101 protein-coding genes and 1 tRNA gene are annotated in these 115,283 nt (G+C 34.5%); 47 read left to right on the top strand and 55 right to left on the bottom strand.

Annotated elements, in window-relative coordinates:
* Positions 1–93: 93 nt before the first annotated feature.
* The 3 genes from BMW63_RS13820 to BMW63_RS13810 all read right to left on the bottom strand — a co-directional run bounded on the left by BMW63_RS13820 (position 94) and on the right by BMW63_RS13810 (position 7,006).
* A complete protein-coding gene (locus BMW63_RS13820; protein ID WP_175460295.1) occupies positions 94–5,151 on the bottom strand; it encodes an MBG domain-containing protein in 5,058 nt (1,685 codons plus the stop codon).
* A 16-nt stretch (positions 5,152–5,167) separates the two neighbouring features.
* The gene (locus BMW63_RS13815; protein WP_074724066.1) at positions 5,168–6,307 is read right to left on the bottom strand and encodes an ABC transporter substrate-binding protein; all 1,140 of its coding nucleotides are present in this window, start codon (positions 6,305–6,307) and stop codon (positions 5,168–5,170) included.
* A gap of 96 nt (positions 6,308–6,403) precedes the next feature.
* Entirely contained in the window at positions 6,404–7,006 is a 603-nt protein-coding gene (locus BMW63_RS13810; RefSeq protein ID WP_074724065.1) for a phage tail protein, read from the bottom strand.
* Positions 7,007–8,102: 1,096 nt separating this feature from the next.
* On the opposite strand from BMW63_RS13810, the gene leuC reads away from it, so the two are divergent.
* The 4 genes from leuC to leuB all read left to right on the top strand — a co-directional run bounded on the left by leuC (position 8,103) and on the right by leuB (position 13,187).
* Positions 8,103–9,500: a 3-isopropylmalate dehydratase large subunit gene (gene leuC / locus BMW63_RS13805; RefSeq protein ID WP_074724064.1), complete on the top strand. Its 1,398-nt coding sequence runs from the start codon at positions 8,103–8,105 to the stop codon at positions 9,498–9,500.
* Positions 9,501–9,671: 171 nt separating this feature from the next.
* On the top strand, positions 9,672–10,268 hold the full coding sequence (gene leuD, locus BMW63_RS13800) for a 3-isopropylmalate dehydratase small subunit (protein ID WP_074724063.1): 597 nt from the start codon (positions 9,672–9,674) through the stop codon (positions 10,266–10,268).
* A 136-nt stretch (positions 10,269–10,404) separates the two neighbouring features.
* Positions 10,405–11,922 carry an alpha-isopropylmalate synthase regulatory domain-containing protein gene (locus BMW63_RS13795; protein WP_074724062.1) on the top strand — a complete coding sequence of 506 codons (1,518 nt, stop codon included), beginning with the start codon at positions 10,405–10,407 and terminating at the stop codon, positions 11,920–11,922.
* 203 nt (positions 11,923–12,125) lie between these two features.
* A complete protein-coding gene (gene leuB, locus BMW63_RS13790; RefSeq protein WP_074724061.1) occupies positions 12,126–13,187 on the top strand; it encodes a 3-isopropylmalate dehydrogenase in 1,062 nt (353 codons plus the stop codon).
* A 172-nt stretch (positions 13,188–13,359) separates the two neighbouring features.
* Here the strand turns inward: leuB and BMW63_RS13785 are convergent, their stop codons facing one another.
* Positions 13,360–14,028 (bottom strand): LytR/AlgR family response regulator transcription factor, encoded by a 669-nt coding sequence (locus tag BMW63_RS13785; RefSeq protein WP_074724060.1) that lies wholly within the window; start codon positions 14,026–14,028, stop codon positions 13,360–13,362.
* On the bottom strand, positions 14,021–15,043 hold the full coding sequence (locus tag BMW63_RS13780; protein WP_074724059.1) for a sensor histidine kinase: 1,023 nt from the start codon (positions 15,041–15,043) through the stop codon (positions 14,021–14,023). Before BMW63_RS13780 ends, BMW63_RS13785 begins: the two co-directional genes overlap by 8 nt.
* Positions 15,044–15,224: 181 nt before the next feature.
* Here BMW63_RS13780 and BMW63_RS13775 point away from each other — a divergent pair, with 181 nt between their 5' ends.
* The 4 genes from BMW63_RS13775 to BMW63_RS13760 are packed head-to-tail and all read left to right on the top strand — an operon-like array spanning position 15,225 to position 17,531.
* Complete coding sequence (locus BMW63_RS13775) at positions 15,225–15,506, top strand: EF-hand domain-containing protein (RefSeq protein ID WP_083380502.1); 282 nt, start codon at positions 15,225–15,227, stop codon at positions 15,504–15,506.
* Between the two features lie 27 nt (positions 15,507–15,533).
* Positions 15,534–16,301, top strand: a complete 768-nt coding sequence (locus BMW63_RS13770) for a YHYH protein (RefSeq protein ID WP_074724058.1) — start codon at positions 15,534–15,536, stop codon at positions 16,299–16,301.
* Positions 16,273–16,908 (top strand): toxin-antitoxin system YwqK family antitoxin, encoded by a 636-nt coding sequence (locus BMW63_RS13765; RefSeq protein ID WP_074724057.1) that lies wholly within the window; start codon positions 16,273–16,275, stop codon positions 16,906–16,908. Before BMW63_RS13770 ends, BMW63_RS13765 begins: the two co-directional genes overlap by 29 nt.
* Positions 16,905–17,531 carry an SCO family protein gene (locus BMW63_RS13760; RefSeq protein ID WP_074724071.1) on the top strand — a complete coding sequence of 209 codons (627 nt, stop codon included), beginning with the start codon at positions 16,905–16,907 and terminating at the stop codon, positions 17,529–17,531. Before BMW63_RS13765 ends, BMW63_RS13760 begins: the two co-directional genes overlap by 4 nt.
* A gap of 119 nt (positions 17,532–17,650) precedes the next feature.
* Here BMW63_RS13760 and BMW63_RS13755 read toward each other — a convergent pair whose 3' ends face one another.
* Positions 17,651–18,013 carry an RNA recognition motif domain-containing protein gene (locus BMW63_RS13755; RefSeq protein WP_007137132.1) on the bottom strand — a complete coding sequence of 121 codons (363 nt, stop codon included), beginning with the start codon at positions 18,011–18,013 and terminating at the stop codon, positions 17,651–17,653.
* A 148-nt stretch (positions 18,014–18,161) separates the two neighbouring features.
* A complete protein-coding gene (locus tag BMW63_RS13750) occupies positions 18,162–18,647 on the bottom strand; it encodes a DUF6252 domain-containing protein (protein WP_074724056.1) in 486 nt (161 codons plus the stop codon).
* 200 nt (positions 18,648–18,847) lie between these two features.
* Here BMW63_RS13750 and BMW63_RS13745 point away from each other — a divergent pair, with 200 nt between their 5' ends.
* From BMW63_RS13745 to BMW63_RS13735, 3 genes are all read left to right on the top strand, one after another.
* Positions 18,848–19,411: a 30S ribosomal protein S16 gene (locus tag BMW63_RS13745; RefSeq protein ID WP_074724055.1), complete on the top strand. Its 564-nt coding sequence runs from the start codon at positions 18,848–18,850 to the stop codon at positions 19,409–19,411.
* Positions 19,412–19,425: 14 nt separating this feature from the next.
* Positions 19,426–19,950, top strand: coding sequence for a ribosome maturation factor RimM (rimM, locus tag BMW63_RS13740; RefSeq protein ID WP_074724054.1), 525 nt, complete (start codon positions 19,426–19,428; stop codon positions 19,948–19,950).
* Positions 19,951–20,095: 145 nt separating this feature from the next.
* Positions 20,096–20,758: a tRNA1(Val) (adenine(37)-N6)-methyltransferase gene (locus tag BMW63_RS13735; protein WP_074724053.1), complete on the top strand. Its 663-nt coding sequence runs from the start codon at positions 20,096–20,098 to the stop codon at positions 20,756–20,758.
* Here the strand turns inward: BMW63_RS13735 and BMW63_RS13730 are convergent.
* From BMW63_RS13730 to BMW63_RS13700, 7 genes are all read right to left on the bottom strand, one after another.
* The gene (locus BMW63_RS13730; protein ID WP_074724052.1) at positions 20,755–22,050 is read right to left on the bottom strand and encodes an HlyD family secretion protein; all 1,296 of its coding nucleotides are present in this window, start codon (positions 22,048–22,050) and stop codon (positions 20,755–20,757) included. The genes BMW63_RS13735 and BMW63_RS13730 overlap by 4 nt on opposite strands.
* 4 nt (positions 22,051–22,054) lie before the next feature.
* Complete coding sequence (locus BMW63_RS13725; RefSeq protein WP_074724051.1) at positions 22,055–24,247, bottom strand: peptidase domain-containing ABC transporter; 2,193 nt, start codon at positions 24,245–24,247, stop codon at positions 22,055–22,057.
* Positions 24,247–25,884: a hypothetical protein gene (locus BMW63_RS13720; RefSeq protein WP_175460294.1), complete on the bottom strand. Its 1,638-nt coding sequence runs from the start codon at positions 25,882–25,884 to the stop codon at positions 24,247–24,249. Before BMW63_RS13720 ends, BMW63_RS13725 begins: the two co-directional genes overlap by 1 nt.
* The gene (gene gwsS / locus BMW63_RS13715) at positions 25,856–26,857 is read right to left on the bottom strand and encodes a grasp-with-spasm system SPASM domain peptide maturase (RefSeq protein WP_074724049.1); all 1,002 of its coding nucleotides are present in this window, start codon (positions 26,855–26,857) and stop codon (positions 25,856–25,858) included. Before gwsS ends, BMW63_RS13720 begins: the two co-directional genes overlap by 29 nt.
* 191 nt (positions 26,858–27,048) lie before the next feature.
* On the bottom strand, positions 27,049–28,020 hold the full coding sequence (gwsG, locus tag BMW63_RS13705; protein ID WP_074724047.1) for a grasp-with-spasm system ATP-grasp peptide maturase: 972 nt from the start codon (positions 28,018–28,020) through the stop codon (positions 27,049–27,051).
* Between the two features lie 52 nt (positions 28,021–28,072).
* On the bottom strand, positions 28,073–28,252 hold the full coding sequence (locus BMW63_RS18015) for a hypothetical protein (RefSeq protein ID WP_139174251.1): 180 nt from the start codon (positions 28,250–28,252) through the stop codon (positions 28,073–28,075).
* A 178-nt stretch (positions 28,253–28,430) separates the two neighbouring features.
* Positions 28,431–28,628, bottom strand: coding sequence for a hypothetical protein (locus BMW63_RS13700; RefSeq protein WP_074724046.1), 198 nt, complete (start codon positions 28,626–28,628; stop codon positions 28,431–28,433).
* Positions 28,629–28,913: 285 nt separating this feature from the next.
* On the opposite strand from BMW63_RS13700, the gene BMW63_RS13695 reads away from it, so the two are divergent.
* Entirely contained in the window at positions 28,914–29,099 is a 186-nt protein-coding gene (locus tag BMW63_RS13695; RefSeq protein ID WP_074724045.1) for a hypothetical protein, read from the top strand.
* 7 nt (positions 29,100–29,106) lie between these two features.
* Here the strand turns inward: BMW63_RS13695 and BMW63_RS13690 are convergent, their stop codons facing one another.
* The 5 genes from BMW63_RS13690 to BMW63_RS13675 all read right to left on the bottom strand — a co-directional run bounded on the left by BMW63_RS13690 (position 29,107) and on the right by BMW63_RS13675 (position 32,574).
* Positions 29,107–29,370 carry a helix-turn-helix domain-containing protein gene (locus BMW63_RS13690; protein ID WP_083380501.1) on the bottom strand — a complete coding sequence of 88 codons (264 nt, stop codon included), beginning with the start codon at positions 29,368–29,370 and terminating at the stop codon, positions 29,107–29,109.
* Positions 29,371–29,444: 74 nt separating this feature from the next.
* Positions 29,445–29,879, bottom strand: coding sequence for a hypothetical protein (locus BMW63_RS13685; RefSeq protein WP_074724043.1), 435 nt, complete (start codon positions 29,877–29,879; stop codon positions 29,445–29,447).
* 249 nt (positions 29,880–30,128) lie between these two features.
* Positions 30,129–30,287, bottom strand: coding sequence for a hypothetical protein (locus BMW63_RS18180; protein ID WP_175460293.1), 159 nt, complete (start codon positions 30,285–30,287; stop codon positions 30,129–30,131).
* A gap of 452 nt (positions 30,288–30,739) precedes the next feature.
* A complete protein-coding gene (locus BMW63_RS18175; RefSeq protein ID WP_175460292.1) occupies positions 30,740–30,916 on the bottom strand; it encodes a hypothetical protein in 177 nt (58 codons plus the stop codon).
* Between the two features lie 86 nt (positions 30,917–31,002).
* Entirely contained in the window at positions 31,003–32,574 is a 1,572-nt protein-coding gene (locus tag BMW63_RS13675) for a vitamin K epoxide reductase family protein (protein WP_074724041.1), read from the bottom strand.
* 285 nt (positions 32,575–32,859) lie between these two features.
* Here BMW63_RS13675 and BMW63_RS13670 point away from each other — a divergent pair, with 285 nt between their 5' ends.
* Positions 32,860–33,000, top strand: a complete 141-nt coding sequence (locus BMW63_RS13670; RefSeq protein WP_083380500.1) for a TIGR04149 family rSAM-modified RiPP — start codon at positions 32,860–32,862, stop codon at positions 32,998–33,000.
* A 48-nt stretch (positions 33,001–33,048) separates the two neighbouring features.
* Here BMW63_RS13670 and BMW63_RS13665 read toward each other — a convergent pair whose 3' ends face one another.
* Positions 33,049–34,716 (bottom strand): helix-turn-helix domain-containing protein, encoded by a 1,668-nt coding sequence (locus BMW63_RS13665; protein WP_175460291.1) that lies wholly within the window; start codon positions 34,714–34,716, stop codon positions 33,049–33,051.
* Between the two features lie 392 nt (positions 34,717–35,108).
* On the opposite strand from BMW63_RS13665, the gene BMW63_RS13660 reads away from it, so the two are divergent.
* Together BMW63_RS13660 and BMW63_RS13655 are read left to right on the top strand one after the other, a co-directional pair.
* The gene (locus BMW63_RS13660) at positions 35,109–36,287 is read left to right on the top strand and encodes an acyl-CoA dehydrogenase family protein (RefSeq protein WP_074724039.1); all 1,179 of its coding nucleotides are present in this window, start codon (positions 35,109–35,111) and stop codon (positions 36,285–36,287) included.
* Between the two features lie 91 nt (positions 36,288–36,378).
* Complete coding sequence (locus BMW63_RS13655) at positions 36,379–37,161, top strand: DUF3050 domain-containing protein (RefSeq protein ID WP_074724038.1); 783 nt, start codon at positions 36,379–36,381, stop codon at positions 37,159–37,161.
* 152 nt (positions 37,162–37,313) lie between these two features.
* Here BMW63_RS13655 and BMW63_RS13650 read toward each other — a convergent pair whose 3' ends face one another.
* From BMW63_RS13650 to BMW63_RS13620, 7 genes are all read right to left on the bottom strand, one after another.
* Complete coding sequence (locus BMW63_RS13650; RefSeq protein ID WP_074724037.1) at positions 37,314–37,631, bottom strand: 2Fe-2S iron-sulfur cluster-binding protein; 318 nt, start codon at positions 37,629–37,631, stop codon at positions 37,314–37,316.
* A 153-nt stretch (positions 37,632–37,784) separates the two neighbouring features.
* Positions 37,785–38,024, bottom strand: coding sequence for a NifU family protein (locus tag BMW63_RS13645; RefSeq protein WP_016990021.1), 240 nt, complete (start codon positions 38,022–38,024; stop codon positions 37,785–37,787).
* 45 nt (positions 38,025–38,069) lie between these two features.
* The gene (locus BMW63_RS13640; protein ID WP_074724036.1) at positions 38,070–39,206 is read right to left on the bottom strand and encodes an Mrp/NBP35 family ATP-binding protein; all 1,137 of its coding nucleotides are present in this window, start codon (positions 39,204–39,206) and stop codon (positions 38,070–38,072) included.
* 210 nt (positions 39,207–39,416) lie between these two features.
* Positions 39,417–41,846: an ABC transporter permease gene (locus BMW63_RS13635; protein WP_074724035.1), complete on the bottom strand. Its 2,430-nt coding sequence runs from the start codon at positions 41,844–41,846 to the stop codon at positions 39,417–39,419.
* 75 nt (positions 41,847–41,921) lie between these two features.
* Positions 41,922–44,342, bottom strand: a complete 2,421-nt coding sequence (locus BMW63_RS13630; protein WP_074724070.1) for an ABC transporter permease — start codon at positions 44,340–44,342, stop codon at positions 41,922–41,924.
* A gap of 153 nt (positions 44,343–44,495) precedes the next feature.
* Positions 44,496–45,197 carry an ABC transporter ATP-binding protein gene (locus BMW63_RS13625; protein WP_074724034.1) on the bottom strand — a complete coding sequence of 234 codons (702 nt, stop codon included), beginning with the start codon at positions 45,195–45,197 and terminating at the stop codon, positions 44,496–44,498.
* A gap of 57 nt (positions 45,198–45,254) precedes the next feature.
* Positions 45,255–46,493, bottom strand: a complete 1,239-nt coding sequence (locus BMW63_RS13620) for an efflux RND transporter periplasmic adaptor subunit (RefSeq protein ID WP_074724033.1) — start codon at positions 46,491–46,493, stop codon at positions 45,255–45,257.
* A 157-nt stretch (positions 46,494–46,650) separates the two neighbouring features.
* On the opposite strand from BMW63_RS13620, the gene BMW63_RS13615 reads away from it, so the two are divergent.
* Together BMW63_RS13615 and BMW63_RS13610 are read left to right on the top strand one after the other, a co-directional pair.
* Positions 46,651–48,000, top strand: a complete 1,350-nt coding sequence (locus tag BMW63_RS13615; protein ID WP_074724032.1) for a sigma-54-dependent transcriptional regulator — start codon at positions 46,651–46,653, stop codon at positions 47,998–48,000.
* A complete protein-coding gene (locus BMW63_RS13610; protein WP_074724031.1) occupies positions 48,000–49,349 on the top strand; it encodes a sensor histidine kinase in 1,350 nt (449 codons plus the stop codon). Before BMW63_RS13615 ends, BMW63_RS13610 begins: the two co-directional genes overlap by 1 nt.
* Positions 49,350–49,484: 135 nt before the next feature.
* On the opposite strand, the gene BMW63_RS13605 is transcribed toward BMW63_RS13610, so the two are convergent.
* The 4 genes from BMW63_RS13605 to BMW63_RS13590 all read right to left on the bottom strand — a co-directional run bounded on the left by BMW63_RS13605 (position 49,485) and on the right by BMW63_RS13590 (position 51,861).
* Positions 49,485–49,811 (bottom strand): MGMT family protein, encoded by a 327-nt coding sequence (locus BMW63_RS13605; protein ID WP_074724030.1) that lies wholly within the window; start codon positions 49,809–49,811, stop codon positions 49,485–49,487.
* Positions 49,812–49,861: 50 nt separating this feature from the next.
* Positions 49,862–50,497, bottom strand: a complete 636-nt coding sequence (locus tag BMW63_RS13600; RefSeq protein ID WP_074724029.1) for a LysE family transporter — start codon at positions 50,495–50,497, stop codon at positions 49,862–49,864.
* Between the two features lie 54 nt (positions 50,498–50,551).
* On the bottom strand, positions 50,552–51,229 hold the full coding sequence (gene trmB, locus BMW63_RS13595) for a tRNA (guanosine(46)-N7)-methyltransferase TrmB (RefSeq protein ID WP_074724028.1): 678 nt from the start codon (positions 51,227–51,229) through the stop codon (positions 50,552–50,554).
* Positions 51,230–51,351: 122 nt separating this feature from the next.
* Positions 51,352–51,861, bottom strand: a complete 510-nt coding sequence (locus BMW63_RS13590; protein WP_074724027.1) for a nuclear transport factor 2 family protein — start codon at positions 51,859–51,861, stop codon at positions 51,352–51,354.
* A 161-nt stretch (positions 51,862–52,022) separates the two neighbouring features.
* Between BMW63_RS13590 and BMW63_RS13585 the strand changes: the two genes are divergently transcribed.
* From BMW63_RS13585 to BMW63_RS13575, 3 genes are all read left to right on the top strand, one after another.
* Positions 52,023–53,633 (top strand): L,D-transpeptidase family protein, encoded by a 1,611-nt coding sequence (locus tag BMW63_RS13585; protein ID WP_074724026.1) that lies wholly within the window; start codon positions 52,023–52,025, stop codon positions 53,631–53,633.
* Between the two features lie 202 nt (positions 53,634–53,835).
* Entirely contained in the window at positions 53,836–55,404 is a 1,569-nt protein-coding gene (locus tag BMW63_RS13580; RefSeq protein ID WP_074724025.1) for a L,D-transpeptidase family protein, read from the top strand.
* A 146-nt stretch (positions 55,405–55,550) separates the two neighbouring features.
* Complete coding sequence (locus tag BMW63_RS13575; RefSeq protein WP_074724024.1) at positions 55,551–57,149, top strand: L,D-transpeptidase family protein; 1,599 nt, start codon at positions 55,551–55,553, stop codon at positions 57,147–57,149.
* 191 nt (positions 57,150–57,340) lie between these two features.
* Here BMW63_RS13575 and BMW63_RS13570 read toward each other — a convergent pair whose 3' ends face one another.
* The 11 genes from BMW63_RS13570 to BMW63_RS13520 form a co-directional block, all read right to left on the bottom strand.
* On the bottom strand, positions 57,341–59,437 hold the full coding sequence (locus tag BMW63_RS13570; RefSeq protein ID WP_394333763.1) for a prolyl oligopeptidase family serine peptidase: 2,097 nt from the start codon (positions 59,435–59,437) through the stop codon (positions 57,341–57,343).
* Between the two features lie 392 nt (positions 59,438–59,829).
* Positions 59,830–61,119 (bottom strand): DASH family cryptochrome, encoded by a 1,290-nt coding sequence (locus tag BMW63_RS13565; RefSeq protein ID WP_074724022.1) that lies wholly within the window; start codon positions 61,117–61,119, stop codon positions 59,830–59,832.
* The gene (locus BMW63_RS13560) at positions 61,116–62,654 is read right to left on the bottom strand and encodes a cryptochrome/photolyase family protein (RefSeq protein ID WP_074724021.1); all 1,539 of its coding nucleotides are present in this window, start codon (positions 62,652–62,654) and stop codon (positions 61,116–61,118) included. Before BMW63_RS13560 ends, BMW63_RS13565 begins: the two co-directional genes overlap by 4 nt.
* Positions 62,644–62,793: a DUF2256 domain-containing protein gene (locus tag BMW63_RS13555; RefSeq protein WP_074724020.1), complete on the bottom strand. Its 150-nt coding sequence runs from the start codon at positions 62,791–62,793 to the stop codon at positions 62,644–62,646. Before BMW63_RS13555 ends, BMW63_RS13560 begins: the two co-directional genes overlap by 11 nt.
* Positions 62,780–63,514 (bottom strand): YqjF family protein, encoded by a 735-nt coding sequence (locus BMW63_RS13550; protein WP_074724019.1) that lies wholly within the window; start codon positions 63,512–63,514, stop codon positions 62,780–62,782. The genes BMW63_RS13555 and BMW63_RS13550 overlap by 14 nt, the downstream gene beginning before the upstream one ends.
* Positions 63,514–65,004, bottom strand: a complete 1,491-nt coding sequence (locus BMW63_RS13545) for a cryptochrome/deoxyribodipyrimidine photo-lyase family protein (RefSeq protein WP_074724018.1) — start codon at positions 65,002–65,004, stop codon at positions 63,514–63,516. Before BMW63_RS13545 ends, BMW63_RS13550 begins: the two co-directional genes overlap by 1 nt.
* Before the next feature lie 519 nt (positions 65,005–65,523).
* On the bottom strand, positions 65,524–67,734 hold the full coding sequence (locus BMW63_RS13540; protein ID WP_074724017.1) for a TonB-dependent receptor: 2,211 nt from the start codon (positions 67,732–67,734) through the stop codon (positions 65,524–65,526).
* Positions 67,735–67,852: 118 nt separating this feature from the next.
* The gene (locus BMW63_RS13535) at positions 67,853–68,206 is read right to left on the bottom strand and encodes a hypothetical protein (RefSeq protein ID WP_074724016.1); all 354 of its coding nucleotides are present in this window, start codon (positions 68,204–68,206) and stop codon (positions 67,853–67,855) included.
* A gap of 102 nt (positions 68,207–68,308) precedes the next feature.
* Complete coding sequence (locus tag BMW63_RS13530; RefSeq protein WP_074724015.1) at positions 68,309–69,298, bottom strand: aspartate-semialdehyde dehydrogenase; 990 nt, start codon at positions 69,296–69,298, stop codon at positions 68,309–68,311.
* A gap of 167 nt (positions 69,299–69,465) precedes the next feature.
* Complete coding sequence (gene mscL, locus BMW63_RS13525) at positions 69,466–69,888, bottom strand: large conductance mechanosensitive channel protein MscL (protein ID WP_074724014.1); 423 nt, start codon at positions 69,886–69,888, stop codon at positions 69,466–69,468.
* A gap of 85 nt (positions 69,889–69,973) precedes the next feature.
* Positions 69,974–72,418 (bottom strand): bifunctional UDP-N-acetylmuramoyl-tripeptide:D-alanyl-D-alanine ligase/alanine racemase, encoded by a 2,445-nt coding sequence (locus tag BMW63_RS13520; protein ID WP_074724013.1) that lies wholly within the window; start codon positions 72,416–72,418, stop codon positions 69,974–69,976.
* Positions 72,419–72,675: 257 nt separating this feature from the next.
* On the opposite strand from BMW63_RS13520, the gene BMW63_RS13515 reads away from it, so the two are divergent.
* A complete protein-coding gene (locus BMW63_RS13515) occupies positions 72,676–73,281 on the top strand; it encodes a hypothetical protein (RefSeq protein ID WP_074724012.1) in 606 nt (201 codons plus the stop codon).
* On the opposite strand, the gene BMW63_RS13510 is transcribed toward BMW63_RS13515, so the two are convergent.
* The 5 genes from BMW63_RS13510 to BMW63_RS13490 form a co-directional block, all read right to left on the bottom strand.
* Positions 73,276–74,031: a porin family protein gene (locus BMW63_RS13510; RefSeq protein ID WP_317040289.1), complete on the bottom strand. Its 756-nt coding sequence runs from the start codon at positions 74,029–74,031 to the stop codon at positions 73,276–73,278. The two genes, BMW63_RS13515 and BMW63_RS13510, sit on opposite strands and share 6 nt — an antisense overlap.
* Positions 74,032–74,279: 248 nt before the next feature.
* Positions 74,280–74,366 (bottom strand) — tRNA-Ser (locus tag BMW63_RS13505).
* A gap of 61 nt (positions 74,367–74,427) precedes the next feature.
* The gene (locus tag BMW63_RS13500) at positions 74,428–75,456 is read right to left on the bottom strand and encodes an asparaginase (RefSeq protein ID WP_074724011.1); all 1,029 of its coding nucleotides are present in this window, start codon (positions 75,454–75,456) and stop codon (positions 74,428–74,430) included.
* Positions 75,440–76,582: a 1-acyl-sn-glycerol-3-phosphate acyltransferase gene (locus BMW63_RS13495; protein WP_074724010.1), complete on the bottom strand. Its 1,143-nt coding sequence runs from the start codon at positions 76,580–76,582 to the stop codon at positions 75,440–75,442. Before BMW63_RS13495 ends, BMW63_RS13500 begins: the two co-directional genes overlap by 17 nt.
* 60 nt (positions 76,583–76,642) lie before the next feature.
* Positions 76,643–77,410, bottom strand: a complete 768-nt coding sequence (locus tag BMW63_RS13490; protein ID WP_074724009.1) for a TatD family hydrolase — start codon at positions 77,408–77,410, stop codon at positions 76,643–76,645.
* Positions 77,411–77,506: 96 nt separating this feature from the next.
* Here BMW63_RS13490 and BMW63_RS13485 point away from each other — a divergent pair, with 96 nt between their 5' ends.
* The gene (locus tag BMW63_RS13485; protein WP_074724008.1) at positions 77,507–77,944 is read left to right on the top strand and encodes a retropepsin-like aspartic protease; all 438 of its coding nucleotides are present in this window, start codon (positions 77,507–77,509) and stop codon (positions 77,942–77,944) included.
* Between the two features lie 81 nt (positions 77,945–78,025).
* Here the strand turns inward: BMW63_RS13485 and odhB are convergent, their stop codons facing one another.
* Positions 78,026–79,255: a 2-oxoglutarate dehydrogenase complex dihydrolipoyllysine-residue succinyltransferase gene (gene odhB / locus BMW63_RS13480; RefSeq protein ID WP_074724007.1), complete on the bottom strand. Its 1,230-nt coding sequence runs from the start codon at positions 79,253–79,255 to the stop codon at positions 78,026–78,028.
* 167 nt (positions 79,256–79,422) lie between these two features.
* Complete coding sequence (locus tag BMW63_RS13475; protein WP_074724068.1) at positions 79,423–82,200, bottom strand: 2-oxoglutarate dehydrogenase E1 component; 2,778 nt, start codon at positions 82,198–82,200, stop codon at positions 79,423–79,425.
* 106 nt (positions 82,201–82,306) lie between these two features.
* Here BMW63_RS13475 and BMW63_RS13470 point away from each other — a divergent pair, with 106 nt between their 5' ends.
* Positions 82,307–82,849 (top strand): hypothetical protein, encoded by a 543-nt coding sequence (locus BMW63_RS13470; RefSeq protein WP_074724006.1) that lies wholly within the window; start codon positions 82,307–82,309, stop codon positions 82,847–82,849.
* A gap of 65 nt (positions 82,850–82,914) precedes the next feature.
* Here the strand turns inward: BMW63_RS13470 and BMW63_RS13465 are convergent, their stop codons facing one another.
* Together BMW63_RS13465 and BMW63_RS13460 are read right to left on the bottom strand one after the other, a co-directional pair.
* On the bottom strand, positions 82,915–83,268 hold the full coding sequence (locus tag BMW63_RS13465) for a hypothetical protein (RefSeq protein ID WP_074724005.1): 354 nt from the start codon (positions 83,266–83,268) through the stop codon (positions 82,915–82,917).
* A gap of 61 nt (positions 83,269–83,329) precedes the next feature.
* Positions 83,330–84,304, bottom strand: a complete 975-nt coding sequence (locus tag BMW63_RS13460) for a polyprenyl synthetase family protein (protein ID WP_074724004.1) — start codon at positions 84,302–84,304, stop codon at positions 83,330–83,332.
* A gap of 161 nt (positions 84,305–84,465) precedes the next feature.
* Here BMW63_RS13460 and BMW63_RS13455 point away from each other — a divergent pair, with 161 nt between their 5' ends.
* The 5 genes from BMW63_RS13455 to BMW63_RS13435 all read left to right on the top strand — a co-directional run bounded on the left by BMW63_RS13455 (position 84,466) and on the right by BMW63_RS13435 (position 91,413).
* The gene (locus BMW63_RS13455; protein ID WP_074724003.1) at positions 84,466–85,008 is read left to right on the top strand and encodes a YceI family protein; all 543 of its coding nucleotides are present in this window, start codon (positions 84,466–84,468) and stop codon (positions 85,006–85,008) included.
* Positions 85,009–85,153: 145 nt separating this feature from the next.
* On the top strand, positions 85,154–85,750 hold the full coding sequence (locus BMW63_RS13450) for a TetR/AcrR family transcriptional regulator (RefSeq protein ID WP_074724002.1): 597 nt from the start codon (positions 85,154–85,156) through the stop codon (positions 85,748–85,750).
* Positions 85,750–87,093, top strand: a complete 1,344-nt coding sequence (locus BMW63_RS13445) for a TolC family protein (protein WP_074724001.1) — start codon at positions 85,750–85,752, stop codon at positions 87,091–87,093. Before BMW63_RS13450 ends, BMW63_RS13445 begins: the two co-directional genes overlap by 1 nt.
* A 4-nt stretch (positions 87,094–87,097) precedes the next feature.
* The gene (locus BMW63_RS13440) at positions 87,098–88,159 is read left to right on the top strand and encodes an efflux RND transporter periplasmic adaptor subunit (RefSeq protein ID WP_074724000.1); all 1,062 of its coding nucleotides are present in this window, start codon (positions 87,098–87,100) and stop codon (positions 88,157–88,159) included.
* Between the two features lie 80 nt (positions 88,160–88,239).
* A complete protein-coding gene (locus BMW63_RS13435) occupies positions 88,240–91,413 on the top strand; it encodes an efflux RND transporter permease subunit (protein WP_074723999.1) in 3,174 nt (1,057 codons plus the stop codon).
* 151 nt (positions 91,414–91,564) lie between these two features.
* Here BMW63_RS13435 and BMW63_RS13430 read toward each other — a convergent pair whose 3' ends face one another.
* Together BMW63_RS13430 and BMW63_RS13425 are read right to left on the bottom strand one after the other, a co-directional pair.
* Positions 91,565–91,912: a toxin-antitoxin system YwqK family antitoxin gene (locus BMW63_RS13430; RefSeq protein WP_074723998.1), complete on the bottom strand. Its 348-nt coding sequence runs from the start codon at positions 91,910–91,912 to the stop codon at positions 91,565–91,567.
* A 524-nt stretch (positions 91,913–92,436) separates the two neighbouring features.
* Positions 92,437–93,441 (bottom strand): TlpA family protein disulfide reductase, encoded by a 1,005-nt coding sequence (locus BMW63_RS13425; protein WP_074723997.1) that lies wholly within the window; start codon positions 93,439–93,441, stop codon positions 92,437–92,439.
* A gap of 250 nt (positions 93,442–93,691) precedes the next feature.
* On the opposite strand from BMW63_RS13425, the gene aspS reads away from it, so the two are divergent.
* The 17 genes from aspS to BMW63_RS13340 all read left to right on the top strand — a co-directional run bounded on the left by aspS (position 93,692) and on the right by BMW63_RS13340 (position 109,758).
* Positions 93,692–95,443 (top strand): aspartate--tRNA ligase, encoded by a 1,752-nt coding sequence (gene aspS / locus BMW63_RS13420; protein ID WP_074723996.1) that lies wholly within the window; start codon positions 93,692–93,694, stop codon positions 95,441–95,443.
* 126 nt (positions 95,444–95,569) lie between these two features.
* On the top strand, positions 95,570–95,764 hold the full coding sequence (locus BMW63_RS13415) for a cold-shock protein (protein ID WP_007137066.1): 195 nt from the start codon (positions 95,570–95,572) through the stop codon (positions 95,762–95,764).
* A gap of 243 nt (positions 95,765–96,007) precedes the next feature.
* Positions 96,008–96,373, top strand: a complete 366-nt coding sequence (locus BMW63_RS13410; RefSeq protein ID WP_074723995.1) for an NADH-quinone oxidoreductase subunit A — start codon at positions 96,008–96,010, stop codon at positions 96,371–96,373.
* 75 nt (positions 96,374–96,448) lie between these two features.
* Positions 96,449–96,997 (top strand): NADH-quinone oxidoreductase subunit B, encoded by a 549-nt coding sequence (locus BMW63_RS13405; protein WP_074723994.1) that lies wholly within the window; start codon positions 96,449–96,451, stop codon positions 96,995–96,997.
* Positions 96,998–97,001: 4 nt separating this feature from the next.
* Positions 97,002–97,523 (top strand): NADH-quinone oxidoreductase subunit C, encoded by a 522-nt coding sequence (locus BMW63_RS13400; RefSeq protein ID WP_074723993.1) that lies wholly within the window; start codon positions 97,002–97,004, stop codon positions 97,521–97,523.
* A gap of 32 nt (positions 97,524–97,555) precedes the next feature.
* Positions 97,556–98,794 carry an NADH-quinone oxidoreductase subunit D gene (locus BMW63_RS13395; protein ID WP_074723992.1) on the top strand — a complete coding sequence of 413 codons (1,239 nt, stop codon included), beginning with the start codon at positions 97,556–97,558 and terminating at the stop codon, positions 98,792–98,794.
* A 50-nt stretch (positions 98,795–98,844) separates the two neighbouring features.
* Positions 98,845–99,375 carry an NADH-quinone oxidoreductase subunit NuoE family protein gene (locus BMW63_RS13390; RefSeq protein WP_074723991.1) on the top strand — a complete coding sequence of 177 codons (531 nt, stop codon included), beginning with the start codon at positions 98,845–98,847 and terminating at the stop codon, positions 99,373–99,375.
* Between the two features lies 1 nt (position 99,376).
* Entirely contained in the window at positions 99,377–100,744 is a 1,368-nt protein-coding gene (gene nuoF, locus BMW63_RS13385; protein WP_074723990.1) for an NADH-quinone oxidoreductase subunit NuoF, read from the top strand.
* Between the two features lie 86 nt (positions 100,745–100,830).
* Positions 100,831–101,880, top strand: coding sequence for an NADH-quinone oxidoreductase subunit G (locus BMW63_RS13380; RefSeq protein ID WP_074723989.1), 1,050 nt, complete (start codon positions 100,831–100,833; stop codon positions 101,878–101,880).
* Between the two features lie 3 nt (positions 101,881–101,883).
* The gene (gene nuoH, locus BMW63_RS13375; RefSeq protein WP_074723988.1) at positions 101,884–102,936 is read left to right on the top strand and encodes an NADH-quinone oxidoreductase subunit NuoH; all 1,053 of its coding nucleotides are present in this window, start codon (positions 101,884–101,886) and stop codon (positions 102,934–102,936) included.
* Positions 102,937–103,050: 114 nt separating this feature from the next.
* Positions 103,051–103,596 carry a NuoI/complex I 23 kDa subunit family protein gene (locus tag BMW63_RS13370; RefSeq protein WP_074723987.1) on the top strand — a complete coding sequence of 182 codons (546 nt, stop codon included), beginning with the start codon at positions 103,051–103,053 and terminating at the stop codon, positions 103,594–103,596.
* Entirely contained in the window at positions 103,596–104,108 is a 513-nt protein-coding gene (locus tag BMW63_RS13365; protein WP_074723986.1) for an NADH-quinone oxidoreductase subunit J family protein, read from the top strand. Before BMW63_RS13370 ends, BMW63_RS13365 begins: the two co-directional genes overlap by 1 nt.
* Position 104,109: 1 nt before the next feature.
* Positions 104,110–104,430: an NADH-quinone oxidoreductase subunit NuoK gene (nuoK, locus tag BMW63_RS13360; RefSeq protein ID WP_074723985.1), complete on the top strand. Its 321-nt coding sequence runs from the start codon at positions 104,110–104,112 to the stop codon at positions 104,428–104,430.
* A gap of 6 nt (positions 104,431–104,436) precedes the next feature.
* The gene (gene nuoL / locus BMW63_RS13355) at positions 104,437–106,320 is read left to right on the top strand and encodes an NADH-quinone oxidoreductase subunit L (protein ID WP_074723984.1); all 1,884 of its coding nucleotides are present in this window, start codon (positions 104,437–104,439) and stop codon (positions 106,318–106,320) included.
* A gap of 9 nt (positions 106,321–106,329) precedes the next feature.
* Positions 106,330–107,772 carry a complex I subunit 4 family protein gene (locus BMW63_RS13350; protein ID WP_074723983.1) on the top strand — a complete coding sequence of 481 codons (1,443 nt, stop codon included), beginning with the start codon at positions 106,330–106,332 and terminating at the stop codon, positions 107,770–107,772.
* 13 nt (positions 107,773–107,785) lie between these two features.
* Entirely contained in the window at positions 107,786–109,156 is a 1,371-nt protein-coding gene (locus tag BMW63_RS13345) for an NADH-quinone oxidoreductase subunit N (RefSeq protein ID WP_074723982.1), read from the top strand.
* A 221-nt stretch (positions 109,157–109,377) separates the two neighbouring features.
* On the top strand, positions 109,378–109,758 hold the full coding sequence (locus tag BMW63_RS13340; RefSeq protein ID WP_074723981.1) for a hypothetical protein: 381 nt from the start codon (positions 109,378–109,380) through the stop codon (positions 109,756–109,758).
* A 158-nt stretch (positions 109,759–109,916) separates the two neighbouring features.
* On the opposite strand, the gene BMW63_RS13335 is transcribed toward BMW63_RS13340, so the two are convergent.
* Positions 109,917–110,564 carry a hypothetical protein gene (locus BMW63_RS13335; protein WP_074723980.1) on the bottom strand — a complete coding sequence of 216 codons (648 nt, stop codon included), beginning with the start codon at positions 110,562–110,564 and terminating at the stop codon, positions 109,917–109,919.
* Positions 110,565–111,419: 855 nt separating this feature from the next.
* On the opposite strand from BMW63_RS13335, the gene BMW63_RS13330 reads away from it, so the two are divergent.
* Together BMW63_RS13330 and BMW63_RS13325 are read left to right on the top strand one after the other, a co-directional pair.
* The gene (locus BMW63_RS13330) at positions 111,420–113,465 is read left to right on the top strand and encodes a tetratricopeptide repeat protein (RefSeq protein WP_074723979.1); all 2,046 of its coding nucleotides are present in this window, start codon (positions 111,420–111,422) and stop codon (positions 113,463–113,465) included.
* A gap of 374 nt (positions 113,466–113,839) precedes the next feature.
* Positions 113,840–114,556 carry a DsbA family oxidoreductase gene (locus BMW63_RS13325; RefSeq protein WP_074723978.1) on the top strand — a complete coding sequence of 239 codons (717 nt, stop codon included), beginning with the start codon at positions 113,840–113,842 and terminating at the stop codon, positions 114,554–114,556.
* 387 nt (positions 114,557–114,943) lie between these two features.
* On the opposite strand, the gene BMW63_RS13320 is transcribed toward BMW63_RS13325, so the two are convergent.
* Positions 114,944–115,207 (bottom strand): hypothetical protein, encoded by a 264-nt coding sequence (locus BMW63_RS13320; protein ID WP_074723977.1) that lies wholly within the window; start codon positions 115,205–115,207, stop codon positions 114,944–114,946.
* Between the last annotated feature and the right edge of the window lie 76 nt (positions 115,208–115,283).

The raw sequence follows: 115,283 nt of genomic DNA, 5'->3' as shown, positions 1-115,283 counted from the left end.
CAAATTTCATATGTTTTTCTATTTTTACTATTAGAATAATCCATCCCCATTCTTATAAAATGAGGATTTCTTACTCTTAATAACTTGATTTTTTTAATTTTTAACTAAAAGGTTTTTTATGAGAATTTTTCCGTTTGCCAAGGTCATTTTTATAATATAAATCCCTTCAACAACTGGCGCCACCATCTCTATTGTACTTTCGTTAATGACTTTGTCCATGATTACCGTTCCAAGGATATTAAACACCATAACACGTGCGTTTTGCAACTTAGCCGGTGTAACATTAGTTATCAACTGGTAGCTTGAATTACTTCTAACAGGGTTAGGCGTAATTTTTAAATACTCTTGCTCGATTGAAGGAGAGAATGTCAAAGGACAAGCCGTAACTACTGTACCATCTGCTTTTGTAGCTTTAGCATAATACACCCCACTTAAAAATTCGCTATCTTTAAAATATTGTGCCGTTTGACCCGCCACTAAAGCTCCATTTTTATACCAGCTATACGTTATAAAACTATTAGAACTATTATCAAAGAAAATAACAGTATCGAATTGCTGTCTAATCAAATTGGGTTGGCTTTTTTCAACTGGTACTGTTACTACCGAAGCAGCATTATAGTTACCATCACCTGCTTGTGTAGCAGTAATTGTTGCCGAACCAAAATTAGTAAAGGTTAATACCCCATTTAAAACAACGGCCACATTAGCATTCGAAGAAGTATAGCTTATTGGCAAACCACTAGTAGAAGTAGCTGTTAAAATCGCTGTAGCCGCTACATCACAATCAAATCCTAAAGTTTGACTCCAACTAATAGTCTGATTTGCTTTAGTAATGCTAAAATTAGCACCTACGTAAGTAACATTATAATTTGAACCTGCGCTCAAACTTCCTTGCGTAATCGCATAAGATCCCGCGTTCTCACCTGCTGTTCTTGTTAAAGAGCCAATAAATGAATCTCCACTTACTAAAGTAGGTGATACTGAATAAGTCAAACTAGGTTCAACGGCTCCATACACTTTCGTTTGAGAAGCATTTGCTGTTACGGTGATTGGCTTAGCAGTAATAGCAAAGTTATTAGGAACATATGTCATTAAATACTTAGAACCTGCCGAGAGTGTTGCTACACTTATAGCATAAGTCCCAACATTTTCTCCTACTGTTCGAACTAAATTACCTGTAAAACTATCCCCAGCTAATAATGCAGGTGTCACTGTATAAGTTAGACTAGGATTAGCATCACCATAAACCTTTGTTACTGCATTTGCTGTAACTGTTATTGGTATTTGACTTAATTGTAAAATATAATTATAAGTAGCAAGACAGCCATTTGAATCAGTAGCCGTAACCGTAAAATTACTATCAGCTACCTGAGTTGAAATTCCTGTTAAAGTCCCATTTAAAGACAAGGCAAACCCTACAGGCAAGCTTCCTGTTGTAACCATATAGGTTTTAACTCCTGTACCTCCTATTACCCCAATTGTTTGAGAATAGGCAGTATTATAATCATACTTAGGCAAAGTAGTAGTTGTAAAACTCAATGCTGTAGGCTGTGTTACAGTAAAACTCCTTGTAATTGTACATCCGTTAGCATCCGTAATAGTTACCGTATAATTCCCTGCAGCAAGTCCAGTTGCAGCTGCAGCTGTTCCTCCTGATGGAGACCATGAATAAGTATAACCCGGAGTTCCACCCGAAACGCCTACTGAAGCCGAACCATTTGAACCACCGTTACAAGCCACATTCGTTTGTGAAGTAGAAGCTGTGATGGCTGTAGGCTGTGTTATCGTAAAATTATTTGTAGCCGTACAACCGTTTGCATCCGTAACAGTAACAGTGTAAGCACCAGCAACAAGTCCAGTTGCAGCTGAAGCTGTTCCTCCTGATGGAGACCATGAATACGTATAACCCGGAGTCCCACCTGAAACAGTTACCGAAGCCGAACCATTTGAACCACCGTTACAAGCCACATTCGTTTGTGAAGTAGTAGCTGTGATGGCTGTAGCCTGTGTTACCGTAAAATTATTTGTAGCCGTACAACCGTTTGCATCCGTAATAGTAACAGTGTAAGCACCAGCAACAAGTCCAGTTGCAGTTGCCGCTGTTCCTCCTGATGGAGACCATGAATACGTATAACCCGGAGTCCCACCTGAAACAGTTACCGAAGCCGAACCGTTTGAACCACCATTACAAGAAACATTAGTTTGAGAAGTGGTAGCCGTGATAGCCGAAGGCTGTGTTACGATAAAGTTTTTAGTAGCTGTACATGCGTTAGCATCTGTAATTGTTACCGTATAGGTTCCTGCAGAAAGTCCTGTTGCAGTTGCAGCTGTTCCTCCTGATGGGGACCATGAATAAGTATAACCTGCAGTTCCGCCAGAAGCTGATACTGTAGCCGAACCGTTTGAACCACCATTACAAGAAACATTAGTTTGAGAAGTGGTAGCCGTGATAGCCGAAGGCTGTGTTACGATAAAGTTTTTAGTAGCTGTACATGCGTTAGCATCTGTAATTGTTACCGTATAGGTTCCTGCAGAAAGTCCTGTTGCAGTTGCAGCTGTTCCTCCTGATGGAGACCAAGAATATGTATATCCTGCAGTTCCGCCACTAGCGGCTACAGTTGCAGATCCGTTAGAACCACCATTACAACTTACATTCGTTTGTGAAATAGCTGTTGCTACTAAAGCACTTGGTTGTGTAATGATAAAGGTTGTAGTAGCTGTACATGCGTTAGCATCTGTAATTGTTACCGTATAGGTTCCTGCATAAAGTCCACTTGCAGTTGCAGCCGTCCCGCCAGATGGAGCCCATGAATAGGTATAACCTGCAGTACCGCCACTAGGGACTACGGTCGCTGATCCAGTAGCGCTACCATTGCAACTTACATTCGTTTGTGAAATAGCAGTTGCTAATAAAGTACTTGGTTGCGTAATAGTAAAGTTTTTAGTAGCAGTACATGCATTAGCATCTGTAATAGTCACCGTATAGGGTCCTGCAGATAATCCAGTTGCAGTTGCAGCTGTTCCTCCGGTTGGAGCCCATGAGTATGTATAACCAGCTGTCCCACCGCTAGTGGCTACAGTTGCAGATCCGTTAGAACCACCATTACAACTTACATTAGTTTGAGAAGTAGTAGCTGTAATTGCTGTAGGTTGTGTTACAGTAAAGTTTTGCGATTTTGTACATCCGTTAGCATCTGTAACCATACAAGTCCAAGTTCCTGCTGTTAATCCAGATACACTAGTTGTTCCATCACCCGTAGGATTTCCTGGCGTCCAGTTGTAAGTATAACCACCTACGCCTCCCGTGGCAGGATTTACAGTTGCTGCTCCATTTGATCCTCCATTACAAGAAACATTGGTTTGCGAAGCTGGAGTTAAGGCAATTGCTGATGGCTGCGTTACAGTAAAGTTTTGCGATTTTGTACATCCGTTAGCATCTGTAACCGTGCAAGTCCAAACACCTGCTGTTAATCCAGATACACTAGTTGTTCCATCACCCGTAGGATTTCCTGGCGTCCAGTTGTAAGTATAACCACCTACGCCTCCCGTGGCAGGATTTACAGTTGCTGCTCCATTTGATCCTCCATTACAAGAAACATTGGTTTGCGAAGCTGGGGTTAATGCAATGGCTGATGACTGCGTTACAGTAAAGCTTTGTGAACTAGCACAAGAATTAGCGTCTGTAACCGTACAAGTCCAAACACCTGCTGTTAAACCTGTAACAGCAGGTGTCCCATCACCCGTAGGATTTCCTGGCGTCCAGTCATAAGTATAACCACCAGCTCCTCCTGTGGCAGCATTTACAGTAGCCGCACCAGTAGCCGCACCATTACATCCAACATTGGTTTGCGAAGCTGGAGTAAAAGCAATGGCAGTTGATTGCGTTATAGTAAAATTTTTGACAATTGAACTACTCTCACCATCTGTTATTGTACAGCTATAAGCCCCTGCTGTTAAACCAGAAGCAGTAGCTCCTGAACCACCAGACGGAGACCAAGCGTAAGTATAAGCGGTCTTTCCTCCCGCAGGAGTCACTGTTGCAGATGCATTCGAACCACCATTACAAGACACATTAGTTTGTGACGTGGTAGCCGATAAGACCGCATTGGTCGTAAACGTAGTATTAGCTCCATAGGAAGTTCCCACTGAGTTTATGGCGTAAGATCTAAAATTAATTAGCGTTGCAGACGGCAAAGAAGACACAAGTGAAGAGAAACTTCCTGTTCCTGATCCAATAGCTACTTTATTATTTGCAGTGGTAGGATTTGCAGTAGTTGCCCAAACAATACCTCTTTCTGTTACTGTTGCTCCTCCGTCAGCAGTTACATTACCACCAAGTGTCGCTTTTACAGCACCGACGCCTGTAGCACTTGTTGTCGTAACAGTTGGAGCTACTGTCACTGGACAGCTTACTGAAGGAGTGATGTAGTCTGAAGGCAATATTCCGAGTGATGTAGTTCCATCATGGGCCCAATTAGCCGGATTGTTTATGCTGGCTCTCAACGCTACCGCTGTACCGGTAAGAGTTCCTGTATATTTACTGTTTGAAACCTCAGGTCCGGGACTAGGGAAAAGGGAGATACAATCGACCCCATTTGTTAATCCGGTTGGCACAACACTTTCAGATCCTGCATTTACCGGCATAGTATCGTTCCATGTGGTTACGGCATTGTAATTTGTTACATTATAATCTGCATGAACAGCAGCTATAAAGTTAGGAGTCGAAGGTCTTACTCCCGACGCACTTTGGTAAGCAATTATTTGGTCCCCACCTAACAAGTTAAAATTTGTGGCTGTTCCAGTTGGATCCAGTAAAGTCACAGCATTTGAAGAACCAGTTACGGTAAACGTGTTTGCACTGGTTTCAACTATTGATACAATTGTTCCGCAGGTGATACCCGATGGAATAATCCATTCAATGTGTGGTTCAAATACATTCCCCCAAGCTAATCCATCCCAACCTTCTTCAGTGAAATATAAGGTTTCACCAGCAGGTAAGGTTTTTAAGGCAATGAAAGAGAATCCGTCGGTAGTTCCGAAGTCATAACCCACAAAAGCAATGTCTCCTGCAGTTAGTGTTTGTGCTTTTATGTTTTGCTGCAGCATAACGCAGCATAATAAAAGGAAATAATAAAATAATTTTCTTCTCATAGTTAATTGATTTAATTTAGTGACATAGGTATGCATTTTGCCACCCTCCAATTTTGGGCGGTGTATTCTCTTTTGTTATTGCTTTTATAAAACATCCATCGTTTTCCAATGTGTCCGTTTTTTCAAAATAAAAATTATTTTCATCATCATGAACTACTTTAAAGATGAAGTGATTAAATGATGTACGGTTTGTATCCAAATCGAATTGAATATTCCCTCTGGGGCCATTTACTTTCAACTTTGTCATTTCTGCGATTAATACTTTCTGCGAAGTATTAAAGCTTCCCATTTTTAATATGGTTTTTATAATCAGACCGTTTTCATACCCTAATAATGCAAATATTGAAGGAGCGTCATCATATGATCTTTCATATTTTTCGGTAAAATTGCAAGTATCCGTTTTAGAGTCGTTTTTAAGCCATGAGCTTACAATAAAAACAGTGTCGACTATATTGATTGAAAGCATTTTTTCATTAAATGAAAACGGAGTGGTATAATAGGGGTATTTTTTAAGTAAAGAAGTTTCTGAAATAAATTCCCCGTGTTCCTCGGCATATAATCCGCTGTGGATCGCAAAGACAACCTGAGTGTTATTGGCATCGATGGCTTGTTGCATTTGTTGGACTTCGTCTTCTCTTGGATAAAAGGGTGTGACGTAATGTCCAGAAAAAGAAATGTTATTTTTTTTAAACGAAGTTTCGATAGCGGCTAAAATCCCATACCCTGCATCATAATAGGACGATGAACTGCAAATATTTCTGTAGTCTTTAGTGTTAAAATAGCTTCCCAACAAATAAGAGGATTCGTTTAATCCAAAGGAATTTATGTAAACGCCTGTAAATTTTCCCAATGAATAGGGTAATGTAGCCCCTAAATCAGATGCAATTAAAAGAATGTCATTGGCAGCAGCATATTCATAAACCCTTGAAATATTATGATGTCCAAAAAAACCAATAATGATATTGATTTCTTCCTGATGATGCAATTTTTGGATTTTATCTACTATAAGTTGATCGTCGGCTCCCAATCCAATACTTTCAATATAATATTTTACGGGTAAATCATTTAATTTAATACCTCGAATAAAATCCCGGTCTAGGGTTTTATATTGTTTTGATTGGGGAACTAATATGCCTATTTTTATTTCGGAAGTCATGACTTTTAGTTTTAATAAGAATGAAAGGAAAATAAAACCATTTTCCTTTCACCTATATAATGATAATACCTTAATAAAGATATTTAAAGTTCCATTTTAGTTTCTGGAAGGAAAAATACCATTTAAAGCAATACTTGTATAAATTCCAAGATATGGACTTCTATTACTGAAAGGGATATTGCTTCCTGCTAAGGCAGTTGATCCGTTAATTGTACTTGATGATGTCACTCCACCTATTTTATCTGTGGTTCCTATTGGAGGTTCGCTATAGGTGTTAGGGTATGCTGATCCAGATCCCAATGAGTTATTTCCACTGTCAGATTCATTTGATCCTCCATTGTTACTTGTGTTAACAACTGTATTGGTAGTCACGTTAACCTGACCAGCTGCTGTTCCGTTTACCAAAAGGTGGTTGTGTGAAGGCATGTTGAAGATTGTTAAAGTCGTATTTTCGCTACCTCCTTTTTCTCCATAATCAATTGTGTTTACACCAGGCCCACTACCGGGATGTACAATGGTACGTCCTCTTAAATCAGGCAGTGCAAAAGTAGATGTTCCATTTCCTCCAAAAGTGGTGCCTATTAACGAAAACAAAGCTGTATTCGTAGAAATTGCTAAAATTTGTCCATCACAAAAAGCCCAATCCCTTGGCGGGAAATTAAAAGCAAAAGCTTGAATTTGTCCAATAACTTGTTCCATAAATCTATTTTTTATTAAAATTAAGTTCGAGCAAAACTAAGTAAGAAATCAGAACTAACTCCACATATAAATACCCGTTGTACTATCTAATCAATCAAAATTAAACTACAATTGAGGGACAAGGAAAAAAAATGTCATGAAACCGCTATTTATTGTCATGAAACTAATTCTATCGTCAAACGTTTTTAAAACATTGAAAAATGAGTCATAAAACATAGGCACTACAAAAAAAATATATCTTAAAAACTGGACATCGAACAATTTCTCTATCCAGCATTACATCTTACCACTAAAGAACTATAAATCATATACATGCATCAGTAAAAACCTTACTAATATCCTATTATTCTTCTTAAAAAAAATAAAATTACTCACTTTCTAAAAACAATCCTTTATTTAGTACACCAAAAACTTTAATACAGCTGCTAGTTCAAACTTTCGAACAAATGTATTAACTAGCTGCTCATTTAAAACAGGTATAAATACCCGTTTTGACCTAAAACAAATAAAATGTATAGAGAAAGTGGGAATCAATTCGTCCAGAGAATTTAACATAAAATACATATATTCCAAATTCTTATTGTTCAGGAAATGATTAATTCCTCTCTTGGGAACTCTTTCAATTTCATGAAAATAAAAGATAATCATTCTTTGGATGTCGTAGTATTGAAGTAAGAAAAACGATTAAAAAATGATCTTAAAGTAGTAGTAAACCAACTGTAAACTACAAAAAAAGAACTCAAATAAAATTTCACTAAAAGAAGTTTCATTGCAGATTTAATAAAATAAATAGTATTGGATTGCTTTATTTCAAATAACAACAGCGAAAAGCAGTTCAAATACTCCGCTATTCGTAAAAACAAAACTAGCGCTAAATATTGTGCTTAAATAAATACAAAGTCTAAAAAAAAATTCTGCCTTTAACTACAAAATCTAGAATCTAAAAAAAAGAACTACTTCCCCCCTGAAACAGACTTTGGGTATCGTATAAATTGAAATATCGAAGTTGACGCTTTGGCGACTTTTTATAATTTTGTTCCCTATTACGATGACTAGATAAGTTGGCATCGTAGAATTACAATTAAAAAAAAGTAAAATGAGCACTACATTATTTGACAAAGTATGGGATTCGCACGTTGTGCGTAAAATTGAAGATGGACCAGATGTGTTTTTTATTGACCGTCATTTCATTCATGAAGTTACGAGTCCTGTTGCTTTTTTAGGTCTAAAATCTAGAAACATTACCGTTTTATACCCAGAGCGTACTTTTGCCACTGCCGATCACAATACCCCAACCATAAACCAACATTTACCTGTTGAAGATCCGTTATCTGCGAATCAATTGAAAGCCTTAGAAGACAATGCTGCCGAATACGGTATTTCTCACTGGGGTCTAGGTGACCCAAAAAACGGAATTGTGCACGTCGTAGGTCCTGAAAACGGAATTACATTACCAGGTGCAACGATCGTTTGCGGTGATTCACATACTTCTACTCATGGTGCCTTTGGAGCTATTGCTTTCGGAATTGGAACTTCTGAGGTTGAAATGGTGATGGCGACACAATGTATCATGCAGCCTAAGCCAAAGAAAATGCGTATCAACGTAAATGGAACTTTGAGTAAAGGTGTGGGACCAAAAGACGTTGCACTTTATATTATATCTCAATTAACCACTTCTGGAGGTACAGGATATTTTGCTGAATACGCCGGAAATGTTTTTGAAGAAATGTCAATGGAAGGCCGTATGACAGTTTGTAACCTTAGTATCGAAATGGGTGCTCGTGGTGGTATGATTGCTCCTGACCAAAAAACATTCGACTTTTTAGAAGGAAGATTATTCGCTCCAAAAGGAGAAGCTTGGACAAAAGCTGTAGCCTACTGGAAAACCCTAAAAACAGATGCTGATGCCATTTTTGATACGGAACTAAACATCAAAGCAGAAGATATCGAACCTATGATTACTTATGGTACTAACCCAGGAATGGGAATTGGTATCTCAAAAAATATCCCAACTGCCAACCAAGTTGAAGGTGGAGCGGAAACCTACAAAAAATCTTTAGCCTATATGGGCTTTGAAGAAGATGACGTAATGATTGGGAAACCAATTGATTTCGTTTTCTTAGGAAGTTGTACCAATGGTAGAATCGAAGATTTTAGAGCCTTTACAGAAATTGTAAAAGGACGCAAGAAAGCAGATAATGTAACCGCTTGGCTAGTTCCAGGTTCACATGTTGTAGAGGCACAAATTAAAGAAGAAGGATTGTTAGACATTCTTACTGAAGCTGGTTTTGTATTACGTCAACCAGGATGTTCTGCTTGTTTAGCAATGAATGATGATAAAGTACCAGCTGGAAAATATTCAGTAAGTACCTCAAACAGAAACTTTGAAGGACGTCAAGGTCCGGGTTCAAGAACGTTGTTAGCAAGTCCTATTATGGCTGCTGCAGCTGCAGTTACTGGAAAATTAACAGATCCGAGAGACTTAATGATTTAAGAATGTAGACTAACGATTTTTGATTTTAGATTTAAAATCAATCGTTATCACATTTTTGGTTCTTTTGAAAATATTTAATTATTATAAAATATATGATTTTACATTTTGACATTCTATTGCCAAACAGCAAATCTGAATTCAAAAATTAAAAATCTAAAATCTAAAATTCCCATGGCATACGATAAATTTAATATTCTTACTAGTAGCGCAGTGCCGTTACCCATAGAAAACGTAGATACAGATCAAATCATTCCGGCCCGTTTCCTAAAAGCAACCGAGCGTGTTGGTTTTGGAGACAACCTTTTCCGTGACTGGAGATACAATGGAGATGATACACCTAAGGCAGATTTCGTTTTGAATAACCCAACTTACTCAGGAAAAATCCTAGTGGGAGGAAAAAACTTTGGTTCAGGTTCTTCTCGTGAGCACGCTGCTTGGGCAGTTTACGATTACGGATTTCGTGCTGTTGTGTCGTCTTTCTTTGCTGACATCTTCAAAGGAAATTGCTTAAACATTGGTGTTTTACCAGTTCAAGTAAGTCCAGAATTTGCAGATGCAATCTTCAGCGCAATAGAAGCTGATCCAAAAACAGAACTAGAAATCAACCTCGAAGCACAAACAATTACGTTGTTAGCTACAGGCGAAAAAGAATCTTTTGATATCAACGGATACAAAAAGAATAATATGCTAAATGGTTTTGATGATATCGATTATTTGCAAAACATCAAAGAAGACATTGTAGCTTTTGCAGACAAACTTCCTTACTAAGTACAATCAACTTTATGCGGTTACGGAAGCATCCCTTTTAGGATATGCTGAAGTAACTGCTTTTATTATTTTATAAAATATAATTGTACGATTGGTAATTCTTTAACTCAAAATCGTATTAGCATCAAATTTAGAAATGGAAAAAAGAAAAATTGAAATAATGGATACGACGCTCCGTGATGGTGAACAAACCTCAGGAGTATCCTTTTCTGCTGCAGAAAAGCTAACCATTGCACAATTGTTGTTGGAAGAATTAAATGTTGATCGAATCGAAATCGCTTCGGCACGAGTAAGTGAAGGCGAATTTCAAGGAGTAAAAGGAATTATGACTTGGGCTTCGGCCAAAGGATACGATGATAAAATCGAAGTTTTAACTTTTGTAGACGGAGGTCTTTCTATCGAATGGATGAAAAAAGCAGGGGCTAAAGTTCAAAATTTATTGACCAAAGGGTCACTGAATCATTTAACGCATCAATTAAAAAAAACGCCGAAACAACATTTCTCCGAAATTGCTCATACTATTGCATTAGCAAAAGAAAGCGGTATTGAAACCAATGTTTATCTGGAAGATTGGAGCAATGGAATGCGCAACTCTCCTGATTATGTTTTCCAATATTTGGACTTTCTGACAAAACAACCAGTTAAAAGAATCTTATTACCGGATACTTTAGGAGTTTTGATTCCTTCTGAAACGTTTGAGTTTATTTCGAAAATTATAAAGAGATACCCACATACTCATTTTGACTTTCACGCGCATAACGATTATGATTTGAGTGTTGCTAATGTTATGGAAGCATTAAAAGCAGGTATTCAAGGATTGCATGTTACCGTAAACGGAATGGGAGAACGTGCTGGAAACGCACCTCTTGAAAGTACGGTTGCCGTAATCAATGATTTCATGCCTGACGTTCAAATCAATGTAAAAGAATCATCTTTATACTCTGTAAGTAAACTGGTAGAAACTTTTACAGGATATAGAATCCCCGCTAACAAACCCATCGTAGGAGACAATGTTTTCACTCAAACTGCTGGTATTCATGCTGACGGAGACAATAAAAACAACTTGTATTTCAACGATTTGCTTCCCGAACGATTTGGCAGAAAACGTCAATACGCTTTAGGAAAAACTTCTGGTAAAGCTAATATTGAGAAAAATCTTCAAGAACTAGGATTAAAGCTAAATGCCGAAGATTTAAAATTAGTTACCCAAAGAATTATTGAATTAGGAGACAAAAAAGAAACTGTTACTAGAGAAGACCTACCGTATATTATCTCTGATGTTCTGGACAGTCAAACGTACCAAGAAAAAATACTAGTGGAATCTTACGTTCTTTCTCATGCCAAAGGTTTACGCCCTTCAACCACCCTTTGTTTAAAAATAGACGGAGAACTAATTGAAGAACACGCTCAGGGCGACGGACAGTTTGATGCATTTATGAATGCATTGGCAAAAATATATAAAAGTAAAGAACTGCAATTACCGAAACTGATTGATTACGCAGTTAGAATCCCGCCAGGAAGTAGCTCTGATGCATTATGCGAAACTATTATTACCTGGACTAATAACGGGAAAGAATTCAAAACAAGAGGATTAGACTCAGATCAGACTGTTGCGGCTATTATAGCTACGCAAAAAATGCTGAATGTGGAGTAATCCCCACCCCAACCCTCCCCGAAGAGGAGGGAGACAATGTGAATAAAAATAGTTTAGAAGAAATTTATTGCTGTTTAGCATTTCTTCAAAGGAAGAAATGCTAAACTCTAAAGTAATAAAACAACAAAAAATATAACCCAACCCATAACCACCCAGTTACCTCCTCCTTCGGAGGGGGCCGGGGGGAGGAAAACAAAACAATCATGAAATATACAATCGCACTTTTAGCCGGAGACGGAATCGGACCAGAAGTTATAAATGAAGCTGTAAAAGTTTCTGATGCTATTGCAAAAAAATTCAATCACGAAATAAATTGGACACCAGCATTAACAGGTGCTTGCGCTATCGATGCTGTAGGAGTCCCTTATCCTGATGAAACACACGAAATATGTATGGCGGCTGATGCGGTTTTATTTGGAGCTATCGGACATCCAAAATACGACAATGATCCATCGGCACCAGTAAGACCGGAGCAAGGATTATTGCTAATGCGTAAAAAATTAGGGTTGTTTGCTAATGTACGTCCTACTTTTACCTTTCCATCTTTGATCGATAATTCGCCTTTAAAAAGAGAACGTATCGAAGGAACCGACTTAGTTTTCTTAAGAGAATTGACGGGAGGAATCTATTTTGGAGAAAAAGGAAGACTTGACGGAGGCGAAACTGCTTTTGACACTTGTACTTACACCAAAGCAGAAGTACAGCGTTTAGCAAAAAAAGGTTTTGAATTAGCGATGACACGTACTAAAAAATTATGTTGTGTAGACAAAGCTAATGTATTAGAAACTTCTCGTTTATGGAGAGAAACGGTACAAGCAATGGAAAAAGACTATCCTGAAGTAACTGTAAGTTATGAATTTGTGGATGCCGTTGCAATGCGTTTGGTTCAATGGCCAAACTCGTACGATGTATTGATTACTGAAAATTTATTTGGAGATATTTTAACCGATGAAGCGTCAGTTATTTCAGGATCTATGGGATTAATGCCATCAGCATCAGTTGGAGAACATACTTCTTTGTACGAACCAATTCACGGTTCTTATCCACAAGCAACAGGATTAAATATTGCTAATCCATTGGCAACCATATTATCTGCAGCAATGATGTTTGAAGATGCTTTTGGACTACACGAAGAAGCAGCTACAATTAGAGCAGCAGTAAATAAATCATTAGAAAAAGGAATTGTAACCGAGGATCTAGCTGCCAAAGGAGCAACAGCTTATAAAACAAGTGACGTTGGAGATTGGTTAGTAGCTAATTTGTAATATTCAAAATATAAATTTCTAAAAGCTGTCCCGTGATTCGAGGCAGCTTTTTTATTTAAGAGAATTTTTGTTTCGCAAAGATTCGAAAAGGAGACACTAAGATTCGCAAAAGAATTTATTCAATTTCTCTGAGTGTCTCTGATAGACCTCAGCGCATCTCTGTGTAACAACCCTACCCAAACAATTCCTTCTTAACAACCTCAAAATAACTATCACTCACAGGAATTTGAATTGTTCCTAAAAACAGGTCCCTACTTTTAAGTCCGGTAACCTTAGTTTTATTTACAATAAAAGAACGATGCACTCTGATGAAAACGGATGGATCTAATGTCTTTTCTAATGATTTTAGTGATTGTAAACTCATTATTTTCTTGGTAGTGGTATGAAAAATAGCATATTCACTATCACTTTCAATATGGGTAATCTCGTCATATTTTAATTTGAATAAATCATATCCAGATTTTACTGTAATAGTATCGACTTTAGCTATGGCATCTTTTTTAATTTTCTGAACTGCTTTTAAAAACCGATTAAACCCAATGGGTTTTAACAAATAATCAACCACACTAAGTTCGAATCCTTCTAACGCATAGTCAGAATACGCCGTTGTAAAAATAATATTAGCCTGCGGCGGAATCAATTTAGCAAAATCAGTTCCTTTAATTTCAGGCATTTGAATATCTAAAAATACCACATCAATGCGCTCCTTTTTTAGAATAGCAATCGCTTCCAAAGGATTCTCAAAACTTCCCGCTAATTCTAGAAAGTCTAATTTTTCAATATAACTTTCAATTAATTTTCGAGCAAGTTCTTCATCATCAATGACAATACATTTAAGCATTAGTGTCTATTTTTAGTTCAACTCTAAAGGTATTATTATTTTCGTTTATTTCTAACGAATGTGTATTTTCATACAATAAATTTAATCTCTTTCGAACATTCACAATTCCTATTCCACCAACAGCATCTTGATTTTTTATCACTTCTCTAAAGCTGTTTTCTATGATAAAATGAATGCCTTCATTGGTTGAGACAATGTTTATATTTATAAATGATTCGGCAATATTTTCAATATTACTATGTTTAAAAGCGTTTTCTACAAAAGGAATAAGTAACATTGGTGCTATTTGCAGCCCTTGATTATCTATTGAAAAGTTCGTTTTTACAGGATAGCTTTTACTGCTTTTTAGTAAAAACAACTTAATAAAATCCTCAATATAAGTTATCTCTTTTTCAATAGAAACTAATGGTTTTTCGCATTCATACAACACATATCGAAGCATATCTGACAAATACAAAATAGATTCTTGTGCCTTACCAGCATCAATAATCGAAAGAGAATATATGTTATTTAAAGAATTGAATAAAAAATGTGGATTGATCTGGGATTTTAAAAACTTTAATTCGTTTTCCATGTTCTCCGACTTGCTTAAAATCAAAGCTTTCTCCTGCCTTTGAGCAAAAGAAAAAGTTTCTAAAAAAATAGCTGAAATATAAGAGACGCTTAGTAAAAGCATATTTATCACTATGGGAGTAGGTAGGATGTTACGACCACCTCTTGGTGGTGGTGGTGGACGCATTCCTAGATCTTGTACATGTTGTATTATACTCCCCGAAACATACGCACAGAACATTAAAAGAACTAATGAAACTACAGTGAATAGCAAATATTTCTTTCTAAAAAGAAGCTTCGGAGCAAGAACAAAAACAAGTCCTACAATTAATAATGATTGACAAATATACGCAAGGTAGTTATCTCTAAGAAAGCGTACAAAATCATTTTGGTTCAAACCCACGATGATCCAAACAGTAGCCCATAAAAAAAGCTGAAAAACGGTTCTATTAGTTCTATTCATAGTACAAATAAATAAAATAAATATTAACCAATCTCAAAAAAAGCACTTTTTAATCCCTTGAAAACGAATACTCATACACCTAAGCAGAGCCTTTCACTGAAAACTATCTGGCATTCACTGAAAATAAAAAATGCACACAGAATATTAACTCATCTTTGTAGTCAATAAAAAACATAAAATCATGAAAAACAAAATGATTAGTAAAATAGTATACAGCATTTTAATGTTACTAGTAGGCACTGTTTTTACTTACGCGCAACCCCCAAGGGGACAAGAAGGAAAAAATCGACCAACTGCAGAAGTTCTGATAAAAGAGATGGACATTAACAAAGATGGAAAACTATCTAAAGGTGAAGTAAAAGGTCCGTTGCAGGATGATTTCAGCAAAGTAGACGCTAATAAAGATGGCTTTTTAACACTCGAAGAGTTGAAAAAAGCTCCAAAGCCAGAACGCAAAAAATAGTGTAAATTAATCATAAAAACAAAAAAGATGAGAAACAACAAAAATTGGGTTAAAGTAATTGCTATTGCCTTAACTATAGTAGGATGTAGCAAGAATGATTCAGACACTAACACAGATACAACAACAACCACGACAACAGGCGTTCCTATTACAAGTGCAGTACAATCAAAATATACAAGCGCTGTAACAATTTCGACAAGCGGTAGCAGTATCACATTAAAATCTAATGGAACACCAGACCACGTTACACCCTATTATGGTGTTGGACATGCTTTGTATGAAGCACAAATGGTTGGTTCAACGCTTAATCCCGGAACTATTGGAGTTCAAAATTATGCAATGACGATTCCTACAAATCCTGTAGAAGCATCAACCAAAGAAGTTACAACGTTAGGACCCATTGGTATGGCGTTGAATGGCGTTCCAATCTATAATGATAGAGAAGGTGGAAATGTACCTGTAGATGCAGGTGTACTTGGTTCTTTTGATAGAGCAGGTGCTCACCCTGGACCTGGAAATACTTATCATTACCATTGTACTGGCGATTTTATGGGAAATGATGATGCAAAATTAATAGGATTTTTAAGAGATGGTTTTCCCATTTATGCAAGAAAGGATATGGACGGTAGTTACCCTTCAAATTTAGATGCAAATGGTGGTCATATAGGAATAACAGCAGATTTTTCTACGGCTATCTATCATTATCATGCTAGCAATACAGCATATTTAGGTAGTAGGTTTTACATCTTAAAATCAGGAAGTTACAATGGTACAAAAGGAACATTTACTCAATAAATTTATTATTTTATTGTTTTGTCAACTTATATTTAGTTGTTCAGAAACAGCGAATAAAAAATCAAATAACATTTTTGAAAAAGTTGATATTTCGCAAGTGCCAAATACTTCATTTTTTTTAAATGACAACAAACTGAAATTACAGAACGGGGTTTATTATATTAGTCATAAGCCCTATTCAGGTTTCATAAAAGAAATTTATAAAAACGATACTGTAAAAAAATTTGCCTCATATTATCAGGGAAAACAACACGGAACGACCAAAACTTTTTTTGAAAATGGAAAGCTGGAAACAGAACGAAATTATAAAAACGGTATTGGCTACGGACGGCACTATGGCTATTGGAAAAATGGCAATATAAAATTTGATTTTTCTTATTTCAATGACAAACGTCAAGGCATGCAAAAACAATGGTATGAGAGCGGAAGTCCCTATTGTTTTTTAATGTATAAAAATGATAGAGAGGATGGCATGCAAAATGCTTGGCGCGAAAACGGAAAACCTTATATCAGCTATGAAGCCAAAGACGGACGTCGATATGGTTTGCAAAAATCAAACTTATGCTATACGCTCAAGGATCAAAAACTAAAAGTGAAATCCAAATGAAATTAAAATATTACACCATTATATTGCTGGGTGTTTTGGTAATTTCTTGTCAAGAAAAAACTAGAAAACTGCCTTATTACAAATCATCCGATTTTGTACCCGTTTGGGAAACTCCACAAAATAAATCCTTTCATAAAATTCGCCCTTTCCATTTGGTTGATCAAGAAGGAAAGTCGTTTTCAGAAAAAGAATTAGATGGCAAAATCACTGTAGTAGATTTCTTTTTTACCAGCTGTCCAGGAATTTGTCCAAAGATGACTAATAGCATGTCTAAAATTCAGGCTGAGTTTAAGAATGATGATCAGATACAATTGGTTTCACATTCGGTAACGCCAGATAAAGACAGCGTTCCTGTGCTTGCGGCTTATGCAAAAAAGAAAAACATTCAATATAATAAATGGAAGCTACTTACTGGAGACAAAGAAGAAATCTATAATCTAGGACGTAAATTTTATTTTATCGAAGAAGATTTAGGAGAAAATAATGATAGCTTTATTTTTCTACATACAGAAAATTTCGTTTTGATTGATAAAACTAGAATCATCCGCGGTATCTACAATAGTCTTGATCCAAGTAGTATGCAATCTTTGGTCGAAGATATTAAAGTACTAGAAAAAGAATAAGTAATTTACATGGAACAGCAAGTGCTTTCCTGTTCCCATAAGGTAAACAGAAGTTAATACTATAAAAAAAGGGTGTCAATAAAATTGACACCCTTTTTTTATAGTTGTAAAAAAGAATATTAATATCCTCCTCTGTTTCCACCACCACGGTTTTCTCCACCACGGCTATTTCCACCACCATAACCACCGCGTGAATCTCCACCACGACTGTTATTGTTAAAACTTCTTCTTTCTCCTTCTGGTTTTGGCTCAGATTTGTTAACTACAATTGCACGTCCTTGAACAGTTGCACCGTTCAATTCATCAATCGCTTTTTGAGCTTCATCATCATTTGTCATTTCAACAAAACCGAATCCTTTACTTCTTCCAGTAAATTTATCAGTAATAATTTTTACAGAATCTACTGCACCATAAGCCTCGAAAGACTCTCTTAAATCTGCTTCCTCAATACTGAATGGAAGGCTTCCAACAAAAATATTCATATGTACTTATTTATAATATGCAACAAATATACTCCTATTTTTTTATAACCCACTATAAATTAGCATATTTCTGTTTTTATTTTATTCCGAAAACACATAAAAAAGCACAAAACAACTTCATAAAAGAATTAAACACCCACCTTAATCCTTAATTTGTTGATGCTTGCACAATTATAGGCACTTTATAAAAAACTCCTTGCTGAAAATTCAAAGTTGACCCAGCCAAAGGATTACCGTAGCTGTTTTCTGCATTGAATTTAAAAGTACCCGATATTGTATTGTTGATAAGGTCATATTCTGTTACTACAATCTGACCATCTCCTTTCCCAGAGCCGGTAGCAAAAGTTATCTTAGCAGTAGCATCCGTTAATACGTAGACAGCAGTTTCAGAATCGCTACTTCCCAAAACATACACTCCCTCTGCAGCTGAAGTAGTTCTCAACGTAATTATTTCGTTCCCTGAATAGCCTGTAATTATGAGCGCCCCATTATCACCTAAAGTAGCCGTTGACAAACTAGCCCTCCAAAAAACATTGTTTTTCACTCCTTGAAACGAGGGATTGTTAAACCTTACATCTTCCTGACAGGAAATCAAGGTAAAAAGCACGACAAAAAAAAGGAAAATATTTTTCATGAAAACAGTTCTTTAAACAAGCAAAAGTATACAATTGAAGGATAAAAAGACTTAATTATTCCAATAAAATAAGACTAGAAACCGCTTAACCCATTCTAATTCATAATAATAACAAGCTATTGGCATATTAAAATAAATAGTATATCTTTGCAGCCTTAATTAACAGAGGTCGAGTACCTCAAAATTTAATCATTTAGATTATGTCAGTAAAAATTAGATTACAAAGACACGGTAAAAAAGGAAAACCTTTTTACTGGGTTGTAGCAGCAGATGCTCGCTCAAAAAGAGACGGTAAATACTTAGAGAAAATCGGTACTTACAATCCAAACACAAACCCAGCAACTATCGACTTAAACCTTGATAGTGCAGTTAAATGGTTGCACAATGGTGCACAACCAACAGAAACTGCTAAAGCAATTCTTTCTTACAAAGGAGCTTTATTGAAACATCACCTTGATGGTGGTATTCGTAAAGGTGCCTTAACTCAAGAACAAGCTGATGCAAAATTAGCTACTTGGTTAGAAGCTAAAACTGGAACAGTTGACGCTAAGAAAGATGGTTTAACTAAAGCGCAAGCTGATGTTAAAGCTAAAGCTTTTAAAGCAGAACAAGATGTAAACGCAAAACGTTTAGCTGCTGCAGCTAAAGCGGAGGCGGATGCTATTGCAGCTGCTGCTCCTGCTGTTGAAGAAGTTGCTGAAGTTGAAACTTCAACTGAAGAAACTCCTGCTGCAGAAGAAAACAACGAAGAAACTCAAGCATAAATTTATAAGCGAAGATGCGTAAAGAAGATTGTTTCTACTTAGGTAAAATCGCCAAAAAATTTAGTTTTAAAGGGGAAGTCCTTGCCTATTTAGACACGGATGAACCAGAGTTATACGAAAACTTGGAATCAGTGTTTGTTGAATGCAACAAACACTTGGTTCCTTTTTTTATTGAAAATAGCTCCTTACATAAAAACGATTTCTTAAGAATTCGTTTTGAAGACATGAATACTGAAGAAGATGCCGATGCCATTATGGGTAACGACATTTACCTTCCGCTAAATATGTTGCCAAAACTTAGCGGTAACAAATTCTACTATCACGAAGTTATTGGTTTTGAAGTCGAAGACAAACGCCTTGGTGTTGTTGGAAAAATCGAATCTATAAATGACTCAACTGCTCAACCACTTTTTGAAGTTTTAAACGGCGAAGTAGAAATCCTTATTCCAATGATTGATCATTTCTTAGTTAAGATCGATCGAGAAAATAAAAAAGTCATCATGGATCTTCCAGAAGGATTAATCGAGATGTACCTTTAGAGTGAATTTTTGAACCATTAAGAAATTAAGGTTCATTAAGTTTTTTCCTTACCTCTCTTAATTTCTTAATGGTTTAATCTTTAAAATCTTTGTTTTGTCTAAATTCCAATTCAAAAAATTCGTTGTAAACCAAGACCGCTGTGCCATGAAAATCGGGACTGATGGTGTTTTACTTGGTGCATGGGCACCTATCACTAATAATCCATTCAGTATTTTAGATATTGGAGCAGGAACTGGAGTTATAGCTTTAATGTTAGCACAACGCACATTTGCTGAACAAATTGACGCTTTAGAAATTGATGAAGAAGCCTACGAACAAGCGATGGATAATTTTGAAAATTCTCCTTGGAGTGATCGTTTATTCTGCTTTCATGCCGGTTTAGATGAATTTGTAGAGGAACCGGAAGACGAGTACGACTTAATCGTTTCCAATCCCCCATTTTATTCTGAAGACTACAAAACAGAAAGCGACCAAAGAGATTTGGCTCGTTTTCAAGACGCGCTGCCATTTGAAGATTTAATTGAGGCAGCCGATTTATTGCTTTCTGAAAACGGAATATTCGCTGTTATTATTCCTTTTAAAGAAGAACAAAAGTTTTTGGCCTTAGCCAAAGAAATGGAGCTTTACCCTATAAAAATCACTCACGTAAAAGGAACTCCAACCACCGAAATCAAACGCAGTCTGTTGGCTTTTAGCCGAAACGAAATTACAGACTTCCCTATTGACGAATTAACAATTGAGATTGCCAGACACGTATATACTCCGGAATATATAGAAATGACTAAGGAGTTTTATTTAAAGCTTTAGTTTGCCTTAAGAATACTTCTAAACTGATACAATATTCTTTCTAACAAACGCAAATCTTCTGTGATGATTTCGGCCGATCCTGTCATTTCTTGTTGAAAAGGAATTATTTTATTATAATTGGTTTTAAGGTTTTCCGGAAGTGAAATGTCCAATAATAAATTCCCTTCTGCATCTGGTATTAACGATATATTTTTTACTTTTCCAGTTAACGTTCCGAACTCTCTATTAGGAAAATTTGCTAAACGTATATTAACTTGTTGACCAATCTTAATTTTCCCTGAATTTTGCGCCGGCGCCTTCACCTTACCAATATATCCATTTTCTATTGTGGGAATTATCGAGAACGCATTATCACCCGCTTTTATGGTTTGATTGGCTGTCCAAATTTGTAAAAAAGACACTTTCCCCGCAATCGATGACTTCAACACATAAGCCAACTCCCAATCTTTAATTACCTTCTTCAGTTGATAAAAAGACTGAATCCTGTTTCCTTCTAAATTAACCTCTTCCTTTTTACCACTAATTCTAGTACCATCACTATTTTTTCGATTACTGATCAGCGAAGATTTCAATTGTGAAATACTACTTAATAAACTTTTATAGTTTTTCTGAGCTTGGAGGTATCCCAATTTTTTATTCTCAAAATCTTGAGCAGAAACAACCCCTTTATTAAATAGGGTTTCGAATCGGTTAACATCATTTTTCTGTAGTTGTAATTCAGATTCATTGATGTCTTTTTGCTGTTGCAAAAGACTTAATCGCTCTTTAATTTGAATGTTTTCGGAGCTATTGGCATTATTTTCAACTTGAAAAGGGTGCAAATTTGAATTGAGATCATAAGCGACGGCATCTTTCTGAAAAATGGAAAACGCACTTTCAACATCCCCTAATTGAGCATTTCTTAATAACTCAAAAGGGAATTTACTTTCGCTATTGTTTATTTTTAAGGTATCCAGGATGCTTTTTAGCAAAAATACATCTTTAAAATTCGCAGGATTATCAATTATCGCCAAAGGAGTATTTGCAACCACGATGGATTTATCAGCAATCAAAATCGATTGAATCCTACCTGAAGTCTTAGCAACCAATTTTTCAGGAGGAATGTTTGTTGTGATAATAACTTGTGTTGTAATAACATCTGGGTACTTAACGAACCAAGACACGAAGAAAAGCATTATAATAATTCCAAAAACCACAACTGTTCCCCAGCGTATCATCCAGTGCGGCACACGCGTAAGAATGTCTTGAACCTCTTCACTGCGTAATTCAAATGCTGTATTATCCTCTACCATGACACTAATTTCCTAATTGTAATTGATTCCTAACTAATTCAAAATAATTCCCTTTTTGTTCCACTAATGCAGAGTGACTCCCTATTTCTATGATCTTACCTTTGTCTAAAACCACAATCTGATCTGCATTCATGACCGTACTTAAACGGTGTGCGATTACTACTACGGTTTTATTTTTAAAGAAAGTGTCCAGTTTACCCATAATTTCCTTTTCGTTATTGGCGTCTAATGCCGAGGTAGCCTCATCAAAAAAGAGCATTTCAGGATTTTTATACACCGCTCTAGCAATCAATAAACGTTGCTTTTGCCCCGTACTCATTCCCGTTCCTTCAGATCCGATTTTAGTATTATAACCTAACGGTAAACCTGCAATATATTCTTTTATATTAGCCACATCTGCGGCATAAACTAGCCTTTCTTTGTCAATAATATCAACCCCAATCGCAATATTATTGGCAATGGTATCATTAAAAATAAATCCTTCCTGCATTACTGCTCCAATATTAGACCTCCAGGATTTTTGCGAAATGTTTTTTAGTTGGCTATTCCCTAAATTGATTTCGCCTTTGTCTGGCTCATAAAATTTAAGCAATAATTTCATCAAGGTTGTTTTTCCGCTGCCACTTACCCCTACAATTGCTGTAACCTTGTGAGCCGGAATCGTTAAGTTTAAATTTTGCAATACCGGAATATCAGAACCCAAATAACGATACGAAAGGTCTTTAATTATAATATCAGCATCTTTTGGGATAATATGAGTTTGATGTGCTTCTTGTTGCGTCTCATCTTCTTTGTCATGAATTTCAGATAAACGCGCCAAAGATATTTTAGCATCCTGCACCTCACGAACAAACTCAATCAATTGCGCAATAGGACCGTTCAAACTACCCACTATAGAACTTATTGCAAGCATCATCCCTAAGGTAATGGAGCCATCAATAACTAGTTTTGCAGAAAGAAAAATGATGAAAATATTTTTCAACTCATTAATTACTGATGAGCCAATAGTTTGCGTTTGTTCTAAAACCAATCCTTTTATCGATACTCTAAATAATCTAGCTTGTACATATTCCCATCCCCAACGTTTTTGCTTTTCGGCATTGTGCAGTTTTATCTCTTGCATTCCGTTGATGAGTTCCATGACTTTACTTTGTTCTTGGGAAACTTCAGAAAATCGTTTGTAATCCAATACTTCTCTTCGTTTTAAAAACAAAGTGATCCAACCAAAATAAAGTATACTTCCTGCAAAAAAAACAAAGAATATTTGAAGATTATAATACGCTAAAACACCGCCCATTATAAACATATTAATCACTGAGAACAATACATTTAATGATGAAGTCGTTAGGATTCGTTCAATCCGATGATGATCATTAATACGTTGCATGATATCACCCGTCATTCGAACATCAAAAAAGGAGATGGGTAAGTTCATTAATTTAATGAAAAAATCAGAAATCAAAGAAATATTTATCCGGGTCGAAAGATGCAATAATATCCAACTTCTAATCAGCTCTAAACCCGTTCGTCCGGCAAAAAGAAACAATTGCGCAAACAGGATTAAATAAATAAAATGAATATTCTGGTTTTGAATCCCAACATCAACAATACTTTGGGTAAGAAAAGGAAAAATAAGCTGCAACAAACTACTTGCCAGTAACCCAATACTCAACTGTATTAGGAATGACTTGTACCTTAAAACATATTGAGCCAATAGACCAAATCCTAAACCCTTTTTGTCTTCTTTATCAAAATCTGATTGGAAGAATTTTGGTGTAGGCTCCAGCAATAGAGCAATTCCCTCCTCGGTAGTATCATTGGCATTGTTACCAATCCAAAATTTTATAAAATCCTTTTGATTGTATTCGATCAGCCCAAAACCCGGATCTGACACATAATAAACCCCCTTTTTAATTTTATAAAGCACCACATAATGCTCTTTATTCCAGTGCAACACACAAGGCAAAGGCGCTTCTTCTAATCGCTGAGGATTGAGTTTTACTCCTAATGTTCTAAAACCAATTTTCTCGGCGGCATCACTTAAAAATAAGAGATTACTACCTTCACGGGTCGTCTCGCTAAAATCGCGTAACTCTTGTATATTAATCGTTTTACCGTAGTGCTTGGATACAATTTTCAAGCAGGTAGGCCCGCAGTCTTTTGAGTCTGCTTGTATATAGTTGGGGAATTTAGACATTAATTAACTTCAATATTATTGCTAGACAACTCCTTATTATCTTCAGTCCTTACCACAACATGATATTTGCCACTAGGAAGATTCAATTTAATTTTATCAGATTCCGGAATTTGTAAAAAATTCACGATAGGAATTGCTAATTCTTTCAATTCCAGATATTCTGACATATCAAAAACAGAAATCAACACTTCTTCACTTTTGAAAGACTTAAAAAGCGAATTTCTTAAAATAAATTTTTGAAATATTTTGTCGAAATACACTTTTTGCAAATCAGTTTTTATATTATTGATTACGAAGAAATCTGCATTAGATCTAGGAATACTATCTCCCACTAAGGATTGTTTTGGGATCAAGATGAGTTCATCTGCCAAATCTGCACAAATACTAACTTGATTTATGGTTATTGGATCTATATTTGTCTGTTCTTTAAAATATTGCGCCATCCATTTTTTACCATTATTTCCTTTTTCTATATGGGAATGTCCGACATAAACAAAGATTTTGGCCTTTGAGTTTTGGTCAAATATTTTCGCAATATTTTTAGCCTGCCCCAGCTCCCTGTCAATATTATTGTCGGTACTTTCATGTCCTGTTATGATAAAACCCATTTCTTTTGCTTTCCGAATGAAGTGGGCAAAGTAAGGTTCTCCAGTATAGAATCCATTACTATAATTTGGAGTAAATTTATCATTTTCAGTAAATGCTTCCAAAGAAATATTGGTGAAGCCATTTAGCTTTAGAACATCAAGTAACTGCATAGCAAAAATTCTGTGTTTTGGATAATAATGGTCTTCATTCAGGATAATTACCGAATTATTTTTGGCTAATTGTGAAATTTCATCAAACACCCCTTGGTTTTTTTTTATCTCAGAATGTTCCGATATCTTTAAAATCAAATCTTTATAACGTATCTTCCTTTCTTGTTCGAGATTTTTTATCAGATAAGTGTATGCGTGATTTTCTGAAATAAACGAATTTGCAGTAATCACAAATTGAGACTTCAGACCTCCATTTTGATTATTAGTCAATGGTAAAGTCATGATTTTTTTTCTTGCTTGAAGTTGATTTTTCCTTTTAACAGCATAGTTCGACCAAACCTTAAACAGAGACAATTTGCCTTCATCAACCGAATCAATAGCAATTTTTGAAATTATATTTTGCGCAAGGTTTAAGCTATACTCTTTATCAGACCCTTCCGATTTTATAATTCCAGTAATTTTTATATGCCCTTTACTTTTTTCAAACAAAACTATTTTATTTACTGTGTCGTTGGAGGTTATTTTTTGATTTACCCGCTGGTAATCCGTCGGTGATTTGATTGAATCACAGAAAAAATACATTTTGTATTTATTAGCTTTTGATTCACAAACTAAAAATAGTTTATTGTTGTCAATTGATTTTATCCCTTCGCTTTTTAACCTATGTCTCAACCGCTCTGTTGGATTAATAAAATTTAAAGCACCCCAAAAGTCGATAGCGATTTTCAATGAGTCATTGTAAAAATAATCTTCATTGAAATAATTATGCTTATTTACATTTTGCCTTGTTGCATTACAAGAGATAAGCAACGGCGCCAATAATAGTAGTAATGATGAATTAATTATTTTTTTAATTCCACACATTTTTATAGGGATCATAATTACACTTCGTTTGATGAATATATTGCTTTATTTCTGTTGATTTTTCCGGTATTCTTCCGTCAGGGCAAACATATCGAAATTCACAGTCTTTACATGTTTTAATTTGATCTTTTGTAATTTTCCAAAAATTCGTAAAGTCTTGATTTTTAATAATTTCTTCAATTTTACCTTTAAGAACATTACCATAAATTTTTTTATCATCTAAATAACGTTTTATGTTACCCTCAGCATCGATAAAAATTGATCTGTTATATATAGAATTAAAATTTAATGATTCAATATAATACTCATGTTCCAAGACGAAGTTTTCAGCAGAATTTATCTTTTTAAAAAAGATTTCTTGTATTGTACCATTTTCATAATAAATATTTGGCAGATCTAAACTAATGTCGCGGGAGCTATTCTCAACATTGTAATAAATGATCTCATTTATTCTGGGTTGCCCATTTTTTATTACGTCTATATCTGTTTCAATATCTGTTTCATGTTCCACAAATAGTGTGATTGTTTGAATTTTACTGTTACTGATTAGTACCAGTAATTTTTGTAAGATTTCAATATTGTTCCTTTTTAAAATAACTTTTAGACACGATATCCCCAATAAATCCAACTGCTCATTTAAGGGAATCAAGTATTCCGCAGCGTTTCTGTCGAGTTCAAGAGTCACTGTATCTAATTCAAATGGTTTTAAAAATTCAGTTGAAATGTCTATAAAATTTTCTGTTTCATTGGAGATCACAACTATTTCATTTTCGACAAAATAATTTATATATTTTTTTAAAATTGATTTACTTTTTTTAAAATCCTGAAAAATAGTATAAATTGATTTATTGGAATACTCATCTACTACATCTATAATTTCATTTGAAAAGACATGAAAAATTTTTCTTTTAAAATCTATGACAACACCTCTATTAATCCCTTTTACCGGAAGGCAGCAGGAAAATAGTTTAATTTTTTTATTGATCATTTTTATTTTTTATATACTGAGGTTTATAAAATGAATAACACGTCATTTTTGCAGTCTGATAAAAATTGGAAACTGAGTACTCGTTTATAATATTCTCCTCATTTAAGCTTTTATTTACTTTAAAACCTTCCGAACATTCTGCAATTACTGGTAAAGCAATCTTAGATACTCCTTTTATAATGGTTTTTATTTTATAACTCATTTGATAATTCTACTAAATATTCTGCCACAATTTTGTGCAAATTATAATTACAAGGAAAACTTACCATCCCAAACTGACCTGCTGGATTAACTTCCAAAAAATAGTATTTTCCGTTTTTATTGGATTTGATTAAATCCAAAGATCCCGTATTTAATTGTAATTCATTCATCATTTTTCCTATTCCCATTTCGATTTTGCTAGGTAGCTTATAAGGCACGAATCTATTTGGTTTTTTTCTGTCATAATTACGATAGTCGATCTTGGTTTTTGGGTTATTTTGAGAAAAGATAGCCATCGAATAGCATTTCCCATTAATAAAAAAAACCCGGAGCTCTACGTCTTTATCAATATACTCCTGAAACAAAGATGGACTGAAATTGTTTTCAAAAGCTTCAATACAATCAATCTTATGAGTGTGAAACATAAATGCTTTGGCCTTGTACTGAACGTATTTAGCCTCTCCGATCGATTTTGTTATTATTGATCTATTATTATCTTTAAAAAACAAATCTAAATCCGTTTTTTTTGTAGTAATCAGCGTTTGGGGGATTTCGAGTCCAGAATCCATCGCCGCTTTTAAAACTTCTATTTTTGAAGCCATTTTTTTTCTGTCGAAAAGCCATTTTTTTTCCTTCAGCAATTCCATCAATAAATCTGCTATGACTTTAAATTCTGAATTTATGTAATCATATAAATCATTATTTCTACCGACCTTAATTTTGTACTCATTCAGAAAGCCAAATTTCCTGAACCAAACGACTTTTATATCCTTGATAAAAAGAATCTTACCATATGATTCAATATAGGAATTTTCGACACTATTGATGTCAAAATAAAATGATGCAATTCCCTGCATCAATTCTTCATCATTCAGTCTGAAAAAAGGGATTTTTCTGTAATTCAACCAATCGATTACACAATTTGTGTCATTATCGGTAGGTGTACTCAAAATTAATATCATATTAATTATTTTAATATTTGGGCATCTTAACGATGCCCAAATAATTTTTTACTTACATCTCGTCTGGTCCGTCACCTTTAACTTCACAAACTTCAGTACCACTATAGATAATGGTCATTGTGTCGGCAGCTTGCATTCTACCACCGTTAATAGTTTTAAGCTCTACTTTTTCTGCATTGAAATCTTCTAATTTTTTCATAATTTTTATTAGTAATTCATAGCTTAAAAACATTCAATCCCTATTTTATTATAGACCACGTGCACTTAGTTTCTAATACCTCGGTTTCCAATGATGTTTTCAGCATAACGATTTTACATACTCACTTTAAGGCTTTTCTGTTTACTCCTTTTACTTTAATTGTAAATTATGTCTATTTTAGACACTAGAACTAAGACCTGATTAAAAATAGTCAAAAAATAATCAGGTAATTCGATAATTGTTCTTTTGGCACTTTTACGGCCATGTTCATTATGGATAATAGATCTAATGAATCTGTTATTGTAAACAAACTAGGATAATTTGGATGGGATTGAAACAGATCTTCAAACTCCGATTTTTGGCTCGAATAATGACTGATTTCTAAGTACTTTTCAACTAAACTTATCATATATTTTCTCTTTATAAACAAACGAATTGTTTAAGATACTTTTACAAATATTTAGTTTTTATATCAGTATTCTTGACCTAGAATACATAATTTATAAATTAATGCATACACAATTTATAAATTATTGCGCACAAATTAAATTTCTAAAACACACTAAATCAACTCATTATTACAAATTAAGCGACGGTTTTATGGCGCAACGCTGTAAAGAAATTAATCGCCTATCAAATCCCCTACTTTTGAAATAAGTACAATATTCTATTTAACAACCTAACAATAATAATTATGAAAACTAAAAAAATAAGCTCCAAAAATTTCAAAAGAAATGAAATCTCAAAAAATAAATTAGTGACAATTTATGGAGGAGACATTACAGATCCAAAACCAGGAACTACGACATCAAATTTAGGGGTAGGAATGACTATTATTCAACAAAATCTATTTACGATACCTGTACCAGAAGTTCAATAACGGAACTTTATTTAATCGAATCTTTTTCTAGTCCTTTAATAAACTTTACAGGGGTTACTCCTTTTCTTTTATTAAAGGACTTTGTGAATGAGACCGCATTTTTAAAACCCACGCTTTCTGCAATGGCTTGGGTTGAATATTTCCTATACGTAGCATTAGAAATCATTACACCTATTGCATCATTTATTCTAAGCTCATTCAAATACTCACTAAACGATTTGTTATAATAATTATTAACAACACCGGAAAGATAATACGTGTTTGTTTTGATCTTTTTTGCCGCTGATTGCTGCGTGAAATCCGGTTTTAATTACTCTAATTTCTTTTCTAAAACCATAAATTTATCTAAAATTTCATTTTCTTTTTAATACTGATTACAGCTGTAGCATTTTTTACTGGCTCCAGATTGACAGTACCCTTTTTCTCCGCGATAATTATATTTTTTTTATACTCTTCAATTAGATCAGCCACTTTTTGCTCTGCTACTTTTTTCTTTTTGATGTTTCGCAGCACCATCAACACTAAAACAGGCACTAACAGTACTAAAATAAAAACAATCACCATACTGAGATTTCTTTTGAAGCTGAATTCTTTTTGAATCACCTTCATTTCACTCTGCAATTGCTCTTCACACAATTTAAAATTTACTTCGGGAATTTCCGTGTTGAGCTTAAATTCACTTTTTTCAAAATTATCCAAATATATCTCAGAGTGCTTTGCGGCCTCTTCCTTATTATCAATAGCTTTATAAATTTTGGTTTGGTAATAATTAGATTTCAAAAACTCAATTGAATTTACTCCCCCATCATAATAAAACTAACCCCTAATCGAGACCATTTATTTCATCTTGACGTCATAGTAAAAACAACAACATTCCCCCAAATAAAATATTTAGTAGCAAGCATACTGCAGTATATACTTTCAAGAGCAGAGTTTTCGCATTCAATTTATCATTCTTTAATTACCAAAAAAATGGAGAAAACAACTTGTTTTCTCCACTTCATTAAATAAATTCAAACTAATTTATAATTAAACGCATTTATCTTGAAAGGTAGTACATCTTCCGAAAGCATTTCTACACTGCATCCATGGACAAGGCTCTGCTTCTACATAACCACCGTTAATCTTTTTTTGCTCATTTTTCGTCAATTTCTGAGCACCTTCTAAATTCAAAATGTTTTTTAACATAATATATAGTTTTAAAAAATTGGTTAATACCCCAATCATTTATAGACACTTGGGGCACGCGTCTATTTTTGAAACAAGTCTATTTACTAAACTAAATTTAATTTCCCAAACAACTTTGATCCCACCTAGAACAAACTCTTGTAAGAGGGTTCCAATCTAAACAGCAAACAGGAGCTTTTCCCCCATTAATCGATTTTTGCTCGCTTTTGCTCAACTTCTGAGCTCCGTTTAATTTTAAAATGTTTTTTAACATAATATATAGTTTTAAAAATTTGGTTAATATTCCAATTGATATTTTAAGATATTTGGTATTTATTAGAATAACTCTTAGAAGGAGAAACGGCAAATGCCGCTTCCTCCTAAAAGTAACTAAATCTACATTTAGTATCCATAACAAATAAGAAAAAAACTGGACTGAAAGTTCAACCTATTCAGTCTAATTTTTCACCAATTTAGAAACCATTAGCATCGCATACCCACTGACAATCGCCAACACTATCAACATAAGCCATTATTAGCTGACCATTACAACTACAAGCAAAACTGGCTACTTTACCCCCACTAATTGACTTTTGCTCATTATTGGTTAATTTCTGAGCACCTTCTAATTTTAAAATGTTTTTTAACATAATATAAAGTTTTAAAAATTTGGTTAATGCCCCAATCATTTATAGACACTTGGGGCTTATGTCTCCTTGTAGGAATCATTATATGTTTAAACTCTTTCGACTAAATTATTAATTAGTAAAATCGCTTCTTTTTCTTCAAAATCATTTAGAAAATATTTCAGTTCTCCTATTTCATATTCATTAGGAAATAACTTTTCATTTATAAGTTTTACAGGGGTGTAATTAAATTCATTTTCTCCGCACCAATCGTACTGTTTTTGAATTTCATGATTCACTTTCATTGACACGTTATCAACTTTCCATTTGTCTTTCCACGCTTCCAATCCCATCTTTTTGATGTGCCAATCTGATATCGCTTCTTCCATCTTGTCCTGATCAGCATTGTTAATTGTCAATAAACGCTCCACAACCACTTTATATGGATTGTCATTGTTCTCTGGATTGATATTAAACAACACCGTCAAGAGTATTTTATCAGGAAACTTTGCAACCAACTCAAATGCATCTTTAAATGCTGAATGGCAATGACCACAACTTGGGCTAAGTATCAATGTGAGATTCAGTGAGGAACTTCTGTTTCCAAATCGCAAACCTTCTAATTGATCAAAACCCTCAAGAACAGGAATGTCTTTTAACAAGAAATCAAAAACCACGTAATTTCTTTTGAACTTCATTAATTCATTTACCGATTTCTCCGCCTTGATTTTATTTTCCAGAATTGGTTTTAAAGCAAACCACAAAGAAGCACACGCTATCATAGAAAACAAATAGGCAAAGGGAACAAAAAACGTAATGTCTGAAAAAGGTTGTACCATAAAAAACCAAACTAAACTTTGCACTACGACAATCGATGCGATCACCAAACACAGCAAACACCATTTTTTTAATTGCATCTTTTGAATCCAAATAGAATAAGCTATTACTGGAAGAGAAAGAAAACTAAGGAAGCCAGCTACGATAGTAGAATAAGAAGGCTGAACTAATAATGATAAAAGATTTATGCTAAAAAAAAGCAGTGGCAAATCTGAAAAACTAAACCATTTGTTAATCGCCCCTTTCTCTGATCGAATAACAGAATCACAGGAAGTATTCGAACTGATATTACAAAATTTTGAAACTATCTCATTACTAAAACCTAACTTCTCTTGAATGATAAGAACACTGAAAAACAAACCCGCTATTGCCGTTAAAAGAAAAACAAAATCATAGATCGCATAACTATTATAAAACACAGATATTCCTATTAATGCTAAAACAGGCAAAATATACTGTAACCAATTTATATTTACTTTTGAACTCTCTTTTAAGATAGTTTCGTTAGGTTCAATAACTATAACTACTCCACTCCAACTTGCAATAAACTCAGTAAACGATAAATCCTGTTTCTCCCCCTTCTCTGTAACAATACTAATCTCAGTGTCCGTTTTAGAAACAAGAACTAAGCCCTGATTAAAAATAGCTAAAAAAGAATCCGTTAATTCGACCAATTGTTCTTTGGGAACTTTTACAGCCATATTCATAATCGATAACAGATCTAATGAATCTGTTATTGCAAACAAACTAGGATAATTTGGATGGGATTGAAACAAGTCTTCAAACTCCGATTTTTGGCTCGGATAATGACTGATTTCTAAATATTTTTGAACTAAACTGACCATAAAAATTTTGATTGCATACAGACCACTTTTTGTTAATCTGTTTACAAATATTTCGCTTTTTTTTCGGTATTCAGCGTTTCAAATCTACAATTTATATAGTATTACATAGACAATTTATAAATTATGGTATTCATTTAAAGTAATTAATAACCTGATTTACTGTGTTATACATTGTTTTAAGCTTGAATTCTTCGTATTGTCTTGAAAAAGGAATTAAACGGCTATCAAATCCTCTACTTTTGAAATAAGTAAAGCATTCTATTTAACAACCTAACTATAATTATTATGAAAACTAAAAAAATAAGCTTCGAAAATTTCAAAAAAAATGAAATCTCAAACAGTAAATTAAAAACAATTTTTGGGGGTGATATTACAGATCCAAAACCAGGAACTACAACCTCAAGTGCAGGTTCAGGCGTACTTTAAAATTGCGAATTCTCTCAAATAAAAAATATTTTATAGCTGATTAGCGGATTATTTAATTAAATCTTTATCAAGTCCTTTAATAAATTGAACTGGGGTTACTCCCGTTCTTTTATTAAAGGACTTTGTAAAGGAAACCGCGTTTTTAAAACCGGCACTTTCTGCGATGGCTTGCGTGGAATATTTCCTGTACGTTGCGTTAGAAATCATTTCATCAATCACATAATTAATTCTCAATTCGTTCAAGTACTCGCTAAATGATTTATTGTAATGGTTATTAACCACACTGGAAAGATAAGATGTATTCGTTTTTATCTTTTTTGCGGCTGATTGCTGCGTAAAATCGGGTTTTAAATAATCTAGTCGCTTTTCTAATAGCATTAATTTATCTAGAATTTCATTTTCCTTTTCCACACTTATTAATGTAGAGCCATTTTTAATTAACTCCTTGTTTAAAACATTAGTCGGTACGTTATTAAATCTATTTTCTTTATATTCTTTGATTAAATCTGCTACTTTTTGCTCCGCTAACTTTTTCTTTTTGATACTTCGCAACACAATTAAAACTAAGAAGAATACTGTCCCTGATAAAACAAAATAAATGACAATATTAAGGTCTCTTTTATTATTGAATTCTTTTTGAATTACTTTCATTTCCAATTGCAACTGCTCCTTACTTACCGTAAAATTCACCTCAGCAATTTCGTTATTAAGTTTAAATTCACTTTTCTCAAAATTATTCAAATATATCTCCGAATGCTTGGCAGCTTCTTCCTTATTGCCTAGAGCCTGATAGATCTTCGCTTGGTAGTAATTTGATTTCAGGAACTCGATCGGGTTCAATTTATCTGCATGATATAGAGAATCTACTTTCTTAAGATACACTAACGATTTTTTGAACTCTTTTTTGTAGTAATACAAATCCCCTAGATTATATATTATCATAGAGTATTCATTTTTAAAACCGTTGTCTTCCGAGGTTTTTAATATACTTTGATAGCCTTTTTCTGCCTGTACAAAATTCTTTTTAATGTAGAAAATATTAGCTAAATTCATCTGAGCTGAAAACCTATTATAACCAATTGTTTTGCTATAAATGATGGCTTTACTGTAATAAAACTGGGCGGAATCAAGAAAAGCTACTTTACTCATTTTAGTCTTGTAAAAATCTTCGTAGTATTTTCCTATGTTTAAATTTAAACTATTTTTATACCTATTAAATTGCTCGTCTGAAAAAAGCTCTCTACTACCATCAATCATTTTATCTGATTCTTTTGAAATCGTAATAGCTTGTCTGTAATTTCCTATCTCATTATATATCAATCCGATATTAATATTGAATTTAATTACTCCTACTTTGTCGCTGATATTTAAGGATAACTTCTTTCCTTGCTGAAATTTATCTAACGCCATACTAAAATCACCTCTTTTCCAATCAACTAATCCACTACAATTCAATAGGTAAGCATTTAATTTTATTTTCTCTTTTGACGGCTGAACTTGTTTCAAACTCTCAAAAGCTTGATTCATGGATAATTTCGAATTTGCCCGATCACCTTTCAGTTGATAAAGATAGGATTTGGTCGATTGTGCAAAAGCTTGATGCGAATAATTGCTAGATTTTTCTAGTTTGTTGGTATAAACAAAAGCACTATCAACATTTGAAGTTATTAGTGATCTTATTTTATTCTCTAAAATCAGATATTCCTTTTGGGACAAATTAGATTTGCTTTGGGAATACGATGAAATTACTATTAAAAAAAAACAATAATACAAATACCGCATTGTAACTTTTGATTTAAAAAATTAAATCCCAAATGTAAAAATTAATAGGGGAACAAATGATAATAATCATCCGAGTTTTCGCTCGACATACAAAATAAAAAGTCGAGCATTGGTTAAATATAACATTTCAAAGTAGTTTTGTTATATTCCTTTGCGTAAATTTGTTGCATAAAAATTAAAAATAATGCAAAATACACTACCTACTTTAAGAATAGTGTAACTTGCAGAACAGACTATTATAAAAAACGCTCCTAGTAAAATTAGTTGGAAAACTCGTAAAGCTATAGCAGTTACACAAAGCCATTACAAACAATAAAAACTGACATATGAAACCAGACTTATTTCAATCTCCAGATTATTATAACCTAGACGATTTACTAAATGAAGAACACAAATTAGTTCGTGATTCTGCTCGCGCTTGGGTAAAACGCGAAGTATCTCCTATTATTGAAGAATATGCTCAAAGAGCAGAATTCCCAAAACAAATCATTAAAGGTTTGGGTGAAATAGGTGGTTTTGGCCCTTACATTCCCGTGGAATATGGTGGAGCTGGTTTAGACCAAATATCTTACGGATTAATCATGCAAGAAATTGAACGTGGTGATTCAGGAGTACGTTCTACTTCTTCTGTACAATCTTCTTTGGTTATGTATCCTATTTGGAAATACGGTAACGAAGAACAAAGAATGAAATACCTTCCTAAACTGGCTACTGGTGAATTCATCGGTTGTTTTGGTTTGACTGAACCTAGCCATGGTTCTGATCCAGGAAGTATGATTACCAACTTTAAAGATATGGGCGACCATTATTTATTGAACGGTGCCAAAATGTGGATTTCAAATGCGCCGTTTGCAGACATCGCAGTTGTTTGGGCAAAAAATGAAGAAGGAAGAATTCACGGACTTATTGTAGAACGTGGAATGGAAGGTTTTACAACTCCAGAAACACATAACAAATGGTCACTTCGTGCGTCGTCGACAGGAGAATTGATCTTTGATAATGTAAAAGTACCTAAAGAAAACCTACTACCTAACAAATCTGGATTAGGAGCACCACTTGGCTGCTTGGATTCAGCTCGTTACGGTATTGCCTGGGGAGCTATTGGTGCTGCTATGGACTGTTATGACACTGCACTTCGCTATGCTAAAGAACGAATTCAGTTTGACAAACCGATTGCCGGAACACAATTACAACAAAAGAAACTAGCCGAAATGATTACCGAAATCACCAAAGCACAATTATTGACTTGGAGATTAGGTGTTTTGAGAAATGAAGGAAGAGCAACGACCGCTCAGATTTCTATGGCCAAAAGAAACAATGTCGACATGGCAATTAATATTGCACGTGAGGCAAGACAAATATTAGGAGCTATGGGAATAAGTGGTGAATACTCTATCATGCGCCATATGATGAATTTAGAATCCGTAATCACGTATGAAGGCACACACGATATCCATTTATTAATTACTGGTATGGATATTACAGGAATTCCTGCTTTTAAATAGTAGTAAACGACTATTAAAGTATCTATAAAAATGATGGAAAAAGCTTCTTGGAAACAAGAAGCTTTTTTATATTTACAGCAAAATACCACCTATGAACATTCAGCATATAAATAACGCGATTGAACCACAGAAAAAAATTCTTTTGCAACACCCTTTATACAAAAAAGTAAAAACGATAGAAGACTTACAGTCTTTCCTAGAAAATCATGTATTTGCTGTATGGGATTTTATGTCTTTACTAAAAGCATTACAATCTAAATTAACCTGTACAACCACGCCTTGGTTTGCTACCAAAAATCCAGAAACTAGGTATTTGATCAACGAAATCGTACTAGCAGAAGAATCTGATTTGACTCTTGATGGTCGCAGACAAAGTCATTATGAAATGTACATCGAAGCCATGCACGATTGTGGCGCAAGCACACTTGAAATTGAAAGTTTCCTTGCAGAGGTTAATTCGTTACAAAATATCTTTGTCGCTATAAAAACCAGTAATTTACACCCCAAGATAAAAGCGTTTCTAGATTTCACTTTTAGTGTTATTGAACAAGGAAAACCGCATGAAATCGCAGCCGCTTTTACCTTTGGAAGAGAAGATTTAATTCCGAGTATGTTTACAGAAATTCTTAAGAATTTTCAAGCTAACTTTCCAGATACTGATTTAAGAAAATTGATTTATTATTTCGAAAGACATATCGAATTAGATGCAGATGAGCATGGACCGATGGCAATGCAAATGATAACAGAACTATGTGGAGACGATGCTCAAAAATGGACTGAGGTTGAAGAAATATCGGTGGTGGCTTTAGAAAAAAGAATTGGTCTTTGGGATGCTATCGAAGAAACCATTGCAATGAAAGTCGAAATGGTTTAATCTTTTTTGTATCTAATATACTGATTTTGTCTATCTATTATTATTGAATGCCTTTTATTTCGTGTTATGAAAAATAAATGGTACCATCTTAATTTCAGCAAAGGACATAACAATAACTAAAAAAAGCGTCACATTTAATTGTGACGCTTTTTTTAATTTTCTGGAGCTAGTTCTAATTCTAGCCCTTCTAAACTTTCGGTGATTGGAATTTGACATCCCAATCGACTATTTGGCTTGACATAAAATGCCTCTGACAGCATCGCTTCTTCATCATCTCCCATTTCTGGCAATGGAACACCATTAAGCACATAACATTGACAAGAAGCACACATTGCCATCCCGCCACAAGTTCCTTCTACCGGAAGTTCGTAGGCTTTACATAGTTCCATGATATTCATGGCCATATCTGTGGGAGCCTGCAATTCATGCACTACTCCTTCTCTATCTTTAATTTTTATTAATACATCCATTAATTATGAGTTAGTTGTAAGTTAAACGGTTTTGCATGAGGAATAGTAGCTAGCTACCGAAGTAGCGCGAATAGCCCGACCGTGTTCATAAAAAAGGCTTATCACCACAAAGTAAATTAGCCTTTTTTATGAACGCGGTCATGCCCAAGAAATTTATAGGATGTTCACAACAGTTTCTATTTGTGGAGCAAACTTTTTAATAGTCGTTTCGACTCCGGCTCTCAATGTCATTTGATTCACGCTACAGCTAGTGCAGGCGCCTTCCAATCTCACTTTGACATGCTTGCCTTCTTCGATGGAAACTAAAGTAATATCTCCACCGTCTGAATTCAAAAAAGGTCTGATTTCCTCAAGTGCTTTTTGAACTTCTGTTGTTAATTCTTCTGTTGTCATTTTATTTTATTTAAAGATTATCATAGCGAACTATTTAATCTCATATTATTTTTTAACGGCTGAGCAGCCTGCCATTGTGGTAATCTTAACAGCCTCTGAAGCAGGTAAATTTTCATTTCGTTTTACTGTTTCCTGCACAACATTGCGAGTTACTTCGTCAAAAATATGCTCCACTGCCGATGCAGTTTGCATTGCTGCAGGACGACCGTAATCTCCGGCTTCACGGATCGATTGTACAATAGGTATTCCGCCTAAGAACGGAACGCCCAAGTCTTCAGCTAAGTTTTTTGCTCCATCTTTCCCAAAAAGATAATACTTGTTGTCAGGCAATTCTTCAGGTGTAAAATACGCCATATTTTCGATTATCCCTAAAACAGGAACATTAATCGCCTCCGACATGAACATAGAAACTCCTTTTTTGGCATCGGCCAAAGCTACTGCTTGCGGTGTACTTACTACTACTACTCCAGTTATTGGCAAAGCCTGGACGATTGAAAGATGAATATCGCCAGTTCCTGGAGGTAGATCAATTAGCATGAAATCTAATTCACCCCAATCTGCATCAAAAATCATTTGATTCAACGCTTTGGAAGCCATTGGCCCTCTCCAAATTACAGCTTGACTTGGCGAAGTGAAAAAACCAATCGATAGTATTTTTACTTCGTAGCTCTCTACCGGTTTCATTTTAGATTTACCGTCAACAACTACAGAAACTGGTTTTTCATTTTCTACATCAAACATGATTGGCATGGAAGGTCCGTAGATATCAGCATCTAAAATACCAACACTAAATCCCATTTTTGCTAATGTTACCGCTAGATTTGCAGTAACTGTAGATTTACCTACACCTCCTTTACCAGAGGCAACAGCGATTATATTTTTTATTCCAGGAATAGCTTTTCCTTTTATTTGATTTGGATTTTCAGCCACAGCTGCTTCCACTTTAGTATTTACTTTCACTTTGGCTTCTGGCGAAACTAAATCGTGTATCGTTTTTTTAATATCTTCTTCTGCACGTTTCTTGATGTGCATCGCTGGTGTGTGCAAAACTAAATCAACAACAACCTCATCTCCAAAAGTGACTACGTTTGCAACCGCTCCGCTTTCTACCATATTCTTTCCTTCTCCCGCTATAGTAATTGTTTCTAAAGCTTTAAGTATTTCTTTTCTATCTAATTTCATTATAATTGTACTGTTTTCAATTGGTAATTACAGTTGAAACATTATGTTTATTTAAACTGATTTCAGATTGTAAAGATAGGGTGAAAAGTTCTTATTTTAAAGTATTTGCATTGCATTTATTGATAGGGCGATAAGTCCTAATTTGACAAGAAAAAAACCCGACTAGCTTTGAATCGCTGAGGGGTCTAATTAGCACTTTTATAAAACCAATTATTCGTATTTTAAATACTTTAAAATATCCATTTTAGTTACTTGGTACGCTTTCGCTAAAACAATTACTAAAGTCAAAAACAGCAAGCTCACCAACGCTACAGCAAATGGAAAGAATGGAATATCGATGCGAAATGCAAAATCTTCAAGCCACTTTTGCAATAGAAAATAGGCAGGAAATATCCCAATTAGAAAACCAGCTAAACAAAAGAATACATATTGTTTTGACAGCTCTTTCAGTAAGGTATTGGTTTCCGCGCCAAGGGTTTTACGAATGGCGATTTCTTTTAATCTTCGTTCCATCGAAAAAGAGGCTAAAGCAAATAATCCAAAAATGGCGATCACAATCACAATCAAATTGAGAATGAAAAATAAGTTTTTTTGTTTTAATTGTTCTAGATAGGTTTTGGCAAACGTTTTATCTATAAATTCGTATTCAAAAGGATAATCTTGATTGATATTCTTGTTCCAATAGGTCTCTAATTCCGAAAGTGTTCCCTTTAAATTATCAGGAGTTACCTTAACATAAACAAAGCTAAAATTACTCCATCCTAACGTTTTTAGATTTACAAAAATCATGGGAGGAATCTTGTTTTTTAAACCACTAATGTTAAAATCTTTAACTACACCCACAATTTTAAATTTCAGATCTCCATTCTCATTTGCCCAACCCGAGGTGATAATTGTATTTATTGGCTTCTTAAGATTCAACAATCGGACGCAAGTTTCATTCATCAACATATTGCTTACGGTATCTGAAGCAAATTCAGGCGATAAATCCCTTCCTTGTACAATCTTAATTTTCATCATATCGAGAAAACCAAAATCCATATTCACATTATGTCCCTGAACAAAAATACCATTGTGGGTAAATCCAGAAGTAGAATTAGTACCATCACCGAAAGACCCTTCGAATGTTGAAACTTCTTGGACACCCGATATTTTGAGTAACTCTTGCTTAGTGGTTTCATACTTTTTTAATTTGGTTTCCCAATCATCATATCTAAACCTAATTCGAATAATCTGATCACCACTAAAACCTAAGTCTTTATCGCTCATATAACTTACCTGTTGGTACACTATCAAAGCTCCGATGATAAAAAAAGCAGCTATCGAAAATTGAAAGACCAACATTGAATTTCGCATCCAGATCCCGCTTTTACTTCTAGAGAAATCCCCTTTAAGTACCTTTAAAGTTTCAAATTTTGATATATAAATTGCTGGAAATATCCCTGCAAAAATAATTACTAGAATAAAAATTAAAACGATTTGTAAGTAAAACTCGCTCCCATTTAAAGTTAAATCTTTATTCAAAAAATCATTATAAAAAGGCAATGTAAGCTCTACAATAGCTAATGCAAGAATAACCGAAAAACAAACTACAATAGCCGTCTCAAAGATAAATTGCAATATAATCGATGATTTACTAGCCCCTACAACTTTTCTAACCCCTACTTCTTTTGCTCGTTTTATAGCTGAGGCTGTTGCCAAATTAATATAATTAACGATGGACAAAACCAATATCAAGATCGACAAACCCATCATAATATAAACCAACTGTAAATTACCCTGTCCTTCTGGAAAATTACTTCCTATAGATGATTTTGTACCATGCAATCGCGCCGTTTTTAGTTGGTCTAAAATAATCTTAGACTCCCCATTTTCCTTAATAAACTGAGCAACAGTTTTACCACTTTCTTTAGCGTTTTTCTGGGTTCTATTCTCAAAAACAACCTGCTCCATTTTTTTTAAAACAACTGCAATGGAAATCTCTTTTTTAACTTTAATCATCAATCCATAGTTGTAATCCCCCCAGCTCTCGAGGTCTCTTTCCTTGATTAGTCCATTAAACACATAATCAGGTTCTACCGCCGATGGTTTTAGGATTTTATAAACTGCTTTTACAGTATAAAATTCATTCTCAAAATTGACTGATTTGCCAATAGGATCTTCCTCTTTAAACAGCAATTTGGAAGTTGCTTCAGAGATAGCGACACTATTTTTCTCTTTAAGAATAGCCGTTTTTGCCCCTTTAACAATAGGAAAAGGGAAAATATTAAAAAACTCTTCATCAGAAATGACTGCTTTTTTTATAATCAATTTTTTAGACTGATATTTTAAAAGCCCTCCACTATAACTCTTCTGGAAAAAGCAGATCGATTCAATTTCTGGAATAGTCGCCTTACATGTAAGTCCAAAAGGAACTGAGTTAGATGCCCACACTACTTTCTGCGGGCCCATTTGATTAAATACCTGATAAACATTCTCATTATTCGGGTTCCAAGCGTCATAAGAATGCTCATCATTCCAATACAAGGTTGCAAAAATTAATCCCGCAATACCAATACTCAATCCCAAAACATTGAGAAACGAAAACAGTTTGTTTTGCTTGAGGTGGTAAATAAATATTTTTATCCAGTTGTGTAACATCGTTTATTTGTTTTAAAAAATTAATCGGCTTTAAAAGCCTTTCTAAGTTGCCTAGTACAGTTTTTAAAAAGCTAATTATTCGTATTTTAAATATTTTAGAACATCCACTTTTGTTGCTTGATAGGCTTTAGACAAAACAACTATTAAAGTGAGTACCATTAAAGCCAGAAAACCAATTATAAACGGATAAATAGAAATGTCTATTCGATAAGCGAAGTTTTCTAACCATTTATTCAAGAAATAATAAACAGGAAACAACGCTATTACAAACCCGATCATACAGTACCAAATGTATTGCTTAGACAGCTCTCTGAGCAACATATTTGTATCTGCGCCTAATGCTTTCCTAATCGCAATTTCTTTCATACGCCTTTGTATGGAGTAAGAAGCCAAAGCAAATAAGCCAAAAAGAGCAATCCCAATAACAACTACATTTAGCAATAAAAAGATGTTTTTTTGTTTAACATAACTTTCATACGTTCTGGCATATTCTTTGTCGACAAAATCATATTTAAACGGATATTCATTACCAACATTAGCCGTCCAAAATTGCTCTATATCTGCAATTGTATTTTCCATTGTATCTGAATCCAGTTTTATGAAAACTTTGTCGATATTTCTAGCTATATCTACCGTTTTTAAATGATAAAAAACAATTGGCGGGACTTTTTCTTCAGGACTTAACAGATTAAAATCTTTAATAATACCAATAATTTTCAAATTTTTATTTCCTACTATAATTTCTTTACCAATTGGATTTTTAATGTTCATTAATTTTAGAGCAGTTTCGTTTATAATTACTGAATTAATCGTATCCGAAGCTAGTTTTCTATCAAAATTTCTACCTTTTGCTATTTTTATATTTAACATCTCAAACAGCCCAAAGTCTAAAGCTATGCTCTTTACTTTAAAGAGTTCGTCGTTATATAAAACAGGTGTTATTGAATTGTCTGAACCATCAAACGACATAAGACCAGTTGAAGCTTGTCTAACTCCTTTAATTTTGCTTAATTCTTGTTTTATAATGGTGTATTTATTGTAAATATGTTGTCCAACATTTTCTACTTCATAATCTGACGATGGAAAATGTAATGGTACAGAAATCACTTGGTCTCCTTTAAAACCAAGATCTTTATTGCTTAAGTATTGAACTTGTTGATATACAATGTAAGAACCAATAATGAAAAAAGTAGCAACTGCAAATTGAAAAATAAGCATTCCATTACGCAATCCTACACCGTTTTTGCTTCTTCCAAAATTTCCTTTTAATACTTTTAAAGTTTCAAAATTGGATACATAAATCGCTGGAAATATTCCTGCGACCAAAACTATAATTATAAAAATCAGAATTAATTGCAGGTAAAATTGATTTCCTAGAAGTACAAGATTTTTGTCTAAAAAATTGTTATAATGAGGCATAGTTAGTTCTACAATTACTAATGCTAGTAAAATCGAAAACAAGCTCATTAAAATAGTTTCAAAAATAAATTGCCTTATAATGTCGCCTTTAGAAGCACCTACAATTTTACGGACTCCAACTTCTTTCGCTCGATTTATTGCATTGGCTGTTGCCAAATTGATATAATTAACAATGGATAAAATGAGAATCAAAATGGATAAACTCATCATGATTAACAAAAATTGATAATTACCTCTACCTTCAGGATAGCCATCCGCTACAGAATGCAATCTTGCTTTTGAAAGAGGTTCCATAAAAACTGTAAAATGACCGATTTTCTTAGCCATTTCCTCAGGAGTAAAGCCCGCCTCCTTTGCAACTCTTATTATAAAATCATAATTATATAGCTTTTCTAGGCTCTTTCTTGTATTCTCAATTTTTAATGGATCCTTGACTTTTATTAATAATTTAAAAGCAAAAGGAGCTGTCATATATGTCGCCGTCAATTCCTTCATTCTATTGACTACGGCATTTGGTGCGATTGATGAATTCCCAGGAATTTGATAAACGGCTCGCACAACAAACCTGTGGTCTAAGTATTTTACTTGTTTCCCGATTGGATTTTCATCTCCAAAAACTCTTTTGGCTATATCATCAGAAATAGCAATACTGGAATCATCTTTTAAAGCTGAAATAGCATCTCCTTTGATAATTTTGAAAGGGAAAAAAGAAAAGAAATCATGCTCTACATTGATGATTTTATCTATAAACTCTTTCTTTCCATTATAAATAATTTTATCCTTTTGATACCAACTCTCAGCATACATAATGCTTTCTACATTAGTGTCTTTATCTAAAACAGGTTTTAGAAATAAAGAACAATCAGACCAAACTTGACCCTCACCTATATCAACTAACACCTGATAAACATGTTCTTTTTCAGGGTTCCATTGATCATAAGAATGCTCATCATTCCAATATAACAAAGCGAAAATCAATCCCGCAATCCCAATACTCAATCCCAAAACATTGAGAAACGAAAACAGTTTGTTTTGCTTGAGATGGTATATAAATATTTTTATCCAGTTGTGTAACATAATTTTTGATTGATGATTTTGATTGCTTCGCCAGTTCGCCACTTTAGCTCGGGTGATGATTAATGATTGAAACCGTAAATTATTGACTAAGTGAACTGCAAAGCAATTCTAAAATGTATGTGATAATTGATATTAAGATTAGTATCATAATGATTACACTTTAAAAACATCAACATTCCTTTGATTACTTTTTTCAGAAAAAATAACACCATCTTTCATCAGGATGGTTCTTTGAGAAAATGACGCGTCATAATCAGAATGGGTAACCATCAAGATTGTCGCACCTTTGGCATGCAAATCAGTTAGCAATTCCATTACTTCGTTTCCGTTTTTACTGTCCAAATTCCCTGTAGGCTCATCAGCCAAAATAATTTTAGGATCATTTATCAAAGCTCTTGCCACGGCCACACGTTGTTGCTGCCCACCAGAAAGTTGTTGGGGATAATGCTTCAATCGATGTGCAATGTTTAATTTTTCGGCAATTCCTTCTACTTTTAGTTTTCTATCTGAAGCTTTTACATTATTATAAATTAACGGTAATTCGATATTATCATAAACCGAAAGCTCGTCGATAAGGTTAAAATTCTGAAAAATAAATCCGATATTTTCCTTACGAACACTAGAACGCCCTTTTTCTTTTAGTCCAATCATTTCTTGGTTCAACAAGGTATAACTCCCGTCTGAAGCACTATCCAATAATCCGATGATATTGAGTAATGTTGATTTTCCGCAACCCGACGGGCCCATAATCGAAAGAAAATCTCCCTCATTGATTTGCAAATTAATCCCGCTTAAAGCCGAAGTTTCTAACTCTTCTGTTCTGAAGATCTTGGTTAGGTTTTGAATTGTTATCATCCTTATATAGTTTTTTATGTTTTTGATTTAAGAACGCAGTACAGCTGCATTGCGTTTTTATTGTATATTCAGTTCTTCGACTTCTTTATAGTCGGCATAAGACGACGTTATTACTTTTTCTCCTTGTTTTAATCCTTCTAACACTTCATAATAAGAAGGATTTTCTCTGCCTAATTTTATATTTCTTCTCACTCCTTTGCTTCCGTTGACAACAAACAGCCACTTTCCAGCGGTTTCTTGATTGAAACTTCCTTTTGGAATGACCAAAATTTTATTCTTTTCAGATAAAATAAGCTTCACGCCAAAACTTAATCCGTCTTGTAACGCTAACTCTTCTTTAGAATCAAAAAGCAATTCCACTTGAAAACGACCACTTTTAACCTCTGGAATCACTTTTACCACAGACACGATTACTGTTTTTCCCTTATATTCAATTTGTCCTTTTAAACCCACACGTATTTTCTCTAAATAAAATTCATCCACCTGCGCGCTTAACTTGTAGCCTTCGCGAGAATCAATTCTACCAATACTTTCTCCGGCTTTAAATGTTTTTCCTAAAATAGGTTCAAATGAAGTTAATCTTCCTGAAACTGGCGCCGTAATCAAGAAGTTTTTTTTATTACTTCTCAGAATATCCAAACTCATCTCCATGGTTTGTATCGAACGATTTATCTGCGAAATCTGGACTTGGTTGGTTTGTTTCTCCTTTTGAATACTCGTACGAATATTGCTTTTACGTTCTTCTTGAAAACGTAGACTTTCCTTTATTAAATTCCAATCATTTCTTGAGATAATGTCTTTTTCAAATAATTTGGCATTCATATCATACACTCTTTTGGCATCATTATAATCATGTTCTATTAAAGCAAGATCTTTAGTCAAACTCAATTCTTGATTTCTAATATTAAGTTTTCCTGTATTTAAATTATTAATTTGCTCAATGATTGCGGTTTCTTGCGTCAGGTAATTCAATTCTGTATTGGGGTTATACATGCGTGCCAGCGGTTGTCCTTGCGTCACCATTGCTCCGTTTTCTACAAAAATTTCTTTGACTGAACCACCTTCGATGATATTGACCAACACCAAATTCAATGGCTCCACTTTGGCCTGAAAAACAATAAAATCTTCAAAAAATTCTTGGCTTACTTCTTTTACTAATAGTTCATCCACTTTTACATTTAAACTTCGTTTTTTAGATACCGAAGCATAAACTACTGCTCCTGCAACTAAAAAACTCACAAATCCTATTGTTAAGTACCTAAATTTTCTATTTTTACGGGGAATAACCTTGTCCATTTTTATAATAATTTACTGATTATCAACATACAAAAGCATGCCAAAGGATTTATAATCCGTAAAACAATGGTTATCAATACGGTTGCAAAAAATCTAGAAATCGAACTGTTCGAAAACGGACAGTCCCCTGTTCATAAGTGAACAAAAACAAATACTGATGCGAAAAAAACAAGCCAAAATACTTATTGTTGATGACCAAGAAGAGATTCTTTTTTCGGCAAAAATGATCTTGAAGAAGCATTTTGAAGAAATTTTCACAACAAATGATCCAAAAAAAATAATTACTATCCTTGGCGACAACCAAATTGATGTTGTTCTATTGGACATGAACTACCGCATTGGTTTTGAAGATGGACGCGAAGGCATTCACTGGCTGAAAGAAATAAAAACACTGTCGCCAAAAACAGTCGTGCTCTTAATGACCGCTTTTGGCAAAATAGAAACCGCAGTAGAAGGCATGAAAATAGGTGCTTTTGATTATATTTTAAAACCTTGGGATAATGAAAAATTACTCTCCACTATAGACAAAGCCGTTGTGGAAAGTCGAAAACTCAATCGAACATCAAACTCAGAACCCGCTCCTAAAAAGCACTTCATTGGCAGTTCCCAAAAAATAAAACAGGCGTATTCCATTGCTGAAAAAGTAGCAAAAACAGATGCGAACGTCCTTATTTTAGGAGAAAACGGAACAGGTAAATTTGTCTTTGCTGAACATATACATCAGCATTCTGATCGAAAAGACAAACCATTCGTTCATATTGATTTGGGTTCGTTAAGCGAAAACTTGTTTGAAAGCGAACTTTTTGGTTATGCCAAAGGTGCTTTTACCGACGCCAAAACCGATACCCCAGGACGATTTGAAATTGCCGATAATGGAACTATTTTTCTTGACGAAATAGGCAATATCCCTTTGCATTTGCAATCAAAACTACTGCATGTTTTACAAACAAAGAAAGTCACACGGCTAGGCGAAAGCAAACCGCGAACATTAAATGTAAGAATCATAGCAGCAACTAACAGCGATATTAAAGCCGAAGTCGCAAACAAAACATTTCGAGAAGACTTGTTGTATCGTATTAATACCATGGAAATAAACCTACCGCCTTTGCGAGAGCGAAAAGACGATATTGTGCCCATGGCGCACTTCCTTCTAAAGCAGATAGGAGAGAAATACGGTCAAAACGATGTCATTTTTGACACTAACGTGGCTGAATATATGGAACGTTATCCTTGGAAAGGAAACATTAGAGAATTAGAAAATAAGATTGAAAGAGCCTTGATCATGTCAGATGACAATATAATTTCGGTAACTGATTTAGACTTACTTAACTTTGAATACATAACAACAACGGAGGAACATCCCTTATCCGAAATAGAGAAAAACGCCATCGAAAAATCCCTTTTTAAAAACAACGGAAACATCAGTAAAACTGCTGAAGAATTGGGTTTATCCAGAGGTTCGTTGTACCGTAGACTTGAAAAATACGATCTTAAAATTAACGACTAATGAATAGCTGGAAATTTTACAATGCCCTTTTTGCAAGAGTTCTTATTGTCATTATTGCACTCGCATTTTCACTTTATCTATTTGGAAACGGTTATTTGTATAGTGGTATTTTAATTATGCTATTTTCTTTTTTGATCTGTGCCGAAATGTATTCGTACATCAAAAACAAATTGATTTTTTACGACAAAACCATACTTTCGATACTAAATAACGACTTTTCTGCTCGTTTTCCTGCTGCACACAAAGAAGGAGATTATAAAAATTTATGTCTGCTCTATGATACTTTGAAAGAGAAACAACACGACGGCAGCTCAAAAGAATTAATCTATCGCTCGATAATAAACAATATAGATACAGCTGTTTTAATTTTAGAAAAAGAAAATAACGACTGGACCATTTTCTTGATGAACGATTGTTTTTCTACCCTTTTCAGTGTCCCAAAAGTGACTAATTGGGAATATCTTAAGAATTACCTGCCGTCGCTTTGCGAAGAAATTGAAAACACCGGTTTTAAAGAATTAAAGACGTCCATTAACATCAAAATAGAGCAACAAGAAGCGCAGACGTTTATGTTGCAAACTTCGTTAACAAAATCGTTCAACAAAGACTACTTCATCGTGCTATTAGACAGCATCCAGCGTGTTATTGAGAAAAAAGAAAAAGAAGCTTGGATTAATTTGATGAAAATCATCTCTCACGAATTAATGAATTCGCTGACTCCCATTCGATCGCTTTCGCAAAATTTACTACAAATTGTAGATCAAGACCATTTAGAATCAGAAGATTTTGAAGACATCAAAAGCAGCATTTCGACCATTATCAACAGAAGTGATCATTTGCAGTTTTTTGTCGAGAACTATCGGAAGCTCGCTGCGCTTCCTACGCCAAACAAAAAACCAACTCCAATTCATTTATTGTTTGAAGATTGTCTTAAAATGATGTCTCCTATTTTCGAATCGGAAAATATAAAAATCAGCAACGAAATCGAAAAAAATAAGATAATTGACCTTGATAAAAACCAAATAGAACAAGTAATTATCAATTTGATTACCAACAGTGTTTTTGCATTAAAAGAAAAAAAGGAAAAGAGTATACACTTGACTACGGCAACACAAAATAATCGTTTTTACATCATCATATCTGATAATGGAGGAGGAATTGAAAGCGAAATTACAGACAAAATATTCCTCCCTTTTTTCACTACTAGAAAAAATGGCGCTGGTATTGGACTTACGCTTTCGAAAAATATCATAGAAGCCCACGGCGGTTATTTGAGTCATAAAACTGATTCTGACCTATCAGGAGGTAAAACGCATTTCACCATCTGTTTTATTCAAGGAAACAGTTAAAACGGGAGGGTGTTGATGCGGGAATTTAAAGGAATTACGCTTAAGATTTCAGTACAGAACAGCCGTTTTTTACTTACTAATTAATGAATGAATGTCTCTGTTATATAAACTTGTTAATCAATTGAATTCAGATTCCTATTCAGTCATTGGCGGTTCCCAAAAATGTTTTTCAAAATGGATGATTTGATTTTCGACTACCTCAATTCCTTCACTTTCTAATAATTGTTGCATCAAGTTTGTACCGTCAAAATGGAATTTTCCGGTAAGCAATCCGTTTCTATTCACCACGCGGTGTGCAGGGACATCGTCCCTATTATGTGAGGCGTTCATTGCCCAACCTACCATTCTTGCTGAACGGGCGGTTCCTAACGCTTTTGCAATAGCGCCATAAGAAGTAACTTTTCCGTAAGGAATTTGTCTTGCAACGGCATAAACCCTTTCGAAAAAATTCTCGTTTGACATAGTTTTAAGTTATAAAAATGACACAGATCAATCAGAAAGAACCTACTGAACTAACTTAAGTAATATCTTATGATATTGAATAAAGTAATTATCGAAACAGCACCTGTTATACTACCAATAATAGTATTCATATTCCGCAATAGATAATCCGCTTTGTCTTCTATTTTTTGAAAGAAGGTAATGTAAAAATAAAAAACTAACGTAGATCCTAATACCGATCCAATGACAAAAGTAAGAATTGAGCTCTCATTGAAAGAAAAAATATTATAAGAAGACAATGTTATACTGACAAAAACATAATACGGGATTGGAAAAAAATTAAGAGCCGAGAGTAGCATTCCAAGAAAAAAACGTGTCTTTTTACTACTTTTTACAATCTTCGCCTTTTTGATTTTTGGTTTTTTAGCTATCCATAAAAAATAAACCGTCAAAGCACCAAAAATCGCGAAACCTATCTCCCGCAATAGAATTACTATATCTGGCCGAATGTTTATCACGCGGGCAAACAATATAGCTAAATAGGCTTGAAAAAAAATAATTATTACCGCCCCAAATACAAACCAAAAGGCGTTTCTTTTCCCTTCTTTCAAGTTCACTTTAGCTGCCGTCATATTGAGCAATCCTGGTGGAGTAATCCCTATTAAAGCAGTAATGAAACCGGAAAGTAAAGATATAATTAAATTCATAGGCAAGGTGTCAGTATTTACAAAAGGCTACCAATTCAAACTTTAAAAAAATGATTACTCTTTGATTTTAAATCGAATATACGTAATTGCTTTGTTAACTTCCAAATATTGTTTTTCATAAAAAGTCTGGAAAGCAGTTACTTCCTCCGGACTTCCTTCATTAACATATACGTTGTGATTTGCATACAAAACTTCGTGCCCTTCACCATGGAGTAAACCAAGTGTATACCCATGCATGAACTCACTATCTGTTTTAAGATTTACAACACCCTCTTTTTTAAGTACTTTTTTATACAATTGCAAAAACTCAGAGTTTGTCATTCTATGTTTGGTGCGTTTGTATTTTATTTGAGGATCCGGAAAAGTAATCCAGATTTCATCTACTTCATTTTCGGCAAAAATATGATTGATTAATTCAATTTGAGTTCGAATAAAAGCTACGTTATGCAACCCTGTCTCTACAGCAGTTTTAGCACCACGCCAAAAACGGGCTCCTTTAATATCTATTCCAACGAAATTTTTATTGGGATATCTTTCGGCAAGACCAACTGAATATTCTCCTTTACCACAACCCAATTCCAAAACTACAGGGTTATCATTTTTAAAGAAATCTGAATTCCATTTCCCTTTTAAAGGAAACAAATCACCCACTACTTCTTCTCTTGTTGGTTGAAAAACATTGGTAAATGTTTCGTTTTCCTTGAACCTTTTTAATTTATTTTTGCTTCCCACGATTTTTCAAATATTTTTGCAAAATTAACGAAATATATAAGACCGACCGCAGAACGAAAGAAAAATTAATACGAAGCACAGAAGACCTTGTAAAAAAGCACCATTTGCAGCAACTTATTTGGCTATTGGTTCGACTTATTGTAACCCGACATAAGTTTGTCTTCTATGGGCGCTTTGATTTTAATAACTTCATTTACATTTTCATTGGGGACAGTCATCGATAAAACATAGTGTTTGATTTTCCATTCACCATCTATTTTTATCAATACTCCTGACCCGCGACAAATTTTCATTTGCGTATTCAGCAATTCATCAAACCAAGCTACTTCTTTTGTTTTATCGAAATAAATATGGCGCTCCAATGCTGTAAAATTCCAAGCCTTCCCTTTATCAAAATAAGGTTTGGCAAATGCCTGAAAGGCAGGTTTACCCCAATTCTCTGTCGCATCTGTCCCGATGAAAACAGCATCCTCGGTCATCTTTTCAAAATAGGAATCATACTTTACATCTGCTGCGGCTTTATGCCAAGAATCAAGTAGCACATTGACTTTATTGTTATCTGAAACGAAAGTATCTTTAGTTGGCTTACATGACACTACAATTAGAACTAGAACGAAAATGATTTTTCTCATGAGCTTAGAATTTAGATAAAAATAGAAAAACTTCTGCTCTTTGAAAGAAAAAATAGAAAAACAGTATCAAATCAATCAAAAACCTCCTGTAAACTCTTCTTAATCACTAATTATTTTATACCAAGGACATAATTCTTTACCTTTATGTAAATGATTGTATTGTGAAAAATTTCTTTTTATCGATTGTAGTTGTTTTATTTGGTTTTTCACTTGCCGCTTTTTATCATTACAGAAATGACGATATACCGGCAAAGATGATTTCTATTGTCAAAATTTTTCAAACAACACCTGATGAAAAATTAGCAATCCCCATTGACAAGACTATTCTCAAGGTTTTTTTTGAAAAATATCCCGATTTAAAAAAATACGAATCTGATGTAGTTACTTTATATAAAAACCGGAATTACAATTCAATCTGGTATGATAACAAAGGCCTTATTGAATTTGCTGATATGCTTTATTCGAAAGTCAATTCCCTCGAAGAAGAAGGTCTGAAATCTACCCTGGCTTATGCTTCGATCATTAACGGAATATTTAATGCTAATACTTCAAATAAAATTTCCGAAACTGATACAGAAATACTACTAACCACTGTGTATGTTTACTATGCAAAAAAAGTATTCCAAGGGATTGATGTCGCTAAAACTACCGACATCGGATGGTTTTTGCCCCGAAAAAACATTTCATATGATAATTTATTAGATTCCCTTTTAACGGACCCTCAACTATTAAGTAAAAACGAGAAACAGCTATTTACTCAATATTACAAACTTCGTGACGTCCTGAAAAAATATAGAGCGATAGAACAAAGCGGTGATTGGGATCCTATTGACATAGATCCCTCAATAGAATATTACAAACATAATGATAGCTCAAAAACCATTGGTCAAATCAGGCATCATCTTGCTGTTATGGGAGATTTAAAGCGGGATTCTAAAAGCAACCTCTATGACGAGGAACTGATGGAAGGTGTCATGAATTTCAAAAAAAGAAACGGATACAAAACCAATAAAATACTTTCGACTTGGCAAGCACAACGAATGAATATTCCAATAGAGAAACTCATCAGTACTATTATAGTGAATATGGAACGTTGTCGATGGATTGATCCCAAATTTACAAAAGTACCTGAATATATATTTATAAATATTCCGGCTTTTAAACTGAATTATATAAAAAACGGCAAAAAAGAACTAGAATCTAATCTTTTAGTAGGTAAAGACATGACCGAAACAGTCGTTTTCAGTGGTTCCATTAGTTCGATTGTTTTTAGTCCGTATTGGACTGTCCCAAGAAGTATCATCGAAAACGAAATAAAACAGGCAATATTTCAAGACAAAAATTATCTTGAATCTCACGAAATGGAATGGAAAAATGGCAACATCATACAAAGACCAGGAGTAAAAAATCCAATGGGATTGGTTAAATTTATGTTTCCGAATTCTAATGACATTTATTTACACGATACACCATATAAAAGTTTATTTGAATTTGATTACCGCGCATTTAGTCATGGTTGTATCAATATGGACAAAGGCAAAGAACTAGCAATTCTGTTGCTGCGAGATGATCCAAACTGGACTGTAGCAAGCATAAATGAAGCGATGAAAGGGGAGAAACAGACCATTCATGTCCTGAAAAATAAAATTCCGATATATATTGGCTACTTCACTGCCTGGGTTTCTGATGATGGAGTGATTAACTTTTATAACGATCTATACCAAAGAGACGATCGCCTAGCTGATTTATTGTTTTCTGATGTCACAGAATAAGAGTATTCTATCATTTTAAAATCGCACTATTATTATTTAGTACACCACTAAACAATTTAAGCAGCTGAAAATTAATTAAATATAAAATTCGTTGCGTTTATTTAATTTTCCAAATCATCATACCAAGAGTAACCTTGTAATATTGCAAACAATTTTAATGTATTTTAGCATCACTTTTAAAAGAAAGTATAAGCCCCATACTATGAGAAAGTTATTTTTATCCATCGCATTTGTTTGTTTCCTACTTTTAGTTACAACAGTATCCTGTAAAAAGAAAGACATTGTCGTGCATGCTATTCCAGACGAAATCGAAACTTCTTTTGATAGTACGCTAGTACAAACTTTTTTTACCAAGCATCCAAAGTTAAAGGAATACCAATCTGATGTGGAGACATTGTACCGAAAACATCAATTTCACTATGTGTGGTATGATCACAACGGGATAAATGAGTTTGCTAATTTATTACACAATAAACTGATTAACCTGAGAGAAGAAGGAATCCAAGATACTGTTCCTTATAAAGATAAACTAGATGCCGTTTATCAAAATTTTGATGAAAAGCACAGACCAAATGTTGAAACTGAATTACTGCACTCAGCGCTTTATTTTTTTTATGCCGATAATGTATATCATGGCTTAGACGCTAAAAAGTCTACCGAAATGGAATGGTACCTACCGCGAAAAAAACAATCGTATGGTACGTATCTTGATTCTCTCTTGATCGACCCAACTTTAATAAACAAAGATGAGAAAGGCGTATTAAGTCAATATTTTTTACTAAAAAACGTACTAAAAAAATACCGCCAAATAGAACAACAAGGAGGCTGGAAAACCATAACGATCGATTCTGATGTGAGATCTTATAACATAGGTGACAGCTCAAGCACAATAGCACAGATAAGACAGCGACTATTTATTACGGGAGATCTGTCTAAAGATTCTAAAAGTGCCGTATATGATAAAGATCTCGCCGCCGGAGTTTCAAAATATAAAAACAGAAGCGGCAATAATGCGGATACTAAAATTCTTCCCGAACATATCAAAGAAATGAACATCCCTGTAGAGAAACGCATCAAAACACTTATTGTCAACATGGAACGCTGCCGCTGGGTTTCAAACGACATCACCAAAGCAAAAGAATTGATTGCTATTAACATTCCTGCTTATCAGTTAACGTATTTTAGAAACGGTGTACCCGAATTAAGATCTAATGTTGTAGTGGGAAAAGTGATGAATCAAACCGTCATTTTTAGCGCACCCATGAAATCAATCGTATTCAGTCCTTATTGGAATGTCCCAAAGAGTATTTTGGAAAAAGAAATTCTTCCAGGTATTGAAAAAAACGCAAATTATTTGGAAGAACACAATATGGAGTGGCATGGCGATTACGTGCGACAAAAGCCGGGACCTAAAAACTCATTGGGATTAATAAAATTTTTGTTTCCTAATTCGAATGCTATTTATTTACACGATACTCCTGCAAAAAGTCTATTCAATAAAGAAGACAGAGCCTTCAGCCACGGCTGCATTCGAGTAGCAAAACCCATCGAATTAGCAACTCTTATCTTGAAAAATGATAAAAAATGGAATGAGCAAAAGATTAGAGAAGCTATGAATAGCGGAGAAGAAAAATGGTACACACTCAAAGACAAAATCCCAGTTTACATTGGCTATTTTACCGCTTGGGCCGATGACAAAGGAGAAATTCATTTTTATGAAGACATCTATAATAGAGACGATGAGTTAGCATCATTGTTATTTATAAAATAGCCATTCACAGCGATAGCACACAGTAGATATTCTGGATAGGATTGTTCTTGACCCCTTGTTTTATAACTTGGACTTTGTGAATTCAATCCTTCCAAATTCTCCCCATTTTTTTGTATATTTATAGTTGACTCTATAAATATATTGACATGAAACGTATACTTGTCATTTCTGTTTTTTTAATAAACTGCTTTCTAATAGTCGGACTTCCTACTCCTGCAAAAGCGAGTAGCCATGCGACTGCTTCTGTTTCTCTTAGTTACCAAAAAATCCCTTCCTTTCCCCCAATTCCTTTTGACAGTACATTAGTAGCTCCTTTTTTTGCTAAATACCCAAAATTCAAATACCTAAAACCAGAAGTTGTCCAACTCTACAGAAAACACAATTACGAGTTCCTTTGGCATGATGGTAGCGGCATGAATGAGTTTGCAGCTTTGTTATACAGTAAGGTAAATAATTTAGAGCAGGAAGGAATAAAAACCCGCGTGCCTTATGCCGAGAAATTACAAACCATTTTTCAGGACGCAGAAAATATGGAAAAGTCAGATGTGGAAGTGGAATTGCTGATGTCTTCTCTTTATTTTTTTTATGCTGACCGCGTGTTTAAGGGAATAGATACGAAACAAACAGTAGAACTGGGTTGGTACCTTCCTCGAAAAAAACAATCGTATGTGAATCGACTAGACTCTTTACTCCAAGATCCGAGCCTGATTAACAAACAACTTAAAGACCTTCCTGGGCAATATTATCTTTTAAAAGATGCTCTTCAAAATTACCGCAACATTGAAAAAAATGGAGGCTGGGACCCAATTGTCTTTCCAAAAACAATAAAATCTCTGAAACCTGGAGATACTTCTGACGTTATCTTACAAGTTAGAAAACGCTTGTTTATTACCCGAGACTTAAAAATTGATTCTCAAAAAAACATATTTGACAATGAGCTATTAGAAGGGCTTCTAAAATACAAAGAGCGCAACGCATTCACCACCGATTCTTTATTGTTGCCCAAACATATCAGCAGCATGAATATTAACGTTCACGCTCGCATCAAGACTATCATGGTCAATATGGAGCGCTCCAGATGGATCTCGCCTAGCTTGACACAAACACAACAATCGATAGTGGTCAATATCCCTTCTTTTACCCTTACCTATTTTAAAGAAGGCAAGCCTGTACTTGTCTCGAAAGTGGTCGTGGGAAAATCCATGAATAAAACAGCCGTTTTTAGTGGTCAGATGAACCAAATTATATTTAGTCCCTACTGGAATGTACCTCCAAGTATTTTAAGAAAAGAAATTTTGCCGGCTATTGCCAAAAACAGCAACTATCTGGCCAAACACGATATGGAATGGGTTGGAAACCGCGTGCGACAAAGGCCGGGAGAACAAAATGCCTTGGGTAAAGTGAAATTTGTTTTTCCAAACTCTCATATTATTTATATGCATGACACCCCTTCAAAAACTCTATTTAACAAGGAACAAAGGGCATTTAGCCATGGTTGCATTCGAGTAGCACGTCCAAGAGATTTAGCAATCAAAGTTTTAGAGGGTGATAAAAACTGGACTGTAGAAAAAATAGATGCAGCCATGAATCGAGAAGTCGAGAAAACTTATAATCTAAGAACCCAAATACCAGTATATATTGGTTATTTCACCGCCTGGGTTGATAGCGAGCGGGAAATCCATTTTTATGAAGATATCTATGCACACGACGAGCGCTTGTCTAAAATATTACTTTCCGACTTATAAAAAAAATGTATTCAGTTATAGTTAGTGCAAATACAAAACGCCAATCTTCCGATTGGCGTTTTTGTTATAAAAATACTTGTTGTGTGTCTATTCCCTAGCCCTGATTGAAGCGGCATCCTCTTGTTTCTCGTTTTTATGAGATAACAAGAGATACAGCGGAAAGCGGGAAATAGCTCCTAATAAAATCTAAATTATTTCGATTTCGGCAATGCTTTGAAACCCATATTATAAAGTGTAAAAGCCTGGATATCCACATTTTCCTGAATGCTCGCCGCCACTGACTTCCCTGCACCATGACCTGCTTTCACATCAATTCGAATTAATGTTGGGTTAGTCCCTGTTTGTTTTTCCTGTAACTCTGCTGCAAATTTAAAACTATGTGCTGGCACTACTCTATCATCGTGATCCCCTGTGGTTACCATAGTTGCGGGATAATGAATCCCTGCTTTTACGTTGTGTACCGGAGAATAGCCTTTGATATATTCAAACATTTCTTTGCTGTCTTGAGCGGTTCCATAATCATAAGCCCAACCTGCGCCTGCGGTAAAAGTATGGTAACGCAACATGTCCATCACTCCCACTGCAGGCAAAGCTACTTTCATCAATTCTGGACGCTGAGTCATCGTTGCACCTACTAGCAAACCTCCATTTGACCCACCACGAATGGCAAGAAAATCTGAGGAAGTGTATTTTTCAGCAATCAGGTATTCGGCAGCGGCGATGAAATCATCAAATACATTTTGTTTTTGCATTTTAGTTCCTGCATCGTGCCATTTTTTCCCATATTCGCCACCACCTCTTAAACTTGGTACGGCATAAACGCCTCCGTTTTCCATCCACACCGCATTAGCAATGCTAAAAGCTGGGGTTAGACTCACGTTAAAACCGCCATAACCATAAAGCATCGTTGGGTTTTTACCGTTTAATTTTAATCCTTTTTTGTAAGTAATAATCATTGGTATTTTACTACCGTCTTTGGAGGTATAAAATACTTGTTTGGATTCAAAATCATCGTTTTTAAAGTCCACCTTTGGCTGTGCATAAACCCCTGATTTTCCTGCTTTCGGTTCAAAAGAGTAAATCGTTCCTGGCGTAGTGTAATTAGTAAAAGAGTAATACAATATTTTCTCTTTTTTCTTTCCACCAAAACCACCTGCTGTGCCTAGTCCTGGCAACTGAATCTCACGAATCAGTTTCCCATTATAATCATATTGTTTCACTACCGAAACGGCATCTTTCATATAATTAGCAAAGAAAAAACCTGCTCCTGTCGAAGGGGACAATACATTCTCTGTCTCTGGAATAAAATCAACCCAGTTTAATGGCGACGGATTACTAGCATCTACCGTTACAATGCGTTTATTGGGTGCATTTAAGTCGGTTACAATAAATAACTTTGTTCCTTCGCTATCAATTATATTATTATCACTGTTGAAATTATCCACAATAGTAACTATAGGGCTATTTTCTACCGTTAAATCTTTAATATACAATTCGTTACCGTAGGTAGAATTAGCTGCCGAAATCACTAAATAGCGATCATCCTCTGTAACATAACCTCCTACATACCTACGCTTTTGGTCAGCGCCAAAAATTACTTTATCCTCTTTTTGAGCCGTTCCCAGTTTATGAAAATACAATTTATGTTGGTCTGTCTTAGCAGACAATTCGCTTCCTTTTGGTTTCTCGTAACTCGAATAATAGAAACCTTCGTTTCCTCTCCAAGACAATCCACTGAATTTGACATCAATCAATGTGTCTTCTATTATTTTCTTAGATAATGCATCCATAATAATCACTTTTCTCCAGTCGCTTCCCCCTTCTGAAATGGCATAAGCTACAGTTGCGCCATCTTTAGAAAAATCGATTCCTCCTAGTGAGGTTGTTCCGTCTTTAGAAAAAGTATTAGGATCTAAGAAAATCTGTTCTTTCCCCGAAGCATCTTTTCTATACATGACGGACTGATTTTGCAACCCGTTATTTTTAGAGTAGTAGGTAAAGTTTCCTTCTTTCGAGGGTGAGCCTATTTTTTCGTAATTCCACAGTTTCTCCATGCGGTTTTTAAGCGCATCGCGAAAAGGAATTTGGTTTAAATAACCATAAGTCACTTCGTTTTCGGCCTTAACCCAAGCCGCGGTTTCTGCAGAGCGATCGTCTTCTAACCAACGATACGGGTCAGCTACTTTGGCATCAAAATATTGGTCTACCGTTTCTCCTTTTTTGGTCTCTGGATAGTGCATTGGTTTTTGGTTTTGTCCAAAAGAAGCTATTGAAGGTAATACTGCCATTATTAAAATTAGTTTTTTCATTAAAATCTTTTATATTGGTTAACAAAAATAAGGAAAATCTCTGGCTTCCTCGTAGGAAGAAAGGCGTTAGTAAGATTGGTCGTTAAAAGTCGTTTATTGTTACTAATTTTAAAACATATAAGTCATATCAGTTTCTTTAATTTAGTGTGGATAAAATATATTTCACAGAGAAGCGCAGAGGCAACGCAGAGACACACAAATTTTAAAAAAATAAAACCATTAAGGAATTAAGAGAATTAAGCCAACAGGTAATAAATATCAATCGATTCAAAAAACCAATCTGAAATAGCTCCTAAACTTATAGGTCTTATATGGTAAAAAAAGTTAGTGCATCTTTGCGCTTGCTTTGTGACTCTTTGCGAAACAAAAAACTACTGCAACCACAAATCACGGAACGCCCTATCCTTATCATAATCATTAGCCTGTTTTTCAATGTTGAAGTAACGGTGTTTTCTTGGATCATTACCTACTCCTGCCAAGTACGCCCAATTCCCCCAGTTACTGCACACATCATAATCTATTAACTGCGACTCAAAATAAGCTGCGCCAATGCGCCAGTCCATATTGAGTTCGTTACAAAAATAACTCGCCACATTTTGTCGGCCTCTATTGCTCATAAAACCCGTTTTTTTCAATTCAATCATATTAGCATTGATAAACTCAGAAGGAGTTGTACCATTTATCCACTGAGAAAGTAACTTTTTATTCAAGGATTTTGAGTTGACTTTATCGCCTTTAATTCCAGAATATAAGAAAAATTTAGTTTGGTGTTTTTTAAACATAAATCGGAAAAAATCACGCCACAACAACTCAAAAATCAACCAATATGTAGATTCGTTAGCGCCATATTCCTTTTCATATTTTTTTATTTCATGATAAATTGTTCTCGGTGAAATACATCCCAAAGCCAACCAAGCAGAAAATTTTGACGAATAATCTTCACCTACCATTCCGTTTCTAGTTTCCTTATATGCCGATAAGCTTTTTGTTTCAAAAAAATAATGATTTAATCGCTTCATCGCTTCTGTTTCTCCGCCTTTAAATTGAATGGCTGCACGAGAATCTATTGGAGAAAAATGTAAGCCTAAATCTTTTAAAGTAGGTAAAATTAATTCCGGAATTTCTGGAGAAACAATTGTTATTGGTTGGTCAAAAACATTTCTTACGGCGGCATCTAATTCTGTTTTCTTCCTAAAAGTGGTAAAAACATCCGGAATGTCTTTTAGCGAAAACGGCAGATCTTCTGCATGATACAAAGTACTCGTACTATAAGTATCTAGTTCACAACGCAATTTGAAAAGTGCCGTTTGAACCACGCTTTCTGTTTGTTTTTCTTCAAATGCTACTTCTCTTTTGGCAAAAACTTTTCGAACTCTATATTCTGCTACAATTTTCGGGATTTCAACTTCTGGCTTTCCTTTTAAAATAATCAAGCCCGAACCCATTTTTCGTAAATTATCATCTAAATCTTGTAATGATTCCAATAAAAACTGCGTTCGAAAATTACCTGATTTTTTAAAACCATATTGGGAAGTTTCAAAATGGGAATCATCAAAACAATAAACAGGGATAACACTTTCACTTTGAGTAATTGCTCTTTTAAGCGCTTCATTATCATATAATCGTAAATCAGTTGTAAACCAAACTATAGCCGTTTTCATAATTCATTTATTTTTTTTAGATAATAATCTGCTTGTTCTAATAAGGCTGCCTTTGCTTCTGGTTCCATTTTTTTCCAAACATTATACATCATTCCTATCCTTGGGTTTTTTGCTAATTTATCTTCATTTTTATCATAAAAATTCCAGTATAAACTATTAAAAGGACAAGCTTTTTCGCCTGTTTTAAGTTGTTTGTTATAAAAACAACTGCCACAATAATGGCTCATTTTATTAATATAAGATGCCGAACTTACATACGGTTTTGTGCCTACAATTCCGCCATCTGCAAATTGACTCATTCCACGCGTATTTGTAATTTCGACCCATTCAATGGCGTCAATATAGATTCCGAGATACCAAGCATCTAATTCATCAGGATGAATTCCAGCTAAAAGTGCAAAATTCCCAGTTATCATTAATCGCTGAATGTGATGGGCATATGCAAAATTCAACGATTGATTTATAGCATCTTTTAAACAATTCATTTTAGTATTGCCTGTCCAAAACCAATCTGGCAACTTTTCTTGATTATTAAAAAAATTCATGCTGGCATATTCAGGCATTTTTAGCCAATAAATCCCTCGCATGTATTCGCGCCAACCTATTATTTGCCGGACGAAACCTTCTAATTGATTGTATTCAATTTCATTAGGCCTACTTTCCCACTCTTTTATGGCTTTATCAATAACTTCTTGTGGTGAAATCATCTTTAAATTCATAGAAAATGAAAGTCGAGAATGGTATAAAGACCACTCATTTGAGGACATCGCATCTTGATAACTTCCGAACAAAGGCAAACATTCTACTAGAAAAAAATCTAATAATTGCAAAGATTGTTCTCGATTAATTGGCCAAACAAAATTTACAGCATCAATATTTCCTATGGTTTTAATATCTGTTTTATTGATTTCATCAAGAACCTCTGAAACAGTATTATTAAAAACTAATGGCGGTGTCGGTTTATGATTTTTGGGCAACTTTTTTCGGTTGTCGCTATCATAATTCCACTTGCCGGTTAGTGGCTGATTGCCTTCCATTAAAACATTATGCTTTTTTCTAAGCATCCTATAAAAATTTTCCATCACAAAGGTTTTCTTCCCTTCAAAAAAGTGTTCTAATTCATTTCGTGTTGTAAAAAAGTGCTCCGAATCAGCGATCGAACTTGAAATTGCGATTACTTTACACAGATTTTTTAAAGCTTCATCAACACGAAATTCATCTGGCAATTGGTATTCAAAATGAGTAAAATTATGTTTTGAAATCAGGTTTTCGATGTTGTTTTCAAATGATTGTAAGTTGTTTACATCAACTAGATTGATATAAATTATGTTGTGCTTATTTAACTTTAGTTCCTTGCTAAAACTTCTCATTGCAGAAAAAATACCAACCACTTTTTGAATATGGTGCGACGCATAATCGGTCTCGGTTCGAATTTCCATCATAACATAAGTCACCGAATCATCTACAGCTTTAAACCAGGAATGATTGCTGTTTAGTTGATCGCCGAGAACTAATCGTAACGTTTTATTTGACATCTTTTCTGTTGCTTCTACATTTATCACTACAATATTTTACCTCATCCCAAACCTTTTCCCATTTTTTACGCCAAGAAAAAGGTCTTTGACAAACCAAACAGGTTTTAGTCGGTAAGTTTTGTTTTTTAATGTTTTTCATTTTCAAAATTGAGTCGGTTTCTTTTCCATTCTATTCCTACTGAAGAACCTTCGGCTATAAAAACAGCTTCGGGTTTTGTAGCATTTAAAATCGAAAACGCATCACCGTACATCGCTGTGAAATCGCAATCCATTTTATAATCTAACACTTGATTTACCTGCCAACTTGGATGTTGCAATTTGTATTCTTCCGTATTATTTTGGTCAATTTTAGTATAACCATAATAATGTTCGAATATAAATTTCTCTAAACTTTCACGTTTCATCGGCTTCGATTCGGTGGTTGCTTCTACATAAATGCTATTCCATTTTTTGTTTAAAAGCCATTCAAACTGTACTTTTTTACTCGTGATTTCGGTCGTGATTTCGTGTTTCGTAGGAACCACAGTATAATGCTCTTTGTATAATTTATTCGCCATCCAAGCCACGATAGGATACGGAATGGTTTCATTGATAAAGACTACACCGCGTTTTACGGTGTCTCCCTCTTTTCGAACCACATAAAAGCGCAAATTAATTTCTTCAAAAGTTCCAAAATGCGGAATTGGAACATTAAAAAGTTTGGTTTTCTTAAACATGAAACCCACCAAACTTACATAAGCCTTCCCTGCATATAAATCGAGTTCGACACCTTTGGGCAAGAACGGAATTAGTATTGCAGGATCAATTTCATAATTTGCCATTATGATATTTTCCCAATTTGCTTTTAAAAAGATAGTCATTATGTTTTTGTTTTTTTTGTTCTTCGATTCGGATTAGAAACGTGCTTTTTCAAAATCCGTTTTCCTTCTTCTTTCACTTCGTCTTTCTTACGGAAACTCCATACTATATCACTAGCCCGTTTTCTAGTTTCTTCAATATTGACAATAGGTTCGGGATAATCTTTCCCTATTTCACAGCTATAAAATTGTTGTTCAATTGGATTTAACTTCCACGGTTCATGAACTAAACTAACTGGAATCTCCGCTAATTCAGGCAACCATTGTTTAATAAAAACACCGTCAGGATCATGATCTTGAGAGTTTTTAATGGGACTATAAATCCTAATCGTATTTATACCAGTTGTTCCTGATTGCATTTGGATTTGCGGATAATGAATTCCGGGTTCGTAGTCTAAAAATTGTCTTGCAAGAAAATGTAACTCTCGCCAATCTTGCCACAGATTAAACGTAAAAAAGGAAACTACCATGGCGCGCATCCTAAAATTGATATAGCCCGTTGCAACCAAACATCGCATGCAGGCATCAACAATAGGCACTCCCGTTTTTCCTTCTTGCCAGGCTTTGATATAGTTTTCATTCTTTGGCTTAACCAAAGTGTCATACGCTCTATTTACATTTTCAAATTCCATGCGGCATTCATCTTCAAATTTTTGCATGAAATGGCAATGCCAATGTAACCGAGAAACGAAATTAAGAATCGCTCGTTTATTTTTAGAATTCTCATAATGCTGATTTGTATATTGATAAATCAATCGCATACTGATATTACCATAAGCCAAATAAGGAGACAAGCGGCTACAGCCTTTTCTGCTCAATGCTGGTTTCGAAATATGCATGCTGTAATTGACATAACGCTCCTTTACAAAACTGTCTAAATAGCGCCAAGCAAGATTTTCACCTCCTTTTTGGAAATTTTTATTTGGATTTGTAATGCTTTCAGAAAGTGAATTTCCTTTTATGGAACTATAAAAAACATCCTCTAGTTGAATTAAATTGAAATCTTGAATCACACTCATTTTAGGTTCGGCACGCATCACTTCTTCCCAGCGCTTATCCCAATGCTGCCTTGATTTCAATCGTCTAATGACGCCATGCATTTGTGACTCTTTCCAACTAATATTATTTTTTTGAAAAAAATCCTGCATCGCTAGATCTCTATCAAAAGTAAGCTTGTTACCTATTTCTTGATGGGAAAAAACAGTGTCTATGTCATACTGTTTTAACAGCTCGACAAACACGGGTTCCACTTCATTGTGAAAAAAATACAGCTTAGAATTTGTTGCGTTTAACTTGGTTTGTAAGTCTTGAATGGATTCATATATAAAACGCCAATGACGCACGTCAGCATCGTCATAATTCATAACGCTCGGTTCAAAGAAATAAACGAACAATAAAGGCAATCCTGAGTTCTGTGCGCTAAACAAAGCTTCGTTATCTGTAAAACGCAGGTCTCTTTTAAACCAAACAATATTTATTGTAGTTTTAAGCACTTTAATTGATTTTTATTGCTTTTGTTTAAGATTAAGTTGTTTAATCTTTTATTGTTTTTGATAAACAAAGATACGAAACTTAGATTTAAAATAGGGTTGAAATTTTAAAACATATAACCCATATAAGTTTTTTATTAATTTATCATTACGGAAATATATTCCACAGAGACGCGCAACGGTTCCGGAGAGAGGCATTGAGGTTCCACACAAATATGCAAACCATAAACAATTAAAACCATTAAGAAATTAAGCCAACTCTTAATGTCTCTTACTATCCCAATGATTTACAAAAAGTAAGCCTAAAACTCATTAAACTGATATGACTTATATGGTAAAAAAACTACCCAACATTTAATGACCCTTAATTTCTACATGTTTAAAACTCTTTGAGAAACTTAGCGTTTGCTTTGCGACGCTTCGTGTAATTTTTCTTTTCCGAAAAAGCCTATAATGCTCTCAAAATTAAATGACAAAAAAAACGCTACCCTTTCGGATAGCGCTTCATTATTTAGACTTTTTCTATAAATTGAAATTGACACCCAGAACTATGTTTCGGCCTATATTCGGGATTCCGTCATTTTTTAATCTTGACAAATGGGCTATGTATTTTTTGTCGAATAAATTATTTCCGTTAAGGTTAACATCAAAAACAGTTTTACCTAGTTTTACTGTTCCGCCAAGGCCTAAATTTATTAAAGTATAGCCATTAGATTTGGTTTCAAAGCCACTTACATTGTCTTGGTTAAATGTTGTATTCACATTAAAAGTAGCGAATCCGGCTTCGAGCCACTCTTTAACTTTAAATTCACCTCTAAGCGTATTATTCCAATTGTTTGCAGGAATCAGTGGCAAGTAGTCCCCGTTCTGTTTTTTCGCCGTAACGGTTTCAAAAGCAGTTTCATAATGCAACCAATCCAATGGATGAGGATGAAAATGCAAACCAACTTCTCCTCCATACAATTTGGCATTGCTTTGAATGTAATTGAACACATCATTATTATCCAATACAGCTCCTGTTGGCGAAGTGTAGATATAATTGTTGATATGATTGTAAAAACCATTTACAAAAAACTCAAAATGACTGTTGTTGTATTCTAAATTAATATCAGACTGTACGTTTTGCTCTGTTTTCAAATCACTATTTCCTACTTCGTAGCGATTAGTCCCTTCGTGAACTCCGTTGGACGTTAACTCGGCTAAATTAGGTGCTCTAAACCCTGAAGCTAGATTCATCCTTAAAGTCAAATCCTGAGCAAGCTTCCTTTTGTACCCCAAGGAAGCATTAAAACTGTCAAAGGATTTATCAACTGCTTTAAAATAACCTTCTTCTCCCAGTATTCCATTTTCGGTTGAAGTGATTTTTCTATTGTCAAAACGCAAACCTCCTTGAAGTGCACTGTTGTTATCCCATTCATAATTAATAGTCCCAAAAACACCAAAATCATTAGTGACAGCATCTGGAATCAAGTATTCTTCGCCTGAATTAGTATTGGTTTGGTGCATTCCTTGAATTCCAAAAATCGATTCCAATTTACCCATGTTAGGCAAATAATACTTCGCATCGTAGTTAAAAGTTTTCAATTTCATATGTAAACCTGCCACATTACTATCTTCATATTCAGAGCGATCATTTGCAATATACCCCAAATCAATATCTAGTTTTGAATCTTTTAGATAGATAACTGAATTCAAACTCAACAGATGATTAAAAACGCCTTGTCTCGGAAATGCAGTGTTTTTACTTGACGTTTGTTCTGCTATCCCATCCTCTGGAATCCCTAAATCCAGTTTGTTATAATTGTATCGAAGAACCGAAGAAAAACTAGAATTGCTGTAGCCAATACCTGTTTTAAAATCTGTTTCGTTATAACGAGTATTGGTTACGCGATCTCCTCCCGATATTCTATAATCAGAATGCGTATTATAACTTCCCCTGGTTATAAATTTCCAGTTGTCTGTGGATGTTTTTAATCCAAGAGAAGAATTACTTCCTAAAGTATTGGAAAACAACTTCTGACTAAAATTAGCTTTAAACGTATTCGCATCGGCAAATTTCTCTGGGTTAAAATACAAAACGCCGCCCAGTGCATCTGAGCCATATAATAAAGAAGCAGGACCTTTGATTACCTCAACGCTTTCTACTCCTGCATCATTTAATCCCAAACCATGCTCGTCTCCAAACTGTTGGTTTTCCATTCGGACTCCTTGAGAATAAACTAACACACGGTTTCCACTCAAGCCACGAATTACTGGTTTCCCTATCGAAGTTCCAGTTGAAACTTGAGAAACACCAGGAATCGTTGCCAAGCCTTCAATTAGGGTTGCTGTTCCTTTTTGTTGTAATTCCTTGATGGTTGCATGTTCCACCTTCATCACATTTTGTGACTGTATTTTATTGAAAGCAGTAGAAACGATTACCTCATCCATTTCGAAAATGGTTTCTTCCAATATCACATCTAGAGTATTTGCTTGTTGAAGTCCTTTAATTGTCTTATTCTCAGTTGTAAATCCCACGAAAGTAAAACTCAATTTTACATTTCCATTAGGAAGATTTGACAAACTGTACTTTCCGTTTTCATCTGTTGTAGTACCTTTATGCAATTCTGCCGCATAAACTGACACGCCTTTTAGAGGTTGGTTTGCTATGTTCGATACTGTCCCAGATACTTTGCTTTGCGCATGAAGCAGCGCTGAAAACCCTAATAGTATGGTAATTATAATTTTTTTCATCAGAAATGATTGTAGTATGCTCAAACAGAAATCTTAAAAAGATAACTGAATTGAAATTATTTAATAAGTGAAAATTCCCAACAAAAAACAATAAGAATTGGTTGGAAATAACTTTAATTTAAATAATAACTGAAGGTGGCCCTCGAAGAGAATACAAACTACCGGGAAACGAAATAAAGGTTTTTCCCTTCTGAAAGAAATAGGGAGTCTGTTCGTAATTTGAATGAAGTGAATACGGAAATACTTGAGGAGTTATATAAGAACCAAAACTAAAATGACACACTTTACAATCATCAAAGCTGTGATGTTGGTGCGTAATTTCGGCGGTATGTTTTACATTGTACTTGTGGTGGCATTCAGTTTTCGAGAATTGCTGAACAAAATGCGCATAACTATGCAGCGATTGAAAAAGTATTGAAAACAATACCGTCATCGCCAAAGAAAGACTTAATAATAGTTTTATCTTTTTCATAGAGTGCAAATGTAGGTAAACCTTAAAAAAAAATCTATCTAAATTAATAAAACATAAAGAATTATTAACTTAGATAGACTTAACAAACTGTCTATTATAGCCTTATACGAACTTTGCAGCAATAAGGTATTCAGCAATTTGAATTGTATTTGTCGCGGCTCCTTTTCTTAAATTGTCAGCAACAATCCACATATTCAATGTGTTTGCCTGGCTTTCGTCACGACGAATTCTACCTACAAAAACATCATCTTTTCCTTGCGCGTACATTGGCATCGGATAGGTATACGTATCATTGTTATCTTGTACTACTACTCCATCAGTGTGGTGTAAAATATTTTGAATATCCGAAACCACAAAATCATTCGAAAACTCCACATTTACTGCTTCACTGTGTCCACCAACGATAGGCACACGAACGGCGGTAGCAGTAACTGCAATTGTTCTGTCATCTAATATTTTTTGAGTCTCACGAACCAATTTCATTTCTTCTTTTGTATATCCGTTTTCTTCGAAAGAATCACATTGTGGAATAGCATTTCTATGAATTGGGTATTTATACGCCATTTCACCTTGAACTCCTGCATATTCATTTTCCAATTGTTGTACGGCCTTAACTCCTGTACCAGTAATAGATTGATAAGTAGAAACGATCACACGCTTGATATTGTATTTTTTATGTAAAGGTGCTAAAACCAAAACCATCTGAATCGTAGAACAGTTTGGGTTAGCGATAATTTTATCATCTTTAGTTAATGAAGAAGCATTAATTTCAGGAACAATCAATTTTTTAGTTGGATCCATTCTCCATGCTGAAGAGTTGTCGATAACGGTTGTTCCGGCAGCAGCAAATTTTGGAGCCCATTCTAAAGATGTTTCTCCTCCAGCAGAAAACAAAGCAATATCTGCTTTCATATCTACTGCGGTTTGCATCCCTACAACAGCATAACTCTTTCCTTTAAATTCAATTAGTTTACCCACTGACTTTTCAGACGCAACTGGAATTAATTCCGTTACAGGAAAATTTCTCTCTGCCAACACTTTTAACATTACTTCGCCAACCATACCGGTAGCACCAACAACTGCTATTCTCATAGTATATATTTATTATAGAATTCTTAATTTGTACTGCAAAAGTAAGTAATATTCAAATCATAACAAGACGATTAACAAAAAATAACAAAATGTTACAATTGTAACAATAAAGAAAAACCACCCGTTTTAGTAGGTGGTTAAGTTGAACATATAGCATAGCGGTCTTCTTATTTTTTCAATAAATCTCTAATTTGTATAAGCAACTCTTCTTGAGTTGGTCCCACTCGTGCAGCTGGTGCGGCAACAACTTCCTCTTTTTTCTTTGCTTTTTCAGCAGCTCTTAAAATGACAAAGACAAATAATGCAATAATAACAAAATTGATAGTGGCTTGCACGAGATTCCCATAAGTAATTACGGCAGCTCCTGCTGTTTGAGCCGCAGCTAAATCAGCATAGCTGTTTCCATCAAGTGTTATGAATTTTGTTGTAAAATCAATTCCACCAGTTATCAAACCAACAATTGGCATAATCACATCATCTACTGCTGAGCTTACAATTTTACCAAATGCACCCCCAATAACAACTGCAGTTGCCAAACTTAACACATCACCTTTCATTAAAGATGCTTTAAAATCACTGAAAAATCCCATATCTTTTTTTTAGTTACTATTTATAAAAATCTAAATTAATAAATTTTTAACATAATTTAAAATTATTACCCTCAATAATAGTTAATTATCTGTAAAATACTCTTTTTACACGTTGAGAAATACTCGTTAGTACTTCATAAGGTATTGTATTTAATTTTTTTGCTATATAAGAAACCGTTGGGCTTTCGCCAAAAATAATCACCGAATCCCCCTCTGTACAATCAATTTCAGTGACATCAACCATCAACATATCCATACAAATACTACCTAAAATCTTTGCTTTTTTATCTTTTATACTTACAAATCCTACCCCATTTCCCCAACCTCTCGAAATACCATCCGCATAACCAATAGGGATCGTTGCAACCTTTGTAGGTTTCTCAGCCATAAACTTTCGACCGTAGCCAACGCTTTCACCTGCTGTAATCGTTCTGATTTGTGAAATCACGGATTTCAAAGTACCCACGTTTTCCAAGTATTTTTGCTCCGCAGGGTCATTTGACACTCCATAAAGTCCTATTCCTAGCCGAACCATGTTAAATTGAGAATCTGGGTAATTACTTATTCCAGAAGTATTCAAAATATGTCGAATCGGGTCAATTCCCAATTCCCTAACAATTCTAGAGGACATTGTATCGAACAAATTAATTTGCGAAAGTGTAAAATCACGATGCTTCAAATCATCACTTGTGGCCAGATGCGATAGAATACTTCGTATTTGAACGGTATCATTCCCCTTTAAAGTAGCGATTAGCTCCTCTATTGTATCTTCCTCAAAACCTAGACGATGCATCCCCGTATCCAGTTTGATATGGATTGGAAAATGATACAGGTTTTTTTCCTTTGCAATTTTCAAAAAAGCATAAAGCCCTTTTAGACAATATATTTCTGGTTCTAATTGGTATTGTATAATTGCCGAAAAACTCGTGTTCTCAGGATTAAGCACCATAATTGGCAAATGAATACCACCGTTCTTTAACGAAATGCCTTCATCGGCGAAAGCTACCCCCAGATAATCGACTTTATGATGTTCGAGTAATTTGGCGATTTCCAAACCACCATTCCCATAACCGAATGCCTTTACCATAACCATAATTTTTACATTGGGTTTCAGTTTAGACTTAAAGAAGTTCAGATTATAACTGATGGCGTTCAAGTTAATTTCTAGAACAGTCTCATGGGTTTTTTCTTCGAGCAAATAAACGATTTCTTCAAATTGAAATGATCTTGCCCCTTTTATCAAAATGGTTTCATTTGCAAAATCTAGGTTTTCAAAATTGGAGATGAATTCAGCCGTATTATTAAACGTGATGCAATTGACGAAGGTATCTTTAAATGCCGATATGGTTTCTCCAATGCCTATAACCCGGCTTATATTATTGGAAATAATCAATTGCGAAACTTTAGAATATAGCTCTTCATTGGACAAACCGCTTTGGAAAATATCAGAAAGGATAACGGTCTTTTTGGGAAATTGCTTTTGACTTTCCAGAAAATCCAATGCTATTTTCAACGACTGAAAATCCGAACTATAACTGTCGTCGATAAGACTGCAATTATTGATACCATTCTTTACTTTTAATCGCATTTCCACAGGAAAAAGCAATAACATTCTTGATTGAATTGTTGTACTATCATAATTAAAATACAACAATGCCATTAAACAAGAGATTGCATTTTCTATGGATGCCTTATCCTGAAATGGGATTATCAACTCATGGGAGTTTCCTTTGTATTTGTAATATACTGTGGTGTTTAGATTTTCGGTTTCTTTTTTATAAACAAAAACATCTGCTTCCGCATTCTTAAAACTCCAGGTAAATGCTTTTGTTCTTGGAAGAATCAATTTATCGACAAGATCTCTTTTTTGGTAAATTACAATTTCGGCCTCCTTAAAAAGGACTAATTTTTCGTTAATTTTTTCTTCTAAATCAAGGAAACCTTCGTCATGTGATGAACCTATACTTGTAAGAATCCCAATGGTAGGTTGAATAATTTTTTCTAATTTCTCCATTTCGTTAACCGTAGAAATCCCTGCTTCAAAAATACCCAGATTGTGTTTTTCATTAATGGCAAATATCGATAAGGGGACACCCACCTGAGAATTGTAACTCTTTGGACTGCGGATCACATTAAAATCAGGGCTTAGCAGGAAATTGAGCCATTCCTTCACTATCGTTTTTCCATTACTTCCGGTTAAACCAATAACGAGAAAATGAAAAAGGCAGCGATAATAGGCGGCAAATTGCTGTAAAGCATCCAAGGTGTTTTCTACAATTAGAAAATTAGCTTTATTTGCACATCCTTCCGGAATATGCAAAACCACAAAGTTTTGAACCCCTGTTGCTATCAAATCTTCAATATAGGCATGCGCATCATTATTAGGGCCAACCAATGCAAAAAATAAAGTATGAGCGCTGTTTTGTAACGATCGACTGTCTATCGAAACAGTGTCGATAACCGCTTCTGCAGTATTGCCAAAGGCTCTCGCCTTAAGAATAGGAACTATGTTTTGAATACGTATACTCATTGTTATGTAATGCGATTAACGCAACTTTTATTTATATTAGTGTTACAAATAGCATACTATCATAGAAACGGCAGCGTACTGGAAAATAATTGTCATTTGGAACTTTCTCAAAAATAACACTTCTTTTCAGAATTACGACAACATAACATAATTAAAACAGGAGGAACCATTTTTTATTTCGCTTAAATCATGACCTTTTTAAAGGGACTTTTTTACTATATTCCTTATATTTGTTTGGATAATCAATTGCAGTACTCTTGAAAAAAATCCTTCCCTTATTTTCTTATGTTTTTCATCCGATATTTATTGCGGTATATGCTACGCTATTTTATCTTTTTTCGAATAATTCTTATTTTTTTAACCAAGAAAAATATTTTGTACTACTTCAAGTGCTCATTATTACCGTCCTAGTTCCGCTACTTTTTTTCCTTCTTTTGCGAGCAACTGGTAAAATTGGCTCTATGATGGCACCATTGTTATCTGAACGGAAAATACCACTTCTGATTCAATCCTTTTTACTTATTCTTTTAGTTCGAAAAAGTATTACACTTGAACGCTATCCTGAATTACACTTTTTCCTTTTAGGAGCCTTATTGAGCGCTTTAATTGCGCTATTGTTCTTGTTTGTTAAGACAAAAGTGAGTCTTCATATGATGGGCATAAGTGCATTGACTATCTTTGTTTTTGGGCTAAGCTTACATTATCATACCCAAAATATTTTTGCCATTACTTTTCTCATTCTTATAAATGGACTTGTGGCTTCATCCCGTTTAGTGATGAAAGCACACACTTTTAAAGAATTAATTATCGGGCTTTTTTTAGGCAGCATTCCACAGATGCTGTTGCTGTACTTGTGGTTATAGGATATAAAAAATAATCCCAACATTAAGTGACCTCATTTTTACCTTTTCCCCATCAATTTTTGCCGTCTTAAAAATAGAATTTAATCCATAATAGGCATATACATTTATAGTGTTATAACCGGCCGAAAGAGAGAGTCCGTAAAGCAATTTATTAAGATCCTTGTTATTTGTGATTACTACTTTGCTTTGATCATCAGTAAACAGAGACTTATTGTAAAGCACGTAGCTGAATTTCACCCCACCATATATTCTCCAAAACTTATAACTCTGATATGTAGATGTTCTCCATCTAAATTCGATGGGCAAATCGACTAATAATTGGGTGAATTTATTTTTGTTATATGCTGTTTTTCCGTCTATAACAGAATAGACGGGCAGCTCCCCAGTTCCAGTTATAGCAAGGTTTTGAATGTAATTGTTATAGGTAAAACCCAACCCCGCTGCTATAGCATGCGTTCTATCTTTATTTATCGGCATATCTCTTAGAAAACCAGCAGACAAGCCTGTTGAGAACTTACTTTGCGACACCCCTATAGGTTTCTGTTGTAATGTATTGTACGTGAACCCAAAATAAAACTGATCCTCTCTGTATAGGGAATCAACTTTCACTGCTGCACTATCCGTAATTGGTTCTATTTCTTGTGAAAAAATAGCAGAAACCGATAGTACAAGAAAAAAACTAAAAATGATTCGCATAGTGTTATTTTGGTTGAACGATTGTTTCATAGCAGTAGTAACTAGATTCTTCAATTGGTTTATTTTCTAATATTATACAAATATAGGATTTTGAAGTGTTCTTGATGCGTATTGCTTTCAAAAAACAAATTGAATCCCTATTGCCGAATTTAGAAAGGTAATTAAACAAAAAGCCTAACTAAAAAACTAATTAAGGCATTGTATTATTGCAAAAAGAGAAAAGGATTGTCTCTAGCATTACTTAAAAACAGATTCTCACAAATAAAAAATGCTTCCCTTTCAGGAAGCATTCATTTATTTTGCAGAGAGGATGGGATTCGAACCCACGATGCAGTTACCCACATACTAGCTTTCCAGGCTAGCTCCTTCAACCACTCGGACACCTCTCTATTTATTTAAGGTTTGCAAAGAACACTAAAAAAAGTGACTTACAAAAGTAAAATCACAATATTATAGTACTTCACCTCGCAAAGAAGTTTCAAAGATAGTTTTGAAGTCTTCTTGCGCACTATTTCGGCTCAATAAATACATCAACTTTGTAATAGCAGCCTCAGTAGTAATGTCTTTTCCTGAAATTACTCCTATTGCTTTCATGCCAGTACTAGTTTCATACTGACCCATATTTACGCTACCTCCAGAACATTGGGTTACATTGATAATATGAAGTCCACTATTAATAGCTTTAACCAATAAAGCTATAAACCAATCTTCAGTAGTTGCATTACCAGAACCATAGGTTTCTAATACAATTCCTTTTAAACTAGGTATATTAAAAATAGCAGACAAAACAGTTTCGCTCATTCCCGGAAACATTTTCACTATTACTACATTATTGTCTAAATTTTTGTGCACTACCAATTTATCCCCTGTGTTTTTGGCTAAAAACAACTCCGGTCTCATATTTAAATGCACCCCAGATTCAACCAAAGCAGGATAATTGGGCGAAGTAAATGCTTTGAAATGTTCTGCGTTTATTTTAGTAGTTCTATTCCCTCTATATAGTTTATATTCGAAATAAAGGCATACTTCAGTGATAACGGGCAATCCATTTTCTTGCAATGAAGCAATTTGGATAGCGGTAATCAGATTTTCTTTAGCATCGGTACGCAAATCCCCTATCGGTAGTTGAGAACCAGTAAAAATAACTGGTTTTGCCAGATTTTCCAACATAAAACTCAATGCTGAAGCAGAGTAGGACATCGTATCGGATCCATGAAGTACAACGAAGCCATCAAATTCTAAATAGTTTGACTCTATTATAGTTGCCATTCTTGCCCATTCTTGCGGATTCATGTTTGAGGAATCAATTGGCTCTTCAAATGAAATGGTTTCGATTTCACAATCCAATTGCTTCAACTCAGGAATTCTTTGTAATAATTTACTGAAATTAAATGCTTTTAGGGCTCCAGTATCAAAATCCTTGCGCATTCCGATGGTCCCCCCAGTATATATTAAAAGAATTTTAGCCTTTAAGTTCATCCGTGTATTTTAATTTATTAGCTACTGGATTAGCATACATATCCAGCAATCCTTGTAATGCAACCGGGTTTTCAGCATCTATTCGCATCTCTAATCTTCGTTCAAACAGCGATTTTTCATCGGCTGTATACAGATCAGAATAAGTACTGGTTTTATTTAAAATATCATACGCTATATAATTGGTAGGCCATAATTTATAATTCTCAATTATAGAATCATCAATTAACTGAGCTAGCGCTTGAATTTGCTTGTTTGAGTTATTAAATTCTTCTTTAATTGCATCAACTTCAGTATCAATAACATCGCCAATATGAATGTGAATTCGCTTCTTTTGCCCCATCACTCCGCTTAAAAGCGTCATAAAATCTTCATTTTTCTCCTTGATATATACTTCATTATTAGCTTCAGCTAATAACTGCGGAATTTTCAGTACATCTGTCGGGTCATATTCATACGAGATGGAAACCGGAACTACTTTTATTTTTTTGAAATAGTCCATCAGATTATCCTCATCAGATCCCATTCCAACCATTTTTAATACTCCTGGGTTAGTAGCATCATTACCGTCTTTAGTCCTTCCCTCACGTTGTGCAATCCAAACAGATCGGCTTTCATGTTGCAACAAATGACCTATATATTCAGATAATGTTTTTGAGCTTTGCAACATCTCACGCGGAGTCAAACCTCTTTGAACCAAAAAATTACGATTTAACTTTGCCAAGATGTTAAGAAAATCTTTCTGTACCAAGTTATCGCCAATCGCTGAGGCAGTCATTACTAAGCCATGTTCGAACAAAGCCACGTTGAGCAATGTAGTGTCCAACAATATATCTCTATGGTTTGATATAAATAAATAGGATTCTCCTTTTTCTAACTTTTCAAAACCTGTAGTCGTTAAACCATCAGAACTTTTTTCAAGCACTTTTAAAAGTGTATGATAAATAAAATTACATTGAAAGTCACGTATAGAATGTGTTTTTTTTAGTTGTTCCTTCCATTCTTCATCAGGCATTTCTGGAAAGGTAAAATTCATCAATGACTTCATCATCGGGTGATGAACCACATTTAGTATAGCCTCGTTAATTTCGGAATCATAAAATGGCCGAATAGCGTCAAATTTTTGCATTTTGGTTATTTTAGGTGCGCAAATGAACAAAAAAAATATTAATTTTTAATGAATTCTATTTTAAATCCCGAAAATCATTTTAGAATTTTCGGTCGTACTATTAGCAATATCTTTTGCTGAAAGATTATAAATACCAGCCAATTTATCTATTACGTTTAATAAATAGCTGCTTTCATTTCTTTTTCCTCGAAAAGGAATCGGAGCAAGATAAGGGGAGTCCGTTTCTAAAACAATGTGTTTTAAATCAATTTGATTCAAAAATTGGTCAATTTTTCCATTTTTAAAAGTAACCACCCCACCAATTCCCAATTTCATATTATAGGAAATCGCTTGTAATGCCTGCTCATAAGTTCCGGTAAAACAGTGAAATATCCCAAACAATTCAGGTGACTTCTCCTCTTCCAATATTTCAAACACCTCGTCAAAAGCTTCTCTACAATGAATCACAATGGGTAATTTATATTGCTTTGCCAATTGAATTTGTTTTCTGAAAGCAATTTGTTGTTGGGGTAAACGAGTTTTATCCCAAAACAAATCAATACCAATTTCTCCAATGGCATAGAATTTCCTTTTGGCCAATTCTTCTTCCACATGCTGTAATTCTTCCAGATAGTTCTCCTTCACATAGGTAGGATGCAATCCCATCATTAGAAAAACATGTTCAGGATAGTTCTTTTCTAAATCATACATTGCGGCAGTACACGAAGAGTCGATTGCGGGAATAAAGAAACGGGAAACCCCAGAATCAATAGCTCTTTGAATCATCTCCTCTCGATCCTGATCGAATTCTTCGCTATATAGATGGGTGTGTGTGTCAGTAATTGTCATTTTGTTTATTTGAAAGCTGCAAAGTTACCATTTTGAATTGTTAGTTTTTTAGATTCTTAGCTTTTTTAGATTACTTTTGAATATCATCCGTACTTCATGAAAAACCTCCAAGACATTCTTAAAAAAGAAAAATACAAAAAGATCAAGTTTAAAATTACCAAAACGCAACACCTTTTGATAAAAGCAAAAATCAATGGGGTCTCAGGTAATTTCATTCTTGATACCGGAGCGTCAAACAGCTGTGTGGGGTTTGAAAGTATTGCGTTTTTCTTACTCAATGCAGAAGCGTCCAAAACCAAAGCTTCTGGAGCAGGAGCTACGGGAATGCATACACAAACTGCATCAAATAATAAACTGCAACTTGGATACTGGAAAAATCTAGAATTTGATTTGGTGATTTTTGATTTATCCCATGTAAATGAAGCTTTAATTCAGCACAAGTCTAAACCCATTCACGGAATCATTGGGGCTGATATATTATTGAAGGGAAAGGCAATTGTAGATTATTACAATCACTACTTGTATTTGCTATAAGCCTGTTCACACTAGCAGTAGTAAAAAAACCGCCTTATTGTAGCAATAAGGCGGTTTTAGTATTTAATTAAAAACTATTTATTAGAGTTCAAAAGCTCTCTTAGGATTGTTATCCAATAAAAGTTCCATTGGGTTTTCTAATGCTTCTTTAATAGCAACTAGGAATCCAACAGACTCTTTACCATCAATAATTCTGTGATCATATGAAAGCGCCACATACATCATTGGGTGAATTTCCACTTTACCGTTTACGGCAATAGGACGCTCGATAATGTTGTGCATTCCAAGAATTCCTGATTGTGGAGGATTGATAATAGGTGTCGACAACATAGAACCAAACACACCACCATTAGTGATTGTAAAAGTTCCACCAGTCATATCATCAACAGTAATTTGTCCATCACGTGCTCTAATCGCTAATCTTTTGATATCTGCTTCTACTCCACGGAAAGTTAAATTCTCTGCGTTACGAACAACAGGAACCATTAATCCTTTTGGCCCAGACACTGCGATTGAGATATCACAGAAATCATAAGCTATTTTATAATCACCATCCATCATAGAATTAACATCTGGATATAATTTTAATGCTCTTGTAACCGCTTTTGTAAAGAAAGACATGTATCCTAAACCAACACCTGCGTGTTTTGCTTTGAACTCCTCTTTGTATTGATTACGAATCAAGTTAATAGGCGTCATGTTTACTTCATTAAAAGTAGTTAACATGGCCGTTTCGTTTTTAGCAGACACTAAACGTTCTGCTACTTTACGGCGCAACATTGACAATTTTGTACGCTCAGATCCACGGCTTCCTCCTGTAGGAGTTCCCATAGATGGTGTAGCATTTACAGCATCGTCTTTAGTGATTCTACCATCCTTACCAGTTCCTGTAACAGATGCTGGAGCGATATTTTTTTCGTCTAATATTTTTCTTGCTGCCGGAGATGGCGTTCCTGAAGCATAAGTTGCTACTGGAGCTGCAGCAACTGGAGCTGGAGCTGGAGCCGCTTTTGGCGCTTCAGCAACCGGTGCTGCTGCTGCTGCTGGTGCAGGAGCTGATCCTTCTGGTTTAGTGGCAGCTGTATCAATTAAGCAAACTACTGCTCCTACTGCTACTGCATCACCTTCTTCTGCTTTTAATGTAATAATCCCACTAGCTTCTGCTGGTAATTCGAGAGTTGCTTTATCTGAATCAACCTCAGCTATTGCTTGGTCTTTCTCTACATAGTCTCCGTCTTTTACTAACCAAGTTGCAATTTCAACTTCCTTTATAGATTCCCCTGGTGATGGGACTTTCATTTCTAAAATCATCTTGTATAATTTTTAAATTATGAATTTTATTGTTTGAATTGTTTTAACAACAATTACTGTTTGTTTTATGCTTGTACTTTTAGCCCTGATGGTCGAATTGCTCCCGCAATTACCTTTTATTTTTTCTTTAAAAATAAAAAGATGCAGCGGACAGCAGCAAATAGCTTCTAAGAATTAAATAAATCTTTATCAAAAACCATTCTTATTGCATCTGCTTGACGGCGTTTTGCTCTTGTAGAACTTCCCGCAGCTGATGCAGAATACGCTTTTAACGACGCTAATCTCCATTTCACTAAGTTAAAATTCATCAACATAAAGCTGTATGCCCCCATGTTTTTTGGCTCTTCTTGTGCCCAAACGTAATCGTCAGCGTTTGGATATAATGCAATAATCGCTTTTAGTTGCTCTACCGGTAATGGGAATAATTGTTCTATTCTTACTACTGCTGCATCGTTACGTCCGTTTTTCTCTCTTTCGGCTGTTATGTCATAATAGAATTTACCTGTACAAAAAACTAGCGTTTTTACCTCTGCTTTGTTTACTGCATCATCATCGATCGTTTCTTGAAAACTTCCGTTTTCTAGTTCTTCGATAGTAGAAACACATCGTGGATCACGCAACAAACTCTTAGGTGTAAACACGATAAGTGGCTTGCGGAATTTCGTTTTCATTTGTCTTCTCAACAAGTGAAAGAAGTTAGCGGGTGTTGTACAATCAGCTACAAACATATTTTGTCTTGCACAAAGTTGCAGGTAACGCTCCATTCTTCCTGAGGAATGCTCTGCTCCTTGTCCTTCATATCCGTGAGGTAATAATAAAACTATTCCGTTTTGGTTGTTCCATTTGTCCTCACCACATGAAATGTATTGGTCAATCATAATTTGGGCTCCATTACTGAAATCTCCAAATTGCGCTTCCCATATTGTCAATGTATTTGGATTTGCTAATGCATATCCATAATCAAAACCTAAAACTCCATATTCAGACAATAGCGAGTTAAAGATATTGAAATTCCCTTTTTTCCCCTCTAATCTATTAATTAAAGTTACTTCTTCTTCAGAGTCTTCTACTTTTACTACCGCATGACGGTGAGAAAAAGTTCCGCGTTCTACATCTTGTCCAGAAATACGAACATCAAATCCTTCTTGTAGTAATGACCCGTAAGCTAAATGCTCCGCCATTCCCCAATCCAGCTTGTTTGTTTCGAAAAACATTGTTTTTCTATCGTTGATCAACTTTTGGATTTTGTTGATGAACTTTTTATCTGTTGGTAAATTACAAACGGCATCAGCAACCTGAGTCAATCCTGCTCTTGAGAATGAAGTGTCTACTTTTTGAAGCATTTGTACGTCAGTAACCTGCTCAAAACCTAACCATTCATTTTTCATAAATGGAGTAATGATTGTTAAGGCTTTTTTGCGAGAAGCTTCTAAATTCATTTCCAGATCAGACTTGTAATCTTTTTCAAGTCCTTTTACATAATTGGTGTCAATTACACCTTCTGTAATCAATTTTTCAGCATAAAGATCCCTAGGATTTTTATGATTTGCTATGATTTTATACAACACCGGTTGTGTAAAACGGGGCTCATCCCCTTCGTTATGACCGTATTTTCTATATCCTAATAAGTCAATAAACACATCGCGTCCAAATTGCATTCTGAAATCCAATGCAAAAATCATGGCGTGTACCACTGCTTCGGGATCATCTGCATTTACGTGTAGTACTGGTGATAAGGTTACTTTGGCCACATCAGTACAATAGGTAGAAGAACGTCCGTCTAAGTAATTAGTAGTAAAACCAACTTGGTTATTAATTACAATATGAATGGTTCCTCCTGTTTTGTATCCGTCTAATTGTGCCATTTGGATAATTTCATACAATATACCTTGTCCTGCAATCGCAGCATCACCGTGAACGGCGATAGGCAATACTTTTGAAAAATCATCTGGGAAATACTTATCTTGTTTCGCTCTTGTAATTCCTTCGATTACAGCACCTACTGTTTCAAGGTGAGAAGGATTTGGAGCCAGATTGATATTAATTTTCTTTCCTGTACTTGTTATTTTGTCAGCGGTTAAACCAAGGTGGTACTTAACATCTCCGTCAAAATACTCTTGATCGTAATCTTTACCGTCAAACTCTCCGAAAATATCCTGAGTTGATTTCCCAAATATGTTTGCCAATATATTCAAACGACCACGGTGTGCCATTCCCATTACAAATTGTTCCACTCCCATTTCGGCAGCTTTTTCAATTAAAGTATCAAGGGCTGGTATTATCGATTCTCCACCTTCCAGTGAAAAACGCTTTTGACCAACATACTTTGTATGCAAGAAGTTCTCGAAAGATACTGCTTCATTTAATTTATTTAGGATTGATTTCTTTTGATCGATTGAAAAATTAGGCTGGTTGTCATTAACCCCTAATTTTTCCTGTATCCATTGAATGATCTCCGGTTTTCTAATATACATGTACTCAACACCAATATGTTGACAATATATAGTATCCAAGTGTTTTATTATTTCAGTAAGTGTAGAAGGTGCTTTACCTACTATTTTACCTGCGTCAAAAACAGTGTTTAAATCTGCTGATGAAAGTCCGAAATTACTGATGTCAAGTGAAGGCTCAAAAATCCTTCTGTCTCTAACGGGATTCGTTTTTGTAAACAAATGTCCACGAGTACGGTAACCTTCAATCAGTTTTAATACATTAAATTCTTTATGAAGTTTTTCTGAAATTTGATCATAGTCCACCGTTCCAGCAGAAATGCCGGGACTACTTTGCACCGGAGTTTCCCCGTTGTAAGATTCCATCCCAAAGTCGAAACCTTGAAAGAAACTTCTCCAACTTGGCTCTACGCTATCTGGATTATCTACGTACTGATCGTATAATTGTGCGAAAAATTCTGTATGTGCTGCGTTTAGAAATGAAAACCTATCCATAATATTAGTGAATATACTTTTTGTTAAAATAGTTTCGCAAAAGTACAATAATCCGCTAAATTTATATTTACTTTTATATATTAATATGTTAAAAAAATAGATACTTATGAGAAAAAATAACTTTAAGACTGATTCGAAGTCAGTTTTGATTGTCATTATCGCATTAATTTCAAATGCTTTGTTGGCACAGCAACAAACAATTACATCAAATTCAAGCAGTTATTTTTGGAAAAATGTACAATTTGGAGGTGGAATTGGCTTAGGTTTTGGTACTGGATACACTGACATCACTTTGGCTCCAAGTGCCATTTATAATTTCAATGAATATGTTGCTTTGGGTCTAGGCGCACAATATACGTATCTAAAGCAAAAAAATTATTATGCTTCCCATTTATATGGCGGTAGTATTATAGGTTTATTTAATCCCATACCAGAAATTCAGCTCTCTGCTGAATTAGAGGAGTTGCGCGTAAACATCAATCTAGATGGATCTAATAGCAATTCACAAGACTATTGGAATACTGGGCTATTTTTAGGAGCTGGATACCGCAGTGGAAACGTGACAATGGGCGCCCGTTATAATGTACTAAACGATAGTAATAATATTTATGGCAGCGCTTTCATGCCGTTTGTAAGGATTTATTTTTGAGAAAGAGATAGAATATAGAGCAAAAAGAATAGAGTACTGAACCGAAGCTAGTCATCAGTACAACTCTAACGATATTTATTCCTAAACCAAACTTTTTGCCATTCTCTTTTTAGTATTAGAAAAGAAACTTGCTCTGCTAATACAACTAAGTCTGAACCATCCATTTTTTTTACTTCCTCTTCAGAAACATCGATGATGTAAAGCAGATTAAGGTATTCTGCAAATTTGTACTGAATCAATCTGTAGATTTTTTCATGCAATTGAATTTTTAGTTCATTTGGAGAAATACTCATTGGAAAATCTATCCCTTCATTAGCTAAATTAAAATCCTTATTAATTTGCTCAATTAATTTAAGATATAAGGTTTCACTTTCTGCCTCGGAAAGTAATAAATCTGTATTTTTTGGAGCTATAAACATGGGCGTTATTTTGTGTACTGTTGATTTTTAGCCTAGATATTTTGCGTTATTAACTGCAATTTTAAACCTTTCGACCCATTAAATTATCACCAAAAGCTCTTAAAACATTCTTCTTATCTTCTTCAATATCCATTTTTTCTAAGGTCTCAAAAGCCTTGAAAGTATAATCATGTATAGCCTCTTGAGTAGCCTTTGACGCGCCTGATAGATTAAATATTTTTTTTACAGACTCAATTTTAGCTACATTATCTTCAAGTTGCATCGAAAATAAATGCAATAAATGTGCTACTTCTTCTTTAGTCGAAAATGCTATCGCTTTTAAATATAAATACGTTTTTTTATTTTCAATAATATCGCCGCCTACTTGCTTCCCAAAAGTTTTTGGATCGCCAAAAGCATCAAGATAATCATCCTGCAGCTGAAAAGCCAAACCTAAGTTCAATCCAAACTCATAAATCAAATTAGCATTTTCCTCTGAAGTTTCAGCAACTATCGCTCCCATTTTCATGGCCGCCGCAACAAGAACTGCCGTTTTATACTGAATCATTTTGAGGTATTCTGGGATAGTGACGTCATCTCGGGTTTCAAAATCAACATCCCATTGCTGTCCTTCACAAACTTCTAGTGCCGTTCTGCTGAATAATTTTGCTAATTGCATAAAAACCGCTGGCTCATACTGCTCAAAATATTGATAGGCTAAAATAAGCATTGCATCACCAGATAGAATCCCAGTGTTAATATCCCATTTTTCATGAACCGTTGTATTCCCGCGGCGCAAAGGCGCATCATCCATAATGTCATCATGAACTAATGAAAAATTATGAAAAACCTCAACTGCCATCGCAGCAGGAAGAGCTTTTTTGTAATCTCCGTTAAAAACCTCAGTGGTCATTAATGTTAGGACTGGACGAATGCGCTTTCCTCCTAACCCTAATATATAAGCGATGGGTTCATAAAGATTTTCAGGTTCTTTAGTAATTGTCTGCTTTTCTAAATAGGTAATGAAAAAATCCTGGAACTGGTCAATGGCGTGCATAAAACTAATTTTTGCGCTAATTTACAGCATTCAACCTTGATTACAAACTACGTTTTTAAATGAAATGCAAAATAAACAAAAATACATCGGAAACTATTTTGGTATCCAAAGTTTCCGTCTTACATTTGCATTCGAAATTTAACTTATTGTACTTTATAATTATGAATGCAACTCTTCCTCTTACAGCAACAAAATGGACTATCGACTCCAATCAATCTGATGTTCTAATTAAAGCAAGACATGCCACGATCGCATACATAGCTGGCTCTCTAAATAAATTTAATGGTCATTTAGATATTCATGAGAATGAGATAGAAGATGCTTCTGTTGAATTTCAATTAGATGTTAAAAACAAAGACACTAACATCGATCATATTGACACTGATTTAATTCTAAACGATTATTTAGACATTGATACTTTTCCTACTATCAATTTTAAATCAACCTCATTTCAAAAAATAAGCAAAAACATCAATTTCTTAAAAGGGAATCTGACTGTCCAAAACATTACAAAAGTAGTTGAACTTGATGCTGCATTAATTGGCATAACCACGTATGAAGGAAGACGAAAAGCCTTGTTTGAAATTACTGGAAACATAAATCGCAAAGATTTTGGACTCACAACAAACTCTTATCACCACGCCGCCGGAATTTCTCTGGGTCAAGACATCAAACTAATTGCCAATTTAGAATTTACGATTTAAATCCTGTAATGTTAATTTTACATCAATACTTCGGAAACTATTTGGGTGTTAAAAGTTTCCGTACTACTTTTGCACCCGAATTATACTATAATCCTTTGTGGAAATATAAAGAAATTAATAGAACAGATCAAAGTCAAGATCAATAATGAAAGAAAAAATAATTAACAAAGCAAGCGAGATGTTTTTAAAACTAGGTTTTAAGAGCATTACAATGGATGATATTGCTGGTGAAATGTGCATTTCTAAAAAAACAATTTATAAATATTTTTGTAATAAAGAAGTTCTTATTGAAGAAAGCACCGCATTATTGCATAAAGAAGTACACGAAATAATTGAAAACATTGTGACTAAAAAACATAATGCAATTCAAGAAAATTTTGAGATTCGAAAAATGTTCAAAGAAATGTTTCAATCATCAGATACTTCTCCTATCTATCAATTAAAAAAACATTACCCTGAAATTTATGAAAAAGTAATGCTTAGAGAAATAAATGAATGTAATGCTGTTTTTAAAAAAAACATTGAACAAGGTATTGAACAAGGGCTGTATCGTGACACCTTAAATATTGAAAACTATACAAGATTTTATTACAACTTAATTTTTTGTATAAAAGAAAGTACCAGTTCAGAAAAAGAATCACAAAACCTAGAATTGGAAATTTTAGAATACCATACCAGAGCTATGGCTACCAATGCCGGAATAATCGAACTTGAAAAACAATTACTAAACCCGACGATATAATGAAAAGACTACTTTTAATAACATTCCTAACATTTGCCTACACGGCAAATGCACAAGAAGTAAAGATACTTACTTTAAAGGATGCCATTACTTATGCTTTAGAAAACAAGTCCGACGCTAAGAAAGCAAGACTTAAAGTAGAGAACAGTGAGTACCAGATTCAAGCAGTTCGCGCAGGTGCATTACCTAAAATTTCTGCAAACGGATCACTAACTTATAATCCAATATTACAGACTACTTTTCTAGATGCAGGTTCTTTTGGAGGAGAGCCAGGAACTACAATTCAGGCTACTTTTGGTCAAAAATGGATTTCTACCGCCGGAGTCTCCCTTACTCAAAATCTGTACGACCAATCGGTATTTATCGGATTAAAAGCCGCTAAAACAACGAGAGAGTTCTACCAAATTAACGAGCAGTTAACTGAAGAACAAGTTATTGAACGAGTAGCAAACAACTACTACCAAGTCTATGTTCGCAGACAAAACTTAACCGTTTTGGATAGTACTTTCATAAATACTACCAAAGTGAAAAACATTATAAGAGGACGTTATGACAATGGTTTAGCTAAAAAAATTGATTTAGACCGAATTATAGTAAAACTTTCGAATATAAAAACACAACGCCAGCAAGTTTTGAATGCCGTTCAAATTCAAGAAAACGCTTTGAAGTTTTATATGGGAATGCCAATCGAATCAAAAATAGATATTCCACAAGCTGCATTCGAAGTGACGCCTTCAGCATTTTCAGAAGTACCGAATACAGAGACCCGAACAGAGTTTTTATTGATGAAAAAACAGGAACAACTATTAGAATTCCAAAAGAAATCTGTAATTGCGGGATACTATCCATCGCTATCACTTTCTGCAGGATACAATTATATTGGTCAGGGACCAAAAATGCCTTGGGGAGCAAAACCTTCCGATGGCGTATATTGGTCTGATTTTTCCTCTATAGGATTGAATTTAAAAGTTCCTATTTTCTCTGGTTTTGAGACTCGATCTAAAGTAAGACAAGCAGATGTCCAATTAAGATCTGTGAAAGAAGATTTAATAGACACAAAACTATCTCTTGATTTGGCTTATGCCAATGCGAAAACCCAAATTGACAATAGTATTATCACTATCGAAAATCAAAAAGGAAATGCACAATTAGCGCAAGACGTCTTAAAAAACACCAAAAATAATTACTTACAGGGTTTAGCTTCTTTAACTGATTTGTTAGATGCAGAAAATGCCTTTACAGAGGCACAAAATAACTATACCTCTGCAATATTAGATTACAAACTAGCGGAAATTCAATTAATAAAATCAAAAGGAGAACTAAAATCACTACTAAATAATTAATAAAATGAAAAGAAATATACTAATAGCAATTGTAATACTTGGGGCATTGGGACTGATTACTTTTACTTTAATAAACAATAAGAAAGAAAACGAAGCAAAAACTGCTATTGTCGCAGAAAAGAATGCAAGTGTATCCGTGAAAACAGAAACAGTTAAAACGGAAGAAATTTCTTTAGATTTTTCAGTAAATGGAATTTTTGAGCCACTACAAGAATTGAAATTTTCAGCAGAAAAACCAGGACGAGTTGTAAGAGTCTTAGTTGACGAAGGATCTTCTGTTCGCATTGGTCAGACCTTGGCCATAGTAAGAAGCGAACAAATTAATTCTGACTTAACTACAGCAGAAGCCTCTTATCAAAATGCATTAACTGACTTCAATCGTTTTGAAAATGCCTACCAAACTGGAGGGGTAACAAAACAACAATTAGATCAGGCTAAATTAAACTTGGTAACTTCAAAATCGAGATTACAACAAGCAAAAGTAAATGTAGGCGACACTAATATTAAGTCTACTATAAACGGAATAGTGAATAAAAAATATATTGAACCCGGCTCTGTATTGGGTGCCGCTACGCAAATGTTTGAAATTGTAAATGTTTCTAAATTGAAGCTGCAAGTTTCCATCAATGAAACCCAAGTGGCCGGTTTGAAATTAGGAAACCTAGTAAATGTAACTGCTAGCGTATATCCTGACATGAAGTTTGCAGGAAAAATTACATTCATCGCTCCAATGGCAGATTCCAGCTTAAACTTTCCAGTAGAAATCGAAATTACAAACAGCGCTTCTAATGACCTAAAAGCGGGAATGTACGGAACGGCAGAATTTGCTTCAAAACAACAAAAACAATCCATGATGGTAGTACCTCGAAATGCCTTTGTGGGAAGTGTAAGCAGCAATCAGATTTTTGTTGTAGAAAACGGAATAGCTAAATTAAAGAATGTAACGGCAGGAAGAATTCTTGGTGATAAAGTAGAGCTCTTAAACGGTCTTTCTGATAATGAAATTGTAATTGTCACGGGTCAAATTAACTTGACTGACGGAACAAAAGTGGAGGTTATCAAATAAATCGAAAAATTGTTCCAGATGTAAAATTTCAAGTTTGTTAAACTAAAATTTTATCCCTGAAACCTGAAACTAAATTATATATGAAATTAGCAGAAATATCCATAAAACGTCCATCGTTAGTAATTGTATTGTTTACAATTTTGATTCTAGGTGGGCTCTTTAGCTACAGCCAATTGGGGTATGAATTAATCCCTAAATTTGAACAGAATGTAATTACGGTAGCAACCATCTACCCAGGTGCGTCCCCTTCTGAAGTAGAAAATACGGTGACAAAAAAAATTGAAGACGCTGTGGCTTCATTGGAAAATATTAAAAAAATCGACTCTCGTTCGTACGAAAGTTTATCTACAGTTTCCATTACGCTAAACACAAAAGCAAAAGTCGATCTTTCACTAAACGATGCGCAACGTAAAATAAATGCCATCATAAGTGATTTACCTAAAGATGCCAAAGCACCGTCATTAAGTAAATTCTCTCTAAGCGATTTACCAATTATGACCATTGGCGCCAATGGTAGTATGGATGAAGTTGCTTTTTACGACTTAATCGATAAAAAAATAGCTCCTGTTTTGTCCCGTGTAAATGGAGTGGCTCAGGTAAATATTATTGGTGGACAGGAACGCGAAATACAAGTGAGTCTTGACGCTATTAAAATGCAAGGATATGGCCTTTCAATTCCACAAGTACAACAGGTAATCTTATCCTCTAACTTAGACTTTCCTACTGGTAATATTCAAACACGTGATACAAAAATATTGATTCGTTTAGCCGGTAAATACAAAAATGTAGAAGAGCTAAGAAATTTAGTGGTGTCATCAAAAAACGGAGTTCAAGTTCGTTTAAGCGATATTGCCGATGTTCAAGATGGGCAAAAAACAGCTGAAAAAATTGCCCGTGTCGATCAAAAGAGCGCTATTATTTTACAAATTGTAAAACAATCGGATGCTAATGCGGTTGCAGTTAGTGAGCAAGTGTATAAAACCATTACGAAATTAGAAAACGATTATAAAAACAACGCAGTGAAATTGAATGTCGCTAATGACAGCACTATTTTTACCTTAGAAGCTGCTGATTCAGTAATTCATGATTTATTGATCGCGGTATTCCTTGTTGCTTTTGTAATGTTATTTTTCTTGCACAGCGTAAGAAACTCATTGATTGTAATGATTTCTATTCCTGCTTCTTTGATTTCGACCTTCATTGGGTTTTACTATCTGGGATACACTTTAAACTTAATGAGTTTATTAGGACTATCGCTGGTGGTGGGTATTCTTGTTGATGATGCCATTGTAGTATTAGAAAATATTTACAGGCACATGGAAATGGGTAAAAACAGAGTTCGTGCGTCTTATGACGGCACAGCCGAAATAGGTGGAACCGTAACTTCCATTACCTTGGTAATTGTTGTCGTATTCTTACCTATTGCAATGAGTACTGGATTAGTTTCGAATATCATTACACAATTTTGTGTTACCGTAATTATCTCCACTTTATTTTCTTTACTAGCTTCGTTTACAATAATTCCTTGGTTGTCTTCTCGTTTTGGAAAACTGGAGCATATTGAAGGTAAAAATGCTTTTGGAAGAGTTATTCTTGGATTCGAAAAATTATTAACTCGTTTTACAAATTGGATTACTGAGTTGCTGAAATGGTGTTTAGATCATTATAAAACAACTTTAGCCGTTGTGTTAGTTTTATTCTTTAGCTCCGTAGCATTAGTTCCATTTGGATTCATCGGTGGAGAGTTTTTTGCCAAATCAGATAGTGGAGAATTTTTGGTTCAAATAGAATTGCCAAAAGATGCTTCATTGGAACAAAGTAATTTTATGGCTCAAAAAGCAGAAGCTTTTTTGAACACACAAAAATATGTGAAAAGTCTGATTACTAAAGTAGGTCAAACCAGTGAAGGTATGGGTGCTTCTCAATCAACTGCATACAAATCAGAGATTGACGTAAAAATGATTGATCAAAAGGATAGAACAGATGACTCCTATGTCTATGCTGCTAGAATGAAACTGCAATTAGAAAAAATATTAGTTGGTGCCAAAGTAAAAACAGTACCAGTAGGTATTCTTGGAACTGCTGAAGATGCTCCTATTGCATTAATCGTAACAGGAACAAGTTTAGAAAGCGCGATGGTTTTTGCAAAAGCTGCCGAAAAAGAATTGAATAAAATTCCTGGGGCAACTGGAGTAAAATTATCTGTAGAAACTGGAAATCCTGAAATTAACGTTCAGGTTGACAGAGATAAAATGGCTGCACTTGGACTTTCTTTACAAACTGTTGGTATGACAATGCAAACTGCTTATAGCGGAAATACGGACGGTAAATTTAGAGCGGGTGAATACGAGTATGACATTAACATCAAATACAGCAGTTTCGATAGAAAAAGCATTAATGATGTGAGCAACCTTATTTTTGCAAATGACAGGGGGGAACAAATTAAATTGTCTCAATTTGCAACTGTAAAAGAAGGTTCTGGACCAAGTCAATTAGAACGTAGAGACAAAACGGCATCTGTTACCGTAAAAGGACAGACTGTTGGTGTTCCGGTAGGAACTGTTGTTGCCCAACTTGAATCGAAATTAACGACGATGAAAAAACCTGTTGGAGTGAATTACATTTGGGGTGGCGATCAGGAAAATCAAAGTGAAGGTTTTGGAACCTTAGGTTTTGCTTTATTAGCTGCTATTATTCTGGTTTATCTTGTAATGGTTGGATTATACGATAGTTTTGCGCACCCGTTTGTGGTATTGTTTGCTATCCCCCTTTCCTTTATTGGAGCTTTATTAGCCTTAGCTTTAACAAATAACACTTTAAATATATTTACTATTCTGGGGGTTATTATGTTAATTGGTTTGGTTTGTAAAAATGCGATTATGCTTGTGGATTATACGAACCAGCGACGAGCTGCCGGTGAAACGATTAGAACCGCTTTAATTCAAGCCAATCACGCTCGTTTGCGTCCCATTTTAATGACAACAATTGCGATGGTGTTTGGTATGTTCCCAATTGCACTAGCAGCTGGAGCAGGTGCCGAATGGAAAAATGGATTGGCATGGGTGATCATTGGTGGTCTGATCAGTTCACTATTCCTTACGTTAATTATTGTTCCAGTAATTTATGAAATCATGGAAAAACTAATCCATAAGTTCACAAAAGGGCAAAAAACAGATTTTGATGCGCTAATAGTTGCTGACTATGAGCCTCAAGTATTGAATGAGGACGAATACAATAATGAACATAAAGATTAACAGTAATTCTTTAAACCATAAAAATTCCTGTTCATTAATTTGAACAGGAATTTTTTTTGGCTATCCTCACCAGATTGCACTGCAAACTGTATTAAATAGAAAAAGGCTTTCACAGATAGTGAAAGCCTTTTTTACGATTTGTATTATTTCCTTACTCAGCGCTAACTAAAGGATCATGTTTCCAATTTTTAACAGAGGCAATTTGATTTTTAGAATAATCTACTTCGCTTAAAACAGCATTATTCCAAAAAAACCACTTCCCTGTTTTTTGACCTTTATCGTATACTGCAATAGCAGTTTTGTTACCATTTATATCATAAGAAGTCCATTCTCCCTCTAATTTCCCATCTTTAAAGAAACCTACTTGTTGTACTTTACCATCCTCATAATGGTAGGTTGCTTTAACTAAATTTCCAACAGCTTCCAACTGTGGTTTCGTGTTTTGCGCGAAAATCATTCCTGAAATTAACACTGTACCTAAAATTATATATTTTTTCATGACGTATGGTTTTAATAGTTTCTTTGTCAAATATATAAAACTATTTACATTTAAAATACTATTTGGTAACAATTTAATAACATTGGACGAAAACTTAACATTGGAAATTTGAAAGCACTGCTGCCTAATTCGAAAAACACATTCTTCATTACGTATTCTACACCGCAGTAATTAACAAAATAGCAAATAATACATTAGAACATTGACTCATAACATATTTCATTATAATTATACCAATACTATTTATTTTATAGTCCAATGTGGTTTAGTTAACAATCATTCGTACTATTTGTCACGCTGGAATTGTCTCAACACATTTGCTCACGAATCCTGAGACGCTTTCAGCGAAACAAACTAAGCGGTGTAGTTTGTGAAAGTATATAACGTGGTATTGGGTCACATTATATACATAATTGGCATTAAAACACATTAACTATTAAAAAAAGTATATTAAAAAAAAGGTTATAAACCAACGAAAACTTTCTAAATGATGAACAGTTTTCGTTATATTTAAAAGAAAGTCTCTACTTCAAAAGCGCATCCAACTCTGCTTCAAGTCCCGGAGATGAAGGTCTTGCCGCATCCGCTTTAACAATTTTTCCATTGGGATCTATAAGGATAAATCTTGGGATTCCTGTGATATGAAAGTCCTTTACAAACTGCGAATTCCAGTCGTTATCAGAAAAAAGCTGAACACCACCTAGTTCTTTTCCTTTTACCATCGACTTCCATTTCTCGATATCCTTTAGTTTATCTATAGAAATACTCACAAACGCAATGTTTTTATCGTGATATTTCTCTTCAACCTTTTTTAAAGAAGGAATTTCACCAATACAAGGCCCGCACCAAGTAGCCCAAACATCAATATATACATATTTTCCTTTAAACTCTTCGAGTTTCGTTTTGCCTCCATTATAGTTATCATAATCAAAAGATGGCGACATGACCCCATTTAATTTCTTGGTTTCTAGTCCTTCCATATAATATTCAGTCCCACTATCCATAGCCATTTCTATACTTTTCTTTTGCAGCGATACAAAAACAGGATCTAATTTCTGATTATCTAATTTCAAAAAGTCAGCCGCTTTTTTCTCCTTTACCAACTTCATAAAGACTTCTTCGTTTGAAGCTAAAAGCGCGTCATAATCATACTTTTGCTCCGTTATTGTATTTTGTGCCAAAAAATTATTCTCCAAAGCTCCTTTACCAGAGTACACAATAGATTCGTCAAATTTTTGAGCATCCATTGTAAGATTCAAATCGTATCCGTTTTTAAGAAACAGTTCAGTATATTCCTTTCCGTCAAACAACATATAAAAACCCTCTTCTACTGCAAAAGAATCCTTAAAAAAACCATCCTTTCCAACTAAAATCTTTTTGATTTCCTTTCTATTATTCTTGTTAAGTATACTAATCGAATCTGTGTTTCTATTGGCAATCTCGCCTTTAAAAGAAACTGCTGCTTTCGTCTGCCCAATTCCGCTAAAAGAGAAAACCAGCGCAATAGCAATAAAAAATAATTTTTTCATAAAATGTAGTGTTTATACTGTTAATCAAATCTAATTTATTATTCTGAAGGGAAATAACAAATTAACAAAAAATTAATTTATTGAAGTTTCGCCGTTTTCGGCATTAATTTAATTTTTGTGGTTACTTTTGTATCCTAAAATTTTCATAATGTATAGACGTCATAATTGTGGCATTTGAAATTAAAAGGAGGAAGCCCAGTGGGCTTCAGGTATTTTGCATTAGTAAAAACAGCATATAAAAACAAATAAAATGTATAGAAGTCATAACTGTGGAGAACTCAACGCCTCACATATAAATACTGAAGTTACACTTGCGGGTTGGGTTCAGAAATCACGTGATAAAGGATTTATGAACTGGGTAGATTTACGTGACCGTTACGGAATCACACAATTGTTATTCGACGAAGGTCGTACCGAGAAAACCATTTTTGAATTAGCAAAAACACTTGGAAGAGAATTTGTAATCCAAGTAAAAGGAACCGTTATTGAGCGTGAAGCCAAAAACAAAAATATAGCTACAGGTGAAATCGAAATTTTAGTTACTGAACTAACGATTTTAAATGCAGCCTTGACTCCGCCGTTTACAATTGAAGATGAAACGGATGGCGGTGAAGACATCAGAATGAAATACCGTTACCTAGATATTAGAAGAAATCCAGTAAAAAACAGCTTACTGTTTCGCCACAAAGTAGCGATGGAAGTACGCAAGTATCTTTCAGATTTGGACTTCTGTGAAGTAGAAACGCCTTATTTAATAAAATCAACTCCGGAAGGAGCAAGAGATTTTGTTGTTCCTTCTCGAATGAATGAAGGTCAATTTTACGCTTTACCACAATCACCTCAAACCTTCAAGCAATTATTGATGGTAGGCGGAATGGATAAATATTTCCAAATCGTGAAATGTTTCCGTGACGAAGATTTGCGTGCAGACAGACAACCAGAGTTCACACAAATCGATTGCGAAATGGCTTTTGTAGAACAAGAAGACATTCTAAATGTTTTTGAAGGACTTACAAGACATTTGCTAAAAGAAATTAAAGGAATTGAAGTAGACAAATTCCCTCGTATGACATACGAACATGCGATGAAAACCTATGGAAATGACAAACCGGACATTCGTTTCGGAATGGAATTTGGAGAATTAAACGAAGTAGCACAAAACAAGGATTTCCCTGTTTTTAATGCTGCAGAATTAGTTGTAGGTATTGCAGTTCCAGGCGCTGGAAACTACACTAGAAAAGAAATAGATGCTTTAATCGAATGGGTGAAACGTCCACAAGTAGGAGCTTCAGGAATGGTTTATGTAAAATGCAACGAAGATGGCACTTACAAATCATCTGTAGATAAATTCTACGATCAAGACGATTTAAGCAATTGGGCAAAAGTAACCGAAGCAAAAGCAGGCGATATGATTTTTGTTTTATCAGGCCCTACGGATAAAACAAGAGCACAATTAAGTACCTTGCGTATGGAATTAGCTACTCGTTTAGGATTGAGAAACCCTGCAGTATTTGCACCGCTTTGGGTTGTTGATTTCCCATTATTAGAATTTGATGAAGAAAGTGGTCGTTACCACGCGATGCACCATCCGTTTACTTCCCCTAAACCGGAAGACATGCACTTATTAGAAACAGATCCAGGAAAAGTACGCGCTAACGCGTATGATATGGTTTTGAACGGAAATGAAATTGGAGGAGGATCTATCCGTATTCATGATAAAGCAACGCAACAACTCATGTTTAAATATTTAGGTTTCACCCCAGACCAAGCCAAAGAGCAGTTTGGTTTCTTGATGGACGCATTTCAGTTTGGAGCTCCGCCGCACGGAGGACTAGCTTTTGGATTAGATCGACTAGTTGCTATTCTTGGAGGACAGGAAACCATACGTGACTTTATCGCTTTTCCAAAAAATAATTCTGGAAGAGATGTCATGATTGATGCACCATCGGCAATTGATGAATCCCAGTTGAAAGAACTACATATAAAATTAAATGTTCAATAGTCAATCGGTAAAAATCACCGGAAAACGTTGAATATCAATTATTTTCAAAAAAAAAGAATATTTATTAACAATCATATGATATTAAATATTACATTTGCTCCATTATAAATTATTATTACTATTACAATGCGTACAGGTACAGTTAAATTTTTCAATGAATCAAAAGGTTACGGATTCATTACAGACGAAGAAACAGGAAAAGACATTTTTGTTCACGCTTCAGGAATCAACGCGGAAGAATTACGCGAAGGTGATAGAGTTAGCTATGAAGAAGAAGAAGGAAGAAAAGGAAAAGTTGCTGCGAAAGTAGCAGTTATCTAAGCAAAAAAATATTTTTTTGCCTACGAATGTTTAAAACGTTCCGATTTATTTCGGAACGTTTTTTTTTTTGCTTCCATCTTAAATATCGGCAACAGAAAAACAGAATTATAATTATTATTTATAATCATTAAAAATTAGGAGGTGATTTGATTTTCAATGTAACTAAATTATGTATTACACTTGTGTTTTAAATCCTTGAAACCTATCTTTGTTGCTTATTTTAGTACATAAAAATCATTAATTATGCAATCTGATCAGTTAAGTTATATTCCGATTTTAATACAGTTTTTATTAGCTGCCGGATTTGTAGTGGGAACTATTATTGTTTCTGGAAAATTGGGACCAAAAAGAAAGTCAGCAGCCAAAGATAAAAATTTTGAATGTGGTGTTGAAGGTATAGGAAATGCACGTATTCCATTCTCTGTAAAATACTTTCTAGTTGCGATTTTATTTGTTCTGTTTGATGTTGAAGTTATTTTCCTTTATCCATGGGCAATCAATTTCAAAGAATTAGGAATGGAAGGAATGGTCAAAATGATCATATTTATGCTTTTACTTTTAGTGGGGTTTTTCTACATCATCAAAAAGAAAGCGCTAGAGTGGGAATAAGAATTTATTATAAATATTGAATCGTAGACTACTATTAGTTTGTAATTCAAATTTTCTAATTCAAAATACAAAAAAATGAGTAATTCAAGTATAAAAATGGTTGAGCCGCCAGAAGGAGTTGTTGGAGAAGGATTTTTCGCCACAAAACTAAATGACGTTGTAGGTATGGCTCGTGCCAATTCACTTTGGCCATTACCCTTTGCAACTTCATGTTGTGGTATAGAATTCATGGCTACCATGGCTTCACATTATGATTTGGCACGATTTGGCTCTGAGCGTGTGAGTTTTTCTCCTCGCCAAGCAGATATGTTAATGGTAATGGGTACTATTTCTAAAAAAATGGCTCCTATTTTACGTCAAGTATACGAACAAATGTCAGAACCAAGATGGGTTATTGCTGTTGGTGCTTGTGCATCTTCAGGAGGTATTTTCGATACGTACTCCGTTCTTCAAGGGATTGACAAAGTAATACCAGTTGACGTATATGTACCAGGTTGTCCTCCAAGACCAGAACAAATTGTAGATGGCGTAATGAAATTGCAAGAATTGGTTAGATCGGAATCTGTAAGAAGAAGAAGTTCTCCAGAGTACCAAGAATTATTGGCCTCTTATAATATCAAATAACGACATGGCATTAGAAAACACAGATATTCAAGATAAATTAACAGAAACGTTTGGTGAGTATGTTTTTCACTTTAATCAAGAGAAAGATATCTTTTCATTTGAAGTAGCTGCTGATAAAATCACAGCGATCATCCTTTTTTTGAAAAACGACCCATTATTGCGTTTTAATTTTTTAACTGATTTATGTGGAATACATTATCCAGATAATGAAGTTGACAGACAATTTACAATTGTGTATCACATGCACAATTGGTACGACAACAAACGCATCAAAATCAAAACTTTTATCAATGGTGAAAAACCGGAGATAAAAACAATATCTAACATTTTCCTAAGTGCAAACTGGATGGAAAGAGAGACTTTTGATTTTTACGGAGTAGATTTCATAGGTCACCCACAGTTGAAACGTATTTTGAACATGGATGAAATGATTTCATTTCCTATGCGTAAAGAGTTTCCATTAGAAGATGGCGGACGAACAGATAAAGACGACCGTTTTTTCGGTAGAACAATCGACAATTGCTAAAAACACAATCTATAATTTTTCACATTCTATAAATGTCAGAACTATTATTACCACCAGAGCATCGATATGCTAAAATCATAAAAGAGAAGCTAAACGAAGATGGAAGTGAACTTTCAATCCTGAATTTAGGTCCTACTCATCCCGCTACGCACGGAATCTTTCAAAATATTTTGTTGATGGATGGGGAACGTATTTTAGAAGCGGAACCAACTATTGGTTACATACACCGCGCTTTTGAAAAAATTGCAGAAAATCGTCCTTTTTACCAAATTACTCCTCTTACAGACCGAATGAACTATTGCTCCTCTCCTATCAATAATATGGGATGGTGGATGACTTTAGAAAAATTATTGGATATTGAAGTCCCAAAACGTGCTCAGTATTTAAGGGTTATTGTAATGGAATTGGCAAGAATCACGGATCACCTTATTTGTAATTCCATTTTAGGAGTTGATACAGGTGCCTATACCGGATTTCTTTACGTTTTCCAATTTAGAGAGAAAGTATATGAGATCTACGAAGAAATTTGTGGTGCTCGATTGACAACTAATATGGGAAGAATTGGTGGTTTCGAAAGAGACTGGTCACCAGAAGCTTTCAGAAAATTAGATGTGTTTTTAGAAGAATTTCCAGTTGCTTGGAAAGAATTCGAAAATCTATTCGAAAGAAATAGAATTTTCATGGATCGTACTATAAATGTTGGGGCAATATCTGCGGAAAAAGCAATTTCTTACGGATTTACAGGACCTAACTTACGTGCTGCAGGAGTAGATTACGATGTACGTGTCGCACAACCTTATAGTTCTTACGAAGATTTTGATTTTATAATTCCTGTTGGAAAATCTGGAGATACTTACGATCGTTTTTGCGTCCGTAATGCTGAAGTTTGGGAAAGTATAAGTATCATTCGCCAAGCACTTGCAAAAATGCCAGAAGGAAACGATTTCCATGCTGATGTTCCTGACTATTACCTTCCTCCAAAAGAGGATGTTTACACTAGCATGGAATCCTTAATATATCACTTCAAAATTGTAATGGGAGAAGTTCCTGTTCCAGTTGCAGAAATATACCATCCTGTAGAAGGTGGAAATGGAGAACTAGGTTTTTATTTAGTGACTGACGGAAGTCGTACTCCTTACAGACTGCACTTTAGAAGACCTTGTTTTATTTACTATCAAGCATATCCAGAAATGATAAAAGGAGCATTACTATCTGATGCGATTGTTATTTTATCAAGTTTAAATGTAATTGCAGGAGAATTAGACGCATAGAGATTTCAGATTGAAGAATAACGATTTTAGATTTCAGATTTAAAAGAAAAATGGAAAGAACACATTACAAACAAGAAATAAATATGACTGAAACATTGATGACTCGCATCAATGAATTAATTAGTCATTACCCAGAAGACAAAAGAAAATCAGCTTTATTACCTGTTTTACATGAAGTTCAAGATGCTCACGACAATTGGTTGAGTACTGAATTGATGGATAAGGTAGCTGAAATCATCCAAATATTACCAATCGAGGTATATGAAGTTGTTTCTTTCTATTCGATGTACAATCAAAAACCTGTTGGAAAATTCCTTTTTGAGTTTTGTCAAACATCACCCTGTTGCTTAAATGGAACAGAAGATTTGATGGACTACACTTGCGAAAAGCTAGGTGTAAAAATGGGAGAAACGACAGCAGATGGACTTTTTGAAGTAAAAGGCGTAGAATGTTTAGGAGCATGTGGTTATGCACCAATGATGCAATTAGGCGATTTTTACAAAGAGCATCTTACACAGGAAAAAATCGATCAATTAATCGTTGATTGCCGAGATAATAAAATAATATTACACGATAAATAATATGTCAAAAAAGATATTATTAGACAAAATCAAGATTCCAGGAATCAAAACCTATGAAGTATATCGCCAAAACGGTGGTTACGCTTCAGTGGAAAAAGCAATGAAAGCAATGACTCCTGACGAAGTTGTTGAACAAGTTAAAGCATCAGGACTTCGTGGTCGTGGTGGTGCTGGATTCCCTGCTGGATTGAAATGGAGTTTTATTGATAAAAAATCAGGAAAACCAAGACATTTAGTTTGTAATGCAGATGAATCTGAACCGGGAACGTTCAAAGATCGCTACTTGATGGAATTTATTCCTCATTTATTGATCGAAGGAATGATTACTTCCAGTTTTGCTTTGGGTGCAAACCTATCTTACATCTACATTCGTGGTGAATACATGTGGGTTTATAAAATTCTAGAAAGAGCCATTGCAGAAGCGAAAGCTGCTGGTTGGTTAGGAAAAAACATATTAGGAACGGGATACGACTTAGAACTTTACGTTCATTGTGGTGCTGGAGCCTACATTTGTGGTGAAGAAACCGCTCTTATTGAATCATTGGAAGGGAAAAGAGGGAATCCTCGTATTAAGCCACCATTTCCTGCAGTATCAGGTTTATGGGCTAACCCAACAGTGGTAAATAATGTTGAAACTATTGCATCAGTGCCGTGGATTGTGAACAATTCTGGTGATGATTATGCAAAAATTGGAATCGGAAGATCTACTGGGACTAAATTAATTTCGGCTTCAGGGCATATAAAAAACCCTGGTGTTTATGAAATTGAATTGGGATTAAGTGTTTACGAATTCATGAATTCAGACGAATATTTAGGCGGAATGAGTTCTGACCGACCTTTGAAGGCATTAGTACCAGGCGGTTCATCAGTGCCAATTTTACCTGCCGATTTAATATACAAAACAGCTAACGGTGAAGACCGTTTGATGTCCTACGAATCATTAAGTGATGGTGGATTTGCAACAGGATCGATGCTAGGTTCTGGAGGATTCATTGTTTATAATGACACTTCTTGCATCGTTCGTAACACTTGGAATTTTGCTCGTTTTTATCATCATGAAAGTTGTGGACAATGTTCCCCCTGTCGTGAAGGAACAGGATGGTTAGAAAAAGTGTTGTGGCGTATCGAAAACGGCCAAGGACGTGAAGAAGATATTGATTTGCTATGGAGTATTCAAAGTAAAATTGAAGGAAACACGATTTGTCCACTAGGTGATGCGGCTTCATGGCCAGTAGCAGCAGCTATTCGACATTTTAGAGATGAATTTGAATATCATGTTCGTTTCCCAGAAAAAATAAAAAATAGAAACCATTTTGTTGCTGAACCTTTTGAAAAAGTAAAGCATTTAGTTTCTAAAGTAATAGTATAATAAGTTTAAAGTTCAATGTTTAAAGTTTCTCAGTTTGGTTCTCACAATCTCAAACGCTAAACCTGAAACATACAAACAAAAATACAATGAAAGTAACAATAGACGGTCAAGCAATTGAAGTAGAACCAGGAACAACTATTCTGCAAGCAGCACGTATGATAGGTGGAGAATCTGTGCCACCAGCAATGTGCTATTACTCTAAATTAAAAGGAAGTGGTGGAAAATGCCGTTGTTGCTTAGTTGAAGTAGCGAAAGGTAGTGAAGCAGATCCTAGACCTATGCCAAAACTAATGGCTTCCTGTGTTACAGGATGCATGGATGGTATGGAAATTAACAGTAAATCTTCTGACAGAGTTAAAGAAGCTAGAGAATCAGTAACTGAATTTTTATTGATCAATCACCCACTAGATTGCCCAGTTTGTGACCAGGCGGGAGAATGTGATTTACAAGATTTAAGTTTTGAGCATGGTAAAGCTAAAAGTAGATTTATAGAGGAGAAAAGAACATTTGAGCCAGAAGATATTGGTCCAAATATTCAACTACATATGAATCGTTGTATTCTTTGTTACCGTTGTGTAATGGTTGCTGATCAATTGACAGACAATCGTGTACACGGTGTGATGGACAGAGGAGATCATTCGAATATTTCGACTTGTATTTCTAAAGCAATCGACAATGAGTTTTCAGGAAATATGATTGATGTGTGTCCAGTAGGTGCATTAACTGATAAAACGTTTAGATTCAAATCTAGAGTTTGGTTCAACAAACCATACAATGCGCATAGAGAGTGTACGACTCCAGGATGTTGTGGAAAAACAACCCTTTGGATGTTTGGAGACGAAATTCAAAGAGTTACCGGTCGTAAAGATGTCTATCATGAAGTAGAAGAATTCATTTGCAACGAATGTCGTTTTGACCACAAAACCACTGCGGACTGGGTTATTGAAGGGCCAAGAGCATTTGACAAAGATTCTGTTATCAATCAAAATAATTACACTCAAGAACTGGAAACAGTTGTAATCGCTACCGAAGAAGGGATTCTAAAAGGTAGAGATCAAGATCGTAAGAAAATAAGCATGCCTGCTATCCCTTTAGATAAAGACGAAGAGGCAGATTTTAAACAGGGTAACATTTAGAAAATGGATAGTACTATAATTATAGAAAAAAGCGTTATTATTTTAGTTGTATTTGGAATTACGATGCTAATGGCAATGTATTCTACTTTGGCTGAAAGAAAAGTAGCCGCTTGGCTTCAAGATCGTATCGGCCCAAATAGAGCTGGAAAAGGTGGATTATTACAACCACTAGCGGATGGATTAAAATTATTTTCGAAAGAAGAATTTGAACCAGATACTCCCAACCGATTTTTGTTTTTTGCAGGGCCTGCACTTGCAATGACCACTGCTTTAATGACAAGTGCCGTTATCCCTTGGGGGGATCACTTTCATCTTTTTGGCAGAGACATCATTTTGCAGGCAACTGACATTGATGTTGCTTTACTTTACCTTATTGGTGTAATGTCAATCGGTGTGTACGGAATCATGATTGGTGGATGGGCATCTAATAATAAATTTTCATTAATTGGTGCTGTTCGTGCGGCTTCTCAAATGATCTCTTACGAGGTGGCTATGGGACTTTCGTTGATCGCTTTACTGATGATGACCGGAACTTTGAGTTTGAGAGAAATCTCATTACAACAATCTGGGATGAACTGGAATGTTTTTTACCAACCGTTGTCGTTCCTTATATTCTTAATCTGTGCATTTGCAGAAACAAACCGAACTCCATTTGATTTAGCAGAATGTGAAACAGAATTAATTGGTGGATACCATACGGAATATTCTTCCATGAAAATGGGTTTCTACTTATTTGCTGAATATGCTAATATGTTTATCTCCTCTACTATTCTTGCTGTTTTATTCTTTGGAGGATACAACTATCCAGGAATGAGTTGGGCAGTAGAAAACTGGGGTGTAAACTTTGCTAATGTTTTAGGAATCGTCGCTTTGTTTATCAAAATATGCGGTTTCATTTTCCTTTACATGTGGGTACGATGGACTATTCCAAGATTTAGATACGATCAACTGATGCATTTGGGATGGAGAATATTAATACCACTTTCGATCGTCAATATCATTATTACTGGAATTGTAATTTTGAGAGCAGAAATAGCAATTTACTTAGGATTTTAAATAGGAGTGAAAAATGCCTAGCCCTGATAGCAGTGAAAATCCTTTAATTCTGAACCTTTTCAGAATTAAAGATTGAAGCGAATAGCAGGAATAAGCTACTAATAAAACAAAAAAATGTCAATAGAAACGATATCCTTATCTGGAAGAAAAAAAGTAGTCTCTAACAAAGAGATGTCTTTTTTGGAAAAAATGTATCTACTTGCGATTGTCAAAGGAATGATAATCACAATTAAACATTTGTTTACAAGAAAAGTTACCATACAATATCCTGAACAGGTACGTGAAATGAGTCCGGTTTACCGTGGTCAGCACCAATTAAAACGGGACGAACAAGGTAGAGAAAATTGTACTGCTTGTGGATTATGTGCTTTGTCATGTCCTGCAGAAGCGATCACAATGAAAGCGGAAGAACGTAAACCAGAGGAAAAGCATTTGTACAGAGAAGAGAAATATGCTTCGATATATGAAATCAATATGTTGCGTTGTATTTTTTGTGGTTTGTGCGAAGAAGCGTGTCCAAAAGACGCCATCTACTTGACCACCTCAAAAACACTAGTAGCTTCTAGTTACGACAGAGAAGATTTCATTTATGGAAAAGATAAATTGGTCATGCCTTTAGATATCGCAATGCAAAATGCACAACTTAAAAACGCTAACTAATGTCAACTATACTAATTATCTTTTGTGTTTTAGCAGCAGTCACTATAGCCACCGCTTTTTTGACCATCTTTAGCAGAAACCCAATTCACAGTGCCTTATATCTTGTAATTTGTTTTTTCTCGATTGCAGGACATTATCTATTATTGAACTCTCAGTTTCTAGCCATTGTTCATATTATTGTCTACTCTGGAGCGATTATGATTTTATTCTTATTCACCATCATGTTGATGAACTTGAATAAAGAAAACGAAGTACATAAACCTAGAATTACACGATTAGGAGCTATTGTTTCTTTTTGTTTGATTTGTATCGTTTTGATATTAGTTTTCATCAACTCTAAACCTATCGTTGGAGAATACATCACTACTGGAGAAGATTACCAATCTATAAAAGTTTTGGGTAAAGTCTTATTGAATGAGTATATGGTTCCGTTTGAATTTGCCTCAATATTGCTTTTAGTAGCTATGATTGGAACGGTTTTATTGTCTAAAAAAGAAAAAACAGAGAAATAACATGAACAATATTTTAAATGAAATAGGCATCGAAAACTACATTTTCCTTTCTACGATACTTTTTTGTATTGGGGTCTTTGGCGTTTTATACAGACGAAATGCGATTATTGTATTTATGTCTATCGAAATTATGCTTAATGCAGTCAATCTTTTGTTTGTTGCATTTTCTACCTACCACCAAGATGCACAGGGGCAAATTTTCGTCTTTTTCTCTATGGCTGTAGCTGCTGCCGAAGTTGCTGTAGGTTTAGCCATCTTAGTTTCTATTTTTAGGAATTTAGGCTCAATTGACATCAATAATTTAAAAAACTTAAAAGGATAAATTTCAATGGATACAAGTTTAACTTTACTCTTATTACTAGCTCCTTTTTTAGGATTTTTATTTAATGTTTTCTTTGGAAAAAGTATCGGGAAATCCGCTTCTGGGATAATTGGAACACTTACAGTTGCACTTTCGTTTGCAGTATCTGTTTATTTTTTCCTCCAAATAAATCAAACGCATCAAGCGATCCAAATTCAATTATTTGATTGGATTCAAATCAGCAACTTTAAAGTAGACTTTGGTTTTTTATTAGACCAATTATCAATTTTATGGCTGCTTTTTGTTACTGGAATTGGCGCTCTGATACATATGTACTCCATCAGCTATATGCATGATGACGAAAACATGCATAAGTACTTTGCTTATTTGAATCTTTTTATCTTCTTCATGATTACTTTGGTCATTGGAAGCAACTTATTAGTATTGTTCATCGGTTGGGAAGGCGTTGGACTTTGTTCTTACCTTCTAATTGGATTTTGGCATAAAAACCAAGAATTCAATGATGCGGCTAAAAAAGCATTCATCATGAACAGAATTGGAGATTTAGGTTTACTAATTGGAATCTTCATTATAGGATCATTATTCTCTACATTAGATTATGCTACTTTAAAAACAGCGATTAATGGTGCTACCGATTTGAATATGTATTGGATCTCTGCTGCTGCTTTTGCTCTATTCATTGGAGCTTGTGGAAAATCAGCACAAATTCCATTATACACTTGGTTGCCAGACGCAATGGCGGGTCCAACACCTGTTTCAGCATTAATACATGCTGCAACAATGGTAACTGCAGGTATCTTTATGATTACAAGATTAAACTTCGTGTTTGACTTAGCTCCTGATGTACAAAACATTATTGCTATTGTTGGTGCTGTTACTTCTCTTGTAGCTGCAACTATCGCTTTAGTTCAAACCGATATTAAAAAAGTACTTGCTTATTCTACCGTTTCTCAATTAGGATTAATGTTTTTGGCATTAGGTCTTGGAGCATACGAAGTAGCCGTTTTCCATGTAATCACACACGCTTTCTTTAAAGCATGTTTGTTCTTGGGTTCTGGATCTGTTATTCATGCATTACACGGAGAACAAGACATGCGTAAAATGGGTGGATTGAAAAAAGTAATGATAATCACATTTATTACCTTTTTAATATCTTCATTAGCAATATCAGGAATTCCTCCTTTTTCTGGATTTTTCTCGAAAGATGAAATATTAATGGTGGCTTTTGAACACAACAAAATACTTTGGTTCATTGCTTCATTAGCATCGTTAATGACGGCTTTCTATATGTTTAGATTATTATATCTTACGTTCTTCAAAGAATTTAGAGGTACCGCAGAACAACGAAGTCATTTACATGAAAGTCCAACTTTGATAACGTTTCCTTTAATTGTTTTGGCAATTCTAGCAACATTAGGTGGATTAATTAGTTTACCCACTAATAGTTGGTTGAACGAATACCTATCTCCTTTATTTACAAAAGCAGCTACAGAGGAACACCACTTTGGAACAACTGAATATGCATTGATGCTAATTGCCGTTATAGGTGGATTAGTAGGAATAGGAATTGCTTACGCCAAATACATCAAACAAAATCAAGTTCCTGCAGAAGATGCTGCAATTACTGGTTTTACAAAAGTGTTATACGATAAATATTATGTAGATGAAATCTATGACTTTTTATTCGTAAAATCAATCAACGGCTTATCAAAATTCTTTAGAGACCATGTGGAAACTACTTTGACCTCTTTAGTTTTTGGATTAGGACAAGTAACCAACGAAATCGGGTTTCAAGGCAAGAAAATACAAAACGGAAGTATCGGACGTTATCTTTTTGCGTTTGTTTTAGGCATGTGTGCCATTGTAACCTATTTATTTTTAGCTCAATAATTTTATATTATGAATGTATCTATACTGTTAATTATACTTTTTGTTGGCGCCTTTGCAACGTATCTGGCTGGTGACAAACTGGCTTCAAAAGTAGCATTGTTCTTTAGCCTAGCGTCTTTAGGATGTGCAATTGTATTGTTAAATCAATTTAACGCTGGCGAAAACATTAGTGTCATCCATCAATGGATCAACCAACCTAATATTTCATTTGCACTACAAGCCGATGGTCTATCAATCGCAATGCTTCTATTGACATTGGCATTGACACCTATCATTATCTTTTCTTCGTTTGAGAATGTTTATACAAATGCGAAAGCGTTTTATGCTCTAATCTTATTTATGGCTTTTGCCATGGTAGGAACATTCTTGGCATCCGATGGTCTTTTATATTACATCTTCTGGGAATTGTCATTAATCCCTATTTACTTCATTGCTTTAATTTGGGGGAATGGTGATGCAGAAGAACGTAAAAAAGCAGTGATAAAATTCTTTATCTACACCTTAGCTGGATCTTTATTTATGTTAATCGCCTTTGTTTATTTATACCAAAATGCCGGAAGCTTTTTATTAGAAGATTTATACAAATTAAACTTATCAGCAACCGAACAATTGTGGATATTCTTGGCCTTTTTCTTAGCCTACGCTATTAAAATCCCACTTATTCCTTTCCACACTTGGCAAGCAAGCGTATACCAAAAATCACCTGCAGCGGGAACGATGTTGCTTTCAGGGATTATGCTAAAGATGGGATTGTACAGCATTATTCGTTGGCAATTACCTATTGCTCCGCTTGCAGCAAAAGAATACATGTACATCTTTATCAGCTTAGGAATTGCAGGAGTGATCTACGGTTCGATTGTAGCGTTAAGACAAAAAGACTTAAAAAAATTATTGGCTTACTCTTCATTAGCTCACGTTGGCTTAATTGCAGCAGGAACCTATACGCTAACAATTGATGGATTACGCGGTGCTGTACTACAAATGATTGCTCACGGTTTTGTAGTAGTTGGATTGTTTTTTATCTCTGAAATTATTTTTAGAAGATATGAAACCCGAACTATCGCTGAGATGGGTGGTATTCGTTCCCAATCACCAAAATTCGCTTCGATGTTCTTACTTTTAGTACTAGCCTCTGTTGCACTTCCTACTACATTCAACTTCGTTGGGGAATTCACGGTATTATACAGTCTTTCACAAATAAATGTATGGTTTGCCTTTTTAGGAGGAACTACTATCATCTTAGGAGCATACTATATGTTGAAAATGTATCAACAAGTAATGCTTGGCGAAACGAATACCAAAGTGTTTGCGGATGTTACTTTTAAAGAAGGATTTGCTTTGATTACTATCATAGCTGTTTTATTCTTTTTTGGAATGTATCCAAAACCAATTACAGACTTAATCACACCAAGTTTGGAAAATATTTTAACTCATATTAATAGAATTAACTAGTCAAATAAAAAAAATGAATACATTAATAGCTATAATAGGATTAGGTGTTTTATGCCTTTTATTTGAAATTTTCGATTTAAGAAAAGCCATTATTCCGATAACAATTATTGGGTTACTTGCTATACTTGGTCTTGATATCTCAGAATTTAATTCTCCTGCCACCTACTACAACAACATGATTATTGTGAGTAAATTTTCAACTGCATTCAGTGGTTTGTTTATCATATTAACCATTTTCTTAGTGGCCTTGAGCCATAAATTCTATGAGCATCACCAAACTAAGATCTCTGATTTTATTGCCATAAAAGTATTTTTATTGGCAGGAACTGTTGCGATGGTTTCTTTTGGAAACTTAGCTATGTTCTTTTTAGGGATTGAAGTATTATCTATTGCCCTATACATTTTGGCGGCAAGCAACAGATTGAGTATAAAAAGTAATGAAGCTGGATTAAAATATTTCTTAATGGGATCTTTCGCTTCAGGAATTATCCTTTTCGGTATCTGTTTAATTTACGGAGCGATGGGAAGTTTTGATGTTATCGAAATTAGTGAATTATCACAATCAGCTGAATTGCCAGTTTGGTTCCCAATTGGGATTGTACTAGTTACTATCGGAATGTTTTTCAAAATTGCCGCAGTACCTTTTCATTTCTGGGCTCCTGATGTTTACGAAGGATCTCCTACTTTAACTACTGCTTTAATGAGTACATTGGCAAAAGTAGTAGCTATTGCCACTTTATTTAAATTGCTAACGATTATGAATGCGAATATTTCGCCTTCATTTCAAATAGTTATTGTCATCATTTCCATGGCTTCGATGACCGTAGGAAATATAATGGCATTGCGTCAAGTAAACGTAAAACGTATCTTAGCTTTCTCTGGAATTTCACATGCAGGTTTTATGTTAATGACTTTACTGAACACGACAAACGCAGCTGGAACATTATTGTATTATACCTCAGCTTACTCATTGGCGGGAATCGCTGCCTTTAGTGTAATAATCTATGTTTGTAAAAACAACGAAAATGAAGACATGGCTAATTTCCATGGATTAGGAAAAACGAACCCACTATTAGCGGCAATCTTAACTGCTTCCTTATTGTCTATGGCCGGAATTCCAATATTCGCAGGTTTCTTTGCCAAATTGTTTTTATTCAATAACATGTTACAAGCAGGTTTTATTGCTTTAGTGATCGTTGCAGTAATCAACTCAATTATAAGCGTAGGATACTACTTTAAATTGATCATGGCAATGTATACCAAAGAGCCTAACGAAGAAAGAACAGGAACTCCCGTTGTTATTTATGCAGTTGCAGTAATAGCGATTGTCTTGAATATTGCATTAGGTTTGTTTCCATCATATGTTTTGGATCTATTAGCTTAAACTATCTTTTAAAACTATACAAAAAAAACATTCGTCGCGACGAATGGTTTTTTTTTGCTCTCTTCAGTTTATACATACAACACCCCCGTTTAAAAATAATTCGTTTCCACTAATCGACACTTTATTACTATTTGCCTTTAGAAAATAAGACAAACACCTTATTATCAGATACATTAACACCTAAAAAACTGAACTTTAAGTCTAATTAAAATATAGATAAAATGGGACTACCAAAGAAAATGGGAATATGGATGGATTATTCCATCCCTTATTTAACAGGATTTACTTCAAATTCCTTTGAAATAATAAAAGCCGAATCGACTTCTTTTGAATCGACTAAACTATACCCTATTAAAACACTGGCTGCACTATTAGAGAAAAGAGATCGTCTTTTACAAACTTATTATTATAAAATAGCTAGTAAAATAAAAAACTACGACAGAATAATTATTTTTGGCCCCACAAATGCAAAAACCGAACTCTTCGATGTATTAAGTGAAGACGATCGATTTCTAAAAACAAAAATCGAAATCACAAATACCGATCAGATGAATCCTGCGGAACAACATCAATTTATAAAAAACTATTTCTCAGACAAATAATATGATTGTAGACTCTAATCAATTTTAATATTTAAGGCAACCCAAATAAGCTAAGCTATTTTTCTATGAAAAGCTTTTTAATACTGTTACTAATCAAAGCAAAAATCCCGCTAATACAATTACCAACGGGACATTTACTATCAATTATATATAAATAACTAGTTTCTTTTTACGATTCTTACATCTATAGTAGTTGCAACTCTAGTATCTCGTTGTACGACTTTAGTATCGTTCACTCTATAATCACGATCACTTACATTTCTATTAATTACATAGTCATTATTGTTGTTTTGGTTACTTGCATACCCTCTAACACCTTTTACAGAACCATAAGTATCAACAATTTGACCACGACGGTTATAGATAATCTCTAAACCACCTACACGTTCTAAAGAATAACGATTGTAAGACATTTGAACAGAGCCGATACGTTTAATTCTATCATTTGAATCAAAATTGATAGAAACATTTCCAATACGTGTTATATTCCCTCTTCTATTGTATTCCACTTTTACACCGTAATTATCTCTCCGAAAAGAAGCAGCTGTACCATAGTTTCTATTTCCATTGCCTCTTCTATTCGGTTTAAAAGATTTATCTCGAGCAAAAGGCCGTGCATTAAAATCAAATTGTCCATCGGCAAACAAGTAGAACTCAATTCCACCTTCTGTGAAAATAATTGGTTCCGCATTTCTAAAATCCACAGCAACTCTTGTTGCATTTGGCAAGTTATTTTTAACTGTTGCATTTGCTACACTACCTCCAATTAAGAGAATACTAGCTACTAAAAAGGTAATTTTTTTCATGATATTTATATTTTGTGTTTTGCCTACTCTTGAGCTTTTCGGCTTACGCTATTTCATTGTTATTTGAAATGAGATATTCAACTAGCGTGCCAAAGAATAAATTAAGGTTTCCCTAACTATAGAATAGTGACTGTTTTTTGTGTATTACCATCTTGAAATTCAACCTATTAAATCCCAATTGGAATAGAGGATAATAATTCCTGAGAAAATAATATTAACGTTGCTTTAATATTATTACTGCTTTAACGCAGCTTGTTTTCTTATGCCTTTCTCAGAAAAGTATTGAACTTACCACGGCTTTTGTCCAAGATTACTATTTGGTGGGATCACTAAAAGAAAAATAGTATCCTATCAATAACAAATTATCAAGATTTGTAAAAGCAACGTTTTTCAATAAAAAAAAAGTATAATTAAAAGAAAACTAAACCACTATGGACTTAAAGTCCATAAATTTGGTTGTAATACTTAAAGTCTGCATGTTGTATTGCTAATCTGCGGTGTTAACATTTTTTAGAAGCTAAAGCGAGATGCACTGAAAGTACATAGTTTTACACTCTATTTGCGACCAATAAACACAGTTAGAACAGTCATATAATTACTAAGAATATGAACAGTGACTATAGTAATTAACATATAGTTCCAGAATTTAATTACACTTTAACGTATTAATTTGCATTTTAACCTTTCTTTAGTCTAACTTCACAGCTTGTATGAAATACTCATTATTCAAATAAATTTCTTTACAAATTAGCATATACTATTTAAGTCATGACCAATGTTTTTTATAGGTAACAAATGAACCATACTACGATATAATTTACAATAGAATTGCAAAGCATACATATATTTACCAGGATGAAAAAGTATTTTTTATTTTTAATAATAATAGGGTTTTCGAGCCTTGTATTGGGACAAGATATTTTAAATACTAAAGAAGAGGAATTGAATGTTACAATTAATTCTTTTTCCAACAATGAAATAGCATCTCTACTTAAAAAAGCAAATAGCTACTCAATAAAGCACTTGGATTCTGCTACTTTATATTTTGATAAAGCAACAGCACTAGCATACTCAGTGGATTCTAAAGCTCAACTAGCAGAAGTATTACTAAGCGAAGCCAAGTTTTATCATAATCGATATCACTATATAGAAGCGATTAAATATTTTGAAAAGGCGTCTTTATTGCTAGTCGAACTAAAAGATAACAAGAAACTAGCTTTGGTTAATATTTATATGGGGAGCGATTATGAGTACTCTTACTCTGAAGACAAAGCTTTTAAAAGTTATTTACGCGCTTTAAATATCTATAGTAAGATTAAAGACGAAATAGGAATCGCAAAAGTGTATTCTCGAATTGGAAATATATATTATAAGAAAAAAAATTACACTATTTCTGTTGACTATTTTAATAAAGCATTAGAACTTTATAAAAAAAATAATGACCAAAATGGAGTGGCTTATTGTTATACCAGCATTGCTAATTCTATTACAGATGGTGGCAATTTTGATAAAGGGTTAGATTTTTACACCAAGTCAAACGAAATACTCATTTCACTTAAAGATGACTATGGTGTAGCGGTAAACTATAACAATATAGGCGACACTTACATTATTTTAAAAGAATATGATCGAGCCTTGGAATATTTTGCAAAATCCTTGTCTATTTCTCAAAGGATTCATAACCAAGCAATGATTGCATTAATTTATTTGAATGTTGCAACTATAAAATACGAACAAAATAATTTCATAGAAGCGATTAATTATGCTAATAAAAGTCAGGAGTTAAGTATAGCAATTGATGATTTGTACTATCAAAATATTAATTTATTAACGTTATCAAAAGCATATGAAAAACTCAAAAATTTTAAAACTGCACTAAAATATAAAAATCAATATATTGAAGTAAAAGAAAAAATGCTTTCCGACAGCAATGATGGAACAATTCAATTATTTCAACAGTTGATTGATCATGAGAAAAAATTAGTCACCATAAATGACTTAACAATAAAAAATGAAAATACTGAGCTAAAATTACAATCTAAAAAAAGATTGAATTATTTTTTTGTTTTTATTTTTTCTGTATCTATCGGTTTTATTGCGTTTTTAATAATACAACAGACCGCAAAAAAGAAGTCTTACAAATTATTAGCAGCCAAAAGCGAACAGATTAGCGTAATGAACGATGAAATTCTTCTTCAGCGAGATCACTTAAAAGCTTTAAACAGTGCAAAAGATAAGTTCTTTAAAATTCTAGCACATGATTTAAAGAATCCGTTAAGTTCAATAGAAGGCCTCACAGAACTAATGATTGATGACGGTACTTCCCTAGATAAGAACGAAAAGATGTTGTTTTTGAGATCCATTAATGAAGCAGCTCGCAAAGCTTCCGCTATTTTAAATGAGTTATTTATTTGGGCAATAAGTCAAGAGACTATTCTTAAAACTAAAAGTATCCTACTTTTAAATTTGCTTACAGATGAGATAAAACTACTTGAAATACAAGCACTACATAAGAAAGTTTCAATAATTATAAATGTTGATAAAAACACTTGTGTCGCTGCAGACGAGAACATGTTAGGTACAGTTTTACGAAATTTAATATCCAATGCCATAAAATATTCTACTTCTAATGGAGAAATAGCAGTCACTTCCATAGCGAAAAATGATTTTGTTGAAGTTACAATTAAAGACGAGGGCATAGGCATGTCACAAACTGAAATTGAAAACATTTTTACAGCAGATTTTAATAAATCAAAAATAGGTACGGGAAATGAAGAAGGAAACGGATTAGGGCTGGTTTTGTGCAAGGAATTCATTGAAAAACTAGGAGGTAAAATATGGGTTCAAAGCATTGCTAAAAAGGGAAGCGAATTTAAATTCACTTTACCAATAAACGTTTAAAGAAAGCACCTATAAAAGAGCAATAATAACGATAACTTTTCAAAGCTATTTTAAGCATGTTTTAAGTGTCGAATTATTTGCACTCTTACCAAACTGGAACGAAAAGTTTGTATATCATATCCTAATTAAGTTTACATTTTTAACTATAAGAGCATACAAATACTAAAACAAAAGTACTTTCAAGATTTACTAAGGGTTACGATCTCTTAAATACTTACACTACAATCTCAAACTTGCTACTCCCCTACTCGCAATTTGTTTTGAAATATGTGTGCTATTAAAACTCCCAATAAAAACATAAAGACTACTTCCGTATAAAAGCAATTGATTAAATTTGTATATACAAATGAGAAAATTAGCTTAAAAAAATACAAATGGAAAATAAATTAAAAATACAAATTTGGTCGGACATCATGTGTCCTTATTGCTATATAGGAAAACGAAGAATTGAAGGAGCATTACAGCAATTCCCGCATGCAGAGAATGTCGAAATTGAATGGAAAAGCTTCCAACTTGATGCTAATTTTATAGCATCGGAAAATGATAATATGGCTGAACATCTAGCCGAAAAATACCGCAAAGACAAAGAGTGGGCACAGGAAATGATGGATAGCATGACTCTAAATGCTAAAAACTCTGGATTAGACTTTCATTTTGAAAAAGCAATAATGGCCAATTCTTTCAATGCACACCGACTCTTACACTTGGCCAAGAAACATAATAAATCAAATGAACTAGAGGAACTATTGTTTAAAGCCTATTTAACAGATGGCCTGAATATAAACGACATAGTAACCTTGACTAATCTAGGAATCCAGGTTGGACTTGATGCAACAGAAATTCAAACCCTATTACATTCTGACACCTACGCAACTGCCGTAAAAGAAGACATTGAAATGGCGCAACAAATAGGAGTACAAGGAGTTCCCTTCTTTGTTTTCGATAACAAATACGCAGTTTCTGGTGCTCAACACGTGGAAACATTCGTAAAAACACTAGAAAAAGTATGGGAAGAGGGTGATTTTAAATCAAAAGTTACTTTGATAGAGACGAATGATGGAAATAGTTGCGACATTGATGGTTGCGATTAAAAATCAACATCAATAAAACATATTTGCTTTTAGCCATTATAACACAATTACTTTACAAGAACTGATAAAAGAACTCAATTACAATGAAAATCAGCGTTTAGCAAAACTATAACATAATATTTTGTTACAGTAATCCTTTCACAAAGCCCTACCGTTCCTACCCTCTTTTAAATTGTTTGCAAAAATAAAAGTACCAAGGTCGACTTCTTTCCTATTCACAAAATAAAAAATGACTTGGATCAACTACTAAACCAAGTCATTTTTTAATATGTACAAAATTAATTCCTACAAAACTCTACTTATCAACTATAACCCTCTAGAAAATTAATAATAAAAAATCTTTTCTCCCGAAAGGGTTCACAACTATCAAAATGCACAACAAATCAACTAAACATAGGTATACAATATTGTTAAAATATTAGCCAAATTAGCCAGCTCTACATTGCTGAGCTTTTTCTTTTCTCTAATTAATTTACTCGCACTACGAAATTCAAAAAATACTTCAAATCTTTGATCAGGAAATTTTTTACTCAAAAACGCAGTAATATTATCTAAAGAGCGCTCTATAGTAGCATCATAAGCTGTTGTATTTAATATTTGTCTGAAACTAACTACCGTGTTAAGATCGATAAAATTGTATATTCCAGTCATGATGTGCCACTAATTCCGGTCATGATGTGCCACAAAATAATGAGCTAATTTCTGTTCAAATTTACATTTTTTTATT

Origin of the sequence: Flavobacterium frigoris (assembly GCF_900111075.1) — a bacterium.
Classification (GTDB): Bacteria; Bacteroidota; Bacteroidia; order Flavobacteriales; family Flavobacteriaceae; genus Flavobacterium; species Flavobacterium frigoris.
The sequence above is the reverse complement of the archived record's forward strand: the minus strand, read 5'-3'. Positions and strand labels throughout refer to the sequence as shown.

Bases quoted from the DNA above. Each gene is read 5' to 3' on its own strand.
- BMW63_RS13820 (WP_175460295.1), bottom strand. From the start codon at position 5,151: ATGAGAAGAAAATTATTTTATTATTTCCTTTTATTATGCTGCGTTATG.
- BMW63_RS13815 (WP_074724066.1), bottom strand. From the start codon at position 6,307: ATGACTTCCGAAATAAAAATAGGCATATTAGTTCCCCAATCAAAACAA.
- BMW63_RS13810 (WP_074724065.1), bottom strand. From the start codon at position 7,006: ATGGAACAAGTTATTGGACAAATTCAAGCTTTTGCTTTTAATTTCCCG.
- leuC (WP_074724064.1), top strand. From the start codon at position 8,103: ATGAGCACTACATTATTTGACAAAGTATGGGATTCGCACGTTGTGCGT.
- leuD (WP_074724063.1), top strand. From the start codon at position 9,672: ATGGCATACGATAAATTTAATATTCTTACTAGTAGCGCAGTGCCGTTA.
- BMW63_RS13795 (WP_074724062.1), top strand. From the start codon at position 10,405: ATGGAAAAAAGAAAAATTGAAATAATGGATACGACGCTCCGTGATGGT.
- leuB (WP_074724061.1), top strand. From the start codon at position 12,126: ATGAAATATACAATCGCACTTTTAGCCGGAGACGGAATCGGACCAGAA.
- BMW63_RS13785 (WP_074724060.1), bottom strand. From the start codon at position 14,028: ATGCTTAAATGTATTGTCATTGATGATGAAGAACTTGCTCGAAAATTA.
- BMW63_RS13780 (WP_074724059.1), bottom strand. From the start codon at position 15,043: ATGAATAGAACTAATAGAACCGTTTTTCAGCTTTTTTTATGGGCTACT.
- BMW63_RS13775 (WP_083380502.1), top strand. From the start codon at position 15,225: ATGAAAAACAAAATGATTAGTAAAATAGTATACAGCATTTTAATGTTA.
- BMW63_RS13770 (WP_074724058.1), top strand. From the start codon at position 15,534: ATGAGAAACAACAAAAATTGGGTTAAAGTAATTGCTATTGCCTTAACT.
- BMW63_RS13765 (WP_074724057.1), top strand. From the start codon at position 16,273: ATGGTACAAAAGGAACATTTACTCAATAAATTTATTATTTTATTGTTT.
- BMW63_RS13760 (WP_074724071.1), top strand. From the start codon at position 16,905: ATGAAATTAAAATATTACACCATTATATTGCTGGGTGTTTTGGTAATT.
- BMW63_RS13755 (WP_007137132.1), bottom strand. From the start codon at position 18,013: ATGAATATTTTTGTTGGAAGCCTTCCATTCAGTATTGAGGAAGCAGAT.
- BMW63_RS13750 (WP_074724056.1), bottom strand. From the start codon at position 18,647: ATGAAAAATATTTTCCTTTTTTTTGTCGTGCTTTTTACCTTGATTTCC.
- BMW63_RS13745 (WP_074724055.1), top strand. From the start codon at position 18,848: ATGTCAGTAAAAATTAGATTACAAAGACACGGTAAAAAAGGAAAACCT.
- rimM (WP_074724054.1), top strand. From the start codon at position 19,426: ATGCGTAAAGAAGATTGTTTCTACTTAGGTAAAATCGCCAAAAAATTT.
- BMW63_RS13735 (WP_074724053.1), top strand. From the start codon at position 20,096: ATGAAAATCGGGACTGATGGTGTTTTACTTGGTGCATGGGCACCTATC.
- BMW63_RS13730 (WP_074724052.1), bottom strand. From the start codon at position 22,050: ATGGTAGAGGATAATACAGCATTTGAATTACGCAGTGAAGAGGTTCAA.
- BMW63_RS13725 (WP_074724051.1), bottom strand. From the start codon at position 24,247: ATGTCTAAATTCCCCAACTATATACAAGCAGACTCAAAAGACTGCGGG.
- BMW63_RS13720 (WP_175460294.1), bottom strand. From the start codon at position 25,884: ATGATCCCTATAAAAATGTGTGGAATTAAAAAAATAATTAATTCATCA.
- gwsS (WP_074724049.1), bottom strand. From the start codon at position 26,857: ATGATCAATAAAAAAATTAAACTATTTTCCTGCTGCCTTCCGGTAAAA.
- gwsG (WP_074724047.1), bottom strand. From the start codon at position 28,020: ATGATATTAATTTTGAGTACACCTACCGATAATGACACAAATTGTGTA.
- BMW63_RS18015 (WP_139174251.1), bottom strand. From the start codon at position 28,252: ATGTTTTTAAGCTATGAATTACTAATAAAAATTATGAAAAAATTAGAA.
- BMW63_RS13700 (WP_074724046.1), bottom strand. From the start codon at position 28,628: ATGATAAGTTTAGTTGAAAAGTACTTAGAAATCAGTCATTATTCGAGC.
- BMW63_RS13695 (WP_074724045.1), top strand. From the start codon at position 28,914: ATGAAAACTAAAAAAATAAGCTCCAAAAATTTCAAAAGAAATGAAATC.
- BMW63_RS18180 (WP_175460293.1), bottom strand. From the start codon at position 30,287: ATGTTAAAAAACATTTTGAATTTAGAAGGTGCTCAGAAATTGACGAAA.
- BMW63_RS18175 (WP_175460292.1), bottom strand. From the start codon at position 30,916: ATGTTAAAAAACATTTTAAAATTAGAAGGTGCTCAGAAATTAACCAAT.
- BMW63_RS13675 (WP_074724041.1), bottom strand. From the start codon at position 32,574: ATGGTCAGTTTAGTTCAAAAATATTTAGAAATCAGTCATTATCCGAGC.
- BMW63_RS13670 (WP_083380500.1), top strand. From the start codon at position 32,860: ATGAAAACTAAAAAAATAAGCTTCGAAAATTTCAAAAAAAATGAAATC.
- BMW63_RS13660 (WP_074724039.1), top strand. From the start codon at position 35,109: ATGAAACCAGACTTATTTCAATCTCCAGATTATTATAACCTAGACGAT.
- BMW63_RS13655 (WP_074724038.1), top strand. From the start codon at position 36,379: ATGAACATTCAGCATATAAATAACGCGATTGAACCACAGAAAAAAATT.
- BMW63_RS13650 (WP_074724037.1), bottom strand. From the start codon at position 37,631: ATGGATGTATTAATAAAAATTAAAGATAGAGAAGGAGTAGTGCATGAA.
- BMW63_RS13645 (WP_016990021.1), bottom strand. From the start codon at position 38,024: ATGACAACAGAAGAATTAACAACAGAAGTTCAAAAAGCACTTGAGGAA.
- BMW63_RS13640 (WP_074724036.1), bottom strand. From the start codon at position 39,206: ATGAAATTAGATAGAAAAGAAATACTTAAAGCTTTAGAAACAATTACT.
- BMW63_RS13635 (WP_074724035.1), bottom strand. From the start codon at position 41,846: ATGTTACACAACTGGATAAAAATATTTATTTACCACCTCAAGCAAAAC.
- BMW63_RS13630 (WP_074724070.1), bottom strand. From the start codon at position 44,342: ATGTTACACAACTGGATAAAAATATTTATATACCATCTCAAGCAAAAC.
- BMW63_RS13625 (WP_074724034.1), bottom strand. From the start codon at position 45,197: ATGATAACAATTCAAAACCTAACCAAGATCTTCAGAACAGAAGAGTTA.
- BMW63_RS13620 (WP_074724033.1), bottom strand. From the start codon at position 46,493: ATGGACAAGGTTATTCCCCGTAAAAATAGAAAATTTAGGTACTTAACA.
- BMW63_RS13615 (WP_074724032.1), top strand. From the start codon at position 46,651: ATGCGAAAAAAACAAGCCAAAATACTTATTGTTGATGACCAAGAAGAG.
- BMW63_RS13610 (WP_074724031.1), top strand. From the start codon at position 48,000: ATGAATAGCTGGAAATTTTACAATGCCCTTTTTGCAAGAGTTCTTATT.
- BMW63_RS13605 (WP_074724030.1), bottom strand. From the start codon at position 49,811: ATGTCAAACGAGAATTTTTTCGAAAGGGTTTATGCCGTTGCAAGACAA.
- BMW63_RS13600 (WP_074724029.1), bottom strand. From the start codon at position 50,497: ATGAATTTAATTATATCTTTACTTTCCGGTTTCATTACTGCTTTAATA.
- BMW63_RS13590 (WP_074724027.1), bottom strand. From the start codon at position 51,861: ATGAGAAAAATCATTTTCGTTCTAGTTCTAATTGTAGTGTCATGTAAG.
- BMW63_RS13580 (WP_074724025.1), top strand. From the start codon at position 53,836: ATGAGAAAGTTATTTTTATCCATCGCATTTGTTTGTTTCCTACTTTTA.
- BMW63_RS13575 (WP_074724024.1), top strand. From the start codon at position 55,551: ATGAAACGTATACTTGTCATTTCTGTTTTTTTAATAAACTGCTTTCTA.
- BMW63_RS13570 (WP_394333763.1), bottom strand. From the start codon at position 59,437: ATGGCAGTATTACCTTCAATAGCTTCTTTTGGACAAAACCAAAAACCA.
- BMW63_RS13565 (WP_074724022.1), bottom strand. From the start codon at position 61,119: ATGAAAACGGCTATAGTTTGGTTTACAACTGATTTACGATTATATGAT.
- BMW63_RS13560 (WP_074724021.1), bottom strand. From the start codon at position 62,654: ATGTCAAATAAAACGTTACGATTAGTTCTCGGCGATCAACTAAACAGC.
- BMW63_RS13555 (WP_074724020.1), bottom strand. From the start codon at position 62,793: ATGAAAAACATTAAAAAACAAAACTTACCGACTAAAACCTGTTTGGTT.
- BMW63_RS13550 (WP_074724019.1), bottom strand. From the start codon at position 63,514: ATGACTATCTTTTTAAAAGCAAATTGGGAAAATATCATAATGGCAAAT.
- BMW63_RS13540 (WP_074724017.1), bottom strand. From the start codon at position 67,734: ATGAAAAAAATTATAATTACCATACTATTAGGGTTTTCAGCGCTGCTT.
- BMW63_RS13535 (WP_074724016.1), bottom strand. From the start codon at position 68,206: ATGAAAAAGATAAAACTATTATTAAGTCTTTCTTTGGCGATGACGGTA.
- BMW63_RS13530 (WP_074724015.1), bottom strand. From the start codon at position 69,298: ATGAGAATAGCAGTTGTTGGTGCTACCGGTATGGTTGGCGAAGTAATG.
- mscL (WP_074724014.1), bottom strand. From the start codon at position 69,888: ATGGGATTTTTCAGTGATTTTAAAGCATCTTTAATGAAAGGTGATGTG.
- BMW63_RS13520 (WP_074724013.1), bottom strand. From the start codon at position 72,418: ATGAGTATACGTATTCAAAACATAGTTCCTATTCTTAAGGCGAGAGCC.
- BMW63_RS13500 (WP_074724011.1), bottom strand. From the start codon at position 75,456: ATGAACTTAAAGGCTAAAATTCTTTTAATATATACTGGGGGGACCATC.
- BMW63_RS13495 (WP_074724010.1), bottom strand. From the start codon at position 76,582: ATGCAAAAATTTGACGCTATTCGGCCATTTTATGATTCCGAAATTAAC.
- BMW63_RS13490 (WP_074724009.1), bottom strand. From the start codon at position 77,410: ATGACAATTACTGACACACACACCCATCTATATAGCGAAGAATTCGAT.
- BMW63_RS13485 (WP_074724008.1), top strand. From the start codon at position 77,507: ATGAAAAACCTCCAAGACATTCTTAAAAAAGAAAAATACAAAAAGATC.
- odhB (WP_074724007.1), bottom strand. From the start codon at position 79,255: ATGATTTTAGAAATGAAAGTCCCATCACCAGGGGAATCTATAAAGGAA.
- BMW63_RS13475 (WP_074724068.1), bottom strand. From the start codon at position 82,200: ATGGATAGGTTTTCATTTCTAAACGCAGCACATACAGAATTTTTCGCA.
- BMW63_RS13470 (WP_074724006.1), top strand. From the start codon at position 82,307: ATGAGAAAAAATAACTTTAAGACTGATTCGAAGTCAGTTTTGATTGTC.
- BMW63_RS13465 (WP_074724005.1), bottom strand. From the start codon at position 83,268: ATGTTTATAGCTCCAAAAAATACAGATTTATTACTTTCCGAGGCAGAA.
- BMW63_RS13460 (WP_074724004.1), bottom strand. From the start codon at position 84,304: ATGCACGCCATTGACCAGTTCCAGGATTTTTTCATTACCTATTTAGAA.
- BMW63_RS13455 (WP_074724003.1), top strand. From the start codon at position 84,466: ATGAATGCAACTCTTCCTCTTACAGCAACAAAATGGACTATCGACTCC.
- BMW63_RS13450 (WP_074724002.1), top strand. From the start codon at position 85,154: ATGAAAGAAAAAATAATTAACAAAGCAAGCGAGATGTTTTTAAAACTA.
- BMW63_RS13445 (WP_074724001.1), top strand. From the start codon at position 85,750: ATGAAAAGACTACTTTTAATAACATTCCTAACATTTGCCTACACGGCA.
- BMW63_RS13440 (WP_074724000.1), top strand. From the start codon at position 87,098: ATGAAAAGAAATATACTAATAGCAATTGTAATACTTGGGGCATTGGGA.
- BMW63_RS13435 (WP_074723999.1), top strand. From the start codon at position 88,240: ATGAAATTAGCAGAAATATCCATAAAACGTCCATCGTTAGTAATTGTA.
- BMW63_RS13430 (WP_074723998.1), bottom strand. From the start codon at position 91,912: ATGAAAAAATATATAATTTTAGGTACAGTGTTAATTTCAGGAATGATT.
- BMW63_RS13425 (WP_074723997.1), bottom strand. From the start codon at position 93,441: ATGAAAAAATTATTTTTTATTGCTATTGCGCTGGTTTTCTCTTTTAGC.
- aspS (WP_074723996.1), top strand. From the start codon at position 93,692: ATGTATAGAAGTCATAACTGTGGAGAACTCAACGCCTCACATATAAAT.
- BMW63_RS13415 (WP_007137066.1), top strand. From the start codon at position 95,570: ATGCGTACAGGTACAGTTAAATTTTTCAATGAATCAAAAGGTTACGGA.
- BMW63_RS13410 (WP_074723995.1), top strand. From the start codon at position 96,008: ATGCAATCTGATCAGTTAAGTTATATTCCGATTTTAATACAGTTTTTA.
- BMW63_RS13405 (WP_074723994.1), top strand. From the start codon at position 96,449: ATGAGTAATTCAAGTATAAAAATGGTTGAGCCGCCAGAAGGAGTTGTT.
- BMW63_RS13400 (WP_074723993.1), top strand. From the start codon at position 97,002: ATGGCATTAGAAAACACAGATATTCAAGATAAATTAACAGAAACGTTT.
- BMW63_RS13395 (WP_074723992.1), top strand. From the start codon at position 97,556: ATGTCAGAACTATTATTACCACCAGAGCATCGATATGCTAAAATCATA.
- BMW63_RS13390 (WP_074723991.1), top strand. From the start codon at position 98,845: ATGGAAAGAACACATTACAAACAAGAAATAAATATGACTGAAACATTG.
- nuoF (WP_074723990.1), top strand. From the start codon at position 99,377: ATGTCAAAAAAGATATTATTAGACAAAATCAAGATTCCAGGAATCAAA.
- BMW63_RS13380 (WP_074723989.1), top strand. From the start codon at position 100,831: ATGAAAGTAACAATAGACGGTCAAGCAATTGAAGTAGAACCAGGAACA.
- nuoH (WP_074723988.1), top strand. From the start codon at position 101,884: ATGGATAGTACTATAATTATAGAAAAAAGCGTTATTATTTTAGTTGTA.
- BMW63_RS13370 (WP_074723987.1), top strand. From the start codon at position 103,051: ATGTCAATAGAAACGATATCCTTATCTGGAAGAAAAAAAGTAGTCTCT.
- BMW63_RS13365 (WP_074723986.1), top strand. From the start codon at position 103,596: ATGTCAACTATACTAATTATCTTTTGTGTTTTAGCAGCAGTCACTATA.
- nuoK (WP_074723985.1), top strand. From the start codon at position 104,110: ATGAACAATATTTTAAATGAAATAGGCATCGAAAACTACATTTTCCTT.
- nuoL (WP_074723984.1), top strand. From the start codon at position 104,437: ATGGATACAAGTTTAACTTTACTCTTATTACTAGCTCCTTTTTTAGGA.
- BMW63_RS13350 (WP_074723983.1), top strand. From the start codon at position 106,330: ATGAATGTATCTATACTGTTAATTATACTTTTTGTTGGCGCCTTTGCA.
- BMW63_RS13345 (WP_074723982.1), top strand. From the start codon at position 107,786: ATGAATACATTAATAGCTATAATAGGATTAGGTGTTTTATGCCTTTTA.
- BMW63_RS13340 (WP_074723981.1), top strand. From the start codon at position 109,378: ATGGGACTACCAAAGAAAATGGGAATATGGATGGATTATTCCATCCCT.
- BMW63_RS13335 (WP_074723980.1), bottom strand. From the start codon at position 110,564: ATGAAAAAAATTACCTTTTTAGTAGCTAGTATTCTCTTAATTGGAGGT.
- BMW63_RS13330 (WP_074723979.1), top strand. From the start codon at position 111,420: ATGAAAAAGTATTTTTTATTTTTAATAATAATAGGGTTTTCGAGCCTT.
- BMW63_RS13325 (WP_074723978.1), top strand. From the start codon at position 113,840: ATGGAAAATAAATTAAAAATACAAATTTGGTCGGACATCATGTGTCCT.
- BMW63_RS13320 (WP_074723977.1), bottom strand. From the start codon at position 115,207: ATGACTGGAATATACAATTTTATCGATCTTAACACGGTAGTTAGTTTC.